This window comes from Microbacterium terrisoli (assembly GCF_030866805.1).
GTDB classification, from domain to species: Bacteria; Actinomycetota; Actinomycetes; order Actinomycetales; family Microbacteriaceae; genus Microbacterium; species Microbacterium terrisoli.
Genome location: NZ_CP133019.1, coordinates 2910189 through 3025531, shown reverse-complemented (window position 1 = coordinate 3025531; position 115343 = coordinate 2910189). Strand labels below are relative to the sequence as shown.

97 protein-coding genes and 2 tRNA genes (2 of these 99 cut by a window edge) are annotated in these 115343 nt (G+C 67.5%); 48 read left to right on the top strand and 51 right to left on the bottom strand.

Annotated features, from left to right (window positions below; translation table 11 throughout):
• A protein-coding gene (locus tag QU603_RS13675; RefSeq protein ID WP_308491923.1) for a proline dehydrogenase family protein crosses the window boundary here: on the top strand, positions 1 to 1977 show its 3' portion. It extends 1788 nt beyond the left edge of the window; the window shows 1977 of its 3765 coding nt (coding positions 1789-3765); its start codon lies off the left edge, out of view; it ends in the stop codon at positions 1975 to 1977.
• Here QU603_RS13675 and QU603_RS13670 read toward each other — a convergent pair.
• Positions 1970 to 3370 (bottom strand): GH1 family beta-glucosidase, encoded by a 1401-nt coding sequence (locus QU603_RS13670; RefSeq protein WP_308491922.1) that lies wholly within the window; start codon positions 3368 to 3370, stop codon positions 1970 to 1972. The two genes, QU603_RS13675 and QU603_RS13670, sit on opposite strands and share 8 nt — an antisense overlap.
• 211 nt (positions 3371 to 3581) lie before the next feature.
• Here QU603_RS13670 and QU603_RS13665 point away from each other — a divergent pair, with 211 nt between their 5' ends.
• From QU603_RS13665 to rocD, 8 genes are all read left to right on the top strand, one after another.
• Positions 3582 to 4901: an ABC transporter substrate-binding protein gene (locus QU603_RS13665; RefSeq protein WP_308491921.1), complete on the top strand. Its 1320-nt coding sequence runs from the start codon at positions 3582 to 3584 to the stop codon at positions 4899 to 4901.
• Positions 4902 to 5001: 100 nt separating this feature from the next.
• Entirely contained in the window at positions 5002 to 5991 is a 990-nt protein-coding gene (locus QU603_RS13660; protein WP_308491920.1) for a carbohydrate ABC transporter permease, read from the top strand.
• Entirely contained in the window at positions 5984 to 6823 is an 840-nt protein-coding gene (locus QU603_RS13655) for a carbohydrate ABC transporter permease (protein WP_308491919.1), read from the top strand. The genes QU603_RS13660 and QU603_RS13655 overlap by 8 nt, the downstream gene beginning before the upstream one ends.
• On the top strand, positions 6823 to 8733 hold the full coding sequence (locus QU603_RS13650; protein WP_308491918.1) for a glycoside hydrolase 5 family protein: 1911 nt from the start codon (positions 6823 to 6825) through the stop codon (positions 8731 to 8733). Before QU603_RS13655 ends, QU603_RS13650 begins: the two co-directional genes overlap by 1 nt.
• A 42-nt stretch (positions 8734 to 8775) precedes the next feature.
• Entirely contained in the window at positions 8776 to 9837 is a 1062-nt protein-coding gene (locus tag QU603_RS13645; RefSeq protein WP_308491917.1) for a LacI family DNA-binding transcriptional regulator, read from the top strand.
• Positions 9827 to 12841 (top strand): alpha-mannosidase, encoded by a 3015-nt coding sequence (locus tag QU603_RS13640; protein ID WP_308491916.1) that lies wholly within the window; start codon positions 9827 to 9829, stop codon positions 12839 to 12841. Before QU603_RS13645 ends, QU603_RS13640 begins: the two co-directional genes overlap by 11 nt.
• A 290-nt stretch (positions 12842 to 13131) precedes the next feature.
• Positions 13132 to 14013 (top strand): dimethylargininase, encoded by an 882-nt coding sequence (gene ddaH, locus QU603_RS13635; RefSeq protein ID WP_308491915.1) that lies wholly within the window; start codon positions 13132 to 13134, stop codon positions 14011 to 14013.
• On the top strand, positions 14010 to 15233 hold the full coding sequence (rocD, locus tag QU603_RS13630; protein ID WP_308491914.1) for an ornithine--oxo-acid transaminase: 1224 nt from the start codon (positions 14010 to 14012) through the stop codon (positions 15231 to 15233). The genes ddaH and rocD overlap by 4 nt, the downstream gene beginning before the upstream one ends.
• Positions 15234 to 15374: 141 nt before the next feature.
• On the opposite strand, the gene QU603_RS13625 is transcribed toward rocD, so the two are convergent.
• The 10 genes from QU603_RS13625 to QU603_RS13580 all read right to left on the bottom strand — a co-directional run bounded on the left by QU603_RS13625 (position 15375) and on the right by QU603_RS13580 (position 28402).
• Positions 15375 to 16907 (bottom strand): molybdopterin-dependent oxidoreductase, encoded by a 1533-nt coding sequence (locus QU603_RS13625; protein ID WP_308491913.1) that lies wholly within the window; start codon positions 16905 to 16907, stop codon positions 15375 to 15377.
• 10 nt (positions 16908 to 16917) lie between these two features.
• Entirely contained in the window at positions 16918 to 18390 is a 1473-nt protein-coding gene (locus QU603_RS13620) for an MATE family efflux transporter (protein WP_308491912.1), read from the bottom strand.
• Between the two features lie 179 nt (positions 18391 to 18569).
• On the bottom strand, positions 18570 to 19985 hold the full coding sequence (locus tag QU603_RS13615) for a rhamnulokinase (RefSeq protein ID WP_308491911.1): 1416 nt from the start codon (positions 19983 to 19985) through the stop codon (positions 18570 to 18572).
• The gene (locus QU603_RS13610; protein ID WP_308491910.1) at positions 19982 to 22033 is read right to left on the bottom strand and encodes a bifunctional aldolase/short-chain dehydrogenase; all 2052 of its coding nucleotides are present in this window, start codon (positions 22031 to 22033) and stop codon (positions 19982 to 19984) included. The genes QU603_RS13615 and QU603_RS13610 overlap by 4 nt, the downstream gene beginning before the upstream one ends.
• A gap of 16 nt (positions 22034 to 22049) precedes the next feature.
• The gene (rhaI, locus tag QU603_RS13605; protein WP_308491909.1) at positions 22050 to 23216 is read right to left on the bottom strand and encodes an L-rhamnose isomerase; all 1167 of its coding nucleotides are present in this window, start codon (positions 23214 to 23216) and stop codon (positions 22050 to 22052) included.
• Positions 23213 to 23575, bottom strand: a complete 363-nt coding sequence (locus tag QU603_RS13600; protein ID WP_308491908.1) for an L-rhamnose mutarotase — start codon at positions 23573 to 23575, stop codon at positions 23213 to 23215. Before QU603_RS13600 ends, rhaI begins: the two co-directional genes overlap by 4 nt.
• A gap of 57 nt (positions 23576 to 23632) precedes the next feature.
• Positions 23633 to 24688: a rhamnose ABC transporter substrate-binding protein gene (rhaS, locus tag QU603_RS13595; protein ID WP_308491907.1), complete on the bottom strand. Its 1056-nt coding sequence runs from the start codon at positions 24686 to 24688 to the stop codon at positions 23633 to 23635.
• A gap of 62 nt (positions 24689 to 24750) precedes the next feature.
• Positions 24751 to 25785, bottom strand: coding sequence for an ABC transporter permease (locus QU603_RS13590; protein WP_308491906.1), 1035 nt, complete (start codon positions 25783 to 25785; stop codon positions 24751 to 24753).
• Entirely contained in the window at positions 25782 to 26813 is a 1032-nt protein-coding gene (locus QU603_RS13585; RefSeq protein ID WP_308491905.1) for an ABC transporter permease, read from the bottom strand. Before QU603_RS13585 ends, QU603_RS13590 begins: the two co-directional genes overlap by 4 nt.
• Positions 26810 to 28402 (bottom strand): sugar ABC transporter ATP-binding protein, encoded by a 1593-nt coding sequence (locus QU603_RS13580; RefSeq protein WP_308494030.1) that lies wholly within the window; start codon positions 28400 to 28402, stop codon positions 26810 to 26812. The genes QU603_RS13585 and QU603_RS13580 overlap by 4 nt, the downstream gene beginning before the upstream one ends.
• A 204-nt stretch (positions 28403 to 28606) precedes the next feature.
• On the opposite strand from QU603_RS13580, the gene QU603_RS13575 reads away from it, so the two are divergent.
• Positions 28607 to 29608 carry a LacI family DNA-binding transcriptional regulator gene (locus tag QU603_RS13575; protein ID WP_308491904.1) on the top strand — a complete coding sequence of 334 codons (1002 nt, stop codon included), beginning with the start codon at positions 28607 to 28609 and terminating at the stop codon, positions 29606 to 29608.
• Positions 29609 to 29637: 29 nt separating this feature from the next.
• Here the strand turns inward: QU603_RS13575 and QU603_RS13570 are convergent, their stop codons facing one another.
• Positions 29638 to 31728: a prolyl oligopeptidase family serine peptidase gene (locus QU603_RS13570; RefSeq protein ID WP_308491903.1), complete on the bottom strand. Its 2091-nt coding sequence runs from the start codon at positions 31726 to 31728 to the stop codon at positions 29638 to 29640.
• A 40-nt stretch (positions 31729 to 31768) separates the two neighbouring features.
• A complete protein-coding gene (locus tag QU603_RS13565) occupies positions 31769 to 32734 on the bottom strand; it encodes an alpha/beta hydrolase fold domain-containing protein (RefSeq protein ID WP_308491902.1) in 966 nt (321 codons plus the stop codon).
• Positions 32735 to 32885: 151 nt separating this feature from the next.
• Between QU603_RS13565 and QU603_RS13560 the strand changes: the two genes are divergently transcribed.
• Positions 32886 to 33833 (top strand): sugar phosphate isomerase/epimerase family protein, encoded by a 948-nt coding sequence (locus QU603_RS13560; protein WP_308491901.1) that lies wholly within the window; start codon positions 32886 to 32888, stop codon positions 33831 to 33833.
• A 29-nt stretch (positions 33834 to 33862) separates the two neighbouring features.
• A complete protein-coding gene (rhaD, locus tag QU603_RS13555) occupies positions 33863 to 35926 on the top strand; it encodes a bifunctional rhamnulose-1-phosphate aldolase/short-chain dehydrogenase (protein WP_308491900.1) in 2064 nt (687 codons plus the stop codon).
• Here rhaD and QU603_RS13550 read toward each other — a convergent pair.
• Entirely contained in the window at positions 35918 to 36895 is a 978-nt protein-coding gene (locus QU603_RS13550) for a ribokinase (RefSeq protein ID WP_308491899.1), read from the bottom strand. The genes rhaD and QU603_RS13550 overlap by 9 nt on opposite strands.
• A 104-nt stretch (positions 36896 to 36999) precedes the next feature.
• Positions 37000 to 37905 (bottom strand): autoinducer 2 ABC transporter substrate-binding protein, encoded by a 906-nt coding sequence (locus tag QU603_RS13545; RefSeq protein WP_308491898.1) that lies wholly within the window; start codon positions 37903 to 37905, stop codon positions 37000 to 37002.
• Here QU603_RS13545 and QU603_RS13540 point away from each other — a divergent pair.
• Positions 37904 to 38065, top strand: a complete 162-nt coding sequence (locus QU603_RS13540; protein WP_308491897.1) for a hypothetical protein — start codon at positions 37904 to 37906, stop codon at positions 38063 to 38065. The genes QU603_RS13545 and QU603_RS13540 overlap by 2 nt on opposite strands.
• Before the next feature lie 55 nt (positions 38066 to 38120).
• On the opposite strand, the gene QU603_RS13535 is transcribed toward QU603_RS13540, so the two are convergent.
• The 4 genes from QU603_RS13535 to QU603_RS13520 all read right to left on the bottom strand — a co-directional run bounded on the left by QU603_RS13535 (position 38121) and on the right by QU603_RS13520 (position 42844).
• Positions 38121 to 39134, bottom strand: coding sequence for an ABC transporter permease (locus QU603_RS13535; RefSeq protein WP_308491896.1), 1014 nt, complete (start codon positions 39132 to 39134; stop codon positions 38121 to 38123).
• Positions 39131 to 40162: an ABC transporter permease gene (locus tag QU603_RS13530; RefSeq protein WP_308491895.1), complete on the bottom strand. Its 1032-nt coding sequence runs from the start codon at positions 40160 to 40162 to the stop codon at positions 39131 to 39133. Before QU603_RS13530 ends, QU603_RS13535 begins: the two co-directional genes overlap by 4 nt.
• Complete coding sequence (locus QU603_RS13525) at positions 40159 to 41652, bottom strand: sugar ABC transporter ATP-binding protein (protein ID WP_308494029.1); 1494 nt, start codon at positions 41650 to 41652, stop codon at positions 40159 to 40161. The genes QU603_RS13530 and QU603_RS13525 overlap by 4 nt, the downstream gene beginning before the upstream one ends.
• A gap of 211 nt (positions 41653 to 41863) precedes the next feature.
• Positions 41864 to 42844, bottom strand: a complete 981-nt coding sequence (locus QU603_RS13520; RefSeq protein WP_308491894.1) for a sugar-binding transcriptional regulator — start codon at positions 42842 to 42844, stop codon at positions 41864 to 41866.
• Between the two features lie 74 nt (positions 42845 to 42918).
• Between QU603_RS13520 and QU603_RS13515 the strand changes: the two genes are divergently transcribed.
• A complete protein-coding gene (locus QU603_RS13515) occupies positions 42919 to 43935 on the top strand; it encodes an NAD(P)-dependent oxidoreductase (RefSeq protein ID WP_308491893.1) in 1017 nt (338 codons plus the stop codon).
• 18 nt (positions 43936 to 43953) lie between these two features.
• Here QU603_RS13515 and QU603_RS13510 read toward each other — a convergent pair whose 3' ends face one another.
• A complete protein-coding gene (locus tag QU603_RS13510; RefSeq protein WP_308494028.1) occupies positions 43954 to 45363 on the bottom strand; it encodes an MFS transporter in 1410 nt (469 codons plus the stop codon).
• A 5-nt stretch (positions 45364 to 45368) separates the two neighbouring features.
• On the bottom strand, positions 45369 to 45854 hold the full coding sequence (locus QU603_RS13505; protein WP_370655310.1) for a MarR family winged helix-turn-helix transcriptional regulator: 486 nt from the start codon (positions 45852 to 45854) through the stop codon (positions 45369 to 45371).
• A gap of 69 nt (positions 45855 to 45923) precedes the next feature.
• Here QU603_RS13505 and QU603_RS13500 point away from each other — a divergent pair, with 69 nt between their 5' ends.
• Entirely contained in the window at positions 45924 to 46775 is an 852-nt protein-coding gene (locus QU603_RS13500; protein ID WP_308491892.1) for an alpha/beta hydrolase, read from the top strand.
• Positions 46776 to 46827: 52 nt separating this feature from the next.
• Here QU603_RS13500 and QU603_RS13495 read toward each other — a convergent pair whose 3' ends face one another.
• Positions 46828 to 48513 carry a DEAD/DEAH box helicase gene (locus QU603_RS13495; protein WP_308491891.1) on the bottom strand — a complete coding sequence of 562 codons (1686 nt, stop codon included), beginning with the start codon at positions 48511 to 48513 and terminating at the stop codon, positions 46828 to 46830.
• Positions 48514 to 48697: 184 nt separating this feature from the next.
• Between QU603_RS13495 and lplAB the strand changes: the two genes are divergently transcribed.
• The 4 genes from lplAB (at position 48698) to QU603_RS13475 (ending at position 53255) form a co-directional block, all read left to right on the top strand.
• Positions 48698 to 49747, top strand: a complete 1050-nt coding sequence (gene lplAB, locus QU603_RS13490) for a lipoate-protein ligase LplAB (RefSeq protein WP_308491890.1) — start codon at positions 48698 to 48700, stop codon at positions 49745 to 49747.
• Positions 49748 to 49761: 14 nt separating this feature from the next.
• Positions 49762 to 50679, top strand: a complete 918-nt coding sequence (locus QU603_RS13485) for a DNA-methyltransferase (protein ID WP_308494026.1) — start codon at positions 49762 to 49764, stop codon at positions 50677 to 50679.
• Positions 50676 to 52202, top strand: a complete 1527-nt coding sequence (locus QU603_RS13480) for a carboxylesterase/lipase family protein (protein ID WP_308491889.1) — start codon at positions 50676 to 50678, stop codon at positions 52200 to 52202. Before QU603_RS13485 ends, QU603_RS13480 begins: the two co-directional genes overlap by 4 nt.
• A gap of 66 nt (positions 52203 to 52268) precedes the next feature.
• A complete protein-coding gene (locus QU603_RS13475; RefSeq protein WP_308491888.1) occupies positions 52269 to 53255 on the top strand; it encodes a TIGR03560 family F420-dependent LLM class oxidoreductase in 987 nt (328 codons plus the stop codon).
• A 46-nt stretch (positions 53256 to 53301) separates the two neighbouring features.
• Here QU603_RS13475 and QU603_RS13470 read toward each other — a convergent pair whose 3' ends face one another.
• Entirely contained in the window at positions 53302 to 53922 is a 621-nt protein-coding gene (locus QU603_RS13470; RefSeq protein WP_308491887.1) for a TetR/AcrR family transcriptional regulator, read from the bottom strand.
• Positions 53923 to 54028: 106 nt separating this feature from the next.
• Here QU603_RS13470 and QU603_RS13465 point away from each other — a divergent pair, with 106 nt between their 5' ends.
• The gene (locus QU603_RS13465) at positions 54029 to 56275 is read left to right on the top strand and encodes a glycoside hydrolase family 3 C-terminal domain-containing protein (RefSeq protein ID WP_308491886.1); all 2247 of its coding nucleotides are present in this window, start codon (positions 54029 to 54031) and stop codon (positions 56273 to 56275) included.
• A 7-nt stretch (positions 56276 to 56282) separates the two neighbouring features.
• On the opposite strand, the gene galK is transcribed toward QU603_RS13465, so the two are convergent.
• Both galK and galT read right to left on the bottom strand, forming a co-directional pair.
• The gene (gene galK / locus QU603_RS13460) at positions 56283 to 57527 is read right to left on the bottom strand and encodes a galactokinase (protein ID WP_308491885.1); all 1245 of its coding nucleotides are present in this window, start codon (positions 57525 to 57527) and stop codon (positions 56283 to 56285) included.
• Positions 57524 to 58696, bottom strand: coding sequence for a galactose-1-phosphate uridylyltransferase (gene galT, locus QU603_RS13455; RefSeq protein WP_308491884.1), 1173 nt, complete (start codon positions 58694 to 58696; stop codon positions 57524 to 57526). The genes galK and galT overlap by 4 nt, the downstream gene beginning before the upstream one ends.
• Positions 58697 to 58825: 129 nt before the next feature.
• Between galT and QU603_RS13450 the strand changes: the two genes are divergently transcribed.
• Entirely contained in the window at positions 58826 to 59938 is a 1113-nt protein-coding gene (locus tag QU603_RS13450; RefSeq protein WP_370655309.1) for a LacI family DNA-binding transcriptional regulator, read from the top strand.
• Between the two features lie 36 nt (positions 59939 to 59974).
• On the opposite strand, the gene galE is transcribed toward QU603_RS13450, so the two are convergent.
• From galE to QU603_RS13425, 5 genes are all read right to left on the bottom strand, one after another.
• The gene (gene galE, locus QU603_RS13445; protein WP_308491883.1) at positions 59975 to 60952 is read right to left on the bottom strand and encodes a UDP-glucose 4-epimerase GalE; all 978 of its coding nucleotides are present in this window, start codon (positions 60950 to 60952) and stop codon (positions 59975 to 59977) included.
• A gap of 1 nt (position 60953) precedes the next feature.
• Positions 60954 to 62705, bottom strand: coding sequence for a glycoside hydrolase family 35 protein (locus QU603_RS13440; protein WP_308491882.1), 1752 nt, complete (start codon positions 62703 to 62705; stop codon positions 60954 to 60956).
• A gap of 70 nt (positions 62706 to 62775) precedes the next feature.
• Positions 62776 to 64140 carry an ABC transporter substrate-binding protein gene (locus tag QU603_RS13435; RefSeq protein WP_308491881.1) on the bottom strand — a complete coding sequence of 455 codons (1365 nt, stop codon included), beginning with the start codon at positions 64138 to 64140 and terminating at the stop codon, positions 62776 to 62778.
• Between the two features lie 59 nt (positions 64141 to 64199).
• Positions 64200 to 65126 carry a carbohydrate ABC transporter permease gene (locus QU603_RS13430; RefSeq protein WP_370655308.1) on the bottom strand — a complete coding sequence of 309 codons (927 nt, stop codon included), beginning with the start codon at positions 65124 to 65126 and terminating at the stop codon, positions 64200 to 64202.
• Positions 65126 to 66055: a carbohydrate ABC transporter permease gene (locus QU603_RS13425; protein WP_308491880.1), complete on the bottom strand. Its 930-nt coding sequence runs from the start codon at positions 66053 to 66055 to the stop codon at positions 65126 to 65128. Before QU603_RS13425 ends, QU603_RS13430 begins: the two co-directional genes overlap by 1 nt.
• 155 nt (positions 66056 to 66210) lie before the next feature.
• On the opposite strand from QU603_RS13425, the gene QU603_RS13420 reads away from it, so the two are divergent.
• Positions 66211 to 67224: a LacI family DNA-binding transcriptional regulator gene (locus tag QU603_RS13420; protein WP_308491879.1), complete on the top strand. Its 1014-nt coding sequence runs from the start codon at positions 66211 to 66213 to the stop codon at positions 67222 to 67224.
• Positions 67225 to 67263: 39 nt separating this feature from the next.
• Here the strand turns inward: QU603_RS13420 and pgm are convergent, their stop codons facing one another.
• Positions 67264 to 68904, bottom strand: a complete 1641-nt coding sequence (pgm, locus tag QU603_RS13415; protein WP_308491878.1) for a phosphoglucomutase (alpha-D-glucose-1,6-bisphosphate-dependent) — start codon at positions 68902 to 68904, stop codon at positions 67264 to 67266.
• A gap of 86 nt (positions 68905 to 68990) precedes the next feature.
• Here pgm and pheA point away from each other — a divergent pair, with 86 nt between their 5' ends.
• On the top strand, positions 68991 to 69950 hold the full coding sequence (gene pheA, locus QU603_RS13410; RefSeq protein WP_308491877.1) for a prephenate dehydratase: 960 nt from the start codon (positions 68991 to 68993) through the stop codon (positions 69948 to 69950).
• An 11-nt stretch (positions 69951 to 69961) separates the two neighbouring features.
• Here the strand turns inward: pheA and QU603_RS13405 are convergent, their stop codons facing one another.
• Together QU603_RS13405 and QU603_RS13400 are read right to left on the bottom strand one after the other, a co-directional pair.
• The gene (locus QU603_RS13405) at positions 69962 to 71014 is read right to left on the bottom strand and encodes an LLM class flavin-dependent oxidoreductase (RefSeq protein ID WP_308491876.1); all 1053 of its coding nucleotides are present in this window, start codon (positions 71012 to 71014) and stop codon (positions 69962 to 69964) included.
• 40 nt (positions 71015 to 71054) lie between these two features.
• Positions 71055 to 72041, bottom strand: a complete 987-nt coding sequence (locus QU603_RS13400) for a diacylglycerol/lipid kinase family protein (protein WP_308491875.1) — start codon at positions 72039 to 72041, stop codon at positions 71055 to 71057.
• 55 nt (positions 72042 to 72096) lie between these two features.
• Between QU603_RS13400 and serS the strand changes: the two genes are divergently transcribed.
• From serS to QU603_RS13375, 5 genes are all read left to right on the top strand, one after another.
• Positions 72097 to 73362, top strand: coding sequence for a serine--tRNA ligase (serS, locus tag QU603_RS13395; protein ID WP_308491874.1), 1266 nt, complete (start codon positions 72097 to 72099; stop codon positions 73360 to 73362).
• Positions 73359 to 74219 carry an HAD family hydrolase gene (locus tag QU603_RS13390; protein ID WP_370655307.1) on the top strand — a complete coding sequence of 287 codons (861 nt, stop codon included), beginning with the start codon at positions 73359 to 73361 and terminating at the stop codon, positions 74217 to 74219. Before serS ends, QU603_RS13390 begins: the two co-directional genes overlap by 4 nt.
• A 160-nt stretch (positions 74220 to 74379) precedes the next feature.
• A tRNA-Ser gene (locus tag QU603_RS13385) sits at positions 74380 to 74464 on the top strand.
• Positions 74465 to 74535: 71 nt separating this feature from the next.
• Positions 74536 to 75804, top strand: coding sequence for an LCP family protein (locus QU603_RS13380; RefSeq protein WP_308491873.1), 1269 nt, complete (start codon positions 74536 to 74538; stop codon positions 75802 to 75804).
• 147 nt (positions 75805 to 75951) lie between these two features.
• Positions 75952 to 76043 (top strand) — tRNA-Ser (locus QU603_RS13375).
• 135 nt (positions 76044 to 76178) lie between these two features.
• On the opposite strand, the gene QU603_RS13370 is transcribed toward QU603_RS13375, so the two are convergent.
• The 6 genes from QU603_RS13370 to QU603_RS13345 all read right to left on the bottom strand — a co-directional run bounded on the left by QU603_RS13370 (position 76179) and on the right by QU603_RS13345 (position 83582).
• Positions 76179 to 76319 carry a hypothetical protein gene (locus QU603_RS13370; protein WP_308491872.1) on the bottom strand — a complete coding sequence of 47 codons (141 nt, stop codon included), beginning with the start codon at positions 76317 to 76319 and terminating at the stop codon, positions 76179 to 76181.
• A 662-nt stretch (positions 76320 to 76981) separates the two neighbouring features.
• Entirely contained in the window at positions 76982 to 80302 is a 3321-nt protein-coding gene (locus tag QU603_RS13365; protein ID WP_308491871.1) for a PIN domain-containing protein, read from the bottom strand.
• A gap of 444 nt (positions 80303 to 80746) precedes the next feature.
• On the bottom strand, positions 80747 to 81643 hold the full coding sequence (locus QU603_RS13360) for a hypothetical protein (RefSeq protein ID WP_308491870.1): 897 nt from the start codon (positions 81641 to 81643) through the stop codon (positions 80747 to 80749).
• 279 nt (positions 81644 to 81922) lie between these two features.
• Positions 81923 to 82420, bottom strand: coding sequence for a DUF4365 domain-containing protein (locus QU603_RS13355; RefSeq protein ID WP_308491869.1), 498 nt, complete (start codon positions 82418 to 82420; stop codon positions 81923 to 81925).
• A 74-nt stretch (positions 82421 to 82494) separates the two neighbouring features.
• Positions 82495 to 82749 (bottom strand): hypothetical protein, encoded by a 255-nt coding sequence (locus QU603_RS13350; protein ID WP_308491868.1) that lies wholly within the window; start codon positions 82747 to 82749, stop codon positions 82495 to 82497.
• A gap of 236 nt (positions 82750 to 82985) precedes the next feature.
• Positions 82986 to 83582, bottom strand: a complete 597-nt coding sequence (locus tag QU603_RS13345) for a hypothetical protein (protein WP_308491867.1) — start codon at positions 83580 to 83582, stop codon at positions 82986 to 82988.
• Between the two features lie 94 nt (positions 83583 to 83676).
• Between QU603_RS13345 and QU603_RS13340 the strand changes: the two genes are divergently transcribed.
• Positions 83677 to 84114, top strand: coding sequence for a hypothetical protein (locus QU603_RS13340; protein WP_308491866.1), 438 nt, complete (start codon positions 83677 to 83679; stop codon positions 84112 to 84114).
• 417 nt (positions 84115 to 84531) lie between these two features.
• Here QU603_RS13340 and QU603_RS13335 read toward each other — a convergent pair whose 3' ends face one another.
• A complete protein-coding gene (locus QU603_RS13335; RefSeq protein WP_308491865.1) occupies positions 84532 to 85509 on the bottom strand; it encodes a hypothetical protein in 978 nt (325 codons plus the stop codon).
• Between the two features lie 454 nt (positions 85510 to 85963).
• On the opposite strand from QU603_RS13335, the gene QU603_RS13330 reads away from it, so the two are divergent.
• The 3 genes from QU603_RS13330 (at position 85964) to QU603_RS13320 (ending at position 88576) form a co-directional block, all read left to right on the top strand.
• On the top strand, positions 85964 to 87127 hold the full coding sequence (locus QU603_RS13330; RefSeq protein ID WP_308491864.1) for a hypothetical protein: 1164 nt from the start codon (positions 85964 to 85966) through the stop codon (positions 87125 to 87127).
• 405 nt (positions 87128 to 87532) lie between these two features.
• Positions 87533 to 87865 (top strand): hypothetical protein, encoded by a 333-nt coding sequence (locus QU603_RS13325; RefSeq protein ID WP_308491863.1) that lies wholly within the window; start codon positions 87533 to 87535, stop codon positions 87863 to 87865.
• Between the two features lie 447 nt (positions 87866 to 88312).
• Entirely contained in the window at positions 88313 to 88576 is a 264-nt protein-coding gene (locus tag QU603_RS13320; RefSeq protein ID WP_308491862.1) for a helix-turn-helix domain-containing protein, read from the top strand.
• A gap of 181 nt (positions 88577 to 88757) precedes the next feature.
• Here QU603_RS13320 and QU603_RS13315 read toward each other — a convergent pair whose 3' ends face one another.
• Together QU603_RS13315 and QU603_RS13310 are read right to left on the bottom strand one after the other, a co-directional pair.
• Complete coding sequence (locus QU603_RS13315) at positions 88758 to 89951, bottom strand: TIR domain-containing protein (protein ID WP_308491861.1); 1194 nt, start codon at positions 89949 to 89951, stop codon at positions 88758 to 88760.
• A 231-nt stretch (positions 89952 to 90182) separates the two neighbouring features.
• Positions 90183 to 90437: a hypothetical protein gene (locus QU603_RS13310; RefSeq protein ID WP_308491860.1), complete on the bottom strand. Its 255-nt coding sequence runs from the start codon at positions 90435 to 90437 to the stop codon at positions 90183 to 90185.
• 728 nt (positions 90438 to 91165) lie between these two features.
• Here QU603_RS13310 and QU603_RS13305 point away from each other — a divergent pair.
• The 3 genes from QU603_RS13305 to QU603_RS13295 all read left to right on the top strand — a co-directional run bounded on the left by QU603_RS13305 (position 91166) and on the right by QU603_RS13295 (position 93664).
• Positions 91166 to 91975: a DUF2971 domain-containing protein gene (locus tag QU603_RS13305; protein ID WP_308491859.1), complete on the top strand. Its 810-nt coding sequence runs from the start codon at positions 91166 to 91168 to the stop codon at positions 91973 to 91975.
• 283 nt (positions 91976 to 92258) lie between these two features.
• The gene (locus tag QU603_RS13300) at positions 92259 to 93143 is read left to right on the top strand and encodes a restriction endonuclease (protein WP_308491858.1); all 885 of its coding nucleotides are present in this window, start codon (positions 92259 to 92261) and stop codon (positions 93141 to 93143) included.
• Positions 93140 to 93664: a restriction endonuclease gene (locus tag QU603_RS13295; protein ID WP_308491857.1), complete on the top strand. Its 525-nt coding sequence runs from the start codon at positions 93140 to 93142 to the stop codon at positions 93662 to 93664. The genes QU603_RS13300 and QU603_RS13295 overlap by 4 nt, the downstream gene beginning before the upstream one ends.
• Positions 93665 to 93812: 148 nt before the next feature.
• Here QU603_RS13295 and QU603_RS13290 read toward each other — a convergent pair whose 3' ends face one another.
• Together QU603_RS13290 and QU603_RS13285 are read right to left on the bottom strand one after the other, a co-directional pair.
• Positions 93813 to 94205, bottom strand: a complete 393-nt coding sequence (locus tag QU603_RS13290; RefSeq protein WP_308491856.1) for a GNAT family N-acetyltransferase — start codon at positions 94203 to 94205, stop codon at positions 93813 to 93815.
• 10 nt (positions 94206 to 94215) lie between these two features.
• Positions 94216 to 94590: a hypothetical protein gene (locus QU603_RS13285; RefSeq protein WP_308491855.1), complete on the bottom strand. Its 375-nt coding sequence runs from the start codon at positions 94588 to 94590 to the stop codon at positions 94216 to 94218.
• Between the two features lie 571 nt (positions 94591 to 95161).
• On the opposite strand from QU603_RS13285, the gene QU603_RS13280 reads away from it, so the two are divergent.
• The gene (locus QU603_RS13280; RefSeq protein WP_308491854.1) at positions 95162 to 95758 is read left to right on the top strand and encodes a carboxymuconolactone decarboxylase family protein; all 597 of its coding nucleotides are present in this window, start codon (positions 95162 to 95164) and stop codon (positions 95756 to 95758) included.
• On the opposite strand, the gene QU603_RS13275 is transcribed toward QU603_RS13280, so the two are convergent.
• The 3 genes from QU603_RS13275 to QU603_RS13265 form a co-directional block, all read right to left on the bottom strand.
• Positions 95731 to 96174: a TetR/AcrR family transcriptional regulator gene (locus QU603_RS13275; RefSeq protein WP_308491853.1), complete on the bottom strand. Its 444-nt coding sequence runs from the start codon at positions 96172 to 96174 to the stop codon at positions 95731 to 95733. The genes QU603_RS13280 and QU603_RS13275 overlap by 28 nt on opposite strands.
• Before the next feature lie 33 nt (positions 96175 to 96207).
• A complete protein-coding gene (locus QU603_RS13270; RefSeq protein ID WP_308491852.1) occupies positions 96208 to 97695 on the bottom strand; it encodes a 13E12 repeat family protein in 1488 nt (495 codons plus the stop codon).
• Between the two features lie 75 nt (positions 97696 to 97770).
• Positions 97771 to 99189: a phenylacetate--CoA ligase family protein gene (locus tag QU603_RS13265; RefSeq protein ID WP_308491851.1), complete on the bottom strand. Its 1419-nt coding sequence runs from the start codon at positions 99187 to 99189 to the stop codon at positions 97771 to 97773.
• A gap of 76 nt (positions 99190 to 99265) precedes the next feature.
• On the opposite strand from QU603_RS13265, the gene QU603_RS13260 reads away from it, so the two are divergent.
• Positions 99266 to 99721 carry a winged helix-turn-helix transcriptional regulator gene (locus tag QU603_RS13260; RefSeq protein WP_308491850.1) on the top strand — a complete coding sequence of 152 codons (456 nt, stop codon included), beginning with the start codon at positions 99266 to 99268 and terminating at the stop codon, positions 99719 to 99721.
• 14 nt (positions 99722 to 99735) lie between these two features.
• Here QU603_RS13260 and QU603_RS13255 read toward each other — a convergent pair whose 3' ends face one another.
• Positions 99736 to 100146 (bottom strand): acyl-CoA thioesterase, encoded by a 411-nt coding sequence (locus QU603_RS13255; protein ID WP_308491849.1) that lies wholly within the window; start codon positions 100144 to 100146, stop codon positions 99736 to 99738.
• Between the two features lie 116 nt (positions 100147 to 100262).
• Here QU603_RS13255 and QU603_RS13250 point away from each other — a divergent pair, with 116 nt between their 5' ends.
• The 5 genes from QU603_RS13250 (at position 100263) to QU603_RS13230 (ending at position 106102) form a co-directional block, all read left to right on the top strand.
• Positions 100263 to 101696: an aminomethyl transferase family protein gene (locus tag QU603_RS13250; protein WP_308491848.1), complete on the top strand. Its 1434-nt coding sequence runs from the start codon at positions 100263 to 100265 to the stop codon at positions 101694 to 101696.
• Positions 101697 to 101820: 124 nt separating this feature from the next.
• Entirely contained in the window at positions 101821 to 102591 is a 771-nt protein-coding gene (locus tag QU603_RS13245) for an SDR family oxidoreductase (protein ID WP_308491847.1), read from the top strand.
• Positions 102588 to 103604, top strand: coding sequence for a phosphotransferase family protein (locus QU603_RS13240; protein WP_308491846.1), 1017 nt, complete (start codon positions 102588 to 102590; stop codon positions 103602 to 103604). The genes QU603_RS13245 and QU603_RS13240 overlap by 4 nt, the downstream gene beginning before the upstream one ends.
• Positions 103604 to 104821 carry an acyl-CoA dehydrogenase family protein gene (locus QU603_RS13235; RefSeq protein ID WP_308491845.1) on the top strand — a complete coding sequence of 406 codons (1218 nt, stop codon included), beginning with the start codon at positions 103604 to 103606 and terminating at the stop codon, positions 104819 to 104821. Before QU603_RS13240 ends, QU603_RS13235 begins: the two co-directional genes overlap by 1 nt.
• 57 nt (positions 104822 to 104878) lie before the next feature.
• Complete coding sequence (locus QU603_RS13230) at positions 104879 to 106102, top strand: pyridoxal phosphate-dependent decarboxylase family protein (protein WP_308491844.1); 1224 nt, start codon at positions 104879 to 104881, stop codon at positions 106100 to 106102.
• A gap of 32 nt (positions 106103 to 106134) precedes the next feature.
• Here QU603_RS13230 and QU603_RS13225 read toward each other — a convergent pair whose 3' ends face one another.
• Positions 106135 to 106821 carry a histidine phosphatase family protein gene (locus QU603_RS13225; RefSeq protein ID WP_308491843.1) on the bottom strand — a complete coding sequence of 229 codons (687 nt, stop codon included), beginning with the start codon at positions 106819 to 106821 and terminating at the stop codon, positions 106135 to 106137.
• A 283-nt stretch (positions 106822 to 107104) separates the two neighbouring features.
• Here QU603_RS13225 and QU603_RS13220 point away from each other — a divergent pair, with 283 nt between their 5' ends.
• From QU603_RS13220 to QU603_RS13195, 6 genes are all read left to right on the top strand, one after another.
• A complete protein-coding gene (locus QU603_RS13220; RefSeq protein WP_308491842.1) occupies positions 107105 to 108091 on the top strand; it encodes an ABC transporter substrate-binding protein in 987 nt (328 codons plus the stop codon).
• Between the two features lie 63 nt (positions 108092 to 108154).
• A complete protein-coding gene (locus QU603_RS13215) occupies positions 108155 to 109687 on the top strand; it encodes a sugar ABC transporter ATP-binding protein (RefSeq protein ID WP_308491841.1) in 1533 nt (510 codons plus the stop codon).
• Positions 109684 to 110748 (top strand): ABC transporter permease, encoded by a 1065-nt coding sequence (locus QU603_RS13210; protein ID WP_308491840.1) that lies wholly within the window; start codon positions 109684 to 109686, stop codon positions 110746 to 110748. Before QU603_RS13215 ends, QU603_RS13210 begins: the two co-directional genes overlap by 4 nt.
• Positions 110745 to 111758, top strand: a complete 1014-nt coding sequence (locus QU603_RS13205; RefSeq protein WP_308491839.1) for an ABC transporter permease subunit — start codon at positions 110745 to 110747, stop codon at positions 111756 to 111758. The genes QU603_RS13210 and QU603_RS13205 overlap by 4 nt, the downstream gene beginning before the upstream one ends.
• Before the next feature lie 34 nt (positions 111759 to 111792).
• A complete protein-coding gene (locus QU603_RS13200) occupies positions 111793 to 113322 on the top strand; it encodes a sugar ABC transporter ATP-binding protein (RefSeq protein WP_308491838.1) in 1530 nt (509 codons plus the stop codon).
• Positions 113315 to 114334, top strand: coding sequence for a LacI family DNA-binding transcriptional regulator (locus QU603_RS13195; protein WP_308491837.1), 1020 nt, complete (start codon positions 113315 to 113317; stop codon positions 114332 to 114334). Before QU603_RS13200 ends, QU603_RS13195 begins: the two co-directional genes overlap by 8 nt.
• Before the next feature lie 28 nt (positions 114335 to 114362).
• Here the strand turns inward: QU603_RS13195 and QU603_RS13190 are convergent, their stop codons facing one another.
• Entirely contained in the window at positions 114363 to 114530 is a 168-nt protein-coding gene (locus QU603_RS13190; protein WP_308491836.1) for a MetS family NSS transporter small subunit, read from the bottom strand.
• On the bottom strand, positions 114527 to 115343 hold the 3' portion of the coding sequence (locus tag QU603_RS13185; RefSeq protein WP_308491835.1) for a sodium-dependent transporter. Its footprint extends 773 nt past the window's final position; the window shows 817 of its 1590 coding nt (coding positions 774-1590); the start codon falls outside the window, past its right edge — the gene reads right to left on this strand; its stop codon occupies positions 114527 to 114529. Before QU603_RS13185 ends, QU603_RS13190 begins: the two co-directional genes overlap by 4 nt.

Below are 115343 nucleotides of genomic sequence, written 5' to 3'. Positions count from 1 at the left end.
GACGTCTTGGATGGGATCGTCACACGGGTCAGGTCCGCCGGCTCCGCGTGGGGCGCACGTCCCGCCGTCGATCGCGGAGTGGTCCTGCAGGCCGCCGCGCGCACGCTGGAGGCGCGCCGGGGCGAACTCATCGAGGTGGCCGCCAGCGAGACCGGCAAGGTCTTCTCCGAGGGTGACATCGAGGTCAGCGAGGCCGTCGACTTCGCGAACTACTACGCCGCCGGCGCCCGTGAGCTCGACAGTGTCGCCGGGGCCGTGTTCGTGCCGTCGCAGGTGACCGTCGTCACGCCGCCGTGGAACTTCCCGATCGCGATCCCCACCGGCGGTGTGCTGGCAGCCCTGGCCGCCGGCTCCGGTGTCGTGTTCAAGCCGGCGCCGCAGGCCCGGCGCTGCGCGGCCGTCATCTGCGAGGCGCTGTGGGAGGCCGGTGTTCCCCGTGACGTGCTGGCACTGGTCGACATCGATGAGGGAGATCTCGGACGGCAGCTGATCACACACGACGACGTCGACCGCGTGATCCTCACCGGGTCGTGGGAGACGGCGGCGCTGTTCCGCTCGTGGCGCCCCGACCTGCCGGTGCTGGCCGAGACCAGCGGCAAGAACGCCATGGTCATCATGCCGTCCGCAGACCTCGACCTGGCGGCATCCGATCTGGTCAAGAGCGCGTTCGGGCACGCCGGGCAGAAGTGCTCGGCCGCGTCGCTGGCGATCCTCGTCGGCCCGGTCGCCCGCTCCGAGCGCTTCCGCCGGCAGCTGATCGACTCGGTGCGCTCGCTGCGCGTGGGCCCGCCGTCGGACCCGCTGGCCGAGGTGGGCCCGGTCATCGAGAAGCCGCAGGGCAAGCTGCAGTGGGCGCTGACCACTCTCGCCGAGGGGGAGAGCTGGCTCGTGGAACCGCAGCCGCTGGACTTCGGCCCCGAGACGGCGGGACGCTTCTGGACGCCCGGTGTGCGCGAAGGCGTGCAGCCGGGGTCGCGGTTCCACCTCGAGGAGTTCTTCGGCCCGGTGCTGGGCATCGTCCATGCGCGCACGCTGGCCGAGGCCATCCGCATCCAGAACGGCGTGGCGTACGGTCTGACGGCGGGTCTGTACACGCAGAACCCGCAGGACCTGCAGATCTGGCTCGACGGCGTCCAGGCCGGCAACCTGTACGTCAACCGCGGCATCACCGGTGCCATCGTGCAGCGCCAGCCCTTCGGCGGCTGGAAGCGGTCGTCGGTGGGCGCCGGCACGAAGGCAGGCGGTCCGAACTATCTCATCGGCCTCGGCTCGTGGCGTTCTTCGACCGGTGCTGCCGTGTCCAAGACGCTGCACCTGCGGGGGCTGGACAACCGGCTCACCGAGATCATCGAGGCTGCGCAGCCGTCGATGGACTTCGAGGCCTTCGAGTGGCTGCGGCGCGCGGCGCTGTCGGATGCCGTGGCCTGGGACCGTGAGTTCGGCCAGGTGAAGGATGTCTCGCACCTGGGCGTCGAGCGCAACCTGTTCCGCTATCGCGCTCTGCCGGTCGCCGTGCGCGCGACCCCCGATGCGACACTGCACGAAGTGCTGCGCGTCGCGCTGGCAGGGGTTCGCGCCGGGGGCGCGTTCACGCTGTCGCTGGCCTCGGGGCTTCCCACGGCCGTGCGTCGTGTGCTGTCCGAGCAGGGAGTGGCCGTGTTCGTGGAGACCGACGTGCAGTGGATGCAGCGGGTCGGCGCCTCGCGGGGGGCGAGGGATGCCGCGGCCGCGGCAAGCGGCACGGATGAGACATCCACCCCGCCGCGCGTGCGGCTCGTGGGCCGACCGGACTCCATGGCCCGGCTGCATGCGGCGCTCGCCGAGGCGGTGCACGGCAACCCCGACCTCGCCGTCTACGACAACGAGGTGACCACGGCCGGGCGTCTCGAGCTGCTGCCGTTCCTGCACGAGCAGGCGATCGCGATCACCGCGCATCGCTTCGGCAACCCCGACGACTGGAGTCAGGACATCATCTGAGCGTGCGAGAGCGCGCCAGGCGCGAGTACCAGAGCGCGCTGTCTTTCGGCGTGCGCGCGAGGGTGTCGAAGTCGACCCGGACGAGGCCGAAGCGCTTGTCGTACCCGTACGCCCACTCGAAGTTGTCCAACAGCGACCAGGCGAAATAACCGCGGACATCGGCACCGTCGTCGCGAGCCTGCTGCACCACCGCGAGGTGCCGGCGCAGGTAGTCGATGCGGTCCGGGTCGTGCACGACCGGGTGCCCGTCGCTCATGGTCACCGCATCCGCGAACGCCGCGCCGTTCTCGGTGACCAGGAGCCATTGCTGCGGGTGCTCGCGGTGCATGCGCATGAGCAGCTCGTACAGGCCGCTCGGGTCGATGTTCCACCCCATCTCGGTGTAGGGCCCGGGCTGGGGCAGGAACTGCACCGACGCGGCGCCCGGCCACGGCGACGCCGTCGACGTGTTGTGACCGGCGGAGTGGTTGTTGCTGCCGACGCCGTCCCAGCGGCGCACGCGGCTGGTCGAGTAGTAGTTGACGCCGATCGCCTCCAGCGGCTGGTGGATCCGGGCCAGGTCGCCGTCGTGCACGAACGACCAGTCGGTGACCGTCGCCGTGTCGGCCAGCAGATCGTCCGGGTAGGCGCCTGCGAGCATCGGATCCAGGAAGATGCGATTTCCGACGGCATCGATCTGCCGCGCGGCGTCGACGTCGCCGGCGTCATCGGCGCGGTCGGGGCGCACGACATGCAGGTTCAGCGCCACCGAGAACTGCGCGTCCGCGCGCACCCGCGCCCGCAGCGCCTGCAGGGCGAGCCCGTGTGCGAGGTTCAGATGGTGCGCAGCGCGCAGTGCCGTCACCGGATCGGTGATGCCGGGGGCGTGCACGCCCGAACCGTGCCCGAGGAACGCCGAGCACCACGGCTCGTTCAGCGTCGTCCACATCTGAACACGATCGCCGAGCGCCTCGCCTGCGACAGCGGCATAGTCGGCGAATGCCGCCGCGGTGTCGCGATCCGCCCAGCCCCCGGCATCCTGCAGCGCCTGCGGCAGATCCCAGTGATAGAGCGTGACGACGGGGTGGATGCCGCGGGCCAGCAGCCCGTCGACGAGACGGTCGTAGAACGCGAGACCTGCCGGGTTGGCCGGTGCGCGGCCGCTCGGCTGGATGCGCGGCCACGCGAGGGAGAAGCGGTAGGCGTCCATCCCCAGCGATGCCATCAGGTCGAGATCCTCTTCGAGCCGGTGGTAATGGTCGCAGGCGATGTCTCCGGTGTCGGCGTGGGCCACGTTGCCCGGTGTGTGGCTGAAGGTGTCCCAGATGGAGGGGCCGCGCCCGTCCTCGTGCACGGCGCCCTCGATCTGATACGAGGCCGTCGCCGTGCCGAAGAGGAACCGTTCGGGGAACATGTCGACTCGCCATCCTTCTGTCGCACCGGTCGGTGTGTCACGGGGAAACGACTGCGCAGAGAGTGCTGAAAGCAAATCCTCAGGAACACAACCGAACCGGTTAAGTTAGAATACTGCTCAGATCCTCCTCATGGAAGCGGTGGCCCGTCCCGGGCACCGGAGCGAGGCGGTCGCGGCCGCAGGCCGGCCGTGCGAGACGAAGGAGTCAGGGGTGGAAGCGAAGAAGAAGGCGGTCGCGGCAACCACGATCGCAGCAGCGATGGCGATGCTGCTGGCAGGATGCTCCGGCGGGTCCAGCGGTACCGGCGCCAGCGGCGGCAACAGCGGCACGACCCTCACCTACTGGGCCAGCAATCAGGGTTCCAGCCTGCAGAACGACAAAGAGGTGCTGACGCCGATTCTGAAGGACTTCACGAAGCAGACCGGAATCAAGGTCGACCTCCAGGTGATCGGATGGAACGATCTGCAGACCAAGATCCAGACCGCCGTCACGAGCGGCCAGGGCCCGGACGTCGTCAACATCGGCAACACGTGGGGCACCTCCTTCCAATCGACCGGTGCTTTCGTGCCGTTCGACTCGAAGAACGCCAGCGCGATCGGGGGCCTCGACCGCTTCGTAAAGACCGCGCTGGATGCCGGCGGGGCGCCCGGCAAGACCCCCACCTCCGTTCCGCTGTACGGCCTGGCCTACGGCCTCTACTACAACAAGGCGCTGTTCCAGCAGGCAGGCCTCCAGCCGCCGACCACCTGGGAGGATTTCGTCGCCGACGGCAAGAAGCTCACGCACGGCGCTCAGTGGGGGCTGACCCTCGCGGCGGCCAGCTACACCGAGAACATCCACTTCGCCTTCTTGACGGCGGCCCAGAACGGTGGCGCGTTCTATGACGCCAGCGGCAAGCCGACCTTCAACACGCCCGAGAACGTCGCCGGACTGCAGCGGTACCTCGCCCTCATGCAGACCGACAAGATCGTGAACCCCTCCAACGCGCAGTACGACAGTGACGCGCAGCCCTCGAGCGACTTCGCATCGGGCAAGGCGGCGATGTTCCTCAGCCAGAACAACGCCGACACGACGCTGAAGGCCGATGGGATGAAGGTCGGCGACTGGGGCGTGGTCGCGCTGCCGGCTCCGGCGGGCGCTGCCGCACAGATCTCGACGTTCCCCGCGGGGATCAACATGTCGGTGTTCAAGTACACCAAGCATCTGCCGCAGGCGCTGCAGTTCGTGAAGTACATGACCAGCAGTGCTGTGCAGTCCGAGCTGGCCGTCCCCTACTCGGTCCTTCCGGTGCTGCAGGGGGCCAAGGCGGACTTCACCACCGACGCCGCTGAGGCGAAGGCGTTCATGGACGCCTATCAGAACCACTCCAAGCCGCTGCCGCAGGTGGCCAGCGAGGCCGATTTCGAGAGCACGATCGGCAAGGGGCTGAGCAACCTGTTCGCGCAGATCGCGACGGGCAAGAATGTCACGAACGCGGACATCGCCTCGATGTTGACCTCGGCTCAGCAACAGGTCGAAGCCGCAGGCTGACAAGGGCCGCCGACCGCGCAGCCGGGCACGGACGCCACCTCTCCTCAATGGGGTGAGTGGGTTGCCGTGCCCGGCGGCGGACGCTGGGAGGAGACGCGGAATGTCCGCGAACGCATCCGTGCGGGCCGAAGACGGCCCGGGCACGAAGGCACCGAGAACGATGCCCGGGCCGCACCGTCGCAGCAGACGCGTACGGTGGTGGCTGCCGTACGTCCTGCTGATACCGGCCATCGTGTTCGAGTTGCTCGTGCACATCATTCCGATGGTCACGGGCATCTGGATGAGCTTCGTCAAGCTCACGCAGCAGTACCTGCAGAACTGGAGCGAAGCGCCGTTCCTGGGCCTGGGCAACTACCGGGTCCTCGTCGACGTCAACGGCGTCGTGGGGCAGGCACTGCTGCATTCCTTTCTGGTCACGTGCGGGTACACCATCCTGGTCGTCGGCATCTCGTGGATTGCGGGGATGTCTGCGGCCGTGGCGCTCCAGCGGCGCTTCCCCGGCCGCGGGCTGTTCCGCACGCTGTTCCTGATCCCGTATGCGATCCCCGTGTATGCCGGCATCATCGCCTGGAAGTTCATGTTCCAAAAAGACACCGGTGCGCTCAATCACCTGCTGTTCGATGACCTGCACCTGCCCGGCACCAAACCGTTCTGGCTGATCGGCGGAAACGCCTTCTGGGCGTTGGTGATCGTCGCGATCTGGCGGCTCTGGCCGTTCGCGTTCCTCATGCTGATGGCGGGACTCCAATCGATCCCCGAGGATCTGTACGAGGCATCCGCCGTCGACGGGGCCAAGCCGCTCCGGCAGTGGCGCTCGATCACGCTGCCCATGCTGAGACCGGTGAACGTCGTGCTGGTGCTCGTCATGTTCCTGTGGACGTTCAACGACTTCAACACGCCGTTCGTGCTGTTCGGCAAGACCGCGCAGCCGCCGGCCGGCGATCTCATCTCGTTCCACATCTACAACGCGTCGTTCCTGACATTCAACTTCGGCTACGGCTCGGCCATGTCGGTGCTGCTGCTGCTGTTCCTCCTGTTGGTAACAGTCGCCTACCTGCTGTTCGTGAACCGGAGGTCCAAGCGTGCGTGAGACAAGAGGGGCCCGGGTCTTCCGCGTCGCCACCATCGTCATCCTGAGCCTGTTCACCCTCTTTCCCCTGTGGGTGATGGTCACCTCGTCGGTCAAGCCGCTGGGCGAAGTGCTCGACAGCTTCAGCTGGTGGCCGCAGCACATCACGTTCGAGCCGTACATCCAGATGTGGCAGACGGTGCCGCTGGCGCAGTATTTCCTGAACAGCCTCATCGTGTGCACGGCCGCGACCCTCGTGAGCCTCGTGATCGCCGTCTTCGCCGCCTATGCGGTCTCGCGCTGGCGGTTCCGCGGCCGCAGCATCTTCACGACCACCGTGCTGTCGACGCAGATGTTCCCCGGCATCCTGTTCCTGCTGCCGCTGTTCCTGATCTTCATCAATGTCACCAATGCCACCGGGATCCCCCTGATCGGCACCCGGCTGGGACTGGTGATCACGTATCTGACGTTCGCGCTGCCGTTCTCGATCTGGATGCTCGCGGGGTACTTCGACGGCATCCCGCGTGACCTCGACGAAGCGGCGAAGGTGGACGGCACCGGCGCGATGGGGGCGCTGTGGTACGTGCTGCTGCCCGCCGCACGCCCTGGCCTGGTGGCCGTCGCGATCTACAGCTTCATGACCAGTTGGGGCGAGCTGCTGTTCGCGTCGGTGCTGACCAACGGGGACACGCAGACGCTCGCGATCGGACTTCAGCAGTACTCGACGCAGGTGAACGTGTATTGGAACCAGATCATGGCGGCCTCGCTCGCCGTGAGCGTTCCGATCGTGATCGTCTTCCTGCTGCTGCAGCGCAGCTTCGTCGCGGGGCTGACGGCGGGTGCGGTGAAGTGATGGATGCCGATGACCGGCGTGCTCCGTTCTGGCTGGGTGCGAACTTCTGGTCGCGGGCGGGCGGTCCGCGGATGTGGACGGACCGGTACGACCCGGCCGTCGTCCGCGGAGAACTGGCGATGCTGGCCGCGCACGGGCTGACCGTGACCCGCTCGTTCTTCTTCTGGCCCGACTTCCACCCGGCGCCGGATCGGCTCGACGAGGACTGCGTCGCGCGCTTCGCGGACTTCCTCGACGCGCACGTCGAGGTGCGGATGACGACGATTCCGACGTTCATCGTGGGGCACATGTCGGGGGAGAACTGGGATCCGGCGTGGCGTGGCGGCCGCGATCTCTACCGCGACGTCTGGTTCGTCGCCCGGCAGGCCTGGTATGTGCGCGAGCTGACCGCGCGGTTCCACGAGCACCCGGCCATCGCCGGCTGGCTGCTCAGCAACGAAGTGCCGATCTACGGAGGGGAGGCCCCGCACGAGCTCGTCACCGCCTGGGCGCAGCTGCTCGTCGATGCGATCCGGGCCGCCGGGGCCACCCAGCCGGTGTCGGTCGGCGACGGCGCCTGGGGCATCGAGACCACCGGGCACGACAACGGGTTCCGGCTGCGCGAGCTCGCGCAGCTGTCGCAGTTCGCCGGCCCCCACGTGTACCGCATGGAGACCGACCAGGTGCGGCAGAACCTGAAATCGGCGTGGGTCGCCCAGCTGTGCCGCATCGGCGATCGGCCCGTCGTGCTCGAGGAATTCGGTGTCACCGACGCGTACGTGTCGGCCACCGGCGCCGCCGACTACTACCGGCAGCAGCTGTACAACTCGTTGACGGCGGGGGCCGTCGGTTGGATCGCCTGGAACAACACCGACTTCGACGATCTCGTCGCCGAGCGCCCGTACTCGCATCATCCGTTCGAACTGCACTTCGGCATCACCGACGCGGCGGGCCGCCCCAAGCCGGCGCTGCTCGAACTGGAGCGGTTCGCGGCGGACCTGCAGGCGATGGATGTGGCAGGCTTGCGGCCGTCGTCCGCTGACACGGCGTTGATCCTGCCGTCGCACCTGGCCGAGGACTACCCGTTCACGCAGGAGGCCGAGCGCGCCCTCATCGTCGCCGTCGGTGAACAGGCGCACCTCGCCGCCCGCGAAGCGCACGTGCCGATCGCGGTCGAGCGCGAGAGCGCGGACGGGGGTGTGGCATCCGGCCATCGGCTCTATCTGCTGCCGTCGGTCAAGCAGCTGTGCGGACCGACCTGGCGACAGCTGTGCGATCTCGCCGATGCCGGAGCCGTCGTCTACGCGTCGTACTGCGCCGGTGAGGCGGCAGAGCAGCGCGGGCCGTGGTGGGCGTTCACCGAGGAGCTGTTCGGCGCGCGCGTCGACACGGCATACGGCATCGTGGAGCCCATCGAAGACGAGGTCGTCACGATCGAGCTGACCGCAGACTTCGGCTCGCTGCGCGTCGGGGACCGCTTGCAGGTGCGTGCGGCGGGAACGGACGATGCGCGCGCCCGACTGCCGGTGACCGTGACCGGCGGCGAGGTGATCGCGGTGGACGCCCATGGCAGACCCGCACTGGTCGGACGCAGCCACGGGGACGGGTATGCGCTGCTGTGCACGTATCCGCTGGAGTACCTCGCTGCGCGCGCGCCGCGGGTCAACCCCGAAGACACGTGGCGGCTGTACGACGCGTTGGCCGAGCGGGCCGGGGTGCGGCGCGGCATCGTGGTGGACGACCCCGGAGTGCTCGTCGACACCCTCGCGCACACCGACGGACGCACCTTTGCGGTGTTCACGAGCCAGCACGCACAGGAATGCACTGTGCGGCCGGTCGTGGCATCCGGTGTGCTGTGCACGCTCGACGGCGTCGCGACGCAATCCCTCACGCTGGGGCGATACGGTGCGGCGGTGTACGAGATCCGCTGACCGTCTCGCATGCACGCGGCGGGGCATGGAAGAGTGGCATCGATGGACAACCAGAACAAGCCCGCCGTGCGTGTGACCATTCACGAGATGGCCCGCCGGCTCGGGCTGTCGGTCGCATCGGTGTCGTATGCGCTCAACGGCCGGCCCGGCGTCGGCCAGGCGACCCGCGAGCGCGTGCTCGCGCTGGCGCGGGAACTGGATTGGCACCCCAGCTCGTCGGCGCGCGCGCTGTCGCGGTCGCGCACCGACACGATCGGCATGGTGCTGCGCCGGGACCCCGAGCTGCTGGGCAACGAGCCGTACTACATGCACCTGCTCAGCGGTGTGGAGTCGGTGCTGTCGGAGGCGGGTCAGTCCCTCATGCTGCGCATGGTCGGCAGGGCGCAGGACAGCGAGGTCGAGGGCCGTGACATCGACGTGTATCGCCGGTGGAGCGTCGAGCGGCGCGTGGACGGCGTGATCGTGCTGGACCGGCTCATCGAAGATCCCCGCCCCGCGCTGCTGCAGTCGCTGGGGATGCCGTTCGTCATGCACGGGCTGCGCATCGACCCCGACACCGGCCAGCGGGTCATCGAAGACCTGGTCACCGACGCCTGCCTCATCGTCGACCATCTCTCGGCCCTCGGCCACACCGAGATCGTCGCCGTCACCGGGCCGCTCGCACTCGCGCACGAGGTCGCGCGCCGCGACGCCGTCGCCGCCGAATCCGTCGAGCGCGGTATGCGCGTCATGTTCGTCGAAGGCGACTACACGCGTGCCGGCGCCGAGCGCGTCGTGGCCGAGCGACTGCCGCAGTGGCGACGGGCGACGGCGGTGATCAGCTCGAACGACGTCATGGCTCTGGGCATCCAGCGCATGCTCATAGACGCCGGCCGCGCCGACATGGCGATGGTCAGCTGGGACGATTCGATGCTGTGTGAGATCTCGGTGCCCTCGATCACGGCGCTCGCGCGGCACCCGGAGGAACAGGGCAGGCGAACCGCCCGACTGCTGCTGCGCGCGATCGAATCCGAGCCCGAGCAGCCCGAGCCGGCCATTCCCAGCACGCTGATCGTGCGCAAGACGAGCGCACCGGCCTGTCAGGAGGGATCCCATGCACGCTGACCAGAAGCTGACGATCGGCCGGGCGACCCGGGTCCTCGAAGAGCGCCTGCGCCCCGCCGTCCACTCCGATCCGCACCCGCTCACGCTCGCCGCGCATCGCGTGAACGGCGAGCCGATCCCTGTCGCGAAGGGACTGGCCGGCCCGTTCGAACCCCTGCCTGTGGGCAGCGCGTGGGGGCGGGCGTGGGACACCACCTGGTTCCAGGTCACCGGCCGGGTGCCGGCATCCTTCACGCAGAAGCGTGTCGAGGCTGTGGTCGACCTGGGTTTCGACGTCGACATGCCGGGGTTCCAGTGCGAGGGTCTCGTGTACCTCGCCGACGGCACTCCGGTGCGCTCGCTGCACCCGCGCGCGCAGTGGGTGCCGATCAGCGCACGCGCCGTCGCCGACGAGAAGATCGAGTTCTTCATCGAGGGCGCCTCCAACCCGGTGCTGCTGGACCATCACCCGTTCTTGCCGACCGAACGGGGCGATTGGGACACCGCCGGCGACGAGCTGCTCTATCGCATCCGGAGGGTCGATGTGTGCGTGTTCGAAGCGGAGGTCTTCGAGCTCGTGCACGACATCGACGTGCTGCTGCAGCTGGCCGTCGAGCTGCCGGAGGACTCCACGCGCCGCGCGCGCATTCTGCGGGCGCTGGACCGGGCGCTGGACCGCGTCGATCTGCAGCACGTGGCGGCCACCGCCTCGGCCGCCCGCGCAGAGCTCGCCCCGGCGCTTGCCGCGCCCGCCGATGCGAGCGCGCAGCTGATCAGTGCCGTCGGCCACGCGCACATCGACTCGGCGTGGCTGTGGCCGCTGCGCGAGACCGTGCGCAAGGTCGCCCGCACCACCAGCTCGATGGTGACGCTGCTGGATGAGCACCCCGAGTTCGTCTACGCGATGAGCAGCGCGCAGCAGTACGCGTGGCTGCGCGACGAGCGGCCCGAGGTGTTCGCGCGTGTGAAGCAGGCCGTCGCCGAGGGCAGGTTCGTGCCGGTGGGCGGCATGTGGGTGGAGTCGGATGCGGTGCTGCCCGGCGGCGAGTCCCTCATCCGCCAGATCGCCTACGGGCAGAGGTTCTTCGGCGAGGAGTTCGGCATCGAGTGCCGCGGCGCGTGGCTGCCCGACAGCTTCGGCTACTCCGGCGCGCTGCCGCAGATCCTCGCCGGGGCCGGCTACGAATGGTTCCTCACCCAGAAGATGTCGTGGAACCAGCAGAACACGTTTCCACACCACACGTTCTTGTGGGAGGGCATCGACGGCACGCGCATCTTCACGCATTTCCCGCCGATGGACACGTACGGCGCGGAACTCTCCGGCAAGGAGATCGCCCGCGCCGCACAGCAGTTCCGTGAGAAGGCCGAGGCGTCGTCGTCGCTCGCGCCCACCGGCTGGGGCGATGGCGGAGGCGGCACGACACGCGAGATGATCGCGCGGGCCGCACGCCTGGCTGACCTCGAGGGCAGCGCGAAGGTGCGGTGGGAGACGCCCGACGACTTCTTCGCGCGCGCGAAGGCCGAACTGCCTGACCCGCCCGTGTGGCGGGGCGAACTGTATCTCGAACTGCACCGCGCGACCTACACCACCCAGCACAAGATGAAGCAGGGCAACCGTGTCAGCGAGCAGCTGCTGCGCCAGGCCGAGCTGTGGGCGGCCACCGCCGCCGTGCGTGCGGGGGCGGAGTATCCCTTCGACGTGCTCGACGACGCGTGGCGCGAGGTGCTGCTGCTGCAGTTCCACGACATCCTTCCCGGCTCGTCGATCGCGTGGGTGCATCGTGAGGCCGCAGAGCGCTACGAACGTCTCGCGCACACGCTTCACGCAGTGATCGAGCAGGCGTTGGCGGCACTGGGCGTGCGGGCAGTGGATGCCGGGGGTGCGCCGGCCGGCCACGTGATCGTGAACCCCGCAGCCGTGACGCAGCGGGGTGTGCCCGCCGGCGCGGTCGGGGCCGGGCAGCCGCGCGCGACCGTGCGCGCGTATGCGCACGGCGATACGTTCGTGCTCGAAAGCGATGCGGTGCGCGTGGTCGTGGATGCCGCAGGGCACGTGATCAGCGCGATCGATCGGGCCGGCGGCCGCGATGCGATCCCGGCGGGCGAGGTCGGCAACCTGCTGCAGCTGCATCAGGACTTCCCCAACAAGTGGGATGCGTGGGATGTCGACACGCACTACCGCGGCATGGGCCAGGACATCGCCGGGGGCGTGGCGAGCCTGCATGGCGACGCGATCGTGGTGCGCACCGATTTCGGCGCATCCACGATCGGGCAGAGGCTGACGCTCTCGGACGATGGGCGCACGCTCGTGATCGACAACTCGATCGACTGGCACGAGACCGAGAAGTTCCTCAAGCTCGCCTTCCCCGTCGACGTGTTCGGCGACCAGGTGGTCGCCGAGACCCAGTTCGGCCACCACACACGTCCCACGCACGAGAACACGTCGTGGGATGCGGCCAAATTCGAGCAGCACACGCAGCGCTGGTTCCTGCTCGAGGAGCCCGGGTTCGGCGTCGCGTTCCTGAACGACTGCAGCTACGGGTTCGACGTCACGCGCACAGCGCACGACGGGCGCATCGTCCAGCATGCACGCTTCTCGATGCTGCGTGCACCGCGCTTCCCCGACCCGCGCACCGACCAGGGAGTGCAGCGGATGCGGTTCGGTGTGGTGGTCGGTGCGGGTGTTCCGGATGCCGTGGCCGCGGCATCCCGATTCACCGCGCCGGTGATCGAAGCGGTGGGATCGGCTGTCGAACCGCTCGTGCGCTCGTCGGACGACGCTGTCGTGGTCAGCGCGGTCAAGCTCGCCGACGATCGGTCGGGCGACCTGGTCGTGCGTGTGTACGAGACGCGGGGAGGACGGGCACGGACGGTGCTGACCCTGCCGGCGGGTTCGGTGGTGGCCGCCGACCTGCTCGAGCGTCCGGGCGACGCGGTGGCGTCGCAGCAGACCGAGGGGGGAGTTTCGGTGGCGCTCGAGCTGCGGCCGTTCCAGATCCGCACCCTGCGCGTGCGTCGGGCCTGACACGGCCCTGCGGCGCTGCGGCCGCGGGCCTGCCGCGAGCACAACGGCGGGGATGCTGGGCGACACGCCGCGCAGGGTGCCCGGATCTCGGCGCGTCCGTGAAAGTCCCCGCAGTTGCGCACGGCGGGGAACGCCCACCACAGCCAACCCGGAGGTCGCTGAGAGGCGCACTCGGCCCTCGGTGAGAGAATGGATGCGGCGTGCCCGTGTCGCATCTTCCCCACCCGGTGGGTCGAACTTCCGCCGGGCCCGAGGACGGCGTCCGCCGCACACGTCCTGTGAGGAGCAGAATGTCGCTTTCTGAAACCGCTGTCGACCGGGCCCCGTCATCCGGGCGCATCCAGCAGCATCGTCGCTACCTGATGTGCAAGCCGGCGTACTTCACGGTGAGCTACGAGATCAACCCGTGGATGCACAAGGCCGACCCGACCGACACCCCGAAGGCCGTGCGGCAGTGGCAGACGCTGTACGACACGTACCTGTCTCTGGGACATGACGTCGAGGTCATCGACCCGATCGAGGGTCTGCCCGACATGGTCTACACGGCCAACGGCGGGTTCATCATCGACGGCAAGGCTCTGGGTGTGCGCTTCAGCGTCGGCGAGCGCCGCGGCGAGGAGCAGCCGTTCATGGACTGGTTCGGCTCGCACGGCTTCGAGGTCGTCGAACCCATCGCGACCCAGGAGGGCGAGGGCGACATCCTGCTCGCCGGCGACACGATCCTGGCCGGCTACGGCTTCCGCTCCTCCATCGAGAGCCACCGCGAGATCGCCGACGTGTTCGACCGTGAGGTCGTCTCGCTGCACCTGGTGAACCCGAACTTCTACCACCTCGACACCGCGATCGCGGTGCTCGACCCGGTGGTCGGACCCGGTGGCGTCGAAGCCGCCAACATCGCCTACCTGCCGAACGCGTTCGACGACCGCGGCCGCGGCATCCTCGAAGAGCGCTTCCCCGACGCGATCCGCGTCGCCGACGAAGACGGGGCCGTGTTCGGACTGAACTCGGCCAGCGACGGCAGGAACGTGTTCATCTCGCCGCGTGCGACCGGCTACGACGCGCAGCTGCGCGAACGCGGCTACAACCCCGTGCACATCGACCTGTCGGAGCTGCTGCTCGGCGGCGGCGGCATCAAGTGCTGCACGCTCGAACTGCGAGGAGGCAGGTCATGACCACGCCCACGACACTGGACACCACGGCTGTGCGGATCATCCGCAACGAAGACGCGCACGTCGCCCACAACTACCACCCGCTGCCGGTCGTGGTCGCCGAAGGCGAGGGAGTGTGGGTCACCGACGTCGAGGGCAAGCGCTACCTCGACCTGCTGTCGGCCTACTCCGCCCTGAACTTCGGGCACCGGCATCCTGCCCTCATCGAGGCCGCGACCGCGCAGCTGGGGCGACTGACGCTCACCAGCCGCGCGTTCCACAACGACAAGCTCGGCGAATTCGCCACCGCGCTGGCCGAGCTCACGGGCAAAGACCTCGTGCTGCCCATGAACACGGGCGCCGAAGCCGTCGAGACCGGCATCAAGACCGCGCGGGCCTGGGCGTATCGGGTCAAGGGCGTGGCGAAGGATGCCGCGACCATCGTGGTGGCGAAGGGGAACTTCCACGGCCGCACGACGACGATCGTCGGATTCAGCGATGACCCGACGGCCCGCGATGACTTCGGCCCGTTCACGCCGGGATTCGTCTCGGTTCCCTTCGGCGACGCCGACGCGATCGAGGCGGCCATCACGTCCGACACCGCCGCCGTGCTCATCGAGCCGATCCAGGGTGAGGCGGGGGTCATCATCCCGCCCGCCGGTTACCTGAAGGCCGTCCGCGACATCTGCACCCGTCATGGCGTGCTGTTCATCGCCGACGAGATCCAGGCAGGCCTGGGCCGGGTCGGCACGACGTTCGCGTGCGACCGCGAAGAGGTCGTCCCCGACATGTACCTGCTCGGCAAGGCCCTGGGCGGCGGCATCGTCGCGGTCTCGGCGGTGGCGGCGAACGCCGATGTGCTCGGCGTGATCCACCCGGGCGAGCACGGGTCGACGTTCGGCGGCAACCCGGTGGCTGCGGCCGTGGGCATCAAGGTCGTGGAGCTGCTGAAGACCGGTGAGTTCCAGAAGCGCGCGGCGCTGCTGGGCGAGCACCTGGCGCAGAAGCTGAACGAGCTGATAGGCCACGGCGTGACCGAGGTGCGCGCAGCGGGCCTGTGGGCCGGCGTCGACATCGAGCCGTCGATCGGAACGGGCCGCGAGGTCGCCGAGCGGCTGCTGGCGCGCGGTGTGCTGGTCAAGGACACGCACGGACAGACGATCCGCATCGCACCGCCGCTGACGATCCGCGCCACGGAGCTGGACTGGGCCGTCGAGCAGCTGAAGGTCGTGCTCGAAGCCTGAGCTGCGCCGGCCGCCCTGCAGGGCAGGCCGCCGCGCGGCTCTTTCGCCAAACCGGGGATTCTCGGTGAGACCGGGGACGGTGGCCCTTATCTCACCGAGAATCCCCGGTCTGACGGACGATCCCTTGTCTCGCGGGGGGCCTCACGCCACGTGCACGCTGATCTCGTGCCACCCCGACGCGCCGTCGGGCACCGGCGAGGCCTTGCGCGAGGTCTGCAGCTGACCGTGACGGTTGGTCGCTCGGCACCGGATGGTGTGATCGCCGGGTTCGGCGTGCCACGGCAGGCGCCACTGCACCCACGTGTCGTCCGAGATCGCGGGAGCCAGCTGCACCTGCTGCCAGGCCGCGTCATCCACCTGCACCTCGACCTGGGCGATGCCGGTGTGCTGCTGCCAGGCGACGCCGGCGATCACGGTGTTGCCTGCGGGTACGTCCCCGGTCGCGCGGGGAACGTCGATGCGTGATTCGAGTTTGATCGGCCCACGCGGAGCCCACCCCTCGTGCGTCCAGTACGCGGAGGCGCGGTCGAACCGGGTGACCTCGAGGTCGGTGACCCACTTGGTCGCCGAGACGTAGCCGTACAGGCCGGGCACGACCATGCGCACCGGAAAGCCGTGTTCGGGCGGCAGGGGAGCGCCGTTCATCCCGACCGCGAGGATGGCCGCACGGTCGTCGGTGAGCACCGGCAGAGGAGTGGATGCCGTGAACCCGTCGATCGAGGTCGACAGCACCATGTCGGCGTCGGCGTGGGGGCTCGCCTGCGCGAGCAGATTGCGGATCGGGTAGCCCAGCCACTTCGCGTTGCCGATGAGGTCGCCGCCCACCTCGTTCGAGACGCAGGTGAGCGTCGTCCAGCTGGCTTCGAGCGGGAGTGCGAGCAGTTCGTTCCACGTGAGCGTCACTTCGTGGTCCACCATGCCGTGGATGCGCAGCGACCACTGCGCCGGGTCGACCTGGGGCACCAGCAGCGCCGTGTCGATGCGGTAGAAGTCCGCAGCGGGGGTGACCAGCGGGGCGAGCCCGGGGACGCGCAGATCGGCGCCCGCCGGAATCGGTGCGGCGGTGCGCACGGGCGTCGGCAGGCGCAGCGCCCGCCGCGCCGATTCAGCCGCGCGCGCACCCGTCTGCAGCAGTGCACCTCCGACCGAGGCGGCGACCCCCACCAGTGCGACGGCACCGGTCACGGCGAAGAAGCGGCGACGATCCATCGGCGGCCCCGACTCAGGGGTGGACGAGCGGTGCGGAACATCGGCGGCCTGCACCAGGGGCCCGATCGTGAACGCGGCCACCGCGCCCGCCACCGCCGACGGCAGCCACGCCATGGCCGAGACGTTCGTCCGGGTCGCGGCGGCGACGATGCCGGCGACTCCGAGCAGTCCGCACAGCAGGGCGCCCGCGCGCCGCACGCGTGATTCGAGGATGCCGAGTCCGGCGGCGACCGCGACCAGCACGATGGCGATCCCGATCAGCAGGGCGACCTTGTCAGCCGTGCCGAACAGGCCGATCGCCGTCTGCTTCGCCCAGCCGGGCGCCAGATCGATCAGCGCGGCGCCGATCGATGCCAGCGGGCTCGACGAGGGCGCGAGCCACGCGGCGATGAGTTCGCCCACGCCGGCGCCGAGCACCACGGCGGCGATGCCCGCCAGCGCGGCGCGCAGCCTCGATCCGTCCACGACACCGAGCCTACGTCCGCGCAGACCGTCGCGCCTGTGCCGAGGTCACGGCCGGTATCGACTGCGTGATCACGGCGTCCACCACCATCGACCCGTCGGTCGGGCCGATCACCGCGATCGGCGTCGTCTCCGTCGCCAGCTCGGGAGCGATCGGCATCGCCGCCAGCCGGCGGTGCACGCGGATGTACGCGGGGATCAGCAGCGCCGCGGCCCCGAGCCAGGCCAGCGGGTTGCTGAGCACGACGCCGGGGTAGCCGACCATCGCCCCCAGCAGGACTGCGGCGGCCACCCGCATGACCAACTCGATCACGCCGGTCATGGTCGGCACCAGCGTGTGGCCCAGACCCTGCAGAGCCCCACGCAGCACGAACAGCACGCCCAGTGCGCTGTAGCTGACACCGTTGATGATGAGCATGAGGTGCGCGAGGTGCACGACCTGGTCCGAACCGTCGCCGATGAACACGCGCACCATCTGCGTGCCGAACGAGACCAGCAGCACGCCGAGGGCGAGCGAGGCGAACACCGACATCCACACGGCCTGCACGACCCCGCGGCGGATGCGGTCGGGGCGTCGTCCGCCGAGGTTCTGGGCGGCGTACATCGAGACGGCAAGACCCAGCGACTGCAGCAGGGCCACGGCCAGGGAATCCACGCGCGAGGCGGTCGTGTAGGCGGCCACGGCATCCGCACCCAGCACGTTCAGTGCGACCTGCACTGTGAGCGTGCCGATGGCGATGATCGATGCCTGAAAGCCCATCGGCAGCCCCAGACGCAGATGCTCGGCGAGATCCGTGCGCGAGACGCGCCAGTCGGCGCGTCGCACGTGCAGCACCGGCATGCGGCGGCGCACGAACTGCAGGCACAGCAGCACCGACACCGCCTGCGAGACGACGGTGGCCAGAGCGGCCCCGGCGACCCCCCAGCCGATCACGCCGACGAACCCGACCACGAGCACGACGTTCAGCCCGCACGCGAGCGTGAGGAACACCAGCGGCGTGCGCGAGTCGCCGATCGCGCGGATGATGGCGGCAAGGTAGTTGAAGAACATCGTCGCGCCCGCGCCGAGGAAGCTCACTTGCGTGAAGATCGTCGCGTCGTCCAGAAGCTCTGCGGGCGTCTGCAGCAGCATCAGCACCGGGCGTGCGATCAGCGGGGCGCCGACGGTGAGCAGCAGGGTGGTCGCCCCGGTGAGGATGACGCCGGATGCCACGGACCGGCGCACGCCGGCCTCGTCGCGGGCGCCGAACGCCTGGGCCGTCGGGATCGCGAATCCGCTGGTCAGTCCCCACGCGAATCCCAGCAGCAGGAACAGCAGACTGCCGGTCGCGCCCACCGCCGCCAGGGCATCCACGCCCAGGTGGCGACCGACGACGATCGTGTCGGCGAACTGGTACAGCTGCTGCACCACGTTGCCGATCAGCAGCGGGACCGCGAAGGCGAGGATGACGCGCCACGGACGGCCCGTGGTGAGGGTGGTGGCCATGAGGCCTCTCGGCGGGAGAAGACGGATGAAGGGGGAACGCGGCAGGCGACCGATGCACGGTCGCCTGCGGTCACCAGTCTATCGAATCGATTCGGGCGATGTCAGCTCTGGCGGCGTCTCGTCGACGTCCCACCCGAACACGACGCAAATTGTACGACCGCAAGAAATGTGCGGCGCCGTCACGGGGCTGGAGTGAACCGCCGCGGTGCGTGCGTGCGCTGCACAAGGTCGCGCAGTGCCTCCAGTGAGCCGGAGACGAGTCCGACCGCGCGGGCCTGCACGAGCAGATTTCCCAGCGCCGTCGCTTCGACGGGGCCGGCCAGCACCGGCAGACCGGCTCGATCGGCTGTGCGCTGACACAGCAGGTCGTTGAGCGCCCCGCCTCCGACGATGTGAATCGTGCGCACGTTGACGTGCGAGATGCGGGATGCCGCGGCCACCGTGTCCGTGAACGCCTGCGCGAGCGACTCGATGATCGCGCGGGCGTATTCCGCCTGGGTGCGCGGCGCGACGACGTCGTGCTCGTCACACCAGGCCTTGATGCGAGCCGGCATGTCGCCCGTCGGCAGGAAGCGCGGATCCTGGATGTCGAACACGGGCACGGCGGCAGGATCGACCGCGGCGGCCTGCGTCAGCAGCGACGACAGTTCGATCCCTCTGCCGGCGCGTTCCCAGCCGCGCATGGCCTCGGTCAGTACCCACAGGCCCATGACGTTGTGCAGCAGCCGTACCCTGCCATCGACGCCGCCCTCGTTCGTGAAGTTCGCCGCGAGCGCTTCGGGCGTCAGCACGGGAGAGTCCACCTCAACGCCTACGAGTCCCCAGGTGCCGCACGAGATATACGCGGCGTGCCCGGCCTCCATGGGCACTGCCACCACCGCCGATGCGGTGTCGTGCGTGCCCACGGCCGTCACCGGCAGGCGCTCTGGCGCGCTCAGCGATGCGGCGACGTCGGGCCGCAGCATCCCGACTCTCTCGCCGGGTGAGACGAGCTCGGGTAGGAGTCCACGCGCAAATCCGAGCGTGCGGATGAGTTCGTCATCCCATGTGCCATCGCGCAGGAGGCCTGTCGTGGAGGCGTTCGTGCGTTCGGCGACGGCGCGGCCGGTGAACCAGTACGCGACCAGGTCGGGGATCAGGAGAGCGGTGTCGGCGAAGCCGAGCACGTCCGGATCTTCTGCGGCGAGCTGGTAGAGCGTGGTGAACGGCAGGAATTGCAGTCCGTTCCGGGCGAACAGAGTCGAGTGTGGCATCTTCTCGTGCACCTTCGCGACGCCCCGTTCGGACCGTTCGTCGCGGTAGTGGAACGGGTTGCCGAGCAGCCTGCCGCCGCGCAGCAGCGCATAGTCGACGGCCCACGAATCCACGCCGATCGAGGCGACGTCGGGGTGGGCGTGCAGCGCCGCGCGCAGGCCGCCCAGTGCGGCGTCGTACAGCGCGAGGATGTCGGTGTGCAGGCCGTCGCCGGCGCGCACTGGGGAGTTTGCGAAGCGCGTGACCGTTGTCGTATCCAGCACATCTGGGCCGACCCGGCCGACGATGACGCGACCGCTCGTGGCACCCAGGTCGATCGCCGCGACGGCCCCAGCGCTCATCGCAGGAAGGCGGCGGCGACGCCTGAGTCGACGGGGATGTGCAGACCGGTGGTGCGGCTGAGCTCGGGTCCGGTCAGTACATAGACCGCGTCCGCGACGTTCTCGGGGACGACTTCGCGCTTGAGGATCGTGCGGTTCGCATAGAACTGTCCGAGGTCCTCTTCTTTCACGCCGTAGGTCGCGGCGCGCTGCGCCCCCCACCCGCCGGCGAAGATGCCCGAGCCGCGTACGACACCGTCGGGGTTGATTCCGTTCACGCGCACGCCGTGCTCACCGAGCTCGACGGCCAGCAGTCGCACCTGGTGCGCCTGGTCGGCCTTGGTCGCCGAGTACGCGATGTTGTTGGGGCCGGCGAACACGCTGTTCTTCGACGAGATGTAGATCACGTCGCCGCCCATCCCCTGCGCGATCAGGGCCTTCGCGGCCGCGCGCGAGACGAGGAAGGAGCCCTTCGCCATGACGTCGTGCTGCAGGTCCCAGTCCTTCTCGGTGGTCTCCAGCAGCGGCCTCGACAGCGAGAGGCCGGCGTTGTTGACGACCAGGTCGACGCCGCCGAACGCCAGCACGGTCGCATCGATCGCGGCCTGCACGCCGTCGGCGTCGGAGACGTTCGCGGCCACCCCGATCGCGACGTCCGTGCTGCCGAGCTCGGCTGCCACGGCCTGCGCCTTGGCGAGATCGAGGTCGGCGACCACGACGCAGGCGCCCTCGCGGGCGAGCCGGGTAGCGATCGCCTTGCCGATGCCGGACGCTGCTCCCGTGACGAACGCGATGCGTCCCTGATGTGTCTTGGGCTTCGGCATCCGCTGGAGCTTCGCCTCTTCGAGCGCCCAGTACTCGATGCGGAACTTCTCAGACTCCGCGATCGGCTGATAGGTCGACAGGGCTTCCGCGCCGTGCATCACGTTGATCGCGTTCACATAGAACTCGCCCGCCACGCGCGCGGTCTGCTTGTTCGCGCCGTAGCTGAACATGCCCACACCGGGCACCAGCACGATCAGCGGGTCGGCGCCGCGCATCGCGGGGGAGTCGGCGTCGGCGTGGCGCTGGTAGTACGCGGCGTAATCGGCGCGGTAGGCCTCGTGCAGTTCCTTCAGACGGCTGAGGGATGCCTCGATCGAGGCATCAGCGGAGAGGTCCAACAGCAACGGCTTGACCTTTGTGCGCAGGAAGTGATCCGGGCAGCTCGTGCCGAGCTCGGCAAGGGCCGGCGCCTTGGAGGAGGCGAGGAAGTCGAGGACCACCTCGGCGTCGGTGAAGTGTCCGACCATCGGCTTGTCAGTGGAGACGAGCCCGCGGATCGTGGGGGCCAGGGCAGCGGCCTTCGCGCGGCGCTCGGCCTCGGGCAGGGCCTCGAAGCCTTCTCGTATGGCACCGAACGGAGCGTCGGCCCCGTGCTCGTCGATATAGGCCTGCGCTGTGGTGATGATCCACAGACTGTTGGCCTCGGCCTCGTCGGACGTGTCGCCCCATGCGGTGATACCGTGCCCCCCGAGGATGCAGCCCACTGCCTGGGGGCTGGCCTTCTTGATCGCAGCGATGTCCAGGCCGAGCTGGAAGCCGGGGCGGCGCCAGGGCACCCACACGACCCGCTGGTTACCGGCACTGTCGCCGAAGATCTTCGCCGTCAGCTGCTCGCCGTCGGCGGCCGTCGCGATCGCGATACCGGCGTCGGGGTGCAGATGGTCGACGTGCGCGGCATCCACCAGAGCATGCATGGCGGTGTCGATCGAGGGGGCGGCTCCGCCTTTGCCGTGCAGGCAGTAGTCGAATGCGGCGACCATCTCGTCTTCGCGGTCGACGCCGGGATACACGTTCTGCAGTGCCTGCACCCGGTCCAGACGCAACACCGCGAGTCCCTCGGGCTTCAGCGTGCCCAGGTCACCGCCCGAGCCCTTCACCCACAGCAGCTCGACGTCCTCACCCGTGACCGGATCGATCTCGGTGCCCTTGGCCGATGTGTTGCCGCCGGCATAGTTCGTGTTCACCGGATTGGAGCCCAGTCGGTTGCTGCGGGCAATGAGCTCGGCGACGCTCGGATTGGTCATGCTGTTCTCCATCGCTTCACGCACCCCATCCTGCCTGTACTCCGCCGATGCGGTCGGCTTCGATTCTCTCCTGGTAACCGCACGCCGCGTATGCCGCCATCGGGTCTGCGGCCAGGCCCCGACTCGCACGCCATTCGGCAAGCGCCGGACGCACGTCGGTCTGGAATGCGTCCATATAGATCGCGTTCGCGGCCAGCACGTCGTTCTCGGCCTGTGCCCGTGCGAGTGCCTCGCGGTCGAGCAACAGCGCCCTCGCAGTCATCTCCTGAACGTTGAGCACGCTGCGGATCTGGCCGGGGATCTTCTTCTCGATGTTGTGGCACTGGTCGAGCATGAACGCCACGCCGGGGCTGTTCAGCCCGCCGCCGCGCACGACCTCGGTCAGGATGCGGAACAGCTGGAATGGGTCGGCTGCGCCGACGATCAGGTCGTCGTCGGCATAGAAGCGCGAGTTGAAGTCGAACGAGCCGAGCTTGCCCAGACGCAGCAGCTGCATCACGATGAACTCGATGTTGGTACCGGGCGCGTGGTGGCCGGTGTCCAGGCACACCATAGCCTTGTCGCCGAGCGCCGACACCTGCACGTAACTGGTTCCCCAGTCCGGTACATCGGTGTGATAGAACGCTGGCTCGAAGAACTTGTACTCCAACACCAGACGCTGGTCCTCGCCCAGGCGGGCATAGATGGTCTGCAGCGAGTCGTGCAGACGGTCTTGCCGGGCGCGCATGTCGCCCTGGCCGGGATAGTTCGTGCCGTCCGCGAGCCAGATCTTCAGGTCGCGTGATCCGGTCTGATCCATCACGTCGATGCACGCGAGGTGGTGATCGATGGCCTTGCGGCGGATGCGCTCGTCGTTGTGCGTGAGCGAACCGAACTTGTAGTCGTCATCTTGGAACGCGTTGGAGTTGACCGTGCCCAGTTGCACGCCCATGTCTTCGGCGTGACGGCGCAGTGCGCCGAAGTCATCGACCATGTCCCACGGGATGTGCAACGCGACCGACGGCGCAAGGCCTGTGTGCTTGTGCACCTGTGCGGCATCCGAGATCTTCTCGAACGGGTCGCGGGGAGTGCCGGGCGTGGTGAACACCTTGAACCTGGTGCCCGAGTTGCCGAACGCCCAGCTGGGCAGCTCGATCGCCTGCTGCTCGAGCGTTGCAAGGATCTCGGAGGACAAGGTGGTCATGATGCGTCGCTTTCTTCGTTGGGGGATGCCGCGGCCTGCTGATCGGCGAGGTGGAAGATCTCGGTGAGGGGTGTGGCCGCCTGGTCGGGACGTCCGTCGAGGCCGACGAAGTAGGGCGCCATCTCGGCCTCCCACGTCGTCGCGACCGGCGATGCGGCCAGATACGCCTGCGCGGCCTGATCGTCGTCTGTTTCGTAATAGCCGATGAGCCGTCCGCCGTCGGCGAGGAACAGCGAATAGTTCCGTCGACCTGCAGCCGCGATCTCGTCGAGCATCTCGCGCCGCACCGGCGTGTGTCTCGCGATGTATTCGTCGAGCAGTTCGGGCTTGACATGCAGCTCGAAGCAGACGCGAGTCATAGGGGTTGCCTTTCGACGTCGGTGGCCGGCACGGAGCCGACCACCCGACGAGGTCGATCAGAAGTTGAACTTGTCGATGTTGCTGGCGTCGAAGACGAACGGGTCGCCCAGCAGGACGGTGCTGTCGGCTCCGACGGTGAACTCGCCCAGATCGCCGGCCTTGAAGGTGTCGCCCTGCTTGCCGGTGATGGTGCCATCGATCAGTGCCTTCGCCGTGAAGGCGGCCAGGTAGCCCAGGTCCCCCGGGTTCCACAGGGCGAACGAGGTCACCGTGCCGTCCTTGACGAACGAGCGCATCTGATTCGGCGTGCCCAGACCCGTCAGCGCCACCTTGCCCTTGTACTGGGAGGTGGACAGGTAGCGTGCAGCCGCCGCGATCCCCACCGTGGTCGGAGAGACGATGCCCTTCAGGTTCGGGTACGTCTGCAGCAGTGCAGCCGTCTTGTCGAAGGATGTCTGATCGTCGTCATTGCCGTAGACGACGCCGACGAGCTTCACGTTGGGGTGGTTGGCGCTCAGATCCTTCTTCATCAGCTCGATCCACGCGTTCTGGTTGGTCGCGTTGGCCGAGGCCGAGAGGATAGCGATGTCGCCGGAGTCCCCGATCTCTTTCGTGATCAGATCAACTTGAGCCTTTGCGATGCCTTCGGCCGAGGCCTGGCTGACGAATACGTCGCGGCACGAGGCATCCGTGTCGGAGTCGAACGTCACGATCTTCACGCCCGCTTGCTTCGCCTGGTTCAGCGAGCTGCACAGCGCCTTCGGGTCGTTCGCGGAGAGCACGATCGCGCCCACACCCTGCTGGGTGAGGGTGTTGATGTAGCTGACCTGTGCATCAGCAGTCGCTGTGGTGGGACCTACCTGGCTGTAAGTGCCGTTGAACGACTCGATCGCCTTCTGGCCGCCCTTGTCAGACGTGTCGAAGTACGGGTTGCCCAGGTTCTTGGGCAGGAAGGTGATCTTGTAGTTCTTCGCGGCGCCGTTGTCGCCTCCCGTCGTCGAACCCGGGGTGCCTGCGCCGGCGCAGGCGGTCAGGGCCATGGCGAGGGCGACGGCCCCGACTCCGGCGGCGAGCAGGCGGCGCATCCGGCCGCTCGTTGCTGCGGTGATCATGTGAGTTCCTTTCATCGGTGGTACAGGGGTGTTGATAGGGGGTGCCGGCCGTGCCGGTGTGGTCACGGGACAGGTGGAGCGCGGTGTCGCAGTGCGCGGAACCAGTCGGGCACGCGGGGTGCAAGCACGGACAGGATCAGCAGTGCGCCGGTGACGACGTTGATGGCATCGGAGCTGACCCCGGCCAGGCGCAGCGCGCTCTGCAGCACGGAGATCAGCAGGACGCCGCCGATGACGCCGAGGATGCTGCCCTTGCCTCCGAAGATCGACACACCGCCCAGCAGTACCGCGGCGATGATCGACAGTTCCAATCCGTTCGCGTTGTCGCCGCGAGCACTGCCGAAGCGCAGCGTCCAGAACACGCCTGCCAGAGCGGAGACGGCACCCGAGAGCAGGAACGTTACGAACTTGCTGCGGTTCACGTGCACGCCCGAGAAGTGTGCGGCCGCGGCTGACAAGCCCAGTGCGTACAGACCGCGGCCGAACGGCGTGTAGTGCAGCACGACGACGAACACGGCGATCAGGACGAGCACGAGGAGCGATATCGCGGGGATGCCGGATGCACCCAAGCGCAGCTGGGCGAGGTTCTGCCAGTCCAATGGGAACTCGGTGATGGCTGTCGTTCCGAGGATGCCGACGGCCAGACCGCGGAACAGCGCCAGGGTGCCGATCGTGACGGCGAGAGAGGGTAGACCCACGACGGTCACGAAGAAGCCGTTGAACGCTCCTGCGCCGAAGCCGATCGCGATGCAGACGACGATCGCCACGGCCACGGGCACGCCTGCCCGGATGAGCACGCCGAACAGCACGCTGCTCAAACCGATGATGCTCGCCACCGACAGGTCGATCTCTCCGGTGATGATCACGAGCGTCATCGGCAGCGCGATCATGAGCACAGGGGCGGCGTCCAGAAGCAGGAAGTACACCGTGTTCGTGCCGGCGAAGTAGGGGACCGTCTCTGCGGCGATGAGCACCACAGCGATCAGCACGGCGATGATGAGCGCTTCGGGAGACAACAGGATGCGGCGCCACAGCGGTCGACCGTAGGAGGGGAGTGTCGTTCGGGACGCAGCCGTGCGGGCACCGAGTGCGGTCATCGCTGTACTCCTTCGAGAGCCGGCGCGGCGGGGGTTTCGGGGTCGTGACGCTGGGCGAGCAATCGCCTTCGGGTGCGCAACGACAGCACCCGATCCAGCACAATGGCGCCGATGATCAGCACGCCGACGACGGCTTGCTGCCAGAAGTCCGGAATCCCGACGATCGGCAGGGCGCGGTTGATCGTCAGGAGGAGCATGGCGCCGATGGCCGCGCCCCAGACGGTGCCGCTGCCACCGAAGATCGCCACACCGCCGATGACCGCGGCACCCACCGCCTGAAGCTCCAGGCCGGTACCGGTCTGAGAATCGGTGGTGCCGTATCGGGCCGCGTAGAGTGCCCCGGCCAGGCCCGCCAACACCCCTGAGATCAGGAAGGCGGCGATCACCCGGCGGCGGACCTTCAGCCCGTACAGTTCGGCCGCGGCGGGGTCACTGCCGATGGCATAGAACTCGCGTCCGGAGCGGCGGCTGCGCAGGTACCACCCGATGATGACGGTCACGACGATAGCGATGATTGCGAGCCAGGGGATGGACAGCAGCGCGCTGGTGCCGAGGTCCAGGAACGAACCGGGCATGTCCGACGGGTTGATGCGGTTGCTGCCCGCCCACAGGACGAGTGCTCCGCGGAACGCATACATCGTGCCGAGGGTGATGACCAGTGACGGCACACGTCCGTATGCGGTGAGAAGGCCGTTGACCAGGCCGAGCACTGCTCCGAAGACCATGGCGAGGATGAACACGAAGACGACGGGTATGCCGGGGAAGTCGATGAACATCCGGCCGCAGAAGTACGCGGCCAGACCCACCGCGCTTCCCACCGACAGGTCGACGTTGCGCGTGATGATGACCACGGCCTGGCCGACCGAGACAAGCACCAGCATCGTGGGGGTCAGCAGCAGGTCGCGCCAGCCGTCGGGGCTGAACAGAAAGGTCGGGTTCACGAGGGTTGTCACGGCGATCACCGCGACCAGCGCGATGAGGATGCCGATCTCTCGGGAGTGCAGGAACCTGCCCAGCAGGTGTGTCATCGGTCGGTCTCCTCGCTGTCGGCGGCGGTCGTCGTCGACGCCGGTGACGGGTTGCTCACGCCGGCCGCGTGCGTGGCCGCGTACATCACGGTTTCGGCCGTGGCTTCGGCGCGGTCCAGCTCGGCAGTGATGCGCCCTTCCCGCACGACCAGGACGCGATCCGCCATGCCGAGTACTTCGGGGAGCTCGGACGAGATCATCAGGATCCCGATGCCCCGCCCGGCCAGCTCCGACAGCAGCCGGTGCACTTCGGACTTCGTGCCCACGTCGATGCCGCGCGTGGGCTCATCGATGATGAGCACTTGCGGGTCGGTTGCGAGCCACTTGCCGAGCACCACCTTCTGCTGGTTTCCGCCGCTGAGAGTGCCGGCGATGGTGTCGAGGGCCGAGGCCTTCACCCGCAGACGGTCGGCCCATTCGCGGCCGACGGTGTTCTCGCGACGTGATGTGATCAGTCCTGTTGTCGCGAGTCGGTCGCGGATGGCCAGTGCCGTGTTGCGGCCGATGGTCGCCTCCATGACCAGTCCCTGCTTGCGTCGGTCTTCGGGGACGAAGGCGATGCCGGCGGCGATCGCAGCGGATGGGTCGCCAGGTCGGACAGGAACGCCCTTCATGGTGACGGAGCCTGCGGAGTATCTGTCGACGCCGAAGACGGCTCGGGCGATCTCGCTGCGACCGGCGCCCACCAGCCCGGCCAGTGCGACGATCTCACCGGCGCGCACCGTCAGATCGATGCCTTCGAAGGTGCCCGGCGACGTGAGCCCTCGCACTTCGAGGAGTGGCGTGGTGATCTGCGCGTCCACTTTCGGGAACAGCTCGGTGACGTCGCGTCCCACCATGCGGCGGACGATCTCGTCTTCGGTGACGGACGTGGTCTTGTCAGTGGAGACGTAGCGGCCGTCGCGCATGACCGTGATCTCGTCGCACAGCGCGAACACCTCGTCGAAACGGTGGGAGATGAAGACGAGGCCGCGTCCTTCGTCGCGCAGACTGCGTGCGACGGTGAACAATCGATCGACTTCTACGCCGCTGAGGGCAGCGGTCGGCTCGTCCATGATCATCAACTTCGCATCCAGTGAGATGGCCTTGGTGATCTCTATGAGCTGCTGGTCGGCGATCGACAATCCTTCTGCGGGCCGTTGGGGGTCGATGTGGACTCCGAGGCGGCGGAAGATGCGTTCGGCCTCGGTGACCATGGCACGCCGATCGATGCCACCGGTGCGGGTGGTCGGCTGGCGACCCATGAAGATGTTCTCCACGACCGACAGGTCAGGAAAAAGCGTCGGCTCTTGGTAGATGACGGCGATCCCGGCGTGCTTGGACTCGGCTGTGGACCGGAAGTCGACGGGGGCACCCGCGAATCTGAAGGAGCCGCTGTCACGGTGGTACAGGCCCGCGATGATCTTGACCAGTGTCGACTTGCCCGCGCCGTTCTCGCCGACCAGCGCATGGATGGACCCGGCGCGGACCGTGAGATCCGCGTCGGCGAGGGCGATCACCGGTCCAAAGGATTTCGCGACGTGCGACAGTTCCAGCAGCGGGCTGCCGGCATCGCCAGCTGACGGCTCCGTCAAAGCGTGTACCTCCACAGTGAGGCGCGGGTGCCCGCGCGGGAATTGCGCTGTGTCGCAAAAATGAATCGTTACAATCAGCCGCGTCACCGATTGTGACTGTATCGGTAGAGAATGTCAAGAGGCGTGCTGCGACGATGGCAGCCCCTTAGTGAAACGTTATAGACTCGCTATCATGTGAAAGCCGGCGTCGCCGAGACAGCTCCGGCGGTAGGGACTCCAATGACGGTGAGCGTCAAAGACGTCGCGGCGCGTGCCGGCGTCTCCGTGGGCACCGTATCGAACGTGCTCAACAGGCCACAGCATGTCAGTGCCGCAACTGCCGAACGGGTGCGCGCGGCCATCGATGAGCTCGGGTTTGTCCGCAATGATGCCGCGCGGCAATTGCGCGCAGGCCGCAGCAGTGCGGTCGGGCTCATCGTGCTGGATATGACAAACCCGTTCTTCGCCGACCTGACTCGTGGTGCTGAAGATGTCGCGCAGGCGGCAGAACTCGCCGTCATCGTCGGCGACGGAGGGGAGCGTCCCGATCGTGAACGGGCCTACCTGGACCTGTTCGAACAGCAGCGGTTACGCGGTGTTCTGCTCACTCCGTTCGGGGATGTCGATGAGCGCCTACGCGCCTTGCGACGGCGAGGCATCCCGACCGTGCTGGTCGATCGAGCCAGCTCGGACCACTCATTCAGCTCCGTGTCGGTGGACGATCGCCTGGGTGGCGCGTTGGCGGTCGGGCATCTGCTGAACCGCGGGCACCGGCACATTGCCTACGTTGCTGGGCCGCGGGGCATCGCGCAAGTCGAGGACCGGCTTCTCGGCGCTCGTGACGCTGCGGCAGAGCATCCAGACGCACGTCTGGAAGTGGTGGAGCTGACGGCGTTGAGCATTGCTGAGGGTCAGCGCGCCAGCGCTGTCCTGGCTGCGGGCGGCGTTGATGGACGGCCCGACGCGGTGTTCGCAGCGAACGATCTCATCGCCATCGGACTGTTGGGCGGCCTGACCGCCGCCGGCATCCGGGTACCCGAAGACGTGGCGCTGATCGGCTACGACGACATCGCGTTCGCGGCCGCGGCTACCGTGCCGCTGTCGTCCATCCGCCAGCCCGCCGCGCAGATCGGCGCGACGGGCATGCGGATCCTGCTCGATGAATCCGTGGATCACACGCTTCCGCCTCGGCATGTGACGTTCCGACCGGAACTCGTCGTGCGCCGTTCGACAGAGGGCTGACGCTGTCGGCATACTGCCCGCACGCCGCGTCAGCGCAGCCCCGTGTGATGTGCCGCGAACGCCAGCTGGTCGGCGAACTCGGCGGCCGCGGCATCCTTCGGCTTGCCCATGCCGTGCCCGGCTCGTGTGTCGACCGCGAGCAGAATCGGCGCGTCGGCGGCCTGTGCGTGCTGCAGGGCGGCGGCGAACTTCAGAGAATGCCCGGGCACGACGCGGTCGTCGTGATCACCGGTCGTGATCAGAGTCGGCGGATACTCCGTTCCCGGCCGCACATTGTGCAGCGGTGAGTATGCCTTCAGATAGGCGAAGGCGTCGGCCTCGTCGGGGTCGCCGTAGTCGCTGGTCCAGGCCCAGCCGATCGTGAACCGGTCGAATCGCAGCATGTCGAGCACGCCGACCCCGGGCAGCACCGCCGCCCAGAGCTCGGGACGCTGGGTGAGGGCGGCGCCGGCCAGCAGGCCGCCGTTCGACCGGCCGTGCAGCGCGAGCTGACGCCGGGTCGTGACGCCGGTGGACACGAGGTGCTCGGCCACCGCATACAGGTCGTCGAACACCTGCTGCTTGCGTTCCTTCGTGCCGGCGTGGTGCCAGTCCGAGCCGAATTCGCCTCCTCCCCGCAGGTTGGGCACGACGAGCACTCCGCTGGCGGCCACCCACGCGGCCAGCACGGCGCGAAAGCCCGGGTTCATCGGGATGTTGAAGCCGCCGTATCCCCAGATCAGTGTCGGGCGCGGGACCGAACCGTCGTCGCCTTCGGGCCGCACGACGAACGCCGGGACGTCGGCACCGTCGGTGCTCGTGACGCGGATGCGTGAGGTCGTCGCGCGGGGCGCCGCGGGCCCCGGCGTCGGCAGGGTGCGGTGTGAGAGCACCGATGTCCCGTCCACGTCGAGAATGTGCCGCGTGCCGCGGTCGACGAAGCTCGACGTCGTCGCGTACACGCGACCGGACTCGTCGTCGGTCGACATCCCGGTGATGCTGACGCCCTCGCCGAGTGGCAGCGCCTCGCCGAGGGTCCCGTCGAACGCGGCGAGCTGCGCCCGGTGCGCGGCGTCGTGCGAATACTCGAGCATGAGGCCGGTCGCCGTCAGGTGCGCGTTCAGCAGCACGTCCTCGTCATGCTCGGCGACCACGGTGCTCTGCGCCCCGGTGTTGAGGTCGAAGGATGCCAGTCGGTAACGCGCCGCCCCGTCGTCGGTGACGACGTACAGCACGTCGTCGCGAATGCCGATCGAATGCCATTCGCGGTCGCGTCCGGTCACGAGCGCGCGCAGCGCCTCGACCGGCTCAGCGTGCCGGCGCACGGCGAGGTCGTTGCCCGACGACGATCCGCTGTCGGTGTGCAGCACGAACCATGTGTCGTCCGCGGGCCACGGCCGAGCGAACGTTCTCGGTTCGTCGGGCCGCGAGAACAGCACGGCATCGGCCTGCCGGTCGGTGCCGACCACGTGCGCCTGCAGCCTGCCCGCGCCCTGCTCGCTGGTCAGCGCGTTGCCGTCCGGCTCGTCGTAGCACCAGTACGAGAACGAGCGCGCCGCGACGTCGACACTCGTGTCGACTCTCTGGTCAGCACTCTGGTCAGTAGCGGGCAACCACACCGGCGAGTTCCACTTCGTCCACGTGATCTCGTCGTCGAGGTCCTGGCCTGTCTCGACATCTCGCACCCGGATCGTGCGCCAGTCGGACCCGCCGTCGGCGACCCCGTACGCGAGCAGTGCGCCGTCGGGACTCACCGACGCTGTCGTCACAGCACTGGTACCGTCGTCCGACAGCGTGTTCGGGTCCAGCAGCACGCGTCCGTTCTCGAGCTCGTCGACCGAGTCGGCGACCACGAGCACGTCCTGATTCTGCCCGTCGCCGTGCCACGCGAACACGCGCCCGCCCTTCTCGAACGGGCAGCCCCGGGCGGGGGCGGTCAGCATTTCGGTGACCGTCTCGAGGAACTCCGTACGTGAGCTCAGCGCATCCAGCGCCGGACGCGCGTGCGCGTTCTGTGCGGCGACGAACGCCTGCGTCTCGGGTGCGTCGGCGTCCTCCAACCAGCGGTACGGGTCGGCGACGACCTCGCCGTGGAGGGTCTCGTGGACATCGCTGCGGCGCGCAGAAGGGTAGTCGTGCATCGATCCATCGTTTCATGCGCGCACCGCTCGCCACGACCCCCTACGCGAAGCCGTCGATCCATTCGACGATGCGCTTCACACTGCGCTGCGCCGAGTTCGCCTCCGGATGATTGAGGTGTCCGTGCGTCGCGCTGCGCTCGGCGAACAGTTCGACGCGCACCCCGGCGGCTCGCAGCCGTTCGCCGAACATGTCGCCTGATGAGCGCAGATCGTCGATTGCGGCGACCAGCACGTACGTCGGCGGAAAACCCCGCAGGTCGCTCGCGAACCCCGGGAACGCCGTCGGATCCGTCATCCCCGCAGCGCCCGCGTAGTGCTTGGCGAGCGCCCGCACGATGCTGGGCCGAAACCGCAGGCGCGCCGGCATCTTCGCCATGAGGCGCTTCGTCTCGGGCGAGTTGGGCGGCAGCCGCGGGTACAGCATGGGGTAGGCGAGAACGAGGGATGCCGGGACTCTGCCGTCGCCCGTGGAACCCGGCGAATGGTGGGCCGCGGCATCCCGTGCTCGCAGCACGACCCCCGCAGCGAGTGCGCCGCCCGCGCTCGCCCCACCCAGATGCACCCGCGTGGCGTCGGTGCCGAACAGGTCGACCGTGTGCGCAGTCGCGTGTCGCCACGCCGCCTGCACGTCGTCCAGTGGTGCGGGGTGGCGGACGCCGCGCAGCGCCTTGCGGTAGTCGACGGCGAGGGTCGGGATGCCCGCGGCCGCGAGCTCCAGCGCCACCCAGTTCGACTCGGGCATGTCGAGGTCGCCGCCGAGCCACGCGCCGCCGTGCACCCACACGAGTGCATTGCGCGCCAGCGTCGCGTGATCGCGGTACAACCGCGCAGGCACGGGCCCGTCGTCGCTCGCGACGGGCACGTCCGCGGCCACGACCGTCGCCAGACGCGGAAAGCGCCTCTGCAGTGACGCCGTGTCGATGTCGGGCCGCGGATCGGGTGCCGTGCCGGTGCGGCCAAGGCGCCGGGCGACGAACCACATCGCGACGTCGGCCGGCGTCAGCACGACGGGCGCTCGATCGGGTGGGGCTGCGGACTCGTCATCCGTCCATCATTCCCGAGCCCCTCGCATCCTTCGCGCGCCAATTCGTGAACATATGTGCATGATATGAACGTATGCTTGATTCAGTCTGGATCCGCGTCTAAGTTGACAGCATGTGCGCCCGCCGCCAGTGGGCGGCCTCAAAGATCGCCGTATTCCGGCCAGAAGAGGGGTTCAGATGTCTGCCTATACCAACAAGGTCGGAGTTCACGGGCTCGTATGGGCCGGGGGGTGGTCTGAGGCCGAGGCGCGTTCGTCGATTGAGGGTGCGAAAGCGACCGGTTATGACGTGATTGAGATCCTGCTGATGGACCCGCGCAAGGTCGATGCAGCGATGACGCGTCGCCTTCTCGATGAGTACGAGATGGAGGCCACGGCCTCGTTCGGTCTGTCCGCCGAGACTGATGTGAGCAGTGAGGATCCCGATCGTGTGCATGCCGGCGAGCGGCTGTTGCATGAGGCCTACAGCGTCGCGCGCGATTTCGGGGCACTGTACGTCGGTGGTGTGCTCTATGGCGCGCTCGGCAAGTACAACGCACCGGTGTCGAGGCTCGGTCGCGAGAACTCCATCGCCGCGCTGCAGAGACTGTGCGATGCTGCCGCGGGTTCAGACATCCAGATCGGGCTGGAACTGGTCAATCGCTACGAGTCCAACATGCTGAACACTGCTGCCCAGGCTGTCAGCTATGTCGGCGAGGTCGGCAGGGACAACCTGGTAATCCATCTCGATACCTATCACATGAACATCGAGGAGAGCGACAACTACTCGGCAGTGCTCACCGCCGGCGAACACCTCGGGTACGTGCACATCGGAGAGAACCACCGCGGCTATCTCGGGACCGGAAACGTCGACTTCACCTCGTTGTTCCGGGGTCTCGCAGCGATCGGCTACACGGGTCCGATCACCTTCGAGAGCTTCTCATCTCGCATCATCATGCCTGAGCTCTCTTACACGCTGGCGATCTGGCGCGATCTCTGGAGCGACAACGCCGATCTCGCCGCGCATGCCCGTGGGTTCATCGACGCGCAGCTGCGTTCGGCCGCGAATCGTCCGGCGCTGTGAGCCGAACGGTCGGAGAGGAGACGTCAGGGATGCAGCAGCAGGGCAGCGTCGTCACGGAACTGATCGAGAGAAGCCACACGCTCGGGGCAGACCCCCGCGTGACCAATTACGGCGGTGGCAATACGTCAGCGAAGGGCTGTGTCATCGATCCCGCTTCAGGGTCCGACGTCGAGGTCGTCTGGGTCAAAGGTTCGGGCGGCGATCTCGGGACGCTGACGGAACGGGGGCTGGCCGTGCTGCGCCGCGACCGCGTTCAGGCGCTCTCCGCGGTCTACCGTGGACCCCAACACGAAGACGAGATGGTCGGGTTGTTCGACTATTGCATGTTCGGACAGCCAGTTGCTCCGCCATCGATCGACACCGCCATGCATGTGCTCGTCGACGCGCCCCACGTCGATCATCTTCACCCCGACGCGGGGATCGCCGTCGCCACGGCCGCGGACGGCGAGGAATTGACGCGACGGATCTACGGTGCGCGGGTCGTCTGGGTGCCATGGCGTCGTCCGGGGTTCCAGCTTGGGCTGGACATCGCGCAGATCCAGCGCGCTCACCCTGAGGCCATCGGCTGCATACTCGGCGGGCACGGGATCACGGCATGGGGCGCATCCAGCACCGAATGTCGACAGCGGTCATTGGAGATCATCGCGCTGGCCGAGCAGTACATCGACGAACACGGCGCGCCAGCGCCGTTCGGGGCCGTGCGTGAGGGCTACGGTGCGCTCGAACGACAGGAGCGCCACGCGCGAGCGGCCGTGCTCGCGCCGCTGCTGCGCAGAATGGCCGCCACCGACGGGCCGGTCGTCGGACATTACATCGACTCCGAGGTCGTCCTCGACTTCCTCAGTCGCAGTGAATGCCCGCGGCTCGCCGATCTGGGCTGCAGCTGCCCCGATCACTTCCTGCGTACCAAGATCCGGCCGCTTCTGCTCGATCTGCCGGGGGACAGCGAACTCGCTCTGGTCGAGCAGCGCCTCGGCCACTTGCACGCGGCCTACCGCGAGGATTACGCGCGCTATTACTCCGCGAATGCCACGGCTGATTCCCCGAAGATGCGAGGAGCCGACCCCGCCGTCTTCCTCATCCCCGGCGTGGGGATGTTCAGTTTCGGCGCAGACAAGCACACGGCGCGCGTGGCAGGCGAGTACTTCGTCAATACGATCAACGCGATGCGGGGGGCCGAAGCCGTCTCGACGTACGCGCCCATCCCCGACGCCGAGAAGTTCCGCATCGAGTACTGGAGCCTGGAAGAGGCGAAGCTCGCACGTCGGCCGAAGCCCAAACCACTGGCGGCGCGCGTGGCGTTCGTGACGGGTGGCGGGCACGGCATCGGCCGTGCGATCGCTCTGCGTCTGGCCCGAGAGGGTGCATGCGTGGTCGTCGCCGATCTGGACGCGGAGCGGGCTCGTGCTGTGGCGGACGAGATTGCGGCAGCGGCGGGCGCTGTCCAGGTCGGTGACGTCGCAGTTGCAGTGCACGTCGATGTCAGCGACTCGGCAGCCGTTCGTCAGGCAGTCGCCGAGGCTGCAGAAGCGTTCGGCGGGATTGACATCGTGATCAACAACGCAGGTCTGTCGCGCAGTCTGTCCCTCGCCGAGACGACCGACGAGGACTGGGACACGCTGCACGGCGTCATGGCGCGAGGGTCCTTCATCGTGTCCAGAGAGGCATCCAACGTGATGATCGCGCAAGGACTCGGCGGCGACATCATCTACATCTCCAGCAAGAACGCGGTCTTCGCCGGCACACACAACGTCGCGTATTCCGCGGCTAAAGCGGATCAGGCCCACCAGGTGCGTCTTCTTGCCGCCGAGCTCGGCGAGCACTCCATCCGGGTGAACGGGGTGAACCCCGATGGGGTCGTGCGCGGGTCAGGACTGTTCGAGGGGGGATGGGGCGACGAGCGCGCGAAGCTGTACGGCGTCGACCGGGCAGATCTGGGGAGCTACTACGCTGGCCGCACGATCTTGAAGCGCGAGGTCGTGCCGGACGATGTGGCGGCGGCCGTTGCCGCGCTCCTGTGCGGTGACCTGGCCAAGACGACGGGACATAGCATCCCGGTGGATTCGGGTGTCGCGGCGGCGTTCCTACGGTAGGCCGACGGCCGCGCCGCGGCTGTCGGGCAACATTGCAAGGATGCGCGAGCGGTCAGGGATCGAGGGCGCATTGCCGCGTGTTGTGGTGGCGATCGAGCCGGCGACAAGTGCGACCCGGAACGCTTCGCTCGGTTGCCACCCCTGAGCGATCGCGGCGGCGAACACTCCACACACGGTATCGCCGGCACCGGTGGTGTCGGCGGGCGTGACCGTGAGGGCGGGAAAGCTCTGCGGCGCCGCCCCGCGCCGATGCAGGCGCCCACCGCGCGCACCGAGCGTGACCAGAACCGTCCCGACCGCCCTGGCGAGCCGCTCGCCCGCAGTGATCGCATCGCCTTCACGGCTGAGTGCCGTGGCTTCGGGTTCGTTGACGATGAGGAAGTCGATCTTGGCCAGGATGTCGGTCGGCAGGTCGAGCGCCGGAGCCGCGTTGAGGATGACCGTGACAGAGTTCTGGGAGGCGAACTCGATGGCCTCGAATGCGATCGCGCAGCCAACCTCGAGCTGCGTCAGGACGACATCGGCGGCGAGGATGGCCTCTCGGTCGCCAGCGCTGAGCGTCTTCAGGTCGGCGTTTGCGCCCGGATCGACGACGATCTCGTTCTCTGCGCCGCGGTCGACGTAGACGAAGGCGCGGCCTGTCGGCAGCGAACTCGCACGCAACAGCCGGTCGTCGACGCCCTGAGCGTTCAGTGTGGTCCGCGCCACGTCGCCTTCTGCATCCGACCCGATCGAGCCGGTCAGTCCCGTCTGCGCACCGAAACGCGCCGACGCGATCGCCTGGGCCGCCCCCTTGCCACCGAGCGCCTGTCGCGAATCGGTCGCGATCACGGTCGTACCGGGGGCGGGGAAAGTCGGCATCGCCAGGATGGTGTCGACGTTGATGCTGCCGATGACGTGGACCCGCGCAAGCGCGTGACGGGGCGTCGAGCCCTGAGCGGCAAGCACCGTCGGACTCTGAGCGATCATGGGTCCGATCATAGCTTTCCGGCCTGCGGGCACCCTTGACGGTGGGCGCCGATGACACTGGCCCGGCAGGATGCGGTGATCCTGCCGGGCCAGTGCGCGAACGGTCAGAAGTTGTAGTTGTCGATGTTGTCCTTCGTGAAGATCAACGGTTTGTTGTAGTCGACCTCGCCGTCTTTCCCGACGGTGTACTTGCCGTGCTTTCCGGCGTCGACCACCTGTCCTTCAGCCGAGGTGATCTTTCCGGTGGCCAGCTGGAATGCGGCTGCGGTCGCCACGTAGCCGAGCTCCGCAGGGTCCCACATCGCGAACGCCTTCGCATCGCCGTTCTTGATGAAGTCCTTGACGGAGCTGGGCAGGGCAAAGCCCGTCGCATACACCTTGTTCTGCAGGCCTGCGTTCACAATCGCCTGTTCGGCGGCGGGTGCAGAGACCGCGGACGACGAGATGATGACCTTGAGGTCCGGGTGAGCCTGGATGAGGTTCAACGCGATGTCCTGGCTCTTCTTCGCATCATCCCCGGCGAACTGCACCGTGTCCAGATACTTGAAGTCCTTGTATGCGGGATCGGTGTCGATCAGTTCCTTCATGTACTTGACGTGGGCTGCGTGGTTGGCGGCGGTGGGCGAAGCCGAGATGAACGCGACGAGGCCGCCGTCGGGCGAGTCGAGCTTCGCGGCCTTCAGCATGGTCTCTGCCGCCAGCTTGTAGCTCAGCTGATTGACGAAGAGGTCGCGCGCGTCAGCGGCAGCGTCGGCATCGTAGGTGACGACCTTGATGCCACTCTTCATGGCCTGCTTCAAAGCCGGCGCGACGGCATCCTGATCGATGGCGCTGACGACAAGCGCGTCGGGCTTCTGCGGGATCGCGTTGGTCAGCGTTGCGATCTGCGCTGTGGCGTCAGGCTGATCCGAACCGATGTACTGGAACTGGAAGCCGAGGTCCTTCGCCGCCTCTTCACCGCCGTTCTTGGCGACCTCGAAGTAGGCGAGCCCGGTGAACTTCGGCGCCATGAAGATCCTGACGTCGCTCGCTTGCTTCGCACCTGCGCTGTCAGTGGACGACGATGTGGGTGGTGTTGACGAACATGCAGCCAACAACATGGCTGCAGACAGGATCGTCGCGGCGCCCGCAGCGACCCGGCTTCGGATGGATGTGATTTTTCGCATGTGATTGCCTTTCCTATTGGTGCTCGATCAAAGGGTTCTTGGAAGCGCTGAGCGAGTCGTCATGCCGTGGTGTTCACTCCCGGCGCTGTGCTGCTCGTCGGCTGTCGGCCTGCGGCTCTTCGGTGCGCGAGCCGCTGTCGGGTGACGGTCACGATGTGTGGCAGGCCGATGCTGGCAACGAGGAGGATGCCGATGACGAGCGTCTGGCTTGTTCCGGGGATGTTTGCAAGCTGCATGCCTGTCTGGATCGTGGCGAGCAGCACGAGGGAGAGGAAGACACCGATCGCCCGGCCAGACCCTCCCTGAATGAGTACGCCCCCGAGGACCACCGCGGTCACGACGAACAGAATGCTGCCGTCCGCGTTGTCGCCGCGGGCCGATTGATACTGGCTTACCCAGACGAGGCCGGCGAGGCCGCTGAGAGCGCCTGCGAGCGAGAAGGCGATGACCTTTGCAGCGGTCACATTGATGCCCGCCATTCTGCTTGCCGCAGCCGAGCTGCCGATCGCGTAGCTCTCTCGACCGAATCGGGTCGTCGACATGAGCACGCCTGCGCCGATCGCGACAATCAGCGCGACGATCACGTTCATCGGCACGATGCCGACCCATGTGGATCCCAGCGCAAGGTAGTCGGGCCTGAAGCCGGTCATCCCGCTATCGCCCGCCATGATGTATGCGATGCCTCGGTACGCGCCCATCGTGCCGAGGGTGACTGCCAGTGATGGAAGGCCGGCCACGGCCACCAGAATGCCGTTCACGGCACCGAGGACGGCACAAGCGAGGACCACGATCGGCAGCGCGATGGCCAGCGGCATTCCCGCATGTGAGAACTCGCCGAGCATGACGCTGCCCACGGCGAGTGTGGAGGCAAGGGAGATGTCGATCTCTCCTTGCACGACAATCGGGAAGAGGCCGAATGCCATGAGGACGAAGATGACGAAGAACTCGGCCGAGTTGAGGAGAGTGACCCCGTCCAGAAAATAGGGCGAGAGCGTGCTCGACCACAGGAACGCCAAGACGATCAGGACGATGAGGATGAGTTCCCACCCGAATCGGCCGACGATGCTCTTCATGCTTTGACCTCCATGATGCTTCGCCGGGATGTCGCTCGGTGGACGTTGCGTTGGATGATGGCATCCATTCCGACCGCAGCGATGATGGCAACGCCTTGGATGATCAGCCGGTAGAACTCGTTGACGCCGAGGAGGACGAGGCCATTGTCGATGGTGGCAAGGACGATCGCCCCGAACGCGGCGCCTATGACGCTGCCGGTACCTCCCCAAATGCTCACGCCGCCGATCACGACCGCGGCCAGCACCTCCAGCTCTATGCCATTGGCGAGGAGCGAGTTGATATTGCCTACTTGCGCACCCAGCAGGAGCCCGGCAATCGCGGCGATCACGCCCGCACCTATGTACGCGCCGATCACAATGCCGGTGCTGTTCAACCCGTAGAACCTGGCCGCCTTCGGATTCGAGCCGTAGGCGTAGACCATACGGCCCCATGGCAGTCGAGCCAGCGCAATCGCAACGATCGCGACCAAGATTGCGGAGATCCAGACATATGCGGGCAAGCCGAGCCAGATCTGTGCGGCCAGCGACTTCGACCACGCGGGGAGTGTCCCACTGGTGACTTCTTTGGCATTCGCGTAGAACGAGACGAAACCTCGGTAGATCGACAGGGTGCCCAGAGTCGCAACGATCGACGGGATCTTCAGGAGGGTGACGAGTATGCCGTTGATCGAGCCGAGCACCGCACCGATGATCATCGCCATCAGCACCACCCACGGCTGAAGCGCTGTCACTTTTCCAGCGATGTCGAACACCACGTAGGCCGTCAGGCCCATGATCGACCCCACGGACAGATCGAGGTTGCCGGTGAGGACGACAAGAGTCTGCCCGAGTGCGGCTATGGCCAGGATGGCCCCGGTGAACAGGATGCTACGAGCGTTCGGCCATGTCAGAAACCGTGGGTCGAGGATGCTGAACACCACGAAGAGCAGTACGAGGAACGCGAAGACCCCGAGGAATCTCACACGCAGGGCACCCCCACCGAAGGACCGCTTGCGGGTGCGGTGGGCGATCATTGCGTCAGCGCTCACGCTGGCTCCTCCTTCGTGCGCGCGGCCGCGGCGAGGATCTTCTCCTGCGAGGCTTCCTGAATGTCGAAGTCCGCGACCAGGCGCCCACGGGCGATGACCAGGATGCGGTCGCTGACCGCCAGGACCTCAGGCATGTCAGACGAGATCATGAGGATCGCGAGCCGGCTCTTGCGAGCGAGGTCTCGCATCATGTCGTGCACCTGGGCCTTGGTGCCGACGTCGATGCCGTGTGTCGGCTCGTCAAGCAGAAGCACGCGAGGTTGCGTCGCCAGCCACCGGGCGAGGGCGACCTTCTGACGGTTGCCGCCCGACAAGGAACTGACGAGGTCCCCAATAGCACCCTTGATGCTCAGACCTTGGCGTTGTGTTGCCGCCAGCGCGCGCTCGCGCCGGCGGCTCATGAAGCCGAACCTGCTGAGGACGCGCAGACTCGGAAGGGCGATATTGGCCGAGATCGTCATCGACGCGATCACGCCCTCGATATCCCGGTCCTCCGGCAGGTACGCCACGCCGAGCTCCGCCATGTGCCCTGGTGACCGTGGGTTCACGACTTCTCCGTCGACCTCGACGCGACCGGCTGGGCGACTGCCTATGCCGAAGATCGATTGGGCGATCTCAGAGCGGCCCGAACCGACCAGACCCGCGACGCCCACAATCTCACCCTCGTGCACGTCGAAAGTGATGTCGTCGAACATTCCGGGGCTGCTCAACCCTGTGACTGACAGCCGGGGCGGCCCGAGCGACTCTTCGCGCGGTACGGCGTCGAGCGTGACGGATCGGCCGACCATCAGCTTGATCATCGTCGCGTAGTCGAGCTCTTCTGTCGGTGATGTCTGCACGTGCTGACCGTCCCGAAGCACCGTGACCGTGTCCGCCAGGAGGCTGATCTCTTCCATGCGGTGAGAGATCCAGACGATGGTGGTTCCTTCGTTTCGCAGCCTGTGGACGACGTCGTAGAGCTTGCTGGCCTCACCGGGCGTCAGTGCGCTTGTGGGCTCGTCGAGGATCAACAGGCGCAGATCAGAAGAGAGCGCCCGTGCGATCTCGACGTATTGCGACTCGGCAACGGTGAGATTCGCCACCAGCTCATCGACGTCGAGGTCGAAGCCGAGGTGGGCGAGGAGGGACTGCGCCCGCTCACGCATCTGCGCCGTGTTGACGATGCCGCCGCTGCGCGGGTACTGGCCGGTGAAGATGTTCTCCGCCACGGAAAGATGCGGGAAGAGGTTCGGGTCTTGGTAAACGGCAGCGAGCCCTCTGCCGCGCGCATCCAGCGGATTGCGGAAGCGGACAGGCTCTCCATCGAAGATGAGCTGGCCCGTGTCCGCCTCGAGAAGACCCGTGATGATAGCCACAAGGGTCGACTTGCCGGCGCCGTTCTCACCGACGAGTGCGTGGATCTGGCCGGGGGCGATGTCGAAGCTGACGTCACGCAAGGCGTGCACAGCTTCGAAGCTCTTGCTCACGCCTCGGATGCTCAACCGGGGCATGGTCGCCGTGCTCTTGTTGGATGGAGTGTCGGCCATCGACGCAACCTTGCCTTCCCTGGCGGCGTCCGACTCACCAGTGACTGGCTCACGGTGCCTCCACGATCACGCTGAATCTAACAAGCGTGAGAACGCACGTCAAACACATGATCGTACATTGAACATTTGCTCAGGCCGAGCGCCGCGGGGAGAGAGGGGTCGAGCTTTGGAGGGACTAGGAGGCCAGCGCGCGGGCGACGTCCTCGGTGGTGATGAGGGTGTGCAGGTAGCGGCCCATGAGTGCGCCACGGATCGCCGCGAGCTTGTCGATGCCGCCAGCGACGCCCACCACGTGTTTCATCGTCTGCAACTCGCGGATGGCCAGCCCGATCCTGATCTTCTGCAAGTCGACGGCCAGGACAGTGCCTGTTTCGTCATACCACTCGCCGAGAATGTCACCGACGGCGCCGCGCCGCTGGTAGTCGACGATCTGCTGTTCCGTGACGACGCCTGTGTGCAGGATCGTGGCGGTGGCAATGGCGCCACCGATCCCGATGAGGGCAGCGTCCGACGCCCTCGCCATGTCCAAGACGTTCGTCACTGCGCGTTCGTGACGCAGCGCCGAGGCGATGGCGGGGCTGGAAGCCAGCAACGGGGCCGGCACGAAACGGATGTAGTCCGAGATCCCGTTGTTGGTCGTGCCGCTCACCTTGGTCGTGTATGCGTCGATGCCGCCGGTGATTGTGGCGAATGTGACGCCGCTCAGTGATGAAGGGCTCAGCGCGAGCAACGTACGCAGCACAGTGTCACCCCACCCCACGCCGATCACAGCGCCAGGCCGGAGGAACCGACGCATGTATTGCGCTGCTTCGACCGCCAGCCTGCTGTTCGTCACCTCGGCAGAACTGTCCTCGCTCACCTGCGGCACGATCACAATGTCTCGGAGTTCGTACTTCTGGCGCAGTCCATCGATGAGTTCGAGCCCACCCACCCCGGTGGTGTCGATGTCGATGGTCACGATGCTCGCTTGTCTGGCGCGTTCGAGGAGTCGGGCCACTGTCGGGCGGGACACGTGCAACTGCTGAGCAATCTGCGCCTGTGTCAGGTTCTCGCGGTAATAGAGCCAGGCGACGCGTACGAGCTTTTGATGCTCGGTGTCGTTGTCCCGACGGGGTGGTTCCGCGTTGCGTTGGCCGGCGACGCCGTGGAATGTCATTGTTCCTCGCTCCTGCACATACGTTCAATAACTGAACGTATGTTACTCTCTCAGTCCATCCATGCGGAGGTGAGATGCCGACGTCAGTTCTGGTCATCGGGGACAGCTACATGCCAGTCGAGGTCATGCGGCCCGCGGTGGAAGCGCTCCGCCCGGAGATCGAGCCGACTTATGCCACTGTCGATCCCGTTGCTCGACCCTACTTGCCGCCGTTGCGTGAGTATCAGGGTGACCCCGCGGTCATCTCGACGTGGATCGCAGACCATTCGGCGATGGTCGTGCATGCGGCGCCGGTGACGCGGACTCTGCTTGAGCAACATCGGCAAATCCGACTCGTTGTATGCCTGCGTGGAGGTCCTGTCAACGTCGACCTGGATGCCGCTGCTGCGCTGGATGTGGCCGTGGTGAACACGCCGGCGAAGAATGCGCCTTCGGTCTGCGACCTCACGATCGCCTATCTGCATCTGCTGCTGCGTCGTGTGCCTCAGGCGAGCCAGTCGCTCGTGAAACTGGCGGAAGCGGGCGGGCGGCACCTCGACTCGACATTCATCGGCGGGCAATGGACGGGGAGAGAACCGCGCGGACTGACCATCGGCATCGTGGGATATGGGGCGATCGGCAGGCTGGTCGGACGGCAGGCGCGTCGGCTCGATATGAGGGTACTGGTGCACGATCCCTTTGTGACGGAGCACCCGACCGGCGTCGAAATGGTCGGCCTTGGTGAGCTGTCCGCCCGCAGCGATGTGATCACGCTGCACGCGAAGGCCACTCCAGAGACCACGAGGCTTGTGGACGCTCCATTCCTGGCATCCATGAAGCCCGGCGCGGTTCTGATCAACACCTCACGCGAGAGCCTGGTTGATGAGACGGCGCTGTTGGCCGCGCTGATGTCAGGCAGCCTCGCCGGCGCCGCGCTAGACGTATGCGAGCCGGACGGCGCGTGGCCGGAGCTCGCCATGCTGTCGAACGTGATCCTCTCGCCACATCTGGGCGGCGCGACCGCTCAGACGCAGCAACGCGGATTGCAGCTGGGGCTGAGCGAACTTATGCGGTTCGTCCGCGGCGAGCAACTTCAGCACAGGCTCGCCTGAGCGATCGCCTGACGTTCGTCAGGCGACCGAGCCACCGGATGCACGGCGCTTGGTCGTGCCCGTCGGGCTCACCGCGGTCTCGCTCGCCGTGGGGCACAGGGGCGCCTCGCGGTCGGTGATCGGGATCGGGGTCGTCTGTGCGATCTCGTCGCTGAACTCCTCGGGGGCCATCGCCGCCACGACGCTGATGGGTCGGGTCTCATCGATCGTCAACGCGAACCGGCGCTCTTCGCTGCGGTGCAGACGCCCCGAGGTGACCAGCCACACCGCGCCGATGACGCACGCGATGATGCCGGCGGCCGCACCCAGCTGGATCGCCGCGCGCGCGCCGAACGTGGTGGCCACCCATCCGGCGATCGGTGCGCCGATCGGGGTGGAACCCATGATCACCGCCATGTACAGTGCCAGCACCCGGCCGCGCAGGTGCGGCGCGGTGGTGGTCTGCACGTAGCCGTTCGCGGTGGTCAGCATCGAGACGGTGGAAAAGCCCACGAACACGATGACGGCGCCGTACATCCAGTACACCGGCATGGCCGACGAGACGAGCGAGGTGACGCCGAACCCGCCGGCGGCGACGATCACCACGCGCAGCCGGGCGCGATCGCGTCGGGCCGCCATGAGGGCACCTGCCAGCGAACCTATAGCCAGCATGGAGCTCAAGGCCCCGTAGCCGTCGGCCTTCAGGCCGAACTCCAGCGCCATCGTCGAGGCGAAGATGGCGAAGTTCATGCCGAACGCGCCGATGAGGAACACCATGACGAACAGCACGATCAGGTCGGGGCGCCCGGCGACGTAGCGGAAGCCGTCGGCCAGGCGCGAGGCATCCGTCGCCCTCACCCGCGGTTGCAGCTCGCTCTGCCGCATGATCGTCAACGCGAACAGCATGGCCAGGAATGTCGCGGCGTTGACGATGAACATCCAGCCGGTGCCCACCAGCACGATCATGACGCCGCCCACGGCGGGTCCGATCAGGCGTGCGGTGTTGAAGGATGCCGAGTTCAAGGCGACGGCGTTCGCCGCGTTCTCACGCGAGACGACATCCGAGACGAACGCCTGCCGGGCGGGGGAGTCGAAGGCGTTGGCCACGCCGAACAGGCCCGCGAACAGCCACATCATGGGCAGGGTCATCACGTGCGTGAGCAGCAGCACGCCGACGGTGATCGCGAGCAGGCCCAGCGCGGTCTGCGTGCACATGAGCAGCTTGCGTCTGTCGAAGTGGTCGGCGACCCATCCGGTGATGCTCACCAGCACCAGGGGCGGACCGAACTGCAGCGCCATCGTCACGCCCATCGCGGTGGCGTCGTTGTGCGTCAGCTCGGTGAGCACGACCCAGTCCTGTGCGGTGGACTGCATCCAGCCGCCGATGTTGGAGACCAGAGCGCCGATGAACCAGACGCGGTAGTTGAACAGGCCGAGCGAGCGGAACATCGACTTCATCGGGCGGCCATCTCGTGCATGATCTCGGCGGCTTTGGTCAGTGTGCGGCGTTGGGCGGGAGTGAGGCCCGCAACGACCGTGGCCAGCCACCGGTCGCGGCGGCGCACCGTCTCGCTGACGAGATCCCGCCCGGTGTCGGTGATCTGGATGTTGACCTTGCGTCGGTCGTCCTCGTCGGGGGTGCGGGTGAGCCACCCGCCCTCTTCGAGGCAGTTCACCGTGCGGTTCATCGAAGGCGCCGTCACCCGTTCACGCTCGGCGAGTTCGCCCAGCGTGTGGGGTCCGTGATGGCTGAGCGTGGCAAGCACCGCGAACTGCGCGTCGCTCATCGTGTCCAGGCCACGTTCGGAGCGCAGTCGCCTGCTCAGCCGGAAGGTGGCCATCCGCAGATCGCGGGCGGCCGCGGCATCCTCTGCGGGGACTTCGATGTCGGATGTCGTCGTCGCGACGGACGTGTCGGGTGCTCTGCGTTGTTCAGCCATGTAATTCTTTAGCCTACCTTATTAGTCTTGCTAAGTAAATATCGTGGGGGCAGGCGATAGGCTCTCGCCATGCCCGAGTTCACCGATGCACACGGCATTGCGATCGTCTACGACGTGCACCCCGCGCAGGGCGCGGCCCGCGGGGTCATCCAGCTCCTCCACGGCGTGGGCGAGCACGCCGGTCGCTACACGGCGCTGATCGACGTGTTGACCTCGGACGGCTTCACCGTCTATGCCGACGACCATCGCGGACACGGGCGCACCGGCATGCGGCAGCACGGCGGTGATGCCTCCCGGCTCGGACACCTCGGTCGCGGCGGACACGGGGCGGCCGTCGACGCGCTCTGGCAGTTCACGCAGCTGATCCGCGAGGAGAATCCGGGGCTGCCGCTGGTGGTGCTGGGACACTCGTGGGGGTCGTTCCTCGCGCAGATGCTGGTGAATCGGCACCCCGAGGCCTACGACGCGGTGATCCTGTCGGGGTCTGCGTTGCTCACTCCCACCGGACTGAATGCGGGAGATCTGAACGCCCGATGGAAGAAGGAGGATGCCACGGGCATGGCATGGCTGTCCTCCGACCCGCGCGTGGCCGAGGAGTTCATGGCCGATCCGTTGACGGTGTCGGTGCCGCTGCTGCGGCTGTTCGGCCCGTTCAACGCCGTGCAGCTGTACGGGCGGCCGCGCAAGGACCTCGGCCGTGACATTCCGCTGCTGCTGATCGTCGGTCGCGACGACCCGGTCGGAGGCCCCCGCAGCGTGCACCGGCTCGCCGACGCGTACCGCCAGCGCTCCGGACTGACCGACGTCACGACCCTCGTCTACCCCGATGCCCGCCATGAGCTGTTCAACGAGGTCATGCAGGCCGAGGTGCGTGCCGACGTGCTCGCCTGGCTGAACGCACGCTTCGCGGGCCGGGACTGACCCCCGCTTCGGCAGCGCGCCGGGTCAGCGCCCGCCCGGTCAGCGCGCCGGGTCAGCGCCCGCCGGGGTACGACGCGCGGCGCGATCCCCGCGACCGGGCGCCGCCGACCGTGGCGCCGATGGTCGGCTTGCCCGACGCGGTGCGCCCGGCCTGCGGTGCAGAGGAGTGAGCCTGTCCGCTCGAGCGCTGGTTGGCGGAGTGCTGGGTGCCAGGGCGCTGCGTGCCCGAGCGCTGCGTGCTCGAGCGCTGCGTGCCCGAACGGTCAGCGCCGTCGCGCTGGCCGCTCTGCTTCGCGGCATCTGCAGTGCGGGGTCGGCGCGGCTCACGTGTTGATGCGCTGGGAGCATCAACGCGTGAGTCTGCGCCGGTGCGCTGTCCGCGGCCGCCGCGACGGCCGCCGCCCTGCGCCGCGCCGGCTGCGCTGTGCGCGCCCCGACCGCCCGGGGCGGCCGAACCGCTCCGGCCGGCCGAACCGCCCCGGCCCGTCGAACCGCCCCGGCCCGACGAACCGCCCTTGCCCGACGACCCGCCCCGGGCGGGTGCGGCCACCGGCGGCGCCGGGGTCACGTAGGGTGCGGGCTCGCCGACGAGGATCGAGACGGCGGCATCCTGCGGCCTGACCGCCTCGAACGGCACGTTGAGCTTCGCCTTGCGCAGCAGGTCGTTCACGTCGCGACGCTGCTCGGGCAGGGTCACGGTGACCACAGTGCCCTCCTCCCCGGCACGGGCGGTGCGGCCCGAGCGGTGCAGGTACGCCTTGTGCTCGACCGGCGGGTCGACGTGCACGACCAGTTCGACGTGGTCCACGTGCACGCCGCGCGCTGCGACGTCGGTGGCCACCAGCACCCGTACGCCGCCGTCGACGGGGTCGGCGCCGAACGCGGCGAGGTTGCGCTCACGCGCGTTCTGCGACAGGTTGCCGTGCAGATCCACGGAGGGGATGCCCGCCGCTGTCAGCTGCTTGGCCAGCTTCTTGGCCTGGTGCTTCGTGCGCATGAACAGAATCCGCTTGCCCTGGCCCGACGCGAGGTGGCGCACGAGCGTGGCCTTGTCGTCGGGGTCCACGACGAACACGCGGTGGGTCAGCTGGCCCTGCGGGACGGATGACTCGTCCACCGAGTGCGTGACCGCGTCGTGCAGGAAGCGCTGGACGATCGTGTCGACGCCACGGTCCAGGGTGGCGCTGAACAGCATCCGCTGCCCGATGGCGGGGGTGGCGCCCATGATGCGCTTGACGCCGGGAAGGAACCCGAGGTCGGCCATGTGGTCCGCCTCGTCGAGCACCGTCACCGCGACGTCGCCGAGGTCGGCGACGCCCTGCTTCATGAGATCTTCGAGGCGTCCGGGGCACGCGACGACGATGTCGACGCCGCGCGCGAGCGCCTGCTCCTGCGGGCGCTGGCTCACACCGCCGAAGACGGTCGTGACGGTCAGGCCCACCGCATCGGCCAGGGGCGCCACGGTCGCGGCGATCTGCGAAGCCAGCTCGCGGGTCGGAGCGAGCACGAGCCCGCGCGGGCGGCGCGGGCGCGCCGACGTGCCGGTCAGGCGGGCGACCAGGGGGACGGCGAACGCGATCGTCTTGCCGCTGCCGGTCCGGCCGCGGCCGAGCACGTCACGGCCGGACAGAGAGTCCGGCAGCGTGTCGGTCTGGATGGGGAACGCTTCGGTCTTGCCGGATGCGGCAAGGACGTCGGCGAGCTTCTCGGGCACACCGAGAGAGAGGAAAGAAGACAAAGGGGTGCTTTCGGGCAAGGCGCGTGGAAATGCGCGAGATGGCGACGGCGCAGGTGTGCGCATCGGTTCGCCGTTCGAGAGAAACCGCGACGGGTTGAGGCCCGGTCGCAGGGAGCGTGTCGACGACGCAGCGGCAGGGCCGCAGCATCCACACTACCGGTCCGCGCCGCCTTAGGCTGAGAGCATGCACGGTGAGTACAAGGTCCCGGGCGGAAAGCTCGTCGTCGTCGACCTCGACGTACGCGACGGACGGATCGTCGATTTCCATCTGTCAGGGGACTTCTTCCTCGAACCCGACGACGCGCTGGCAGACATCGATGCCGCCGTCAACGCACTGCCCGACACCGCGGATGCGGTCACCATCGCCGCCGCGGTGCGCGCCGCGCTGCCCGAGGGCGCGCAGCTGCTGGGGTTCACCCCCGAATCCGTCGGCACCGCCGTGCGGCGCGCGCTGGTCACCGCGCCCGGGTGGCGCGACTTCGCGTGGGAGGTCGTGCACGACAAGCCGGTCTCGCCGCGCATGAACCTCGCCCTGGACGAAGTGCTCACCACCCGCGTGGGCGATGGCCGGCGCAACCCGACCTTGCGCATGTGGGAGTGGGATGAATCGGCCGTCGTGATCGGCTCGTTCCAATCGGTGCGCAACGAGGTCGACCCCGACGGTGCACGCAAGCACGGGTACGACATCGTGCGGCGCATCTCGGGCGGCGGCGCCATGATGATGGGCGCGAATTCCATCGTGACGTACTCGCTGTACGTACCCGCATCGCTCGTGGCCGGGATGACGTTCGCCGACTCGTACGCGTTCTTGGACGACTGGGTGCTGCAGGCGCTGCGCTCGCTCGGCATCGACGCCGTGTACCAGCCGCTGAACGACATCGCCGGCCCCAGTGGCAAGATCGGCGGCGCCGCGCAGAAGCGCCTGGCCAACGGCGGTGTGCTGCACCACGCGACCCTGAGTTACGACATGGACGGTCAGGTCATGACCGAGGTGCTGCGCATCGGCCGCGAGAAGCTGAGCGACAAGGGCACCGTGTCGGCGGCCAAGCGCGTGGATCCGCTGCGCAGCCAGACGGGCATGTCGCGCGAGGAGATCATCGAGCGATTCATCACGACGTTCACGGATCTGTACGGCGCGACCACCGGGCACATCACCGACGAGGAATATGCCGAGGCCGAGGCGCTGGTCGCCTCGAAGTTCGCCACCGACGCGTGGTTGAACCGCGTGCCGTGATCGGGCACCAGGCAGTGGATGCCGCTTCTTCCCCGCCGTCGCCGGTGGGAACCGTCCAGATCCACCACGGCGACAACCTCGAGGTCGCCCGCTCGCTGCCGGATGCGTCGTTCACGCTGATCTACCTGGACCCGCCGTTCAACACCGGGCGGGTGCGCACCCGGGTCGTCGAGACCGCCCTGGCCACGGCATCCGCGACTCCTGCCGCGGCCCCCGCCTCCGACGACGCCTCTGAGCCGGTCCGCCGGCACGGGTTCCACGGGCGCGAGTACGAGCGGCTGCGCGGAGACCTGCGCGCCTACGACGACCGGTTCGACGACTACTGGGCGTTCCTCGAGCCGCGGCTGCGCGAGGCGTGGCGGCTGCTGGCCGAGGACGGCACGCTGTATCTGCACCTCGACTTCCGCGAGGTGCACTACGCGAAAGTGCTGATGGACGCCCTGTTCGGCCGCGACCGGTTTCTCAACGAGATCGTGTGGGTCTACGACTACGGCGCGAAGAGCAGGCGTCGCTGGCCCACCAAGCACGAGACGATCCTGGTCTACGTGAAGGACCCCGGTCGCTACTGGTTCGACTCGTCGGCCGTCGATCGCGAGCCGTACATGGCCCCGGGACTGGTCACGCCCGAGAAGGCGGCGCGCGGCAAGCTCCCCACCGATGTGTGGTGGCATACGATCGTGCCGACCACGGGCCGGGAGAAGACCGGCTACCCGACGCAGAAGCCCGAGGGAGTGCTGCGCCGCATCGTGCAGGCCTCCAGCCGTGAGGGCGATCGCGTGCTCGACCTGTTCGCCGGCAGCGGCACGACCGGGGCGGTGGCCGCTGCCCTCGGCCGGCACGCCGTGCTGGTGGACGACAACGCCGACGCGATCGAGGTCATGCGCCGCAGGATGCCACAGGCCCGGCTGGCCGGGAAAAAGGAGTCACCATGACACAGCAGTCCGCCGACGCACCCCGCAGTCCCACCCCCGAGGAGGAGTACGTCGAGGTCGAGACCGCGGCAGGGCGTGTGCGCGGATGCCGCCGTCCCACCGCAGCCGGCGGCCGGTACCCGCGGTCGGTGGCCTTCCTGGGCATCCCGTTCGCCGAGGCGCCGGTGGGCGAGCTGCGGTTCGCGGCCCCGGTGCCCAAAGCGCCGTGGCAGGGAGTGCGCGACGCGCTCGCGTTCGGCCCGACCGCGCAGCGCGGCGACCCGGGGATCACACTCATCCCCGAGCCGAGCATCCCCGGGGACTCCACGCTCAACGTCAACGTGTTCACTCCCGATCCCGAGGCTGCAGGCCTGCCGGTGCTCGTGTGGATCCACGGCGGCGGCTACATCAGCGGTTCTCCGGCCAGCCCCTGGTACGACGGACGCGCATTCAACCGGGACGGCGTCGTGACCGTGTCGCTGTCGTATCGCGTGGGCTTCGACGGCTTCGGGTGGATCGAGGATGCCCCCTCCAACCGCGCCGTGCGCGACTGGCTGCTGGCGCTGGAGTGGGTGCAGCAGAACATCGCCGCGTTCGGGGGAGACCCGGACCGGGTGACCATCGCCGGGCAGTCGGCCGGCGGTGGGGCCGTCTTGACGCTGCTGGGCATGCCGGCCGCTCAGCACCTGTTCCACAGCGCTTACGCACTGTCGGGTGTGCTCGCCGACGTGTCCGCCGAGCGTTCCGAGGCGCTCGGGCGCGCCGTGGCCGAGGCGGGCTCCGTCGCACCCACACGGGCCGGGCTGTCGTCGCTGAGCGAGCTGCGTGTGCTCGAGCTGCAGAAGAACGCGACCGCGCTCGACCCCGGCCGCATGAGCTCGATCATCGACGACGGGCTGCCGCTGGGACCGGTCGTGGACGGTGACCTGCTGCCGCGCCCCACACGCGACTCGCTGCGCGCGGGTGTCGGTGCCGACAAGCCGCTCGTGCTCGGAACGACCGACGACGAGTTCACGATGGTGCTCGCGGAGGCGGGTGAGAAGCTGCGCTGGGTGCCGCGCGGGCTGCTGCTGCGCAAGCTGGGGCTGACGGGGACGGCACGCAAGGAGTACCTGGCCGCCAACGCCGATGTCGCGGCCAAGGGCAAGGCGCGCCTGGGCGGGCGCCTGGTCACCGACCGTCTGTTCCGGACCGCGGTGGTGCAGATCGCAGCGGCCCGGCGTGAGGCGGCAGGCGACATCGCCGATGCCGCACCCACGTGGGTGTATCGCTTCTCGTGGCCGTCGGGCCGCTTCGGCTTCGCAGAGCATTGCCTGGACGTGCCGTTCTTCTTCGACTGCCTGGACGGGCCGGCGATGGTCCCGCTGGCAGGCCCGAACCCGCCGCAGGCGCTCGCCGATGCCGTGCACGCGGCGGCTGTCGCGTTCGTGGTCGACGGCGATCCCGGCTGGCCGCCGACGGATGAGCGGGGCATCGCCCGGGTGTACGACACGACGGTGCACGACATGCCGGACGCCTACGCGTCGGTGCGGGCGTTGCTGTAGCCGGTGCAGCTGTTGCCGTCGCTGCGCCGGCTCAGGCGCCGGGGCCCCCGGCCATAGGCTGGCGTCATGCGATTCGGAACTTTTCTTCCTCAGGGCTGGCGCTTCGACCTGGTGGGCATCGACCCCGCCGATCATTGGGCCACGATGCGCTCACTCGCGCAGCGTGCCGACACCGGACCCTGGGAATCGCTGTGGGTGTACGACCACTTCCACACCACTCCGGTGCCCAGCGCCGAGGCCACGCACGAGGCATGGGCGCTGATGGCGGCGTTCGCGGCATCCACCTCACGGGTGCGCATCGGCCAGATGTGCACGTGCATCGGCTACCGCAACCCCGCCTACCTCGCGAAGGTCGCCGCCACGATCGACCACGTCTCGTCGGGGCGGCTGGAGATGGGCATCGGCGGCGGGTGGTACGAGCACGAGTGGCGCGCCTACGGCTATGGATTCCCCGAGATCCCGCAGCGGCTGCGCATGCTGCGGGAGGGAGTGGAGATCATGCACCAGGCGTGGACCACCGGCACCGCGACCCTCGACGGCCGTAAGTACCAGGTCGACGGCGCCATCATGCGCCCGCTTCCTCTCCAGCCCGGTGGCGTCCCGCTGTGGATCGCCGGAGACGGGTTGAAGGTGACCCTGAAGATCGCCGCGCAGTACGCGTCGTACACGAACTTCACCGGCACGCTCGAAGAGTTCACGCGCAAGGATGCCGCGCTGCGCGGGCACTGCGAGGCGCTCGGGCGCGATCAGGCCGAGATCGTGCGGTCGTCGAACTTCAACACGATCGTGGGTGCCACCGAGGCCGAAGCGCACGAGCGTCTTGCCGCGGTGAAGGCGCGGCTGCTGCCGCACCTCGGTCAGGAGCGCGCGGACCAGGTCGAGCAGGAGTACCTCGCCTCGGACGGCTTCGGCACGCCCGAGCAGGTCGTCGAGCGCCTGACCCGTCGTCGCGATCACGGGCTGGGGTACAGCATCCACTACTTCCCCGAGCTCGCGTACGACACCTCGGGTGTCGAGCTGTTCGAGCGGGAGGTCATCCCCGCGCTGTCGTGACCCGCGCTGTCGTGAGGGGCCATGCGGGGCCGGTCGGCGCGTGCGGTCAGCGCGTGGACGGCGGCGACAACAGCACGAACAGGGCGTCCACGACCGTCGTCATGTCGACCTCGGGCTGCAGCATCCATTGCAGCTGCGCGCCGTCGGCGATCGCCTGCAGCGCCCGGGCCATCGTGGCCGGATTGATGTCGTCGCGCACGGATCCGTCTGCCTGGCCGGCGGTCAGCGAGCGGGTGAACACGTCGCGCAGGGCAGTGCCGCGCTCGACGAAGAACGCGTGCGCGGGGTGCGCGGTGTCGGCGGCGTCCACGGCCAGGCGGGAGAACAGCTCCACGAGGCCGGGCACCTCGCTGTTGTGCCTGATGATGCGCACGACCTCGCCGCGCAGCTCATCCAGGGGGATGTCGCGGCTGCGGCCGTCCACGCCGGCCTGGCCGGTGTCGACCTCGTCGCGCTTGCGCAGAATCGCGGTGAACAGCTCTTCTTTCGAGCCGAAGTAGTGCAGCAGTCCTGCCTGACTGAGCTCTGCCGCCGCGGCGATCTCCTTGACCGACGCGCCGCGGTACCCCTCGCGGGCGATGACCTCGAGCGCACGGGTCAGGATCTCTTCGCGTTTGACGATGCCCTTGGCATATGAACCGCGCGCACTCGCGCTGTGTTTCGGCATAGCCACACGATAGGCCGGGGTGCGGCCAATGGAAACCGAGTATCGTAAGGTTTCTGTGGTGCTCGCCGTCGAGCAGCGGCGAGGTCGCTGGGTGAAAGGTGATGTCATGACCGACTGGATTCCCGTCGATGCGTCGGGCCTGACGCTCGAGCAGAAGGCGTCGCTGACCAGCGGAGCGGACTTCTGGACGACCAAGGCGGTGCCGGATGCCGGCATCCCGTCGATCATGCTCACCGACGGACCGCACGGGCTGCGCAGGCAGGCGGGATCGGCCGATCACCTGGGCATCGCCGACAGCGTGCCGGCGACGTGCTTTCCCCCGGCGGTCGGGCTGGGCGCGTCGTTCGATCCCGCGCTGGCCGAACGCGTCGGCGTCGCCCTCGGCGTCGAATCGGCGATCGCAGACGTCGCAGTGATCCTGGGACCGGGCGTGAACATCAAGCGGTCGCTGCTGTGCGGGCGCAACTTCGAGTACTTCTCCGAGGACCCGATCCTGGCCGGGGTCATGGGCGCGGGCCTGGTGCGCGGCATCCAGTCGCGGGGCGTCGGCGCGTCGTTGAAGCACTTCGCGGCCAACAACCAGGAGTTCGACCGCATGCGCGCCAGCAGCGACGTCGATCCCCGGCCGCTGCGCGAGATCTATCTGCGCGCATTCCAGCACGTGGTCGAAGACGCCCAGCCGTGGACGGTGATGTGCTCGTACAACCGCATCAACGGCGTGTATGCCTCCGAGGACCCGTGGCTGCTCACGCACGTGCTGCGGGACGAGTGGGGTTTCGAGGGCCTCGTCGTCTCGGATTGGGGCGCGGTCAACGACCGGGTGAAGGGGCTGCCGGCGGGATTGGATCTCGAGATGCCCGCCAGCGGTGGGCGCACCGATGCCCAGCTGGTCGCCGCGGTGCAGGGCGGCACGCTGGACGAGCGGGCACTGGATGTCGCGGCCGGCCGGGTGCTCGACCTCGTGCGCAAGGCACAGGCCAGGCCCCCGGCATCCGGCCCCGACATCGACGATGGCCGCTGGGTCGCCGCCCACCACGCGCTGGCACGCGAAGCGGCCGGCCGCTCGATCGTGCTGCTGAAGAACGACGGCGCGCTGCTGCCGTTGCACGCCGGTCAGAAGATCGCCGTGATCGGCGCGTTCGCCGAGACGCCGCGCTATCAGGGGGCGGGCTCGTCGCTGATCAATCCGACCCGGCTCGACACGGCGCTGGACGCGATCCGCGAGGTGGTGTCCGATGCCGCGTACGCGCCGGGCTTCTCGCTGACCGGCCACGACGACGATGCGCAGCTGGCCGCCGATGCGGTCGCTGCCGCCGCTGCCGCCGAGGTGGCAGTGGTCTTTCTCGGGCTGCCGGCAGCGGCCGAGTCCGAGGGCTACGACCGCGAGCACATCGACCTGCCTGCCGCGCAGCTGGCCGTGCTCGATGCGGTCGTTGCCGCCAACCCGCGCACGGTGGTCGTGCTCTCCAACGGGGGAGTGGTGGCGCTGCCGTTCCGCGACCGGGTGCCGGCGATCGTCGAAGGATGGCTGCTGGGTCAGGCGGGGGGATCGGCGACGGCCGACGTGCTGCTGGGCGCCGTGAACCCGTCGGGAAGGCTCACCGAGACCATCCCGCTGCGGCTGGAGGACAGCCCGTCGTACGGTGGCTTCCCCGGCGAGTTCGGGCACGTGCGCTACGGCGAGGGCGTGCTCGTCGGCTATCGGTGGTATGACGCGCGCGGGCTCGAGGTGGCCTACCCGTTCGGCCACGGGCTGTCGTATACGACGTTCTCGTACGGGGATGCCGCGGCCGCGGTCACCTCGTCGGGCGATGTGACCGTGACCGTGCCGGTGACCAACACGGGTGCTGTCGCCGGTCGAGAGGTGGTGCAGGTCTACACCGGCCGCGCCGGATCGATCGTGCAGCGCGCACCGCGCGAACTGAAGGCGTTCGCCTCGCTTCAGCTGGCGCCCGGCCAGACACGGGAGGTCACTCTCACGGTGCGCCGCGCCGACCTGGCGTACTGGGACGTGCGCGTGGACCGCTGGGTCATGGAGGGCGGTGCCTACACCGTCGAGGTCGGCTCGTCGAGCCGCGACATCCGCACCGCGACCACGGTGCAGATCGCCGGCGACGAGGTGCGGCTGCCACTGACCATGGAATCCTCTGTCGGCGACCTGCTGGCCGACCCGGTCGCCGGCCCGGTCGTGCAGCAGGCCATGGCCGCGCTCACGGGCGGCTTCGACGACGACGACGGCATGGCCAAGATGATGGCGTCCTTCCCCATCGGACGCATGGTGGGCTTCCCCGGCGTCCCGGTCACCCGCGAGCAGATCGAGGGTCTGCTGGCGGCGGCGAACGCCGGGCGCTGAGCGCCGCTCACGCGTCGCGGCGCGCGCCGTGCGACGGGGCGACCGTGAACACGTGCGGGGCGGCGAAGCCGGCCGAGGCGAAGGCGGATGCCGCAGCCTCGGCGACCGCGTCGATCCGCTCGTGCGGGGTCAGGGCGATGGCGGCCCCGCCGAACCCGCCGCCGGTCATGCGTGCGCCCAGTGCGCCCGCGGCGCGGGCGGCCTCCACGGCGACGTCCAGTTCGGGTGTCGAGATCTCGAAGTCGTCGCGCATCGAGGCGTGCGAGGCATCCAGCAGCGGTCCGATCTCGGCCGGACTTCCCGCTCGCAGCGCCCGCACGGTGTCCAGCACCCGCTGATTCTCGGTCACCACATGGCGCACACGGCGCAAGGTCACCGCATCCATCACCTGCTGCGCGCGCTCGAGGTCACCGACCGAGACGTCCCGAAGAGCGGGCACTCCCATCAGCGCCGCACCGCGTTCGCACGCGTCGCGGCGCTCGCGGTAGCCGCCGGTGGAGTGCGCGTGCGAGACGCGTGTGTCGATGACGACGATCTCCAGACCCGCCGCCGAGAAGCCGAGGTCGACGATGTCGGCGGCCAGCGACCGGCAGTCCAGGAAGATTGCGGCATCGGTGCGGCCGAGCATCGCGGCCATCTGGTCCATGATGCCGGTGGGGGCGCCCACCGCCTCGTTCTCGGCGCGGCGCCCGATCTGCGCGAGGGCGACGGGGCCCAGGCCCGCACCCAACAGGTCGTTGAGGGCGGATGCCACGGCCCCCTCGATCGCGGCGGACGAGGAGAGTCCCGCCCCGACCGGGACGTCCGAGGCGATCGCGATGTCGACGCCCGCGCCCGCCGCAGTGCCGGCCAGGCGCAGTGCCCATGCCACGCCGAGCGGGTAGGTCGCCCACTCAGTGACGCGCGGTGCGTCGGAGCGGGCCTCTGAGGCCGGGAACATGACGTCGAGGTCGTCGAGCGCGGCTTCGGCGGGTGCGTCGGCGAACGTCGAGGCGACCCGGATGCGGCCGGTGCCGTTGAGGGCCGCGGCGACATGGGTGCGCCGATCGATCGCGAACGGGAGGACGAACCCCTCGTTGTAGTCGGTGTGCTCGCCGATGAGGTTCACCCGGCCGGGGGCCGACCATGCGCCGGTCGGCAAGGCGCCGAACGTCGAGGCGCCGAATGTCGAGGCGAACAGGGCCTGTGCCGCGGCGCCGGCGGCCGGCACGCGCGGGTCGGGTGCGGCATCCATCGTCGCCTCTGCAGTCATCGGGACACCCCCGCCAGCGCGTCGCGCAGTCGGGCGGCGGCGGTCTCGGGTGGGATGTCGGCGATCCAGGCGCCCATCGCCGCCTCTGACCCGGCCAGGTACTTGAGCTTGTCGGCCGCACGACGAGGGCTGGTCAGCTCGAGGTGCAGGCGATACGAGTCGCGGGCCACGCGCACCGGCGCCTGATGCCATGCGGCGATGTAGGGGGTCGGAGTCGGGTAGAGCGCGTCGACGCCGCGCAGCAGCAGCAGATACAGGCGGGCCAGCTCGTCGCGTTCCGCATCGGAGGTCTCGGTGAAATCAGCGACCTGACGGTGGGGCATCAGATGCACTTCGAGCGGCCAGCGGGCGGCGAACGGCACGTACGCGCTCCAGTGCAGGCCCTCGAGCACGACCCGCTCGGATGAGCGTTCGGCGTCGAGGATGTCGGCGAACAGCGTCGGCGAGGTGCGTTCGATGCTTGCCAGGGTCCGCAGTGTGCGCGGTGTGATGTAGGGGTACGAGTAGATCTGGCCGTGCGGGTGGCCCAGGGTCACCCCGATCGCCTCACCGCGGTTCTCGAACGGGAACACCTGCTCGATGCCCGGCAGTGCCGACAGCGCGGCGGTGCGATCTGCCCACGCCTCGATCACGGTGCGCGCGCGGGTCTCGGTCTGCGTGCCGAACGAGCCGGTGGTCTCGGGGCTGAAGCATACGACCTCGCAGCGACCGACGCTCGTGCGCTCGCGCCCGAGCCCGAGCGAGGCGAGATCGTCGAGCCCCTCGGGAGGATTCCCCGCGGCGGGGGCGGCGGCTGTGGCCTCGGCCAGTGCCGGGCCGAATGACGGGGAACGGTTCTCGAACACCGCGACGTCGTAGCGCGAGGGAATCTCGCTGGGATTGGTCGGGGTCTGGGGAGCAAGCGGGTCCAGCTCGGCAGGCGGAAGGAACGCGCGGTTCTGGCGGGCGGCGGCGACCGAGATCCAGTCGCCGGTGAGCACGTCCTGGCGCATCGTGGCCGTCTCGGGCCGCGGGTCGAGAGTGCGCGCGTCGACCGCGCGGTCGGGGCCGAGGGTCGTGTCGGGGTCGTCGTAGTAGAGGAGTTCGCGCCCGTCGGCCAGGTGGGTGCGGCGCCTGACGATGCCGCCGCCGAGAACCGTCGGCTCGTCTGCGGGGGTGGGGACGGGCATGTTCAGAACTCCTCCATGTTGACGATCACACGCTAGCAACTCGAGTGTGTTATCGTCAACACGAAGCGGGATGCCGGAGTTCTGCACGCGGTTGTCGGGCAGAGCGCGGTTGTCGGGAAGGGGCGGGGCATGGCGTCGACGGCGCGACGGGTGTCGATGGCGGATGTCGCTGCCCGCGCCGGGGTGTCAGGTCAGACGGTATCGCGGGTCGTGAACGCGAGTCCGCGCGTGGATCCGGTCACCCGGGCGCGCGTGGAGCACGCCATGGCGGAGCTGGACTACCGACCCCATCGGGCGGCGCGGGCCCTGCGCACCGGACGCACGCAGACGATCGGCCTGGTTGCGGCGACCCTGGCGACGATCGGCAATTCGCGCATGCTGCAGGCCGTGGCCGATGCCGCCGCCGCCCGCGGATACTCCCTCGTGGTCGTGACCCTCGGCCGGACGGCGGACGTCGAGGCCGATCCCATTGCGGCGGCGTTCGAGCGGCTGCGCGATCAGGGGGTGGACGGCGCGATAGTGCTCAACGAGGCGACGGCGCTCATGCATGACGCGTCGGTTCCCGCCGACCTGCGACTCGTGGTGGTCGATGCGCCCGACGGCGCCCGCGGCCCGGGCTTCGATGGCGCCGGCGGCGCCCGCGGCCCGGGATTCAGCATCGTCCAGACCGACCATGCCGCCGGCGCCCGGGTCGCCACCGAGCATCTGCTCTCGCTCGGCCACACGGCCGTCCACCATCTCGCCGGTCCCGCCAGGTCGTTCTCGGCCGATGAGCGCGAACGCGGCTGGCGGGCGGCGCTCGTTGCTGCCGGTGCGGCGGTCCCCGAACCTGTGCGCGGTGACTGGACCGCGGCATCCGGGCACCGACTCGGACAGCGCCTCGCGGCCGACCCCGCCGTCACGGCCGTGTTCGCGGCGAACGACCAGATGGCGCTCGGATTGCTCCGGGCCCTGGCCGACGCCGGGCGTCGTGTGCCCGAGGAGGTGAGCGTGGTCGGCTTCGACGACGTGGCCGACGCGGCGCAGTACCGTCCCCCGTTGACGACGGTGCGGCAGGACTTCGATGCGCTGGGCGCCCGCGCGGTCGAGGTGCTCGTGTCGGGCATCGAGCGCGGCGCCGCGCCGGTCTCGTACACGCTGCCCGCACAGCTCGTCGTGCGCGACAGCGCGGGCGCCCGCCGAGCGGAGGGCTTTGCGCCGAGCGGAGGACCATCAGCACCGGAGGGTACTTCTGTCGGCTGATCGTCCTCGTGCCGCCGACCCATCGATGAGCGAGGGTCAGCGCGCGGCGGCGGCCGCCTCCCAGCCCGAGCGCACCATCTCATCCACCGTATGGCGGTTCGCCCAGTCCAGGTCGCGGGCGGCCAGCTGTCCGGTCGCCACGATCCGGTCGGGGTCGCCGGGCCGCCGCGGCGCGATCTCGGGCACGAAAGAGATCCCGGTCACGCGGGCCATGGCATCCATGATCTGTCTGACCGACAGCCCGTTCTGGGACCCGAGGTTGTAGGCGGGCTCGATCGCCGCTTTCGACGCGAGCCGCTGGGCGGCCACGACGTGGGCGGCGGCGATGTCGGCCACGTGCACATAGTCGCGCACGTTCGTGCCGTCTGGGGTGGCGTAGTCGTCGCCGAAGATCTTCGGAGTGTGTCCGGCCAGCAGCGCCTCGAACACGAGCGGGAACAGGTTGTGCGGGCTCGAGTCGTACACCGCGGCATCGCCCGAGCCGACGACGTTGAAGTACCGCAGCGACGTGTGGCGCAGCGGATGCGCGGACTCGGCCGTCGCGACACCCTGATCGGCGATCAGCCACTCGCCGATGAGCTTGGACTCGCCGTAGGGCGACGCCGGCCGCTTGGGCAAGTCCTCGGTCACCAGCGGCACGTCGGGAGTGCCGTAGACGGCCGCCGACGACGAGAAGACGAGGTTCGTGACGTCTGCGGCGGCCATCGCCTCGAGCACGATGCGTGTGCCGTCCACGTTCTGCGTGTAGGTGTGCAGCGGCCGCCGTACCGAGACCCCCGCGTACTTGAATCCGGCGACGTGGATGACACCGCGCACGTCGTGCGCGCGCAGCGTCTGGATGACGAGGTCTCGATCCAGGATCGTGCCGTGGATGAACGGCACCCCGGCCGGCACGAAGTCCGCGTGCCCGCTGGACAGGTCGTCGATCACGACCGGCGCCAGCCCCGCCGCGGCCAGCGCGCGGACGATGTGGGCGCCGATGTATCCGGCGCCGCCGGTCACGAGCCAGGACATATCACTCCTCTGTCGGTCCGAGCAGCGGTGCGGGCGCGAAACGTGCGCGGTCGGTGGGCAGCTGCTCGAGTTCGATCACCGTGATTTCATTCTGCCCGACCCGGGTGACCGGGCCCGGTACGTACAGTGTGCGCTGCGGACCGGTCGCGCGGTAGCGGCCCAGTGCGAACCCGTTCACGAAAGCGAAGCCGTGCCCCCAGCCGTCGGTGTCCAAGAACAGATCGGCGGGCTCGGTGAGCGTGAACGCGCCGCGGGCGATGCACGGCCCGGTGAGCGGTCCGGTGCCCGCGCGTTCGGGCAGGGATGCCGCAGCCGCCCCGGTGAGGTCGACAGGATCGGCAGACCATCCCGTGATCGCAGCACCGTTCAGCCGCGGTGCACCGATCAGTCCCTTCGTCTCGCCCAGGCGGCTGCCGTAGTTGACCCGGCCCTGCTCTTCGACCAGGATGTCGATCCGACGGCCGGCGGGGATGACCAGCGCGCGCTCGTGTCGTGAGCGCGAGAGGCGCCCGGCCCGTGCGCCGTCGACGAACACCCATGCGCCGTCGCGCACGGCGTCGACCTCGAGGACGCCCCCGGCGGAGCCCGCCGGCAGCGTCGCCCGGTAGCGGACCAGCCCGCTGTCGACGCCGAGGTCGTCGAAGGAGAGCGGGATCGCGGTGGGCGCACCCGATGCGATGACCGGCGCGGCCTCGAAGAGGGGCGCGGTGGCGGTGAAGACGGCCTCCGGTGTCGGCGCCGGCACCGCGTCGGCGGGCACCTCGTCGGGAACAGGAGCGTACCGGGCGATCACATCGCGCAGCGCGAAGAATTTGGGGGTGGGGTTGCCGGCCTCATCCAGCGGCGCGTCGTAGTCGTACGACGTCGTCAGCGGCAGGTACCGGCCCTTGTGGTTGGCTCCGTTCGTGAGAGCGAAGTTCGTCCCTCCGTGGAACATGTAGATGTTCACGGATGCGCCTGCGGCCAGCAGCGTCTCCAGTTCGGCCGCGGCCTGCTCCGCACCGGTGGTGTGGTGCACGCCGCCCCACCAGTCGAACCAGCCGTCCCAGAACTCCGCGCACATCAGCGGTCCGGTGGGCTGGTGCTCACGCAGCGTCGCCAGGCGCTGCGCGCTGTGCGACCCGAAGGATCCGGTGCGATGCAGTTCGGGCAGCGATCCGTCGCGCAGCATCTGCGGCTGCGGCTGGTCGACGGTCGTCAGCGGCACCGTGACGCCGGCATCCCGAGTGATGCGCACCAGCTCGCGCAGGTAGTCCTGGTCGTCGCCGTATGCGCCGTACTCGTTCTCGATCTGCACGAGCAGCACCGGCCCGCCGCGGTCGATCTGGCGGGGGACGACGATGTCGTACACGCGGCGCAGGTACCGGTCGAGCTCGGCGAGATACGTCGGCTCGCTGCGTCGCAGCCCGACGCCGGGCAGCGCAGTCAGCCACGCGGGCAGGCCTCCGTTGTGCCATTCCGCGCAGATGTACGGCCCCGGCCGGACGATGGCGTGCAGACCTTCGGCCGCCACGAGGTCGAGGAACCGTCCGAGGTCGCCCGGGCCCGTGGCATCCCACTGCCCGCGCGCGGGCTCGTGGGCGTTCCAGGCGACGTACGTCTCGATCGTGTTCAGGCCCATCAGCCGGGCCTTGTGGATACGGTCGGCCCACTGATCGGGGTGCACGCGGAAGTAGTGGATCGCCCCCGACAGCACCCGGTGCGGCGCGCCGTCGAGAAGGAAGTCGGACTCGCCGATGGTGAAGGAGCTCACGGGATGCTTTCGGTGAAGGAGAAGCGGGGCGGCCGCCTCTGGTCGGGCCGCCCCGCAGTGACGGGGAACGCTACTTGTTGACGCTGAAGCCCTGGGCGTTGCCGTACTTCACCAGGGCGTCCTGCCACTTGTGCAGTCCGGCGTTCAGGTCGCTCTTGTCGGTGTAGGACTGTCCGACGGTGTCCCCGAAGATGCTGTTCGCATACACCTGGAAGGGCAGGTAGTGCCATCCGGGCACCACGTTCTTGGCGGCGTCGGCCAGCACCTGGTTGATCTTCTGCCCGCCGAAGTACTCGGGCGCCTCATTGAGGAACTCGTCGCTGGACAGCTGCGCCGTCGTGGAGGGGAATCCGCCGCTCTTCAGGAACGTCGAGATCGACTCGTCGCTGTTGTCGAGCCACCACAGGAATCCGGCGGCAAGCTCCGGGTTCTTGCTCTGCTGGGTGACTGCCTGTCCTCCGCCGCCGTTCTCTGCCGACGCCGGCTGACCGTCATAGGTGGGCATGGGTGCCACGCGCCAGTTGCCCGAGCCCGCCGGTGCGCCGGACTCGAGGTTGCCGGGCATCCACGCGCCGATCACGAGGGAGGCGATGCTGCCGTTGCCCAGACCCGTGAACCACTCGTCGCTCCAGCTGCCGGTCGGGGCGACCAGGCCCTTGGACACGAGCGTGTTCCAGGTGCCGGCCCACTTCTTCGAGCCGTCGTCCTGCAGATTGATCGTGACGTTGGTGCCGGAGGTGGCGAACGGCTGGCCGCCGGCCTGCCAGATCATGCTGGTGGCGAAGCCCGCGTCGCCGATGTCGTTGGTGATGTACTTCGTCGGGTCGGCCGTGTGCAGCTTCTCGGCGTCGGCGATGTACTCGTCCCACGTCTTGGGCACGGTCAGGCCGTACTTGTCGAACACGGTCTTGTTGTAGAACAGCGCCATGGGACCGGAGTCCTGCGGCAGTCCGAGGATCTTCTCGCCCGAGGTGACCGAGCCCCACGTCGAGGCCGTGTAGTCGTCCTTCAGACCGGCGAAGCCGTACGGGGCGAGGTCGCGCAGCGCGTTCTGCAGCTCGAACTGCGGGAAGGCGTAGTACTCGATCTGCACGACGTCGGGCGCGCCCGAGCCGGCCTTGATCGCGTTCTGCAGCTTCGTGTACTCGTCGTTCGCGGTGCCCGCGTTCACGAGGTTGACCTTGACCTTCGGGTACGCCTTCTCGAAGGCGGCGACCTGCGCCTTGGCCGACGGGGTCCACGACCAGTAGGTGATCTCGCCGCCCTTGTCCAGTGCCGCTTTGACCGAGTCGAGGCTGCCGGATGCCGCGGTCTGGCTGGTGCCGCTTCCGTCGCTGTCGCTGGACCCCGCGCAGCCCGCGAGGGCGAGTGCGGCCACCGTGCCGAGCGTCGCGACCGCGACGAGCCGGCGACGCGCACCTGACATGTGCTTCATTGCTGTGTCCTTTCGAGTGCCCCGCCCGCGGACGCGGATCGAGGGTGGTGGCAAGCAGGTCACTGCTTGACGCTTCCGGCGCTCAGTCCCGACTGCCAGAACCGCTGCAGCAGGAGGAACGCGATGACGATGGGGACGATCGTGAGCAGGGAGCCCATGATCACGAGGTTGTAGATGGGCTGCGCGCCCGCGCCCTGTGCCTGGGCGGCCCACTGGTTCAGGCCGATCGTCAGCGGGTACCACTTCGGGTCGCTGAGCATGATCAGGGGGAGGAAGTAGTTGTTCCAGGTGGCCACGACCGTGAACAGCAGCACCGTGACGATGCCCGGGGTCAGCAGTCGGATGGAGATGGTGAAGAACGTGCGCAGCTCGCTCGCGCCGTCCATGCGCGCCGCCTCGAGAAGCTCGGTGGGCACCGAGTCGGCTGCGTAGACCCAGATCAGATACAGCCCGAACGGGCTGATCAGCGATGGGACGATCACCGCCCACGGGGTGTTGGTCAGCCCCAGCTGGCTGAACAGAAGGAAGGTGGGCACCGCGAGGGCCGTTCCCGGCACGGCGACCGCGCCCAGGACGATCGCGAATACCGCGCGCCTGCCCGGAAAACGGTACTTGGCCAGTCCGTACCCGGCCAGTGTCGCCAGCAGGGTGGCGCCACCCGCGCCGACCACGACGTACAGCAGCGTGTTGCCCAGCCACCGCACGAAGATGCCGTCGTCGTAGGTCAGGGTCTGGGTGAGGTTGTCCCAGAACGCGACGTCGCCGCCGAACCACAGCCCGAAGCTGGAGAACAGTCCCGCCTGTGTCTTGGTCGCATTGATGATCAGCCACACCAGCGGCACGAGCGCGTACACGGCGTACGCGATCATGACGATCAGCAGCAGCTTCGACGAGCGCGGTCGCAGCGGATGAGTGGAGGTGCGGTTCTGGCGGGCGAAGGCCGGGGCGCGGGTGGCGGCGGCCGAGCGTGCGGTCGCAGCGGTCATCATTTGACCTCCGCTCGGGAGCCGCGCAACTGCACGACGTAGGCGATGACGGCGGTGATGACGCCCATGATGATGGCGACGGTCGCGGCGTAGTTGAACTGCTGACCGGCGAACGAGAGGTTGTATGCGTACATGTTCGGCGTGTAGTAGGTCGTGATCACGTTCGGGGCGAGCGGGCGCAGGATGTTCGGCTCGTTGAACAGCTGGAAGCTGCCGATGATCGAGAAGATGGTGGCGATCACGATGGCGCCGCGCAGGGCGGGGATCTTGATCGAGAAGACCGTGCGCCAGGCTCCCGCACCGTCGATGGATGCGGCTTCGTACAGCTCGGTGGGGATCGTCTTCAGCGAGGAGTAGAAGATCAGCATGTTGTAGCCGACGAACTCCCACGTGACGATGTTGCCGATGGACACCAGCATCCATTGCTTGGCGAAGGGGGTGAACAGGTCGAAGCCGACGACCAGGTGGTTGATGTTCGCGGTCAGGCCGAACTGGTCGCCGTAGATGTACCCCCACATCAGCACGGCCACCACGGCCGGCACGGCGTAGGGCAGGAACAGCGTGATGCGGAAGAACGACGCTCCGCGCAGCCGGGCGCTGTCCAGTGCGAGCGCTGCGGCCAGGGCCAGGATCAGCATGATCGGCACCTGGACGACCAGGAACGCGAAGACCCGGCCGAAGGCCTGCCAGAACTGCGGATCGGTCAGTGCCTGCAGGTAGTTCTCGAATCCCACGAAGGTCGTGCCGCCCACCAGCTGGGTGCGGAAGAGGCTGAGGTAGACCGAGTAGGCCAGCGGGGCGAGGAAGACGAGCGCGAACACGATCATGAACGGGGCGACGAACGCCCAGCCCCGCCAGTCGCGTGTGGTGCGGTGGCGCGCCGAGGTCGGCGGGCCGCTTGTCAGCGGTGGTGCGATGGTGGTCGTCATCGACGGGCCTCATTCAGGGGTACTGAGGGTGCGGGTCACGGGTTGCGCACACGGGGTTGCGCAATGGGCGGATGCGGCATCCACTCGTTGTTTACGCAAACATACGCGACTTCCCGCTACGATGTCAACGCAAACATCCAGCAGAAGGAGGGGCGATGCAGAGCACCGGTCGGCCTCGACGCGAGCCGTCGATCAACGACGTCGCCCGCGAGGCCGGAGTGTCGGCGCAGACGGTGTCGCGCGTGGCCAACGGCAAGGATGTCGTGCGCCCCGCGACCCGCGAACGCGTGATCGCCGCGATGCAGACGCTCGGCTATCGACCCAACAGCGCAGCGCGTGCACTGAAATCGGGGCGCTACCGCACGATCGGCGTGATCATGTTCACCCTGTCGTCATACGGCAACATGCGCACGCTGGAGGCCATCGCCACCGAGGCGGCGGCGGCTGGCTACGCCCTGACCTTGATTCCGTTGGATGCCGCGACCCAGGCCAGTGTTTCGGGGGCCTTCGCGCAATTGAGCGAGCAGGCGGTGGACGGCATCGTCATCGTCATCGAGGCGCACCTGCTGCATCAGGCCGAGATCGAACTGCCGTCGGGCCTGCCGGTGGTCGTCGTCGACGCCGGCGCGCAGGCGCGCCGCCCGGTCGTGGACACCGACCAGGCGCAGGGCGCGCGGCTGGCCACCGAGCACCTGCTCGACCTCGGGCACCAGACCGTGCGGCACATCGCGGGACCGGTCGAGTCGTTCTCGGCGGAACGGCGCCTGCAGTCGTGGCGTGACACGCTGGTCGGCTGGGGCGCGCCGGTGCATCAGCCGCTGCGCGGCGACTGGAGCGCCGATTCCGGATACCGCGCGGGGCTCGCGCTTGCCGCCGAGCCGACGGTGACCGCGGTGTTCGCCGCCAACGATCAGATGGCGCTGGGGGCGATGCGCGCGTTCCACGAGACGGGCCGATCGGTGCCCACGGACATCAGCGTCGTCGGCTTCGACGACACCCGCGAGGCGGCGAACTTCTGGCCGCCCCTGACGACGATCCACCAGCACTTCGAACGGGTGGGGGTGCTGGCACTGACAGCCCTGCTGCAGCAGATCGACGGTGTCGACGCGCCCTCACCCGACCTCGTGCCCACCGAGCTGATCGTGCGCGCGAGCACCGCCGCGCGCTGAGTCAGGCCGTCCCCGGGTCATGCGTCACTGAGTCATGCGTCACTGGCCGAGGGCGGCGGCGACCACCGCGCGTGCCTCGTCCTGCACCTGCCGCAGGTGCTCTTCGCCGCGCAGCGACTCGGCGTACAGCTTGTAGACGTCTTCGGTGCCCGACGGACGCGCGGCGAACCAAGCGTCGGCGGTCTGCACTTTCAGCCCTCCGATCGCAGCGCCGTTGCCGGGCGCGTGCGAGAGCTTCGCGGTGATCGGCTCACCGGCCAGCGTGGTTGCCGTCACATCGTCGGGCGACAGGCGGGCAAGGGCCGCCTTCTGCTCCGTGGTGGCTGCGGCATCCACCCGCTGATACGCCGAGGCGCCGAACTGCGCCTCCAATTCCGCATAGCGCTGCGACGGGGTCTTGCCGGTGACCGCCAGGATCTCCGATGCCAGCAGGCACAGCAGGATGCCGTCCTTGTCGGTGGTCCACACCGAGCCGTCACGGCGAAGGAACGACGCACCCGCCGACTCTTCGCCGCCGAACGCGACCGAGCCGTCGAGCAGCCCCGGCACGAACCATTTGAATCCGACCGGAACCTCCAGCAGCGTGCGGTCGATGGATGCCGCGACCCGGTCGATGATCATCGATGAGACGAGCGTCTTGCCCACGGCGGCATCTGCGGGCCAGTTCGGGCGGTGGGTGAAGAGGTAGTCGATCGCCACGGCCAGGTAATGGTTCGGGTTCATCAGGCCCGCATCGGGCGTGACGATGCCGTGCCGGTCGGCGTCGGCGTCGTTGCCGGTGAGCAGGTCGAACTCGCTGCGGCGGGCGACCAGGGCTGCCATCGCCGACGGCGACGACGGGTCCATGCGGATCTTCTCGTCCCAGTCCAGCGTCATGAATCGCCAGGTCGGGTCGACCTCGGGGTTGACGACGGTGAGGTCCAGCTCGTACATCTCGCCGATCAGCGCCCAGTAGTCCACCGATGCGCCGCCCAGCGGGTCGGCGCCGATGCGGACGCCTGCGCGCCGGATCGCCTCGACGTCGATGATGTTCTGCAGATCGGCGACGTAGTTCTGCCGGAAGTCGTAGTGGCCCAGCGCGTCGCCGTCGATGTCGGCGAAGCGGATGCGCTTGACCTCTTCGAGGCCGCCGGTGATCAGTTCGTTCGCCCGGTCGGCGATCCAGCCGGTGGCGTCGGTGTCGGCGGGGCCGCCGTTCGGCGGGTTGTACTTGAAGCCGCCGTCGGCAGGCGGGTTGTGGCTGGGGGTGACCACGATGCCGTCCGCCCGGCCCGGGTCTGCGGCATCCCGTCCCCGGTTGTAGGTGAGGATCGCGTGGCTGAGCGCGGGGGTCGGCGTCCACGAGTTGCGCGAGTCCGATCGCACGTCGACGCCGTTCGCCACGAGCACCTCGACGGCGGTGCGCTCGGCGGGCCGCGAGAGCCCGTGCGTGTCGCGCCCCAGGAACAGGGGGCCGGCGATGCCCTGACGGTTGCGGTAATCGACGATGGCCTGGGTCGTGGCCAGGATGTGGTCTTCGTTGAAGCTGTGCGTCAGCGAAGATCCGCGGTGGCCGCTGGTGCCGAACGCCACCCGCTGCGAGGGGACCGAGGCATCCGGCCGAAGATCGTAATAGGCGTTGATGACCTCATCGATGTCGATGAGGTCGGACTCTTGGGCGGGCTGTCCTGCACGACTCATGCCCCCAGTCTGCCTTCTTCGCGCCGCGGGTGACACTGTGAATCGACTTTCGATGACACGGTGGCCGACGCCGATAGGCTGTCACGGTGAACTCCGACGCCGAGACATCCGCTCGCAGAACCTACAGCTATCTGGGACCGGCCGGAACGTTCACCGAGGCAGCGCTCGCACAGGTGCCCGAAGCGCGCGGTCAGAACTGGCACACGGTGAACAACGTGCCCGAGGCGCTCGCCGACGTCGTCGACGGCCGGTCGGATGCCGCCATGATCGCGATCGAGAACTCGGTCGACGGCGGCGTGTCCACGACGCAGGACGCGTTGGCGACCATTCCCGGGCTGCGGATCATCGGCGAATACCTCGTGCCGGTGCAGTTCGTGCTGGTCGCTCGCCCCGGCACGTCGTTGGCCGACGTGCACACGATCGCCGCCCACCCCGTCGCCTACGCGCAGTGCCTTGACTGGCTCGGCGCCCACGTCCCCTCGCACGCGCACCTGCCGGCATCCAGCAATGTGGCGGCGGCCGTGGAGATGCTGGACGGGACGACGCAGGTGGATGCCGCGATCGCGCCGCCCGGCATCGTCGAGCACCATCATCTCGAGCTGTTGGGTGAGAACATCGGCGACAATCCGAACGCGGTCACCCGGTTCGTGCTCGTGGGGCGCACCGTGGCACCGCCGGCGCCCACCGGGGCCGACAAGACCTCGCTCATCGTCGAACTGCCGGTCGATCGGCCCGGCGCGCTGCTGGACATGCTCGAGCAGTTCGCCACGCGCGGCATCAACCTGTCGCTGCTGGCCTCGCGTCCGATCGGCGATGCGCTGGGCCGGTACCGGTTCGTGGTCGATGCCGACGGACACGTCCTGGACGAGCGCATGGCCGACGCGCTGCTGGGGCTGCGTCGGTTCAGCCCGAAGGTCGTGTTCCTCGGGTCGTATCCGCGCGCGGATCGGGCCATCGTGCACTACCCCGACCGCTACGCCGACGAGGTGTTCGTCGAGGCACGCGATTGGCTGCGCGCCCTCATCTCGGGCGAACCCGAGGCCTGAGGCCTCAGGCCTCAGGCCAGTTCGGCCGTCAGCAGCTCGAGCGTCTGCGTGCGGCCGGGTGCGGCATCCATCGGCTCGCTCTCATACGAGCCGGCGATGGGCGAGAGCATGACCTCGTCGACCTCCCACTTCGCGGCGAAGGCGCGCAGCTGCTCGGCGACCTCGGCGCCGGTGCCCACGAACCACTTCGCGCGCATCGCGTCGATGATCGTCTGCGCGAGGCCGTCCATCGGCGTCGCCTGGGCCTGTTCGACCGACTCGAGCGGTTGCATCGGCTGGTTGGTGCGCAGCCGTGCCATGCTGCGCAGCTGTGGCAGTGCGCGGGCCTCGGCCTCTTCGTGCGTAGGAGCCGCGATCGCGTTCACCGTCAGGAACGTCTGTGGCTCGGGGTGCGCCTCGGACGGCTGGTACTGACTGCGATACAGACCCAGTGCGCGCTCGAGTCCCTCGCCGGCGAAGTGGTTGGCGAACACGTACGGCAGGCCGAATGACGCCGCGAGCTGCGCCGAATAGTCGCTGGATCCCAGCAGCCAGACTTTCGGGGACCCGGTCGCCGCGGGTGTCGCGTGCACGTCGTAGGTGTGCCCGTTCGAGAACTGCAGCGCGGCGCCCTCGGGACTGGCCAGACGTGCGATGTCGCGCACGTGCTCGGGGAAGCGCTCGACGTCGCTGGTGGTGCCCGACATGCGCAGCAGCTGCGTGATGACCGGATCGCTGCCCGGGGCCCGGCCGATGCCCAGATCGATGCGTCCCGGTGCCAGCGCCTCGAGTGCGGCGAACTGCTCGGCGACGATGAGCGGTGAGTGGTTGGGCAGCATGACCCCGCCCGACCCCACCCGAATGGTGTGCGTGCGCGCGGCGGCGGCCGCGGTCAGCACGGGCGGAGTGGTGGAGGCGACGGCCGGCATGTTGTGGTGCTCGGCGAACCAGTAGCGGCGCAGTCCGAGTTCTTCGGCGCGGGAGACCAGGGCGAGGGATGCCGCGACCGCCTGTGCACTGGTCTGCCCGGTGCGCACCGGCACGAGGTCGAGGACGGACAGGGCAGGGCTGGGCAGAGTACTCATCTCTGGTGGCAACCCCTGCGAGGCCTGCTCCATTCCCGGGTCAGTGCGTCACCGTCACCGGCACCGACAGCAGCAGCTGGCCGGGCAGCACCCGAGCGGTGATGCGCACGGCGCGGCCGAACTCGTCGCCGTCGATCTGCACGGGCTGGGGGATGTCGACGGCCGCGTCGATGGAGGTGCCGCGCAGATAGTGCACCGATGAGTCGTGGCGGCGCTCAACGGCGTGCCGGTCGGTGCGGGCACGCCGCATGACGCTGTTGTCCCACCACACTTTGCGCCAGACGCCGAGCCAGCCGAACCAGCCCGTCGGCTGGATGATGGCGACATCCAACATGCCGTCGACCACCGAGGCGCCGGGCACCAGCGCGATGCCGGCCGGCAGGTCGCCGCAGTTCGCGAACATCATGCTGTGGATCTTCGTGGTGTGCAGCCGGCGCTCGATCAGCTGGTACACGACGCGGAACGACCTCGCCTTCGGCAGCGATCGGGCGGCGCCGTCGATGTAGGCCACCCATCCCATCGTCTTCTTCAGGTTCGTGCGGGTGTTGGCGATCATCGCGGCGTCCAGACCGACGCCGCCCAGCACCACGAACGCATGCTCGTCGGTCGTGCCGTCCTCACGGGTCAGCTGCATCATGCCGATGTCGATCGCACAGCGCTCGCCGGTGAACGCGGCCGCGATCGCCGCATCGGGGTCGGTCAGGGGCAGTGCGAGGTTGCGCGCGAGCAGGTTGCCGGTGCCGCTGGGCACGATCGTCAGGGGCGTGCGGCTGCCGATCAGCGCCTCCGACACCGCTCGGACGGTGCCGTCGCCACCGGCCACGAGCACGGCGTCGACCCCTTCGTGCAGGGCGCGGGCCGTGACATCCTGCCCCAGATCTTCCGGCGTGGTCTCGTAGTACAGCGGCGCTTGCCAGCCCGCGGCGCGTGCGGCCTTCGCGACGTGGCTGCGCAGTCGTGCGGGATCCGCCTTGACGGGGTTGTAGATCAGCGCGCAGCGGCGCGTGCGCTGCTGACCGTCCGGCATGGCCCCACGATACCGGCCGCGCGGGCGGCTCAGCCCCGCTGGCTAGACTTGTCTGATGATCGATCCCGTACTCCTCCGCGAGAATCCCGACCTTGTCAGGCGCTCACAGGTCAAGCGGGGCGAATCGTCGCAGGCGGTGGATGCCGCGCTCGCGGCAGATGCGGACCGCCGTGCGGCGATCACCGCGTACGAGCAGCTGCGCGCCGAGCAGAACGCGCACGGCAAGCTGGTGGCATCCGCGCCCAAGGAGGACAAGCCGGCGCTGGTGGCGGCGGCCAAAGACCTGAGCACCCGCGTCAAAGAGGCCCAGCAGGCAGTGACGGCCGCCGAGCAGCACGCGCACCAGGTGCTGCAGCAGATCGAGAACATCGTGATCGATGATGTGCCCGCCGGCGGTGAAGAGAACTTCACGACCCTGCGCACGCACGGCGAGATCCCCACATTCGACTTCACTCCGCTGGACCACCTCGAGATCGGCGAGAAGCTCGACGCGATCGACATGGAACGCGGCACGAAGGTCTCGGGCAGCCGCTTCTACTTCCTCAAGGGCGTCGGCGCGCGCCTGGAGTACGCACTCATGTCGCTGGCGCTGAACCGTGCCGTCGAGGCCGGGTTCGTCCCGATGATCCCGCCCACGCTCGTGCGGCCCGAGGTCATGGAGGGCACGGGATTTCTCGGCCAGCACTCCGACGAGGTGTACCTGCTCGAGAAGCAGGACCTGTACCTGGTCGGCACGAGCGAGGTGCCGCTGGCCGGCTATCACATGGGCGAGATCCTCGATCTGTCCGCCGGGGCCAAGCGCTACGCCGGCTGGTCGACGTGCTATCGCAGCGAGGCCGGTTCGTACGGCAAGGACACCCGGGGCATCATCCGGGTGCACCAGTTCAACAAGCTCGAGATGTTCGTCTACACGACGCCCGACGACGCCGAGGCCGAGCACCTGCGGCTGGTCGCGATGCAGGAGCGCATGCTGCAGGATCTGGGCCTGTCGTACCGGGTGATCGACGTGGCCGCGGGCGACCTCGGCTCCTCGGCGGCGCGCAAGTACGACATCGAGGCGTGGGTGCCCACCCAGGACGCCTACCGCGAGCTCACCTCGACCTCGAACTGCACGACGTTCCAGGCGCGGCGGCTCGACATCCGCTACCGTCCCGACGGCGGCAAGACGCAGCCGGTGGCGACATTGAACGGCACGCTGGCCACGACCCGCTGGATCGTCGCCATCCTCGAGACGCACCAGCAAGCCGACGGCTCCGTCGTGGTGCCCGAGGTGCTGCGCCCGTTCCTGGGCGGCCTCGCGGTGCTGGAGCCCGTGGCGTGACCAGCCTCTCCGACAGCCTTCCCGAAGCCGGTGACGTCGACGATGTCGCTGTGCGGGCATCGACCCGCATGCTCATCGCGCTCGATGTCGACGGCACGGTGATCCTCGAGGACGAATCCCTGAGCCCTGGAATCGTGGATGCCGTGGCCCACGCGCGACGTGCAGGTCACGAGGTGCTGCTGGCCACAGGGCGCAGCTGGGAGGGCACCCGCGGCATCCTCGCGGCCCTGGATCTGTCGCCCGAATACGTCGTGTGCTCCAACGGCGCCGTGGTGATGCGCCGCACGGACGAGGGGTTGGCCGCCTACGAGCGGTTCCACACCGAGACGTTCGATCCCGCGCAGGTGCTGGGCATGCTGCGCGAGAACGTTCCCGACGCGCACTACATGGTCGAGCGCGCCGACGGGCATCGCCTGTACACCGGCACGATGGATGACTGGAACCTCGCCGACGCGCAGCAGGTGGCCTTCGACGAGCTCGGCGTGCAGCCTGTCTCGCGTGTGGTCGTCGTCTCGCCGGGGCACACCGAGCAGGACTTCATCGAGCTGGTGCACCGGATCGGGCTGAACCAGGTCTCGTATGCGATCGGCTGGACCGCGTGGCTGGACATCGCGCCGATGGGCGTCGACAAGGCCAGCGGTCTCGAACGCGTGCGGGAGTGGCTGGGCATCGAGCGGGACCGCCTGCTGGTGATCGGCGATGGACGCAACGACCTCGGCATGTTCCGGTGGGCGCTCGAGTACGGCGGCCGGGCCGTGGCGATGGCGCAGGGGCCGCAAGAAGTGCGGGATGCCGCGGGCGAGACGACGCTGTCGGTGGCCGACGGCGGCGCTGCGGCGGTGCTCGGCGCGCTGTGAGCCTCGGCGGCGTCCAGAACATCCGTTCAGGTCGCCCACAGCCGCCGCTCGCATGACCCATAGCGCCCCTCCAGTCAGTGGGCGCATGCTCACGATGTTGGAGCGGCCGGGTCACCGGCGGTCGACTAGACTCGATCCGTTCCGGTGGCCTGCCCGCCGGGGAGGGTTGTCCGAGCGGCCGAAGGATCTGGTCTTGAAAACCAGTGGGCAGCAATGTCCCGTGGGTTCGAATCCCACACCCTCCGCAATCTGATGGTGTGCCGATCGAACCCGTCGCCCCGGACGTCCCGGCGGCGTGGTCGACGAGAGGTCACGCGTGCGCACCGATCCCCTCACCCGGGTGCAGCGCCCCGTCGGTCAGCATGCGCAGAACCCGTCGCCGCGACCGCTGCGGCAGGTGCTGAAGCTGGTCGCTGTCGTGGTGGCCGTCGTGGTGGTCTCGGCATCCGGCGTCGCCGCCTACGCGGCGTTCGAGCTCGGGTCGACATTCTCGGCGCATGCGGTCGACCTCGAGGGACAGGGCTCCGCCCCGCCCGACGTCGGAGCGATCGCGGGCGGCGTCAACCTGTTCCTGGCGGGGACCGATGTGTGTGAGGCCTCGTTCGCGCCGTTGTTCGGCGGCCGGTGCAAGGGGCAGGATGCCGTCGGCGAGCGCAACGACGTCAACCTGCTCGTGCACATCTCGGCGAGCCCGCGACGCGTGACGGTGATCTCGATTCCCCGTGACCTCGTGATCCCCACGCCGAGTTGCCGGCGCCCCGACGGATCCACGGCGCCGGCGACGGCGGCATCCATGCTCAACTCCACCTACGGTTACGGCGGACTCTCGTGCGTCGTGAAGACGGTGTCGCACCTGACCGGGCTGACGATCCCGTATGCGGCGAGGATCACGTGGGGAGGGGTGATCCAGCTCACCGACGTGATCGGCGGAGTGACCGTGTGCGTGGCCAACGGCATCGACGACCCGTACACGCACCTGCACCTGTCGCCGGGTGACCACACGATCTCGGGGATGACCGCGCTGCAGTTCCTGCGCACCCGGCATGGGGTGGGCGACGGGGGAGACCTCGGTCGCATCTCGAACCAGCAGCAGTACCTGTCGCGCCTGGCGCGCAAGCTGATGAGTCAGGGCACGCTGTCGAACCCGGCGGTTCTGCTGCAGCTGGCAACCGCCGCCGTGCAGAACATCACTCCGAGCAAGAGCCTGACCGACCCGCTCACGCTCGTGCAGATCGCGCTGGCGGTCAAGAGCGTGCCGTTCGATCAGATCGTGTTCGTGCAGTACCCGACGATGGACGACCCTGCCGACCCGAACCGGGTCGTGCCCAACGAGCCGGCCGCGCAGGCGCTGTGGGTGGCACTGGCCGCGAACAAGCGGCTCGTGCTCACCGGCGGCGCGAGCCAGGGCAACGGCGTGATCGTCGAGAAGCCGAAAGCGTCGCCGGGTCCGTCTTCGTCCGTCTCGTCGTCGGGCTCGCCGCACCCGTCGCCGTCACGATCGACATCGAGTTCAGGGGTGAAGCTGCCGTCCTCGATCGCCGGCCAGACGGCGGCCGAGCAGACCTGCTCGAACGGCAACGGCTGACCCGGGTGGCGTTCGGTGCGGGATGCCTCGGCCCGGGCTCTCGGCTCGTTTCGCGGCATCCGGACTCGGCCTCGGCGCGGTTCGTGGCGGGTGCGCGGACCGGTTATCATGGACAGACGCGTTCGCGCCTTCGGGTATCGAATGCGGGGAGACGTCGCATAGTCAGGCCTAGTGCACCACCCTGCTAAGGTGGAGTCCTCGCAAGGGGACCGAGGGTTCAAATCCCTCCGTCTCCGCCACACTTCTTCTGCGAGATTCCGCGTGTTTTCAGGGGTCTCGAAGGCCCTCCAGCACTCGAATCGGGTCGTTCTGGAAGAATTCTGGAAGACCCGCGCTTCGCGAGACCGACGAATGTCGTCGTCTCAGTCGGGTCGCTACTCGATCCCCGGGCGAGCGTCGGGTGCCTTCGCCCCGAACGCGCTCGGGAAGGACGAGTTCAGCGCAGCGTCGTTGAGGCGCTTCGAGAGCGTGTCGAGATCGTTCTCGAACAGATCCGAGTACACGTCGAGCGTCATCGCCGCGGAGCTGTGGCCCAGCATCCCGATTGGTGCAGAATGACAACCTGGTTACGTGGTCAAGGGTCGACGACAAGCAAAGCGAGAGACTGCTCGTGCCCGAGATGAAGTCGCCCGCGAGGCGGCGGAACTTGAAAGCCGCGAGGCACCTGAACGCGCTGCAGCGGATACTCGCCTAACTCGGAAATGGGGGAGCGGCTCCGTCGCGCTCGATCGCCTCAGCGCACTCTCCCGAGAACTGGAGAAGCTCCACCGCGAGCAGACCCGACTCCTGCGCGAACGCGATGAACTGGTCGAGTGGCTACGTCACAACGGGCACAACTGGACGACGCTCAGCGCACGCACGAACCTGAGCCGACAGGCTCTCATGAAACGGACAACCGCCCACTGGGCCGAACGTTTGACGCGCCTTCATCGCGCAGGCTAACGTGCCGGGTTCTCGGGCATCGGCGCGACGGGAAGCTTTCGGTCGGTGCGCACATCGTCGCGACGCGCCAGGTCCGGCCGTGCCTCGCTCAAGAGGACCGTGGACCGCGCGATCAGCGACGATTCAGCGGGCCGCCAATGCTGCGCTACTCAGCAGGTCGAGAGTATCGAGCGCTAGTAGCGAGCAAGCGAGCTCTTGTCTTCGCTCGTGGGCAGTGACCCGCCGAGAGAGGTTCTCATTGCGTAGTCAGGGTCACTTGCGTGACTACATAGCGCTCCTCGGGACGCGTCAGCGCAAACAGCCCGCGAATGTGCATCGCTGCGGTGGCGGGGTCGGCGACGCGCGCTAGAAGCCGGAAGTGACTACGAACTGCTCCCTCGAGTGCTGCGAACGTGCTGCCATCGTTCTCGTAGGCGCTGCGTACGCCGTCCAAGACGAATGGCAGCTTGCCTGCATCGAGCCAGGGTTTCGCAAGAACGCCTGTGATCGTGGCTGCGATCAGGCCGTCGCGCATGGCCGCGTCCACCGGTGTACTCAGCACCCACGTTGCGAAACAGTAGCTGAGACGACCCAGGAGCAGCGGGTTATCCGCTGCGCGGTCAAGCGCAAGTTCGAAACATGCAAGGCGGTCCTGAACGGATAGGTAATCGCCGAACTGAAGTGACGCTGCGAGCGCGTCGTCGCGCCACTGCGCGAGGTCTGCGGCGCTGACAAAATCTTGGACAGAGATGGGTTGGCCGACGAAGGCGTTCGCGACGAGAATGGCCCGCACAAGGTCTGCAACCTCCGGAACAAGTCCTCCCTGCCTGGAGAGGCGGATGATGAGATCCGACGTGCTGAACGACCGAACGTTGAGTTGACGTGCGAGGTCACGGAGTACTCGGTCGTCGGACCATAGAATCGCGCCGCTTGCTCGTGCGTAGTCAACGGCAGCTAACCACGTCGGGCGCTCCCCGCCAAACTCGGGGAGCGAGTAGTGCTCGGATGTCTCGGCACTGTCGTCCACCACGGGCAACAGGCGGAGACTTGCAAACGTCGCCCGAGCTTGTGTACGGAGTCGAACAAGCTCATCGTCGGGGGTGATTCGGATCATCGGTCCCTCGGACTCCGATGGCGCGACCGTCATCCCGGACTCACGTTCGAGCGACAGTGACGCCTCGCGAGCGTCGTTGACGAGGGACGTGTGTGTGACGACGTTCGGTACAGCGCCAAGCAGTTCAGCCTGCGTCGGCGCACCAAGCAACGCGAAGGTGAACGCAACCGTGGTGTCGAGGACAACGGTCGTGCCCGACATCGACTCGAGAAGGGCCGCCGCAGACGCTTCGCGAAGCGCGCGGTCGTCGAAGAATCGGGCGGGCGTTGGTCGGCGGAGAATCACCTCAAGGTAAGTGCGCGAGTGAATCGACGCGGCGAATCCCATGGGTGCTCGGCCCTCGACAACAAGCGCATCGAGCTCGGAGGTGTCGGGCGAATTGCCGAGCGCCTCGCGCAATGACGCCAGCGGATCTGACGGATCGAACTCCACCGAGTACATGAGCGAGCTGGTTGGAAATGTGCGTGTGAAGTCAGCCATCGCTTCTCGTACGTGCAGGGTGCCTTCGGAGGGCGCTTCGTCGCTCTCGTCGTCGGACGATTCTCGTTCGTGCGGGGCCATCAGCACGCATAGCAGGACCCGTCCGCGCACTTGCTCTTCTTCTCGCCACGGGTCCGAAGCAGAGACAAGCGATGGCGCGTCTATCGCTCTATCCCCAAATACCCTGTGAAGTTGAGCAAGCAACACAATCTCGTCACCGCTCCGAGGGGTAGGTCGCGGTTCGCTTGCTCGGTAGACGTCAAGTGCAGACTCGAGATCCGCCGCTTGAAATAGGACCCGGATGTGCGCCCACCGGTAGTCGTCCGATGACGGATCGAGCTCGACAAGCCCCGCCGTCGCCGTGCGGGCATCCGGCCAGCGGCCGAGCGCAGAATTCGCTTCAGCAAGGATTATCAGGGCACGTCGTTTTTCATCGAGGCTAGAGACATTGCTCTCCAGGACCTGACGCGCGGCACTCACTGCACCATCGTGTTGAGAGTCGGCTGCATAAGCTTTTGCTGCGCGAAGCCACATGCTTGGCTCGCCCCACTGACGAGCACTGCGGATCATTACGTCCGCCGCGAGGTTGTGCTCACCCGATCGAGTGTGAAATTCGTAGAGAGCGGTAGCCAACGAGCGTCTGGTGAGCGCTCGCGTCCGGATTAGTGCGATCGTCGGGGCATCACCGTCTCTAAACAGGCGAGCAATCAGCCTCAATTCTTCGGAAGCGTCTGCCCCCGGTTCGAGTGAGACCAGATCACTCGTATCTACCTCCACTCCCATGAAGGCCAACTGTGTGGCCAACTCGAGGCGCTCTAACGGATCAGTTTCAAGGTCAAACGCCTCCACCCACCTATTAGCCGCAGTGGACTCATCGCCAGCCCTCGCCGCGGCATAGCCGGCGGCCGCGATCCGAGCCGCGGACACTACTTCATCGGGGTGGCCGAGGCTATACGTGTCTGGAAGATCGACGCCGATGCGTGCGGCGATTCGAATGGCCTCGCCTACCAAGACCGCGCTGGCAGACTCCGCCGGAGTCGCATCCCCCAATGGCTCCGACAGGCAGGTTCGGAGGGCACCGTCCAAGTCATCAAGAAGATGCTTCCCATGACAGATTGCTAGGACCGCCGGAACTGCATCGATTCCCCATCGACGCCGGTCGTCTCTAATACGAGTGGCCAAACTCACCGCGGTTCGAACATCACCAGCGCGTTCGACGGAGTCACGTCGAGTACCGGACAGCGCAAACAATGCGTCGATGGCTATCAAGCCCGCGCCCGTCGCGCTCCGTTCCTGATATGCCTCGGTTGCCAGCTGTACTGCTGTAGCAAAATCGCCCTGCACCAAAGCGTGCTGGGCAAGAATCGCTGCTCTTTGAGCCAGCTCGGGGGTCTCCGTCGGATGCCAGCTGAGCACTTGATCCCTGGCACCCTCGCGGTCTCCGGCTGCCTCAAGCTCGATGGCACGGATGAGCGGGTGGTTTTCGGTCGGATCGAACCAGGTGGCTGCCTCTGCAGCGGTCAAATCGAGTTGCTGAAAGAGCCGCACCCGCCACATAGCTCGGGGAGATATCCCCCGGTCGAGAGCCTCGCCAAAGAAATACGCGGCCACCGAGCGATCGCTTCTTGCCTCGGTTGCTAGTAGTCCCAACCACCCGAACACACTTGCTGGTGCCGACTCTGACCATGTTGGCGGCGCGGTCGACCAGTCGGCCAAAACGCTAGCTCTTCGCTCAGGGTCTGCAAGCTGGCGGGCGAGTCTGTCGATCGGCCGCCAGCCGCGACGGATCTCCACCGCCTCCTGACGCCTCCAGGGATGAAACCGCTCCATTGCCGAATCGAAGCCAAGAGTGGCGTCCAGTTGTGAGCCGAGGTCGCCAATGTCGCTCTGGACATCTCGAATCTCGTCGCGAGCCGCACCGACTTCTCGGCTCACGTGCAGCTGGGCAGATTCGCGATCCGGGAGCGCGGCAACATACTCCACGGCGACAATCTCTAGAAGCGACTCGGCGACTTCCTCCGACGCCCCGCGGGGTAGCGCAAAGCGAAGCCGAGCAAGTGAGTGAGGATATCCGCCACCGTCGGATCGTGAGAGTTCTTCCAACACACTTCGATCCCGAAGCACGCGCGCAAGTGATCGTCGATTCAGATTCCATCCTCGTCGTCGTGTTGAGCGAACCACTCGCCGCGCGACTCGATAAGCCAACGTTCTTCGAGCAAGTCCCTTCAGAACGGGCTTGCCAATCAGTGGGGCCAGAATTCGCGCTACGCCGCCGAAGTCCATTCGAGCCTTTCGTTCAGGGAAGAACACACCCATCCTGCCCGACGGGTACGACACTCGTGAGAATTGGCCATCCACCGCCTAGCTATGCCTTTGGGCCATCCCGTCATGGAGGAAACACCGCGAATCTCCTCCTTGCGGTCCAGGTCACGAGGCCGTCGTCGACTCTGGAGAGAGTTTCGGGCCGGCAGCCGCGCCGCGGCGACCGGGCTGCGCCGGCGTCAGGAAGCCAGCATGCCGCGCGGCAGCGATCCAGTCCCGGACGGTCGCCTGCGGGCGGTCGAAGCGCGCCGACATTCTCCGTAGGAGCCCGGCTCCCGCCACCGCCTCTTCAAGATATGCGCACGCCACTGATTCAAGCAGCTCGTCAGGCAGCGATGGGCGACCGCGGGTCGTCTGCCGCGCGGCGGTAACAGCGGATTCGAGCACCAACGTCTCCGCTGCGCTGAGCTCGTCGGGACTACGGTCGCGGCCCATGAGCACCACCACTCCTTCGGTGCGCCATTCTTCCTGCGCGAGGCGCTGTTGGGCGAGCGCCACGATGCGACCCAGGGGGAGGCGCCTCAGAAGATCGCTCGTGATCAGCGCCGGAGGCTCATCCCCGTCCGCCGGTTCGCCGGCGCCCTCCTCTACATCAACAAAGTCGCCCCAGGGATCGAAGTAGCCCCACGAGGTACGGAACAGTTCCAGTTCGGCGATCTCGAGGCCCCGGCCTCGGTTGATCAGGATGCCGTAGATGATGACGGGGAGATCCTTCGAGCGGAACACGAAGTCGCTCACGTATTCCCTCCCGCGCGGCCGCTCCTTCAGGTAGAGCTCAAGCCGTTCGACCTGGGGCACGGGTTCACCGTCCGCGCCCGGCTCCTGCCGCTCCCAGCCGGGATCGAACAGGGACCCCTTCATCAGATCTCCCAGCTGCCGGTCGCGGCTCCGCTCGTAAGAGAGGTCGCGGACAGCCGGGTGGTCAGGGCGCAGAAGGCGCTCGTCTTCTGGAGCGTCAGGGTTGGAGAAGTCGTCGGCACCGAACTCGGGTTGTGGGCTCATGCGTAAACGGTAAAACAACATGTTCGCGAACAGTATGGAAAAACCTGCCGACTTGCGCCGCGGTGATACTCGGTAAGTCGCTTTCCGGCGTCAATCTACCGTTGGGCGTCCACGGGCTCCGCTCCTCGAAAGGTGAGCGTGCAGGAAGGGTAACGGGGTCGGGTCAGCTACGTCCCTATCCGGGCAGGGGTAGCTGCCGATACCGTTTCGCCATGAAACTCGACCCAGCGGTCATCGCGGCTCTGATCGGTGCGGCAGCGGCAGTTCTCGGTGTCTTGATCACAGTCGGGACCGCGCGCCGGACATCGAGTCGGGACCTCGAGGATGCGATGACCGCGACGCTCTGGTGGTCCGCCGCAACGAAACGCTTGCCGAACGCGACGGTGCTATGACGTGTGAATACGGCGTCATGCTCCACCCAGTCGGGGACCACTCTTTTGGCACCTTCACGACTAGGACGAACACAGCCGTCTCGCTCTCGGTCCACTTCTCGACCCACCCGGGCTTGAGCTGAAGCGACATGTCGCCGGGCTCGACCTTGAACTGTGACGTGCACTTGATCTGCACGCGCGCGGCGACCCGCGGGTACTCGATGGTTCCGTCGATTGCCATGTAATCGGAATCCACGGAGCCTTCCTTGAAGTCGACGCCCGCGTGGGCGCAACGCGACTGCATGTACGCGACGCCGTATCGAGCTTTCCGAGCTTCGTCTGTGAAGTGGTGGTTGGCGGGCGTCAACAGGCGGCTCGGCGGGTTCCCCGTGGCAGCCGTCGTCATGCCCCCACTGTATTAGTCGAAGAGTCAGCCCCGCACAGTTCGTCGCGCGGAAGGGGACGGAGGCTACAGTCTCGCTACGGTTCCCCTCGGACGAGCTCAATCACTCCGGCATCCTCAAGTCGAACGCTTAGCTCGGTTGCCCAGTTCGAGAAGTACTCAAGCGCCTCGGTGAGTTCGACGAGCGCGGCGTGGTTGCTCACCTCCTGGTCAGACGCCTCCGGATCGACGCTGCCACGAGGAGAGTGGGGACCGCGCCCGAGGTACTCGTTGGCCCTGATAAGTGCCCGATCGGCGTAGCGCAAGAAGTAGTAGCTGCTGGGTTCTGCCATGGCCGCAGACTATTAGCAGGCCCAGACACGCGGAGACGCGGACGGCTTGCCCCTCTTCTGCAGGCGTGTTTCCGCCTGCAGAACTGCGTCCGTCTTGGGACGGCAAACCTGCTTGTCAGGTGGCGTCCGCGTTCGCTCCCCCACCGGGCCCTGCCCGGTAGGGGATCGTTCGTTGAGGCGGGCAAGCTCCAGGCTGGACTCGTTCGGTCTAGGCGAGGGCACGAGGCGCCAGCCCGTCAGCCGTTTTCGTCGGGTGCCTTGACGTATCCAAGTTCGTTCGGAGAATTCGCCCAGCGTACGTCACTGCTCGTGAAGAGGTAGGTACTCTCACCGCCGCCCTGACCCGGGAACGAGATGTACACGCCCACGGGAGTATCTTCCCGGTTGCCGCCTTCATCGACGAGCACCTGCTCGGCATCGGCCGCAGCACCCGCACCAATCTGTGTCCAGGCGAAAAACGTCGCGTTGTCGGTGCCGCCACCAGTCGGCGCCCACGAACAACTTACCGCGTCGTCTGGGGAACCGCCGGGAAACCGATCGAAGGGGTTCCCACCATTCGGGCGATCTTGCTGCTCCACCGATACCCAGCCGTAAACGGCAGCGTGCGCCTGAAACCCGACAGTCGAAATGTCAGCGCACGTGGCAACGACCGGCGAGGTGACCGTGGGCGAAGCAGTGGGAGACGCAGACGACTCAGGGGCACCTGAGAACGTCCGGGTCGCGGTCGGTTCCAGCATCTGCCGTCCCTCGGTCGCTGCGCTACAAGCTACGACAGTCGCCGCGATCAGGAACAGGCCGACACCACTCAGGACCCCAGTGACTTTCTTGGTCATGAGCCAAGGCTAATGACCACGGTCGTGCACAACCACCCGTGCGCAAGGGGACCGGGTTGCGGAAGCATGTACCTGGTCTACTTGCCTCCGGCGAGTGGAGGGGCGGGTCAATGGTCAGGCCGCGGCGATCTTGCAGCCTGTCGTCGCGTCGGCCGCGGTCGGCGTGGGTGGACAGTTCGTATCGCTAGCAATGGACGGTGCGGTCAGTGCGATCGTCTCCGGGCTCGATGGCCCATACCTGCGTGAGCTTGCCGGCATGTCAAGGTCGTCTCGAAGCGACGATGTGCGGGAGCCACTCCCAGCCGCCGTCGCCGAGGCGGGCCTATCGCCGGGTGAGGGTGAAGTCCCACTGATCAGTTTGCGGGCGCTGGCGATCGACGCGCTCCTTGGGCAAGTGCCTGTTCGTCGGCTAACAAGTTGGGCGCACGAGGTGATCGGTCATACCGGCATGGACGCCGCGCAGTCCATCGCCATGCTCGACGATGACCTGGTGGAGAACGGGGACCGGGCGTCGCCGACGCGCGTCTGGTGATTGAAGGATTCCTGATCTCCTCGAACCCTCTTCTTGATTGCTTCAGGGCGACGCCGGCTGGCGGCTGAGCTGTCAACCAGCACATGCGCCCAGGTTGCGCGCGAACAACTGCCTGATAGGTGGCTTCGATGAAAGCGTGGATCTGCCCATCCCAGATGATGTTATCGAACCCGACCAGACCTCGATCGTCCCGGCCGGACGATCGACCGTGCTGTCGGGCAGGCTTCCAGAATTCTCGGAGTCGCACTTGCCGCGACACTCACGGCAGCGTTCGCAATTCCGGTTGCCGCCCAGTACGAGCAGACCCCGAGAGAGGCCATGGCCCGCCGCAAGGACTCAATTGCCTAGGCTCGGTCATCGAGCAGCGACCGAATGCGGACCCGTGATCGGGTGGTGCTCGAGTCCTTGCCGAATGCTTCAATCGTCAGACGACGCAGACGACGCGGCCGGCTTGACCGGCTTGTCGTATAACCGTCGTGCGAACGGAATGAGGTGGTGAGCTTCGAACCAGCCCTTGCCTCGCAAGTGCTCCTCCCAGTTCGGCTCCGCAAGACTGTCAACGCCAATCGTGTAGTGGAGATGGTGACCCGGTACCACGATCGTCTCCGTGAGGTACCAGCCCTCCACGCGCTCGATGATGTTCACCAATGTGGGCCGGTTCCCGGCCAAAGCTTGAGCGCGAAGCCCCACCACGTCGACGAGCATGTCTGCAAGCGCCGCGACGGACTGAGTTGGCAGGTTCAGTCCAGTGCCAAGGTCTTGTCCCGCTTCTCGGACAGCGAGGACCAACCGCTGGTAAAATGCGTCAGCGGGCTCGCCAGCGGTCCACAGCGCGGTCGAGACGACCGACCCGTCGTCTTCTTCCAGTCGGATTTCCAACTCGCCGTTGGGTCCGTCGACCACATACCGATAGTGCAGATCGGTCTCCCAGACCGGGGAGCGAACCCCCTGGCGGGTGACAAGGCCGTCGGCGGTCGCCTGACGTAGCGCAGCGAGCAGACTGTCTCGGGAAGCGTCACGAGTCATGTTTCGATATACGTCCTGCGCCGCCGCAAGCTCATCGCTCTGGGCATTCGCTAGACGTTCCGTGATGTCAGCAAGAGACCGCGCGGTCTGGTCAGCGGTGCTCTTCGCCGCCAACGCGACCACGTTCGCGTTCGAAGCCACCTCAGTCACCTGGCGGAAGCCCTTGCGAACCCAATTGATAGCAAACTCGGCCGGCAGCAGCAACAGTACGGCGACGGCAACGTTTCCTAGGGTCGCGCTCCACCAAGCGTCATCGTCGCGCAACACCCATGAGAGGAAAGCGAGGCCAAGTCCGGTGACGGAGACGAGGATTGCAAAGAGCATCCTTCCCTGTCGGCGGTCCGGCTCGGGGGCGGGGACGTCGCTCATTGTCCAACCGTACCGAGCGGGCCAGGCCGAGCGCGTTGTTCCCCTCACCGACGGTTCGGCTTCGACCGAGAACTTCTTGCGGCGCACGCAGTCATACGCACGAGGCTCCTCGGAGCCGGAGCCTGTGTCGGCTCTCGAATGACTGGTGGTGTCCGCTGGTGCGACGGCCATATTCATCGCCGGGATTGCAGACGGTGGGCGCTGCTACAGCGCAGATGTGAGCGAGTGAGCACTGCGAAACGACTGTTAGGGACCGAAGCCTCAAGTCGGGCGGCGACTGAGTTGTGGGGTAGATCTCCCCTCGGGAGACCTGATAGCACCGTTAGCGGTGTGTCTTGCCCGAGTTGCGTGGTTCGGCCATGCTATGAGCATGGCTGAAACGGGGAACTCCGATAACTCGACTAACGGATCGGGCAGTGGAACCCGCACTCGACGCGCACGCACCTTCCCAGCAATGTCTTTCAAGGAGGCTCTGTTCCTTGGCGAAGCGATCCAAACACACGGTGCTGGAAAGCCGATTCGACGGCTGACGCTCCTAGAATCACTTGGTCGGTCGCCTGGTAGTGACGCCGTCCGCAAGCTGATTACGAGTAGCGGGCAGTACGGCATTACCGAGGGTGCCTATAACGCCGACTTCCTGGCGCTAACGCCAACTGGGGCGATCGCAACCGATCCGGACTACGCGACTGCAGGGCGCATTACCGCAAGGTTCCAGCTCGCGATCGAGAACGTCGCACCGTTCGCGGCCATATACGACCAGTACAAGAACAGCCGAGTGCCAAGCGTTGAAGTCTTGCGCGATGCCGCGACCGAGGCTGGCGCACACGAAGACCACGCAGCCGAATGCGTTGAGACTTTTCTCGCCAATGCTCGCGAAGTCGGACTGATTCGCACAATCGCGGGCTCCGAGCACATCGTGCCAATTGAGGCGGTTCTCGAGCAAGTTCCCGATGACGACGGCGAGGGGACCAAGCAGGAGCCGGAATCTGAGTACGGCGAACTAACCGAAGACGTGCGCGCAGAGATTGAGGCACGATTCGCACCATCGCACGAGAGAGTGCTGAAGTCCGGTAACAGGCGCGCGCCCACTGGTGCGCTCAACAAGACATGCTTTGTGGTTTCGCCGATCGGCGCGGCGGACTCGATCGAGCGTAAGCATGCTGACTTGATGCTTTCGTCGCTGATCGAACCCGCACTTGAGGGCCTCGGGCTCGAAGTGGTTAGAGCTGACCGCATCAGCAAGCCGGGCCTGATCACCGGGCAGGTCATCGAGCACATCGCACAGGCAGCGCTCGTAATCGCGGATCTCAGCTTCGCCAACCCGAATGTCTACTACGAGCTTGCATTGCGGCACGCGGCGCGCAAGCCGGTGGTCCAGATCATCCGAACTGGTGACAAGCTTCCATTCGACGTGGGCCAATACCGCACGGTCGAGATAGACATGACCGACATCTATGTGCTGGTGCCGAAACTCGATCTTCATCGCCAGGAAGTTACTCGGCAAGCGCGAGCTGCCTTGGCCGACGGTGCGAACACCGAGAGCCCACTGTCGCAGTTCTACCCTGCGTTCTGGGACCACATCGAGCAGCCGAAAGAGGGCCAAGGGGTGCACGCCTAGTGAGACCGTTTGGCCTCCGGGCCGGTTCTACGGCCGCCCGCCAGAATCCTCCGGCTCAAATCTCACGTCTGGGCGGGTCGCGCACGCGCACGAACTGAAGGAGCGATTCGAGCGGGCGCTACTGGGGCGAACAGCCGGACGGCCTTTCACAGCCCATAGTCGAATGGCGGTCCATCTACGCACGCCGACGAGGGGCCGCGGGCTTCTGGGCGTCAGCCTTCGTAAGCGGTCTTTCAAGCTACCTCATCCATCAGGAGAACATGCGTTCGCCAGGGCCCGAATCTCGGCCGCAGCGTCCCGAATCGGGCGGTACTTGGCGTAGTAGCGTCATTGGCCTTTGGTGCCTGGGGAATCTACGCGTTCTACCAGGATCACCCGCGTCGACGCCTCGAGTACTACTCGACGATGCAAAGACTCATCTCGGACGAATGGAGTGCCAACGCACTCGATGTCTTCTACAAGGGAGTGCGGCTGGACAATCCCTACATGCTTGAACTAAAGATTGAGTCCAATTCTCGCGCCGAGATCGGTTCACAACTCTTCGACCAAGATCGGCCGATCGCCGTTCTAATCGGTAGCCGCGCGATCCTGGTTAGCAACCGTCACGGGAACGGGCTCTCGGTCACGCGCGTGCTCAACATCACCGGGGGCCGATCTGTAGTGGAACTTGGCCCGCAGAAGATCGAGCGCGACGCAAACCCTATGTGGCTCTATTGTCAACAGGACGACCCACGGTGACCCTGCTTCGATCGCCACTGCCCGACAAGATAAAGATCGTCGAAGTACCGAGGCCGGAGCTGCGGAAGGGCTGGTGGAGCGTTGCGCGCGAGGGCCTTGGTGTGATTGCTGGCGGCGTTGGGATCGCTATCGCTGCCTTTCTCATCTTTCGTGGTGTCCTGGCTTTGATGGCTTAGTGGTCTCGGCCCCGCCGCGCGACTCGACGTCGAGTTCATGAAGGATGACCCCCTGTGAGGTGCCTCGCAAAGGGATGACGATCGAACGGGCTGAGATCCACCCGCGAGGCTCCCCTTTCGAGCACAGCGCGTAAGGGCATCCACGGTGCGCATGCCGGGTCCTCCCTGCGCCGATCACACTCCGACGCGATCGATGACCTAATCGGGGTCACCTAACTTTTCGCGCCGTCCCCGCTGTTCCGCGATTCCGCGCCACGCTGTCGTGCTGGCCATGGTCGCCGAGTTCGAACGCGATCTGATCAGCATGCGAACGAAAGAAGGGATGGCGGTCGCCCGCGCGAAGGGACATCTGAAAGGGAAGCAGCCAAAGCTGTCGGTGGCGCAGCGCAAGCTCATGTTCGACGTTCAGGATCGGGGCGAGTACACCCCGACCGAGATCGCCGACCTCTTCAACGTCTCTCGCGCCACGATCTACCGCGAACTGCAGCGCCGCCGCGTCGCTTTCCTCGCCTCGTGCGAAGCACACATCTTCTGACCGCAGCACGGCAGCAGCGAGCACATTCTGAGGCTCGCGTACGGATTCTCAGCCGCTGATCGGAATGACCCTTACTGGCTCGGCAGCGGAGCCGTGGCGGCGTTCGGTGAGGGACCGGCTTGCGGGCGGCCTGACCAGGGCGTCAGCGCGATCCATGGCTGCCGATGCCTACGGTGCGTGCCTAGATGTTCCTCACCGGGTCGTCCTTGAAGCGAGCAAGCTCGTCGCGCCACGCTGCGACTGCTGCTGCTGAGCGGGATCCGCGGCGATACTCGTCGAGACGAACCTTGAACTGCTCAACCCATCGATTGAACCTCTCCACGATCTGAGTGCGCATTTGATGGTCCGCCAGCGAGCCGATGCCGTCTTGTTCATGCTTCCAGTTCGTTTTCGCTGCCGCGTACAAGACAGCGCCCTTGTAATGCTCGTCGGATAGCCAGTCGATCAACCACGGTTCATCCCCTTCATCGATGGCGTCGATGACGGTCTTCAGCATTGCGATCCGTTCGACCACTGCGTTTCCCGCTGCGAAGTCAGCTTCATGCAGGACAAGAGGGCGGAGCACTTCGTCGAATCGTCCCAGAGATGCCACTTCACTGGTCGGTGCCAGAACTGCTTCGATTGTCGCATCGGCCGGCAGAACCGCCGCGGCAATCTTCTCTGCGATTGAAGGAATGTCGTCGCGTGCGGTCTCAAATCCGGCGAGGTCCGGCAGGATCCCGCTGTACTCCTCGACCTCCTTGAAAGTGACTCCATGCAGCACAGGGATCAGCGTCTCCTTCCGAAGGAGAGCGCCGAGCTCTCGCTCTGTCCAAAAGCGGCCGACAAGGTACGCGGGGGTGAGTAGCACGATCCCGGCTCGCGCCTTTCGGAGGCCCTGATCCATCTGAAGCGACTGGCTCTTCCCGGGAACGATCGCGACCTCGTCGAACCAAACGCGCACCCCTAGTGCTTCGAGTGCCGACCGCAAGGCGTCGGCCGCGTCAGCGCCATCGATGCGCGCGTAGCTAAGGAAGACATCCCACTCGCGCTCGTCGCGCGAGACTAGCGACCCCTGGACGCGATCAGCGAGTGCCTGCTCGGACGGCGTGTACCGCCGCCCAGTACCTGTGGACCGAAGTTGCTTCTGCAGGTCCCCGATCACTCGGGCGTTGTGCGAGTTCACTCGGCGTACCTCCTGGTTGTGCGCGTTCACCTGCTGATTGAACTGATTCACCACCTTCTGGTTGTGGGCGCGAACCTTCCGGTTGTACTCGTCAACCGCGCGCTGATTCTTGCGGTTGACCTCGTCAACCTGCCGCTTGACCTGAGCTTCAGCTTTCCGCTGAGCGGCTTGCAAGTCGCGCTTGAACTTGTTGGCGTCGAACTTCGCCATTGACGTTCTCCCTCCCGAGGACCATGTGGGTCCTCATTTTTGGGGACATCCTGACATAGACCACCGACGTTCTCGTAGCCACGTTGAGCGCGCCTTACCCCGAAGAACATCCACGAGGATGCCCATACGCCGGTCCGCTCGCGTGCGCAAGCCCGTGATCTAGCGAATGCGAGCCCCGCCACGATAGGACCGGCTGAATGAGCGCCGATGAGACACCGACACAGGTGTTCGCTAAAGGTTCTTGCTCAACTCCTCGAGAATCTGCTTCTTTCGCTTCTTCTCAATCCCAGGATCGAGGACCTGAATGAACTCAAGGTCAGTGAAGCCGTCGCCCTGGCGCCGGTTCTGTGGCGGCTCAAGCGCTGCGATGAAGAGCGCCTCCAGGGTGTTGATAAGCGAGTCGAGACTCACAGTCGCGGACGGCGAGAAGTCTGCGAGCCCGTCTCTGTCACTGCGCGAACTCCGAACCAGGAGAACCTGTCCCATCGTCCGCTAAGCCGGTCTCGCGTGTGTTCACGTAGTCGCTTCGCAAGTCGAGGTTCATTGACTCGTCCGACGTAAACCAGACGGCTGCCGTCGTAGAGGATATAAATGCCGGCCTGCGTTCCGAAATCCACCGCGGTGCTTCCGGCGAGTTGAACGCCAAACAGCTTGGGCGCTCCCGAGGTCCAATCGACTTCGATGCGTCGCCAGAACAACCCGAAGGCATTCAGTAGCCCCGGCTCATTTTCGGTGAGCTCGGTTCCGGACCTACTCGGGGGCGGCTCTCCGTCTGAGTCCGCGTGTTCCGGAGAATCTGTGGCTTCAGCGAGGGTGCTGTTTGGCGGATATCTGTAAATGCCTCTCGACCTCGTCGCGCAACGGGGGCTGAGAGAGGACCGACCCAACGGTCGTATTTGGGGTCGCTCCGACTTTCGTGCTTGTCAACGATCGTCTGTGCAATCTCGGAAGCGCGCATGGGCTCGCCCTGTTCGCTCAGCACCCTCCTGATGGCGTCGATCCAGGGTCAGGCATGCCGTCAGTATGACGTACGCGGGCCGCTCGTCCGGAGTGATGCCCGGAGGCCGAGTGACGGTCGTCCAACGCGCGACCGATGTATCGAAATCCACGCTCTATGAATGAAGGGTCGGTACGAACTCATGTAGCCGCGGCGATTGCCCGTGTACCTATCGGCTCGCGGTAGCGTCGACGATCGAACGGGAGGTCGGAGACTGGTGGTCACTCTTCTAGCGCACTACACGAGCAGCGTAGGCATTCGAGGAATCGTAGAGGGCGGTTCGCTCTGGGCGAGCCACGTCGCGTTCCTCAACGACGCTTCCGAATTTCGGTACGCATTCGATGTCTCGCGCGACATCATTGAACGCATCACGATTCTCAACCAGGTCTGGCAGCCCAAACATCCCGAGTTGGCTGAGTTGATCACCTCTGAGACCACTCATCTCCAGCGTGGCGGCCTGCCGGACGTGTTCGTAACATCACTGTCAACTCTGAGCGAGGATCTCAGTCAGTGGCGTGGGTACACACACCCGGGGGACGGCTACACCATCCAGTTCGACGCCGAAGCACTCGAGCATCATGTTGCCTCGCTTGGTTGGCGTCTGGTACCCGTCGTGTATGGGCCATCGGCGGACATGGCCGTGGCCTACACGGCAGTGGATGCGTTCACGAGGCTCGACAACGGAACATATGCGACGAGCCGTGAAGCATTCGACGCGTTCACGCGAGACCTCGCTGTGCTCGCACCGACGCTCAAGGATCATGCATTTGAACGCGAGAGCGAGTGGCGGCTCATTTCGCCGCTAGGCGTGGACCCCTCGCAGGTCAAGTGGCGGTCCGGTCCCAGTTTTCTGGTTCCCTATGTCGAGGTGCCGTTGCCTTCCCCTGACTCGGGCGTGGTTCTCGGATTCGGGGTCGGCCCCGGACCAAACGGAGACCTCGCGAGTGCGTCACTACTCAAGTACGTACACCAGATGGGATATCACGTCGGCGTGGGGGTGCCTGGAATCCCGTATCGCCCTTGGTAGGTAGGTGCGGTCGCCGACGTGGGCCGCACGCAGAATGACCTCCGGACACGACGCGATTGAGAGGCGCTACGCGTACGCGCGACGGTCCCGCCCTGGGCACTGCTCGAAGATACTAGGTCGAGTCCGCCCTGTGACCATGCGCGGGCTCCACGATCGTCAACTGGGCGAGGCGCTCGCAATTCGCGCCGGACGAGTCAATCGGCCTGTCGCCGCTCGGGCACCGGATCACGGCATAATGGGTTGGCTGTGTGGTTATAGCTCGACGGATGAATGGCGGTGTGACATGCGCGCGTTCCTGAGCTACCCGTATGGGGTCGACGTTTCGTTCGTGTCCATGGCGATTCGAGATGCGAACTGGGATCTCGTGGATCCGGTCACTGTATCGGGGCCGATGCTCGTCTCGATCAGGAGCATGATTGCCAGTGCTGATGCTGTAGTCGTTGCCGGTGGCGGTCCCGAGTCACATGACTCGGGAGCCTTGCTGGTTGAAGTAGGAATCGCGCTCGGACTAGGGAAGCCAGTACTCGTGGTCTGGGAGGAATCGTCGTCGCCGCCGCCCGGGCTACCGCCCGAGCTACGAGTGTCGCGACTGGGACTTCGTAACCTGGATGCGCTGAGATTCCACATCGGAGTGTTTCTTGCAGATGTACGGGCCGGATCGCGATCCGTGCGTGCCAAGGTTCCCATCCATGCCTCGCGGGGCGATCTCGACCGCCTCGCTACGCAACTCGATCGCCTACAGGCCCGGCCGTCCATCCCAGAGACCGACTTCGTTCGCTGGATTGAGGACCTGTTCAGAGCGGTCGGGTCCAAGTCGGTCCCGTCACCTCGTCCCGACGATCGTGGCTTCGACTTGGTTCTTTCGGCCCCCCCATTCTCGGACCTCGACGGTCCCGTGCTCGTGGAAGCCAAGACGCACTGGCCCCCAGGGGATCAGCTCAGACGCGTCACGAATCGACTGGCGGACGTTGTGGCGAGCGAGCGAGCGGGTCTTGGCATCGTTGTAATTCTGTCGAAGCCGGCGAAGCCGATAGGCACCTGGTTGGGCTCGCCGTCATCGAGTGTTTCGGTATTCAGCGCGAACGATCTGCTCGACGGCATCTCTTCAAAGGGTTATCTCCCTGACCTCCTGTTTACAACCGGATGGCCGCCGGAGCCTGACGAATGACTCAGTTCCAGGAGGAGGTCGCGCGAATACTCCATGAGGCCGAGGATCCCGACTTGGATTCGCAGGCTCGCGGAAGAAAGTTCGAAGAGCTTCTCATCTACATGTTCGACTCAGTCGACGACTCGTTGGTCGCGGGGAACGTAACCAGCGGCTTCGCGGCAGAGCAGATTGACATCGCGGTCTCCAACAGGGGTGGTTTCCCTGGTTTGCCTTCCCAGTTCCTTGTGGAGTGCAAGAACTACAGTTCGCCTTTGGACAGCAAGAGCGTTGGCTACTTCCTTTTCATTTGCCTCTCGCGTAGGGCTGAACTCGCCGTGATAGTTGCCAAATCCGGACTCACCGGCAACGCCGCAGAACAGAATCACGCGCTATCCCTCGCGAAGGCTGCGGCGCCGATGGGGTGTCGGATTGTCGTGATAACTCGGGAGGACATCGTGTCGCTGTCGTCGCCCAGTGATCTGGTGGACTTGATGGAGACGCGCTACCTGATCGCCTTCGCCAGTGGAGGAGTGGGCCAGTAGCTACGCGGCAAGCGGCAGCTGGCTCCGTCACCTGACTCAGGCGAGGCCCGGTCGACAAGAAACCGACCTCCGGACGAAACATGGGCGCGTGGTGAAGCCACCAGATCGGTGTCGAGGGAGACGGTGTTCCGGCCCGTTCGCCGGTCGGTCAGCAGGCAGTGCGTTCCCACGTCCATGGCACGGTCTCGGTCACTTTCAGGAGACCTGCACGTTCGAGAATAGGCCGGGAGAATTCGGTGGAGTCCGAGTGGACCCAGCGGACGCCTCGTGACATCGCCGACCGGACGCGAGCAGCGGTTAGAGCACGGTAGATGCCGCGGCCTCGATACTCCGGAAGCGTCGCACCTCCCCAGATACCGGCGAACGCGGTGGCGACGATCGGATCGATGCGGCCCGCGCTGACGATACGGCCGCCAACCTCTGCCGCCCGCAGTTCGACGTATTCGCCGTTTGACTGGCGTGTAAGGATCGCAGACAGCATCCGCTCCGCACGTGGCGAACCGCCGAAGACGGCGTCCTGCATGTCCAGTGTCGCGCGCATCTGCTCAGGGTTAGTCAGCAAGCGAACGTTCACGCCGGGTGGCGGTTGGCTGCCGATCAAACTTCGACGCCTCGCCCAGCAGCATTACCGACTCGGGCTCGGCCGCGACGAATCCGGCCGAGCTCAGCGCCGTCTCGAGGCCAGGCGTGTCGTCGTGGGTACGGGTCTTCCACTCCGCGTAGTGGATAGAACGGCGCTCCGACACCGGTGCAGCGACCTCAGCAACACGCGTCTCCGGCTCGTCGAGCTCGTCGTAAGTGACGAACAGCCGCCCGCCGCCGAGCAATGCAATCCACAACGGACCGAGTCGCTGGACTTCCAACACACCCTGCATCTCAGCGGCGGTGCGCAGGTGCGCGTCATACTCAGCGAGAAGGTCAGCCACCCGTCCAGGTTATGTGCGCCGCGTGCTCCCACGCACACGCAACTGCGTCCGTTTGAGGATCGGCCTAAGAACTGCGCTGATTGACGTCGCCGACGAGGGCGCCGGATGATGAGTGGAGCCCGGGCGCCCGTTGGAGTAGTGAGGGCGTCATGTGCTCTCCCGGCACTGAGGTCGTCCTCGCGAACGAAGTGCTGTCCGTCTCCCACCTAGACGGAGCTCGACCTGCAGCCGTAGCGGCCTCCGGAAGTTGGAAGATTTCTGGAAGAAGCGAGTCAAAACGCATTGCTCTGAACACGCACGAACACCACTGAACTCAGCCTGGACATGCCCGCGAATCCGCATGAAATCAAGGGATTCCAAGCCAGCGCTCCCTACTACATCGGCCGCCTTCAGCATTCAAATCCCCCCGTCTCCGCCGAAAATCCCGGCCGATCCCGGGATTTTTTCTCGACGTGCCGTGTTCGAGGGTCCACACTGATGGATATCGGTCGCACCCGGCCGATGCTGGTCGCGTCCGCCGGTGTTCGTGGCTCCTCCCGATCGTCGGCCGCGCCGAGCCGATGGAGACGCCATGCTGGTCCAACCACCCGACGCGGACGCGGTCGAAGGCCACGCCGCGGACATGTACGCGGGCGACATCGCCGCCGACGGCTTCGTGTTCGGCTACACGCAGGTGATGGCCGTCAATCCGGATGCACACGCGGCCTTCGAAGCGCTCATTCGCGCGATCGTGCCCTCGATCGGGATGCGGGTGTATGAGCTTGCGACACTCGGCGCTGCCCGCGGCATCCGCTCGCCGCACTGCCTGCTCGCGCACGGCCGTAAGACCCTGCGTGCGGGGTTGATGGATGAGGACCAGCTGGCGCGCGTGGGCCGCGACTACCGCGACGCCGGGTTGGATGCCGCGGACCTGGCCGTCATGGCGTACGCCGAGAAGCTGTCGACCGACGCCGCGGCGATGACCGACGACGACACGCGCGCGCTGCGCGACGTGGGCTTCAGCGACCGGCAGATCGTCGACATCACCCTCGCCGCCGCGGCGCGGAACTACTTCAGCCGCGCACTGCTGGCCCTCGCCGTCCCGGTCGAGGCGGTGCCGGGGATCGAGGGCGACCTGGCTGGGGCGCTGCTGAGCCCCTGTCAGGACTCGGCGGGCCCGGACAGGTAGTGCTGGATCGCCGGTGAGATCTCGGCGACCAACTCGCGCCGCATCCTCTGGTCGGTGGCACCCGCGATGCCGTCCGCATCGCGCAGGCGCGCACCCATGACCTCGAAGAGCATCTGCGCCGCACGGTCGGAGGTGACGGCCGAGCGTACCAGCGACAGCAGGATCGGACGGGTCGCCGACTCTTCCCAGAGCCGCAGATAGGTGTCAACGAGCCGAGCCCCCAGGCCCGCGGCATCCCCGTCGAGACTGGCCAGCATGCGTTGTGGAACCGTCGACTTCGGCAAAGCCGTTCTGCAGGCCCTCGTCACGGTGCCCGCCGTCTGGACCGTCGTCGCCGTCTCGGTCGCCGTCGTCGGGGCGCGGTCGCAGGTGAGCATCGCCGCATGGCTCGGGGTGCTGGCATCGTTCGTGCTCACCCTGGCGATCAGCCCGTTCTGGCACATCCCGGTTCAGAAAGGTGGATCGGCGCCGAGCTCGGCGGAATCCGCGGTGACCCGCGGCGGCGGTTCGGTGTATCCGAACGTGGCGTACACAATCGTGCGGAACGCGTCGTTCGGGTCCGTCGTACAGTACCCAGTCGGATATCGCACCTGGACCGTGCCGTCGGCGCGCCGGTCGTGTGTGAGCAGCGTGACGTCTTTCAGCGTGTGGTCGGGGTCGCACAGCGGGTCAAGGTTGCCGAGGTTCGTGGCGCCGCGGCCGGGTCCGTGATACGCGCAGTGGTGGTCGATGTCGCCGTCGACCGCGAGGCGATCGCATCCGTCACGCAGGCAGGTGCCGTGGGCCAGCGCCAGCCACGCGCGCTGCCCGGGGGTGGCCGCGCGGGATCGGCGATCCATGTCGAGGATGATCCCGGTGACCGGGTCGGTGATGACACGGGTGAACGCGCCGACGTCGATGAGGATCTGCCGGGCGGTGGCGTCGTCGATCGTGCCCTGCCCGGGGATGAGGCAGTCCCGGTTCAGGTTCAGGCCGGCCCCGACCGGCCCGTCGCCGACCGGCCCGTCGCCGACCGGCCCGTCGCTGTCAGGCTCACTGCTGCCGGGTGTGCCGGTGCGGGCGGTCGCCCGTGCGTCGGGAGCGAGCTTGTCGAGGGGAACGGTGACGAAGACTTTGGTCTTGACGATCGGGTCGCCCGTGGCTTCGCCGGTGAGCAGGGCGGTGGCAAGGTCGGCGCGAATCTGCGCATGGGTGCGGCCATCGCGCTCAGCCTCGGTCATGCCCTTCGCGGTCGCGCTGACGGAATGGTCAACGGCGTGGGCCGTGCGGGTGGGCATGAGCAGGCACAGCCACGACATGCCGTCGGCGACGTCGTCCACGTACAGGGTCCGTTTCGCGAACGCGTCGGTGTGTCGCTGCGTGCGGGTGCGCGCGGTGAGCTGGTCAGTCAGGTCGCGCGCCTTGCGCTTCGTGTAGGCGGCGGATGCGTGCAGGGCGACCTCGGTCATCACCCGGTCGAAGAGATCGAGCAGGTCCGGGTAGTCGGTGAGTGCGGCAACCTGAGCGAGCATCGCGTCGACGTGTGCGATGGTGAGCAGTCCTTCGCAGGCGGCGTGCCATGCGCGCGGCAGCTGTTCTTTGGCGCGGTCTGCGGTGGCTGCCAGCGTCCGGACCTGGTGTTCGGACAGACCCAGACGGGATGCGGCTTCGTCGGCCGCACACCGTACCGCCAGTGCCGCCGGGCCGCCCAGCCGTGTTGTGGCCTTCCGCATGGCCCGGTCCACTCGCAGGCCCAGCGGGTCATCGGCGTCCACGTCCGCCCGCACATACGTTGCGGGGTTTTCGCCAGCGAATCGGAGTACGTCGGCGAGGGCCTCGCACCGACGAGCGGCACGCCGGTTCGTGTCGTATTGTTCAGCCTCGGCGTCATGGAGCAGGGTGTTCAGCACGTACACGTCGTCGACGTGCATCGTGTCGGAGAGTCCCTGTCGTTCCATGGTGCCAGTATAGCAGATATGTTCGACACCGTAAAGCAGGAGATTCGAATATTTTTCACGGTGCTCGTGATCTCGTCAGGCGGTGCCGCGCTCGTCGAAGACGCGCTTGGCCTTCATCTCGCTCTTCGGAAGCGTTCCGGCGGCGACCACCTCGACGTCGGCCCGCACCTCGCAGCGCGCGTGGATCTCGTCGTACACGATGCGGCCGATCGCCGGATCGGCATGTTCGACGACGACCTTCATCGTGTCCAGGCCCGCGTCGGTCTTCGTGAGCCGGATCTGGAACTCGTCGCCAGTTCCGGGCACGGCCCGGACCGCCTCTTCGATCTGCACGGGGAAGAACTTGATCCCCCGGATGTTGATCAGGTCGTCGGAGCGTCCCGTCATGCAGCCGATGGCACGCACATGGCGGCGCCCGCAAGCGCATGGCTCGTAGGAGAGCGTGGTGTAGTCGCCGACGAGGAAGCGGAGCTGCGCCGCGCTCTCGGAGTTCAGATTCGTGCAGACGGAGATCCCGCTGACGCCGTCGGCCGTGGGTGCGAGGGTGTCGGCATCCACGGTCTCCCACACCTGGATGTCTTCCATGAGGTGGATGAAGGGCTTTTCGCCGGACTGGTACTCCGGGCACGAGTACCCACCGCAGTGCGGGGATGCTTCGGTGCATCCGTAGAACTCGACGGCTGTGGCATCCCACAGATCCTGGATCCTCTCCAGCGTGCCCTTCACGCCTGAGAACGGCTCGCCGCCCTGCACGATCCATCGCACCGAGGTCGCGGCGGGATCCATCCCCATGTCCTGCATCGTGCGCGCAAGGTACAGCGCATAGGACGGCGTGCAGATGAGCACCCGCGGCTCGAACCGCTGGATGAGGCCGGCGCGGGCCCTGCCGTCCATGCCGCCGCCCGGGATGACGGGCAGGCCCATCTTCGCAAGCGCGTACTGCACGCCCCAGGCGAACACGTGCGGACCGAATCCGACCATGGGCAGTGCCGCATCGCCCCGTCTCAGCCCGCCGGAGTACAGCGCGCGGGCATTGGCCTGTTCCCAGTACTTGCGATCGAAGTGCGTATACCGGAACGGCCTCGGCACGCCGGTCGTCCCCGACGAGGAGAACAGCATCCACCCCCGGTCGTCCCACTCCTGCTGACCGCACGTCGAATACGTGCCGTAGGGCGGATGCTCGGTGACGTCGGCCATCATCTCCTGCTTGGTGACGACGGGCCAGTTCGCAAGCATGGAGTCCACCGAGTGGATGTCGGTCGGAGCCACGCCGAGTCGATCGAAGCGCGCGCGATAGAAGGCGCTGTTCTCGTAGAGGAAGGGTGCGACCGCCGCGATCTTCTCGTCTTGGACGTCGCGGATGCGATCCCGGGACCACGTGTCCTTCTCGGACCAGTAGTCGCTGTTCAGCGGCGTCTCCCGATCCTCGTGGAACGTCTCCAGCACCGACTTCCACGTGTTGCGTGTCTCTTGCGCGGCGAAAGCACCCGTCATCACGTCCTCCTCGACCTGACCGTCGGGACCGATGCTAGTACGTTCTCGATGAGAACGGACCGCGTAGACTCAGAGAATGACAGAGCATCGCACAACCTCCGTGCAGCGCACGGGCGACATCCTCCGTCAGGGGGCGTCGTCGCTGGTTCTGCGCGAAGCATTCTTCAGGGTTCGGCGCTTCGACGATTTCCAGCGCACGCTCGGTCTGTCGCGATCGGTGCTGGCGCGCACCCTCAAGCTGCTCGTCGACCAGGGCATCCTGGACCGGCGCCGATACCAGGAGCGGCCGGACCGCTACGAGTACATCCTCAGCGAGGCCGGGCTCGAGCTCTACCCGGTGTTCTTGGCGATGAAGCAGTGGGGTGACAAATGGCTCGGCGATGACGCCCGCGAAGTGCTGCTGTTCCACAAGACGTGCGGTCATGCCTCGAGACCGGCGATGACCTGCGACCATTGCGGCCAGCCCATCCACGCACGGGAGATGCGCTACACGATCGAAGAGGATGACGCGCTTCCCGACGCCGGGGCGTGACCCGTCGCCGGCTGTCAGGCCCGGAACCGCGCGGCCAGCTCCTCGGGGATCGGCGCGGCCCGCATCCCCCGCTCGGGGTCTGTGATCGTCCACACCCGGGTCTCGAACCCTTCCACGCACACGACGTCGTCGCGGGTCAGCGTGTGGCGGATGTCGAAGCTTCGGGCCTTGACCTCGACGATCTGCGTGGTGATGCGAACGTCGTCGCCGAACCGGCACGGGGCGTGAAAGGTGGCCCGTGTCTCGACGATCGGACAGCCCAGCGCGTCGAATCGGATCAGCATCTGCTGTTTGGGCCAGCCTGCGGCTTCGTACAGCATCGTGGTGCCGTGATCGAACCAGCGGAAGAACTGCGGGTTGAAGACGATCCCGGCGGGATCGCAATCCCCCCACTCGACTCTCCGCAGCAGCGTGTTCGACAGCATGACAGGCCTTCTCTCTCATCCACGTCTGGCGTTTCACGGCCGACAGGCTTAGTCTGGAGTCAGTTCTAAATAAGAATCTACTACGCCGAAGATCTACCACCCCAAGGAGGCACGCCGTGGCCGAGACAAGTCTGCAGTCGATGGTGGACTCGGAGGAGAGCATCGTCGCTCGCTTCTATCGCAATCCTCCCAAGACGGCGCTGAACATCTTCGGCGTGATGATGCCGGTGGACGCGGTGCGCGCGGAGTTCACGACCTGGCGCGACGAGCAGCAGTCCTGGCGCAAGACCATCGCCCTGCACGACCAGAGCTACCACATGCACAACCTGCGGGTGCGGGGCAAGGACGCGCTGGCGCTGTTCACGAGCCTGGGCATCAACTCGTTCGCCACATTCCGTCCGGGTGCGGCGAAGCAGTTCATCGCCTGCTCGCCGGAGGGGTACGTCATCGGCGACGCGATCCTCTACTACCTCGACGAGGAGGACCTGCTGCTGGTGGGCAACCCGGCATCCACGGATTGGGTGCAGTTCAACGCCGAGACCGGCGACTTCGACGTTCAGGTCGACCTGGACCCCGTGTGGGCCCTGAACACCGGCAAGCGTCGCCTCGTCTACCGGTACCAGGTCGAAGGCCCGAACGCCTACGACCTGCTCGAAGAGCTCAACGGCGGCCCGCTGCCCGAGATCAAGTTCTTCCGCTCGGCCACGATCCGCATCGCGGGCCACGACGTCCGCGCGATGCGGCACAGCATGGGGGGAGTCCCGGGGCTCGAACTGTCCGGCCCGTGGGATGACCGGGCCGACGTGAAGACCGCCCTCGTCCAGGCCGGCCGCAAGCACGGGCTGCGCCAGATCGGATCGCTCGCGTACTTCAGCACGGTGATCGAGTCGGGATGGTGGGCCGTCCCGTTCTCGGCGGTCTACACGAGTCCCGCCCTGCGCGACTACCGCGAGTGGCTCTCCGACAAGAGCGCATCGGCACGGATGTCGCTGGGAGGCAGCTTCTTCTCCGAAGAGCCCTCGGACTATTACGCCACCCCATGGGATCTCAACTACGGGCACATCATCAAGTTCGATCACGACTTCATCGGACGCGAAGCGCTGGAGAAACTCGCCGATCAGCCCCACCGCAAGAAGGTGACACTGCTGTGGCACCCCGATGACTTCACCGAGGTGTTCCGCCGGCTGGTGGGCGACGGCCCCACCGCTCAGCACATCGACCTGCCGGTCGCGGCGACCGGACGACTCCACTACGACAAGGTGCTCGACGATGCCGGCACGCTCGTCGGCTTCGGCACCTATCCCGCCTACAGCTACAACGAACGGGCGATGATGTCGCTGGGCTCGATCGACGAGGCCTTCGCCGAACCGGGCACGCAGCTCACGCTGGTCTGGGGCGAAGACGGCGGGGGCAGCCGCAGCGGCGGACGCGTCGAGCCGCACGAGCAGATCCGCATCCGCGTCACCGTCGCGCCCACCCCGATCGGCGATGTCGCCCGCGAGTACCGGGTCGCATCGAACGCGGAGCTGGTCTCCGGCTCGCCCGAGTGAGGTCGCGTCGGGCCGCCGGTGCGCCGCTGGACCCGGCAGCGTGGCAGGATGCCGTGTGACGGGTCCTGCAGCAGCCGCGCGGTGCGGATCGAACCAGCAGGGCGGACCAGGCGAAGGAGCCGGCATGGACGAGGCGGCGGTGCGCAGGTTCGGGGGCAGAACGGCGATCGTCACGGCCGCCAGCCGCGGTATCGGGTGGGCCATCGCCGCCCGCCTGGTCGCTGAGGGCGCCCGGGTCACGATCACGGGCCGTCGGCCTGACGCCTTGGCCGAGGCCGTCGAGCGGCTGGGCGGGCCCGAGCACGCCCGGGGCATCGCCGGCCACGCCGACGACCCTGCCCATCAGCAGGATGCCGTGGCCCGCACGATCGAGGCCTTCGGAGGGGTCGATCTGCTCGTGAACAACGCGGGCATCAACCCCGCGTACGGTCCGCTCATGGACGTCGACCTGGACGTTGCGCGCAAGATCGTCGAGGTGAACGCCATCGCAGCCCTCGGCTGGACCCAGCAGGTGCACCGCGCGTGGATGGCGGAGCACGGCGGCGCGATCGTGAACATCGCGTCGCTGGCAGGCCGGCAGCCCGCGCCCGGCATCGGACTGTACGGGTCGAGCAAGGCCATGCTCATCCACCTGACCGAAGAGCTGGCCGTCGAGCTCGGGCCGGGCATCCGCGTCAACGCCGTCGCGCCCGCTGTCGTGAAGACGCGGTTCGCCACCGCCCTTTACGAGGGCAAGGAGGAGTCCGTCGCGCAGGCCTATCCGCTCAAGCGTCTGGGTGAGCCCGACGACGTCGCCGGCGCCGTCGCGTTTCTGCTCAGCGACGACGCCGACTGGGTCACGGGTCAGACGCTCGGCATCGACGGCGGCGTGTTCCTCACCGGTGGTGGCATGTGAGCGACCTGCCCGGACTGGATCTGGCCGCGCTCGCGCCGTGGTTCGCCCAGAACGTTCCGGATGCCGCGGCCGACCTGCGCGCGCAGCTCATCGTGGGCGGCAGGTCGAACCTCACCTATCGCATCGAATCCGGTCCGCGTGGGTGGGTGCTGCGCCGCCCGCCCCTCGGGCACGTGCTCAGCACCGCGCATGACATGGGGCGGGAGTTCCGGATCATGTCGGCGCTCGCGCCGACCGACGTTCCGGTGCCGCAGCCGATCGCGCGGTGCGACGACCCTGCTGTGATCGGCGCCCCGTTCTTCGTCATGCAGTTCGTCGACGGCACCGCCTATCGCTCGGCTGCCGCGCTCGCCGCCCTCGGCGCCGACCGCACACGAGCGATCTCCGAGCGGCTCGTCGATTCTCTCGCCGCGCTCGGTCGCATCGACCCGGTCGCTGTGGGCCTGGCCGACTTCGGTCACCCGGACGGGTACCTCGGGCGGCAGGTGCAGCGCTGGTCGCGCCAGTTCGCCGCATCCCGCACACGCGAGCTGCCCGCCGAAGGCGCGCTGCACGATGCGTTGGATGCGGCGGTGCCCGCCGAATCGTCGACGGGAATCGTGCACGGAGACTTCCGCCTCGACAACGTGCTGGTCGACGCCGCCGACCGGCCGGCGGCCGTCATCGACTGGGAGATGGCGACCCTCGGCGACCCGCTCGCCGATCTCGCGCTCATGATCGTCTACCAGCGCTCCGCCGCGATGCTCGGGGCCGCCGTCGCCGACGCGTCGCTCGCGCCGGGCTATCTCACCGAGGCCGAGACCCTCGAACGGTACGCGACGGCGACGGGCCGCGGCATCCCGCGCTTCGGCTGGTATCTGGCGCTCGCCTCGTACAAGCTCGCCGGCATCGTGGAAGGCATCCATGCGCGCTTCACCGAGGGCATGACCGTGGGCGCCGGCTATGAGCGGATCGGCGAGCTCACCGCGCCGCTGCTGGACGCGGGCCTGGCCGCGCTGAGAGAGGACGACTGATGGACTTCGGGCACGACGCACGCACGACCGCCCTGATAGGCGAGGTCGACGATTTTCTCGAGCAGCATGTGCTGCCGGCAGAACCCGTGTTCGCCGCCCAGCTCGCCGAGCTGCCGGACAGATGGGAGTGGGATGCCGCGCCCGCCCTGCGCGAGCTGCGCGCCGCAGCGCGCGGCCGGGGCCTGTGGAACCTTTTCCTGCCCGGCGACAGCGGTGCGGGATTGTCGAACCTGCAGTACGCGCCGCTGGCCGAGATCACCGGCCGCAGCCTGGACCTCGCCCCGGCGGCGTTCAACTGCGCGGCCCCGGACACCGGCAACATGGAGGTGCTCGACCAGTTCGGCACGCCCGCGCAGAAGGAGCGGTGGCTGCGACCGTTGCTGGACGGCGAGATCCGGTCGGCGTTCGCGATGACCGAGCCCGACGTCGCCTCGTCTGATGCGACGAACATCGCCACCTCGATCGTGCGCGACGGCGACCACTACGTGATCAACGGCCGCAAATGGTGGATCACCGGCGGCATGAACCCGAACTGCGCCGTGTTCATCGTGATGGGCAAGACCGACCCGCAGGCCGCACGGCACCGGCAGCAGTCGATGATCCTCGTGCCGCGCGATACGCCCGGTCTCGAGGTCGTGCGCGGCATGCACGTGCTCGGCTACGACGACCACGAGCACGGCGGTCACGCCGAGCTCTCGTTCACCGAGGTGCGGGTGCCGGCGGGCAACCTGATCGGCGGCGAGGGCGACGGCTTTGCGATCGCGCAGGCGCGGCTGGGACCCGGGCGAATCCATCACTGCATGCGCCTGATCGGCATGGCCGAGCGGGCGATCGAGGCGATGTGCGTCCGCGCGTCCGAGCGGGTGGCGTTCGGCCGACCGCTCGCGCAGCAGGGGGTGATCCGCGAATGGATCGCCGAATCGCGGGTGCGCGTCGAGCAGCTGCGGCTGCTGGTGCTCAAGACCGCCTGGCTCATGGACACCGTGGGCAACAAGGGTGCGCACACCGAGATCCAGGCGATCAAGATCGCCACTCCGGCCACCGTGCAGTGGATCCTTGACAGAGCGATCCAGACGCACGGCGCGGCAGGCCTCTCACAGGACCTCGACCTCGCCCGGCTGTACGCGGCCGCCCGGACGCTGCGTTTCGCGGACGGACCCGACGAAGTGCACCGCAACGCGCTCGCGAAGGCCGAGCTGGGCAGGCACGCGCGCTGACCTGCCGGCGGCCGAACGCGGCACGCGTCTGGGCGCCGTCGTGCCACACTGGAGCGCGTGCACGACTTCCTGCCCAGCGACCAAGCACTGCACGAGGCGCTGCAGCAGCTGATCGACGCGAAGAACGCGCCGGGCACACCGCACGGCGACCCGGTCGCCCCGCTCGATCTGCCCGAGGCGCTGCCGGCGCACGGCATCGGCGGCCGCGCCGCGCTGGCGGCGCTGGCCGGTCCCGCGCTGACCCGGCCGACCCGGGTGGATCACCCGGGCTTCTTCGCGCACATGGATCCGCCCACGCCGTGGGTGACGTGGGCTGCCACCCAGTGGGCGGCGGCGATGAACCAGAACCTGCTGCACACCGACTCGGCCCCTGCGGCGCGGCTGCTGGAGCGCCGTGCGATCGAATGGCTCGCACCCGTGTTCGGCATGGACGGCGGCCATCTCGTGCCCGGCTCGAGCCTGGCCAATCTGACCGCGCTGTGGGCGGCGCGGGATGCCGCGGGCGTGCGGCGCGTGATCGCCTCCGAGGTCGCACACGTCAGCGTGGCCAAAGCCGCGCGGATTCTGGGGCTTCCGCTGACCACCGTGCCGGTCGACGCCGCGCAGCGGATGCGCGCCGATCTGCTGCCGGACGACCTGTCGGACGCGGCCGTCGTGCTCACGGCCGGTACGACCGCGACAGGAGCCGTCGATCCGCTGGATGCGGCATCCACCGCCCGTTGGCGCCACGTCGACGCCGCGTGGGCGGGCCCCCTGCGCCTGTCGTCGCACACGGCCGTGCTCGACGGGATCGAGCGCGCCGACTCCGTGGCCGTCTCGGCCCACAAGCTGCTGTATCAGCCGAAAGAGAGCGCCCTGGTGCTGTTCGCGGATGCCGCGGCAGCGCACGACGCGCTGAGCTTCGGCGGAGGCTACCTGGCGGTGCCCAACATCGGGCTGCAGGGGTCGCATGGGGCCGCAGCCCTGCCGCTGCTGGCGACTCTGCTGGCGTGGGGCCGCGACGGGCTGGGCGCGCGCATCGACGCCGACCTGGCGCTGGCCGAACGCCTGGCCGCGCGGATCGCCGCCGAGCCCGAACTCGAGCTGTTCGCGCCGTCCGTCACCGGGGTCGTGGCCTGGCGGCCACGGCACGCCGACCCGACCGCGGTGCGCGAGCGGATGACGGATGTCTGGGTCAGCACGACCGTGATCGGCGCACAGACGTGGTTCCGGTCGGTCGCGGCCAATCCGTTCGCCGATCCCGACCTCGTCGTCGACGCCGTGCTGGCCGCACTGGGCTGACCCACACGCCGGGGATCAGCTCAGGCCTCACCCTACGAGCTCTGAACGCCGGGGTCCGGGCTCACGGGTGTTGCGGCGGCATCCCGTTCATGCGGCGGGATGAGCTCCGGACCTCCGGCCGGGTCCGGTGACCAGTCGACGAGATCCCAGCCGTGGTCGGGGTCGCCGTCCAGCTCGATGATCGCGGTGTTGTGCAGTGCCGTGTGCTCGAGCAGCGCGACATTCAACCCGTGCACCCGGGCGCTCGTCCAGACGCGGATGGCCGCGCCGTGCGAGAAGACCGCGACGCCCTGGCCGGCGAGGGCGGTGGCCTGGGCGATTCCACGGTCGAATCGGGTGAAGAACGACGTGCCGTCCTGCTCGGCACCCGGCATCCGCGCCGTCATCTCGCCGCGCGCCCACGCGAACGCCGTCTTCACATAGGAACGCACCGAGTCACGGTCGCCGCGCATCTCCAGATCGCCGGCCTCGATCTCCTGCAGCCCGTCGATGACCACCGGCTCGAGTCCGCGCTGGGCGGCCAGCGGCGCCGCGGTCTGCGCGGTGCGGATGAGGGGTGAGACGGCGACGGCGTCCACGGCGCGGCCCTGCAGCGCTGCCGGGACCGCGTCGGCCTGCCGGCGGCCGAGGTCGGTCAGGCCCGGGCCCGGCGCGCCCGTGTCGAGCCGCCCCGCGACGTTCGAGGGAGTCTGACCGTGTCGCACGAGAAAGAGACGCATCCCCCCATCCTCGCCTAGTCGAACGCCGCCGCATCCTGCGTTCACGTGCGTGTGATGAATCACATTCTGGTGGCCGAGTGCGCGCGAGTGATCTCTCCGATCGTTCGGCGTCTTGGGAAAAGACCAGATGAAAGGCGGTATCTAGGCAGACTGCAGACGGGTGTTATCTGATTGTTACCGCTCACATCTTGTGGCTGAATTTGTGAGCGCTAACATTCTGAGAACCGGCATGGGGCCGGATTCGCCGGGCTGGGTCTCAGCCCTCGACAAGGGAGTCAATGCAATGAAGAAAGGCATCTTCGCGGCTGTGGCCGCAGTCGGACTTGCCGCGATGGCCCTCACCGGGTGCTCGTCGAACGCCGGTTCGTCCGGCGCAGACGCGGGCGCGGCCGGTGGCACCGTCAAGGTGGGCTTCTCGCAGGAAGGCGCCGAGAGCGGGTGGCGCACCGCCAACACCAAGTCGCTGCAAGAGGCGCTGTCCTCCGAGAACGGCTTCAAGCTGACGTTCTCGGACGCGCAGCAGAAGCAGGAGAACCAGATCGCCGCGATCCGCAGCTTCATCACCCAGGGCGTGGACGCCATCGTCTTCGCGCCGGTGGTGGAGACCGGATGGACCGATGTGCTCAAGCAGGCCAAGCAGGCGGGCATCCCGGTGATCCTCGAGGACCGCGACGTCAACGCCGACGACCAGCAGTACATCACCTCGCGTGTCGGCGACGACTTCGAGAAAGAAGGCGAGACCGCCTGCAAGTGGATCACCGACAACTTCAACGGCAAGGGCGCGAACATGGTCGTGCTCGAGGGCACCGCCGGCTCCAGCGCGGCCAACGACCGCACCACCGGTTGCGCGAAGGCCATGCAGGGGTCTGACATCAACGTCCTCGACCAGCAGGACGGCAACTTCACGCGTGCGCAGGGCAAGACCGTGATGGAGGGCTTCCTGCAGAAGTACGGCAACAAGATCAACATCCTGTTCGCGCAGAACGACGACATGGGTCTGGGCGCACTCGATGCGATCAAGGCCGCCGGCCTCACGCCGGGCAAGGACATCAAGATCGTCACCGTCGACGGCACGCACGACGGATTGACAGCCGTCGCCAACGGCGAGTTCAACTACGTCGTCGAGTGCAACCCGCTGCTGGGCGACCAGGTGGCGCAGGTCGTCAAGGATGTCGTCGCCGGCAAGTCGGTCGACAAGCTGTACCTCGCCAAGGACCTGGCATTCGACCAGGCCGCCGCGAAGGCGGCGCTGCCCGACCGCAAGTACTGATGGTTCCGGCTGTCGGGGGCGGCTGGGCCGCCCCCGACAGCCGATCCACGGCAGAGGAGCCGCATGAGCAACGACATCGTCGCCGAACTGCGCGACATCTCCATCACCTTTCCCGGGGTGAAGGCGCTCGACGGCGTGGACCTGGTGCTGCGCGCCGGTGAGATCCACGCGCTGATGGGCGAGAACGGGGCCGGCAAGTCCACCCTGATCAAGGCGCTGACCGGCGTCTATGCGATCGACTCGGGCACCGTGACCGTCGGCGGATCCTCCCGGCATTTCACGGGGACCGCCGATGCGCAGGATGCGGGGATCGCGACGGTCTATCAGGAGGTCAATCTCTGCGAGAACCTCACGGTCGGCGAGAACGTCATGCTCGGCCGCGAGGTGCGCGGTCCGTTCGGCATCAGCTGGCGGGCGACCCATCACCGCGCGGCGCAGGCGCTGGCCGGGCTCGGCCTGCGCATCGACCCCCGCTCGCTGCTCGCGTCGCATTCGCTCGCGGTGCAGCAGCTGGTCGCCATCGCCCGTGCCACCGTGCTGGACAGCAGGGTGCTCGTGCTCGATGAGCCGACCTCGAGCCTGGACCGCGGAGAGGTCGAGCAGCTGTTCGCCGTGGTGCGCCAGATGAGCGCGCGCGGCGTGGCCGTGCTGTTCGTCTCGCATTTCCTCGACCAGATCTACGAGCTGTGCGACCGCATCACGGTGCTGCGCAACGGACACCTCGTCGGCGAGTACCCCACGGAAGATCTGCCGCGACACGAGCTCATCGCGAAGATGCTCGGCCGTGAGGTCGAGCATCTCGACGAGATCGGGGAACGCGCCGAGCAGGCCGCGCAGCCGGCCGCCGGGGTCCCGGTGGTGCGCACCGAGGCGCTGGCGCGCAAGGGTGCCGTCGAGCCGTTCGAGATCACGATCCTGCCGGGAGAGATCGTCGGCTTCGCCGGCCTGCTGGGTTCGGGGCGCACCGAGTCGGCGCGCCTCATCTACGGCGCTGACCACGCCGACGGCGGCAGCATCCGACTGCATGACCGGCTCACCAAGGTCAGCAGCCCGCGCACGGCGCTCGCGCACCGGCTCGCCTTCTCATCCGAAGACCGACGCAGCGAGGGCATCATCGCCGATCTGACGGTGCGTGAGAACCTCGTGCTGGCGGTCCAGGCCAAGCGCGGCTGGTGGCGTCGGGTGCCCAAAGCGCAGCAGGATGCCATCGTCGAGCGGTACATGACTGCGCTCGGGGTGCGCCCGTCGGACCCCGACGCGCTGATCCGCAACCTCTCCGGCGGCAATCAGCAGAAGGTTCTGCTGGGGCGGTGGCTGGCCACCGAACCCGAGCTGCTCATCCTCGACGAGCCCACGCGCGGCATCGACGTAGGGGCCAAAGCCGAGATCCAGACCGTGATCGCCGACCTTGCCGCCGACGGCCTGGCAGTGCTGTTCATCTCGTCGGAGCTCGAAGAGGTGGTGCGCCTGTCGCACCGTATCTACGTCCTGCGCGACCGGCGTATCATCGGCGAGATCGCCGAAGGCGCCGACATCGATGTCGATCGCATCGTCGCCCTCATCGCGGACGACAAGACGGGGGAGAAGGCCGCATGACCATGCTCAGACGTATGATGCGGCATCCCATCTTCTGGCCCGTGCTGGCCCTCGTGGTGCTCATCGTCGTGAACACGCTCTCGCGACCGAGCTTCCTCAGCATCACCGTCAAGGACGGCGGACTGTACGGCTCGCTCATCGACATCATGCGCAACAGCTCGCAGCTCATGCTGGTCTCGCTGGGCATGACCCTGGTCATCGCGACCCGCGGCATCGATCTGTCCGTGGGCGCCGTGCTGGCGGTGTCGGGAGCGGTCTCGCTCACCATCATCGGCTCGTCGGACAGCCCCGGTGATCTGGGCACGGTGACCGTGGCCATCCTCACCGGGCTCCTGGTGACCCTGGTGCTCGGCATCTGGAACGGGTTCCTCGTCTCGGTCGTGAAGATCCAGCCGATCATCGCGACGCTGCTGCTCATGTTCGCCGGGCGCGGCATCGCGATGCTCATCACGAAGGGGCAGATCACCACCATCAACAGCCCGCCCTACCGCTATCTGGCCTCCGGCCACCTGTTCGGGCTTCCCGTGGCGTTCCTGATCGCGGTGGTCGTGGTCGTCCTGGTCTCGATCGTGGTGCGGCGCACGGCGCTGGGGATGCTGCTGGAAGCGGTCGGCATCAACCCCGAGGCCAGTCGGCTCGCCGGCGTCCAGTCGCGCGGCATCATCTGGATGGTCTACGCACTCTCGGGCGTGCTGGCAGGACTTGCCGGCATCCTCTACAGCTCCAACATCATGGCCGCCGACGCCAACAACGCCGGGCTGAACATCGAGCTGGACGCGATCCTCGCGGTCGTCATCGGCGGAACCTCGCTGATGGGCGGCAAGTTCTCGATCTCGGGGACCGTCGTGGGTGTGCTGGTCATCCAGACCCTCACCACCTCGATCACCTTCCTCGGCGTTCCTCCGGCGGTCACCCCACTGTTCAAGGCGCTCGTGGTGATCGCGATCTGCCTCGTCCAATCCCAGAAAGCGCGTGACATGCTCTTCTCCCGACGTCGCCGTCGCACCGCAGCTCCCGCGGTGGCTGTGGCAGAGGCCGAGACCGAGGCGGTGGCACGATGACCGTCGACACCGCCGCCGCTGTGCTGCCGTTCGAAGAGCGCAGCGTCCTCACCCGTGTGAAGTCGGCTGCCGGCGCATGGCTGCCGGTGCTGGCAGCCCTCGGCATCCTCATCCTGATGCTCGTGGCCGGACAGCTCTACTTCGGCGACTTCATCTCGCCGCGCCTGATCTCAGCGCTGTTCGACAACAATCCTTACCTCATCGTGCTGGCGATCGGCATGACCTTCGTCATCATCACCGGCGGCATCGATCTGTCGGTGGGCTCGGTGATCGCCTTCAGCGGCCTGCTGGGCGCGCAGCTGTTCGCCGCGGGCCTGCCGGCGGTGGTCGTGCTGCCGCTGATGGTGCTGTCGGGGACCGTGATCGGCGTCATCATCGGCATCATGGTCGCCGTGTTCGACATCCAGCCGTTCATCGCATCGCTGGCGGGCATGTTCCTCGCGCGCGGTCTGGCCTACGTGACGAGCTTGAAGTCGCTGCCGATCAAGGACGACACGCTGAACTGGCTGCTCGGTGAGAGCTGGGGCGGGGGCGGCTGGTACGTGACGCCCGGCGTCGTCCTGGCGCTTGTGCTGGTGGGTGTGGCGACATGGATGCTGCACTACACTCGGTTCGGACGCACAGTGTATGCCGTCGGCGGCGGTGAGCAGTCGGCGCGGCTCATGGGGCTCGCGGTTGATCGCACCAAGTTCCTCGTCTACGTCATCAGCGGAACCTGCGCCGGCATCGGCGGCGTGCTGTTCGCCTCGTACACGCAATCCGGCAACCCGCTGGCGGGTCTGGGCATGGAGCTGCAGGCGATCGCAGCCGTCGTGATCGGCGGCACGATCCTCACCGGCGGCAGCGGCTACATGATCGGCTCGCTGGTCGGTGTGCTCGTGTATGGTCTGATCCAGATCGCGATCACGTACATGAGCGTGGACTCGTGGTGGACCTACATCGTGATCGGGATCATGCTTCTTGTGTTTGTGGTGTTCCAGCGCGCCCTGTCCGCCCGCCGAGGCGGGTGAGGGCAGAGCCAGATCGAGGTGAGGACGGCCCGCGATGGCAGGCGATGACGCCCCCGTGCTCGAGGCGCGCGGAATCCGCGTGCACTACGCGGGGCAGGTCGCCCTCGATGAGGTCGGCGTGCGGCTCTTCCCCGGCGAGGTGCACTCGATCATGGGAGAGAACGGCGCCGGCAAGTCGACGCTGATCAAGGCCCTGACCGGAGTGGTCGAGCCCGACAGCGGTGAGATCCTGCTGCACGGCCGCCCGGTCAGCTTCGCCGGCCCCGGCGATGCCGCACGCCACGGGGTGACCGCGGTCTACCAGGAGATAGAGCTGCTGCCCAACCTCACGGTGGCCGAGAACATCATGCTGGGCGCCGAGCCGCGACGACTCGGCGGCATCGACTGGAAGAAGACGCGCGTGCAGGCGGCGGACGCGCTGGCGCGGCTCGGGCTGCGGCTGGATGTCGCATCCCCGCTGCGGCGGCACCCGCCGGCCGTGCAGCAGCTCGTCGCCATCGCGCGGGCCGTGCGTGCCGAGCCGATCGTGCTCGTGCTCGACGAACCCACCTCCAGCCTCGACCAGGACGAGGTGGCCGAGCTGTTCCGGGTCGTGCGCACGCTGCGCAAGGCAGGCGTCGCCATCGTGTTCATCTCGCACTTCCTCGAGCAGGTCTACGAGATCGCCGATCGGATCACGGTGCTGCGCAACGGACGACTCGTGGGCGAATACCTCACCACCGATCTGCTGCGCATCGAACTGGTCGAGAAGATGCTCGGACGCACCTTCTCGTCACTGGACCAGATCGCCGAGCGGGCGAAAGAGGTCGGGCCCGCCGCCGACGCCGTGCCGGTGCTGGATGCGCGCGGCGTGGGACGGGCGCGGGGGATCGCGCCGTTCGATCTGCGCATCGGCGAAGGCGAGGTCATCGGGTTCGCGGGGCTGCTCGGCTCGGGCCGCACCGAAGCCGCCCGCATCCTGTCGGGCATCGACCGCGCCGACACCGGCAGCATCGACGTCGCGGGGCGCCGCACCGCTTTGACGACGCCGCGGCGTGCGATCCGCCGCGGCATCGTGTATTCGTCCGAGGACCGCAAGTCCGAGGGCATCATCGGCGACCTGACGGTGCGCGAGAACATCCTGCTCAGCGTGCAGGCCGACAACGGCTGGTTCCGGCGGCTGTCCCGCGTGCGGCAGAGCGAACTGGCCGAGAGCTACATCGACGCCTTGCGGATCGTGCCCCCCGACCCGGAAGCGAAGGCCGGCACTCTCTCCGGCGGAAACCAGCAGAAGGTGCTGCTGGCGCGCTGGCTCGCGCTCGCGCCGCGTCTGCTCATCCTCGACGAACCCACCCGTGGCATCGACGTCGGGGCGAAGGTCGATGTGCAGCGGCTCGTGGTCTCCTTCGCCGAGAACGGGATGTCGGTGGTGTTCATCTCCGGCGAGCTGGACGAGGTCCTGCGACTGTCCGACCGGATCGTGGTGCTGCGCGACCGGGAAATCGTCGCAGTACTGGAGAATGCTGATATGAGTGATGAGCAGCTGCTGGCACTCATCGCTCAGGGACCCCAGGCCGATGACTGACACGCGTGCGCCGCGCAACGCGAACATCTTCGACGTCGCACGGCTGGCCGGGGTATCGCACCAGACGGTCTCGCGCGTCATCAACAACCATCCGAGCGTGAAGCCGGCCACCCGCGCGCGCGTGCAAGAGGCGATCCGGCAGCTGCGCTACCGCCCGTCGCAGGCGGCGCGCTCGCTGGTCACCAAACGTTCGCGCACGATCGGGCTGATCATGCCGGCCACCGCCGACTTCGGACCCACGACCCTGGCCATCGGCGTCAACGCCGCCGCGCGCGACGCCCGCTATGCGGTGGTCGGGGTCAATCTTCCCGACGTGCAGGCGGCCTCGGTGCGCACGGCGATCGAGGCGATGCTGCGGCAGAACGTCGAGGCGATCGTCGTGATCGCCGACGACATCGCCGTGGCCGAGTTCGCGCGCGGCACCGATGCGGCCACACCCGTGGTCGTGGTCGCCGCCGGCGGCCGGCCGCATTCGCTCACGCTGTCGATCGACCAGTATGCCGGCGCACGGCTGGCGACCCGCCATCTGCTCGGACTGGGGTTCGAGACCGTCGTGCACATCGCGGGTCCGGCGCGCAATCCTGACGCCGCTGAGCGGGTGCGCGGCTGGATGGCCGAACTGCGTCAGGCGGATGCTCCGCCCGGCCTGCGGCTGGACGGCGACTGGTCGCCGGGCAGCGGCCATGCGGCGGGCATGCGCCTGGCGGTGGTGCCCGGGGCCACCGCGGTGTTCGCGGCGAACGACCAGACGGCGCTCGGCCTGATCGCGGCGCTGTCGAGCCGCGGGTTCCGCGTGCCCGACGACGTCAGCGTGGTGGGCTTCGACGACATCCCCGAGGCGGCGTTCATGGCGCCTCCGCTGACGACGCTGCGTCAGGACTTCACCCGACTGGGCCAGCAGACGATGGAGCGCGTGCTGACGACACTGGAGAGTCCGACGCCGCTGCCGCCCGCCGACCCGATCGCGACCAAGCTCATCATCCGCCAGTCGACCCGGCCGCGCACGGACTGATCGGCCGGGCGGGAGCGCAGGCGGCCAATCAGGTGTCGTGCTCAATGGGGCCGTGGCCGACGCGCTCGTCGTCGCCCCCGCCGGGCGGATAGACCCGCAGCTCGGGTCTGATCGACAGCGCGATGGCGCTGGCGATCAGCCCGCCCCACACCAGCAGCAGCGACAGGACGAGGAAGGTGATCGCCACGGGGGTCATCGCACCGCCTCCTTTGTTCGGGATGCCGCGACCGGCGGATACGTCGGCCAGGGCGTGAACTCATCGGGCGAGCGCTTCCACCGCAGCAGCGGCATGACGATCGCGACGACGACCAGGAACAGTACCGAACCCCAGCCGACGATGACGAGGTACGGCGTGGGCACGCCGCCGTACCCCTCGGTGATGAGGGCGATGATGCGCTGGATGAGCATGTAGGCCAGGACCACCGGGCCGACCAAGCCCACCAGGGCGATCCAGACGCCGCCGACCTTCAAGGTAGAGATCGCGCTGAGGTGGTAGCGCAGCTCGCCGCCGCGGCGCAGCACCCAGACGACCAGGACCGTCATCAGGATCGCCGACGAGACGACGCCGATGTTGTTGACGAACTGGTCGACGACATCCAGCGCCGTCAGTCCCGTCGTCGTGGCGAACAGCAGCACCGACAGCACGGTGGACACGACGCCGACGGTGACGGCCGCGCGGGCCCGCGACATCCCGAACTTCTCCTGCATGGCCGCGCACACCACCTGCAGCACGGAGATGAGCGAGGTGAATCCGGCCACGGCGAGGGAGCCGAAGAACAAACAGCCGAACAGCGGCCCACCGGGCATCTGCGACACGATCGCCGGGAATGTCATGAACGACAGCCCCACGCCGGTGAGATTCTGCAGCTGGTCGATGCTCACTCCCTGCTGCGCTGCGAAGAACCCCAGCGTCGCGAACACTCCGATGCCCGCCAGGATCTCGAACGACGAGTTCGCGAAGGCCACCACGAGCCCCGGCGTGGTCAGGTTCGCGCGGCGCTTGCGGTAC

Excerpts from the sequence above, each read along its gene's own strand:
- QU603_RS13290 (WP_308491856.1), bottom strand. The coding sequence starts at position 94,205 with ATGCGCGCGACACTGGACATGCAGGACGCCGTCTTCGGCGGTTCGCCA.
- QU603_RS13350 (WP_308491868.1), bottom strand. The coding sequence starts at position 82,749 with ATGGCAGAACCCAGCAGCTACTACTTCTTGCGCTACGCCGATCGGGCA.
- QU603_RS13670 (WP_308491922.1), bottom strand. The coding sequence starts at position 3,370 with ATGTTCCCCGAACGGTTCCTCTTCGGCACGGCGACGGCCTCGTATCAG.
- QU603_RS13525 (WP_308494029.1), bottom strand. The coding sequence starts at position 41,652 with ATGCCCCGGTTGAGCATCCGAGGCGTGAGCAAGAGCTTCGAAGCTGTG.
- QU603_RS13320 (WP_308491862.1), top strand. The coding sequence starts at position 88,313 with ATGGTCGCCGAGTTCGAACGCGATCTGATCAGCATGCGAACGAAAGAA.
- ddaH (WP_308491915.1), top strand. The coding sequence starts at position 13,132 with ATGTCGCTTTCTGAAACCGCTGTCGACCGGGCCCCGTCATCCGGGCGC.
- QU603_RS13295 (WP_308491857.1), top strand. The coding sequence starts at position 93,140 with ATGACTCAGTTCCAGGAGGAGGTCGCGCGAATACTCCATGAGGCCGAG.
- QU603_RS13520 (WP_308491894.1), bottom strand. The coding sequence starts at position 42,844 with ATGACATTCCACGGCGTCGCCGGCCAACGCAACGCGGAACCACCCCGT.
- QU603_RS13195 (WP_308491837.1), top strand. The coding sequence starts at position 113,315 with ATGACTGACACGCGTGCGCCGCGCAACGCGAACATCTTCGACGTCGCA.
- QU603_RS13370 (WP_308491872.1), bottom strand. The coding sequence starts at position 76,319 with ATGACGCTCGACGTGTACTCGGATCTGTTCGAGAACGATCTCGACACG.
- QU603_RS13190 (WP_308491836.1), bottom strand. The coding sequence starts at position 114,530 with ATGACCCCCGTGGCGATCACCTTCCTCGTCCTGTCGCTGCTGCTGGTG.
- QU603_RS13575 (WP_308491904.1), top strand. The coding sequence starts at position 28,607 with ATGACGGTGAGCGTCAAAGACGTCGCGGCGCGTGCCGGCGTCTCCGTG.
- QU603_RS13215 (WP_308491841.1), top strand. The coding sequence starts at position 108,155 with ATGAGCAACGACATCGTCGCCGAACTGCGCGACATCTCCATCACCTTT.
- QU603_RS13405 (WP_308491876.1), bottom strand. The coding sequence starts at position 71,014 with ATGAGTACTCTGCCCAGCCCTGCCCTGTCCGTCCTCGACCTCGTGCCG.
- QU603_RS13480 (WP_308491889.1), top strand. The coding sequence starts at position 50,676 with ATGACACAGCAGTCCGCCGACGCACCCCGCAGTCCCACCCCCGAGGAG.
- QU603_RS13640 (WP_308491916.1), top strand. The coding sequence starts at position 9,827 with ATGCACGCTGACCAGAAGCTGACGATCGGCCGGGCGACCCGGGTCCTC.
- QU603_RS13315 (WP_308491861.1), bottom strand. The coding sequence starts at position 89,951 with ATGGCGAAGTTCGACGCCAACAAGTTCAAGCGCGACTTGCAAGCCGCT.
- QU603_RS13360 (WP_308491870.1), bottom strand. The coding sequence starts at position 81,643 with ATGAGCCCACAACCCGAGTTCGGTGCCGACGACTTCTCCAACCCTGAC.
- serS (WP_308491874.1), top strand. The coding sequence starts at position 72,097 with ATGATCGATCCCGTACTCCTCCGCGAGAATCCCGACCTTGTCAGGCGC.
- QU603_RS13225 (WP_308491843.1), bottom strand. The coding sequence starts at position 106,821 with ATGCGTCTCTTTCTCGTGCGACACGGTCAGACTCCCTCGAACGTCGCG.
- QU603_RS13200 (WP_308491838.1), top strand. The coding sequence starts at position 111,793 with ATGGCAGGCGATGACGCCCCCGTGCTCGAGGCGCGCGGAATCCGCGTG.
- QU603_RS13310 (WP_308491860.1), bottom strand. The coding sequence starts at position 90,437 with ATGGGACAGGTTCTCCTGGTTCGGAGTTCGCGCAGTGACAGAGACGGG.
- QU603_RS13645 (WP_308491917.1), top strand. The coding sequence starts at position 8,776 with ATGGACAACCAGAACAAGCCCGCCGTGCGTGTGACCATTCACGAGATG.
- QU603_RS13650 (WP_308491918.1), top strand. The coding sequence starts at position 6,823 with ATGGATGCCGATGACCGGCGTGCTCCGTTCTGGCTGGGTGCGAACTTC.
- QU603_RS13430 (WP_370655308.1), bottom strand. The coding sequence starts at position 65,126 with ATGACCGCTGCGACCGCACGCTCGGCCGCCGCCACCCGCGCCCCGGCC.
- QU603_RS13590 (WP_308491906.1), bottom strand. The coding sequence starts at position 25,785 with ATGACCGCACTCGGTGCCCGCACGGCTGCGTCCCGAACGACACTCCCC.
- QU603_RS13545 (WP_308491898.1), bottom strand. The coding sequence starts at position 37,905 with ATGGCGCCGAAGTTCACCGGGCTCGCCTACTTCGAGGTCGCCAAGAAC.
- QU603_RS13220 (WP_308491842.1), top strand. The coding sequence starts at position 107,105 with ATGAAGAAAGGCATCTTCGCGGCTGTGGCCGCAGTCGGACTTGCCGCG.
- rhaD (WP_308491900.1), top strand. The coding sequence starts at position 33,863 with ATGCAGCAGCAGGGCAGCGTCGTCACGGAACTGATCGAGAGAAGCCAC.
- QU603_RS13205 (WP_308491839.1), top strand. The coding sequence starts at position 110,745 with ATGACCGTCGACACCGCCGCCGCTGTGCTGCCGTTCGAAGAGCGCAGC.
- QU603_RS13515 (WP_308491893.1), top strand. The coding sequence starts at position 42,919 with ATGCCGACGTCAGTTCTGGTCATCGGGGACAGCTACATGCCAGTCGAG.
- QU603_RS13270 (WP_308491852.1), bottom strand. The coding sequence starts at position 97,695 with ATGGAACGACAGGGACTCTCCGACACGATGCACGTCGACGACGTGTAC.
- QU603_RS13470 (WP_308491887.1), bottom strand. The coding sequence starts at position 53,922 with ATGCCGAAACACAGCGCGAGTGCGCGCGGTTCATATGCCAAGGGCATC.
- QU603_RS13660 (WP_308491920.1), top strand. The coding sequence starts at position 5,002 with ATGTCCGCGAACGCATCCGTGCGGGCCGAAGACGGCCCGGGCACGAAG.
- pgm (WP_308491878.1), bottom strand. The coding sequence starts at position 68,904 with ATGAGTCGTGCAGGACAGCCCGCCCAAGAGTCCGACCTCATCGACATC.
- QU603_RS13330 (WP_308491864.1), top strand. The coding sequence starts at position 85,964 with ATGTCTTTCAAGGAGGCTCTGTTCCTTGGCGAAGCGATCCAAACACAC.
- QU603_RS13355 (WP_308491869.1), bottom strand. The coding sequence starts at position 82,420 with ATGACGACGGCTGCCACGGGGAACCCGCCGAGCCGCCTGTTGACGCCC.
- QU603_RS13420 (WP_308491879.1), top strand. The coding sequence starts at position 66,211 with ATGCAGAGCACCGGTCGGCCTCGACGCGAGCCGTCGATCAACGACGTC.
- rhaS (WP_308491907.1), bottom strand. The coding sequence starts at position 24,688 with ATGATCACCGCAGCAACGAGCGGCCGGATGCGCCGCCTGCTCGCCGCC.
- QU603_RS13535 (WP_308491896.1), bottom strand. The coding sequence starts at position 39,134 with ATGAAGAGCATCGTCGGCCGATTCGGGTGGGAACTCATCCTCATCGTC.
- QU603_RS13540 (WP_308491897.1), top strand. The coding sequence starts at position 37,904 with ATGAAGATCCTGACGTCGCTCGCTTGCTTCGCACCTGCGCTGTCAGTG.
- galE (WP_308491883.1), bottom strand. The coding sequence starts at position 60,952 with ATGTCCTGGCTCGTGACCGGCGGCGCCGGATACATCGGCGCCCACATC.
- rhaI (WP_308491909.1), bottom strand. The coding sequence starts at position 23,216 with ATGACCACCTTGTCCTCCGAGATCCTTGCAACGCTCGAGCAGCAGGCG.
- QU603_RS13585 (WP_308491905.1), bottom strand. The coding sequence starts at position 26,813 with ATGACACACCTGCTGGGCAGGTTCCTGCACTCCCGAGAGATCGGCATC.
- QU603_RS13500 (WP_308491892.1), top strand. The coding sequence starts at position 45,924 with ATGCCCGAGTTCACCGATGCACACGGCATTGCGATCGTCTACGACGTG.
- galK (WP_308491885.1), bottom strand. The coding sequence starts at position 57,527 with ATGACTGCAGAGGCGACGATGGATGCCGCACCCGACCCGCGCGTGCCG.
- rocD (WP_308491914.1), top strand. The coding sequence starts at position 14,010 with ATGACCACGCCCACGACACTGGACACCACGGCTGTGCGGATCATCCGC.
- QU603_RS13435 (WP_308491881.1), bottom strand. The coding sequence starts at position 64,140 with ATGAAGCACATGTCAGGTGCGCGTCGCCGGCTCGTCGCGGTCGCGACG.
- QU603_RS13450 (WP_370655309.1), top strand. The coding sequence starts at position 58,826 with ATGGCGTCGACGGCGCGACGGGTGTCGATGGCGGATGTCGCTGCCCGC.
- QU603_RS13245 (WP_308491847.1), top strand. The coding sequence starts at position 101,821 with ATGGACGAGGCGGCGGTGCGCAGGTTCGGGGGCAGAACGGCGATCGTC.
- QU603_RS13610 (WP_308491910.1), bottom strand. The coding sequence starts at position 22,033 with ATGACCAATCCGAGCGTCGCCGAGCTCATTGCCCGCAGCAACCGACTG.
- lplAB (WP_308491890.1), top strand. The coding sequence starts at position 48,698 with ATGCACGGTGAGTACAAGGTCCCGGGCGGAAAGCTCGTCGTCGTCGAC.
- QU603_RS13400 (WP_308491875.1), bottom strand. The coding sequence starts at position 72,041 with ATGCCGGACGGTCAGCAGCGCACGCGCCGCTGCGCGCTGATCTACAAC.
- QU603_RS13335 (WP_308491865.1), bottom strand. The coding sequence starts at position 85,509 with ATGAGCGACGTCCCCGCCCCCGAGCCGGACCGCCGACAGGGAAGGATG.
- QU603_RS13210 (WP_308491840.1), top strand. The coding sequence starts at position 109,684 with ATGACCATGCTCAGACGTATGATGCGGCATCCCATCTTCTGGCCCGTG.
- QU603_RS13615 (WP_308491911.1), bottom strand. The coding sequence starts at position 19,985 with ATGAGCGCTGGGGCCGTCGCGGCGATCGACCTGGGTGCCACGAGCGGT.
- QU603_RS13325 (WP_308491863.1), top strand. The coding sequence starts at position 87,533 with ATGCAAAGACTCATCTCGGACGAATGGAGTGCCAACGCACTCGATGTC.
- QU603_RS13300 (WP_308491858.1), top strand. The coding sequence starts at position 92,259 with ATGCGCGCGTTCCTGAGCTACCCGTATGGGGTCGACGTTTCGTTCGTG.
- QU603_RS13345 (WP_308491867.1), bottom strand. The coding sequence starts at position 83,582 with ATGACCAAGAAAGTCACTGGGGTCCTGAGTGGTGTCGGCCTGTTCCTG.
- QU603_RS13510 (WP_308494028.1), bottom strand. The coding sequence starts at position 45,363 with ATGTTCCGCTCGCTCGGCCTGTTCAACTACCGCGTCTGGTTCATCGGC.
- QU603_RS13235 (WP_308491845.1), top strand. The coding sequence starts at position 103,604 with ATGGACTTCGGGCACGACGCACGCACGACCGCCCTGATAGGCGAGGTC.
- QU603_RS13465 (WP_308491886.1), top strand. The coding sequence starts at position 54,029 with ATGACCGACTGGATTCCCGTCGATGCGTCGGGCCTGACGCTCGAGCAG.
- QU603_RS13260 (WP_308491850.1), top strand. The coding sequence starts at position 99,266 with ATGACAGAGCATCGCACAACCTCCGTGCAGCGCACGGGCGACATCCTC.
- QU603_RS13280 (WP_308491854.1), top strand. The coding sequence starts at position 95,162 with ATGCTGGTCCAACCACCCGACGCGGACGCGGTCGAAGGCCACGCCGCG.
- galT (WP_308491884.1), bottom strand. The coding sequence starts at position 58,696 with ATGCCCGTCCCCACCCCCGCAGACGAGCCGACGGTTCTCGGCGGCGGC.
- QU603_RS13600 (WP_308491908.1), bottom strand. The coding sequence starts at position 23,575 with ATGACTCGCGTCTGCTTCGAGCTGCATGTCAAGCCCGAACTGCTCGAC.
- QU603_RS13425 (WP_308491880.1), bottom strand. The coding sequence starts at position 66,055 with ATGACGACCACCATCGCACCACCGCTGACAAGCGGCCCGCCGACCTCG.
- QU603_RS13255 (WP_308491849.1), bottom strand. The coding sequence starts at position 100,146 with ATGCTGTCGAACACGCTGCTGCGGAGAGTCGAGTGGGGGGATTGCGAT.
- QU603_RS13620 (WP_308491912.1), bottom strand. The coding sequence starts at position 18,390 with ATGGCCACCACCCTCACCACGGGCCGTCCGTGGCGCGTCATCCTCGCC.
- QU603_RS13550 (WP_308491899.1), bottom strand. The coding sequence starts at position 36,895 with ATGATCGCTCAGAGTCCGACGGTGCTTGCCGCTCAGGGCTCGACGCCC.
- QU603_RS13265 (WP_308491851.1), bottom strand. The coding sequence starts at position 99,189 with ATGACGGGTGCTTTCGCCGCGCAAGAGACACGCAACACGTGGAAGTCG.
- QU603_RS13570 (WP_308491903.1), bottom strand. The coding sequence starts at position 31,728 with ATGCACGACTACCCTTCTGCGCGCCGCAGCGATGTCCACGAGACCCTC.
- QU603_RS13475 (WP_308491888.1), top strand. The coding sequence starts at position 52,269 with ATGCGATTCGGAACTTTTCTTCCTCAGGGCTGGCGCTTCGACCTGGTG.
- QU603_RS13505 (WP_370655310.1), bottom strand. The coding sequence starts at position 45,854 with ATGGCTGAACAACGCAGAGCACCCGACACGTCCGTCGCGACGACGACA.